Raw genomic sequence first — 115343 nt, forward strand, 5'->3', positions numbered from 1 at the left:
GAAAGTTGAATATTGCATTTTCCTGAAGCCTTTAAAATAGTCTCAAACTGAGAACGTAACTGTTTTAACGATGGATCTTTACTCTTGGAATCAAGGGCATCCGCAAAACAAAAACGACAACTAAGATTACAACGCGTTGTCACTTCAATAAGTGCCGTACACGTATGTTGTCTGTGTGAACTACACAATCCACAATCATAAGGACACCCTTGATCTACCTGTGTGATCGGACTTTTGATGTAAGCCCTCTCCTTAGTGCGAATCCACTCGCGCAAGTGCATATTGCCTCGCCATACAACGGTTTTAAACGCTCCATGTTCTGAGCATACTTTATGTATGTAAGTGGTAGTACCCTCATCGTACATGTAAGCATCAAGCTTACGCAAACAGATTGGGCATAAACTTTCAATGTGCATTGAAGAGGTCATTGTCATCTTATCTACCTTCTATTCCCATATTCATAACCGTGTTCTAACAAAATTTCATAGACTTTGACATATGCCTTTTTGATCATCTCGGCACAGGTCAGCTTATAACTCTGATCAATTCCATGAAAATCAGTAACACCTATCAGATTAACACATTTTGTAGCACCAAATTCCACATTAAACCACTCATGAAATTCAGTAACCATCTGTGTAAAATCTTCTTTAGCACTCTCTTCTTCTTTGGCTTTGGCAGCATAAAGACCTAAAACACCAATTCCGCCACTCAAAACGCCACATGTTTGTTGCGTATCGGCGATGCCTCGGCATAATCCTTGAGCAGCTCGAATTAGATCATCGTTCTGTGTCCCTTCATCTTCAAGAGCGAGTTTATACATAATCTGTGCACAGCAAAATCCCGCTGATGAGAATTTAAACAAACGTAGTGATAATTCATCCATTGTTTTTTCCTTTTTTTGCGATTAAGATAAAATAACCTGGCTTACATTGTTTAATATTTTGTTCAAAATGGCAACACGTTTGAGCAACTTCGCCTTCAATGGTTTTACTCCAAAAAGAGCCCATAGATCCGTGAGAGAAGATGATCTTGACCATAAGCTCTTTAAGCAGTTGTGAACAATCTTCTAAAAGCATAATCTCAAATCCTATTGTTTCCAACGCCTCTTTTAATGAAGGCAGATCGTGCATTCCACGCATACACGAAGTAATAGAAAAATTGTCCATTTCCCTTAGCGTTTCAGAATTTTTGGCATAAACATCGTTGATGACAAACCAACCCTCATTGCTTAAAATTCTATACACCTCGCGTAAGGTTACATGTAAATCATGCATCAGGGACAAAGTACATTCTGCCAAAACACACTCAAAACTCTCCTGCTCAAAAGGGAGAGCATCACCCGATCCTAATACAAAGGTCGCAAAAGGATTTTTTGCTTTTGCGATGGTAAGTAACTTTTCAGAAGGATCAATGCCAATGACTTTAATCCCATGATTTTGGTAAAGATACGAAGCCGTTGCTCCCATACCACAGCCTAAATCAAGCACTCTCATCTGCTTATTCAAAGTGCAAAAGCTGACGGCTTTATCGGTCAGTTTAAACCCTCCAGGACGTAAGGTTTCTCCTGTAGCTTCTTGCATAGAGCTGCTTTCATAGACATTTATCACGTTACTTGTCCTCTAAGCTTTTTTCAACTTCAAGTATCTTACCTAATGCCAAATCTTCGCTAATAAAAACCATATTGCAGGTAGGACACTTTAAAAGTTCCACTTCAAAATTTCCCTCAAGATAGCGCACTTTGACCTTTTGTGAAATCAATGCTTTCTGGCATTTATCGCACATCCATGGTATTTGTGTATCGATTTTATTTTCCATCTTAGGACTCCACCACTTCCATTCTATGACTGTAAACATCTTTAATCGTGATGTCACTGCCATTTTCTTCGTACTTCACCCAATACGTCACATTTTGAACACGGAAACGTGCGAGAAAATCTGATGTTTCAGGGTTAAAGAACCGCTCTTTGTGTGTAAGAGAATTATCGATCACTTTTTCAATATCACTCAGCAAGATAAATCGCTTCTCCATCATTGCGGTGATTTCATCTGAAATATGAAGCGTAAAATCATACGTTGTGTTCATGGCACTCTCCTCTTCATTCCATATCTCTTTAAGCAGTTGATGTTTGAGTCGTTTTCGATTGTTTTGTCGCGCTGAGAGTGTTGGCATTTTTTGAGGAGTATCTTCGTCTTTTTCAATGCCATAAATAAGATCTAAAATGTGATATGCCCTTTTATTTCCCTTGACAATGGCGTCTTTACACATCGCGCAATACACCAAAATATCTTGTTCACTCTCGCTCACACGATCCGTCACAAAATCATCGGCTTGCTCAGGATTCGCATTTGATACCAATCCACCATAACCACAACATTTGGCTTTCTCTTTAGAATATTCAAGCTCTTCAATGGTATAGCCTAACGTTTTCACGATGCTTCGTATACTATCATGGACTGCTGTATTATGTCTGCTAGCACACGCATCATGAATGCTCAAAACACGCCTACCTTTTTTAATATCCGTCGTAGGCAAACCATATTTATCTAACACTTCCCATAAAGAGATCGTCTTAATCATCGGTAAGTATTTTTCAAAGGTAGAAGCACAACTCGAACAGGCTAAGATAAACGTAGGTTCACCCATTTCTGTCCAAACCTTGTGTATTTTTTCCACACTTTCGGGCATAAGATCAAGCCTTCCTGCCCAATCAGCGGGTGCGCCACAACATCCCAAATAGAGACCAACATCGTTATCCGCATCTTTGGCTTTGATAATACCGACGACATGTTTATAAATCTCACCGATATAGTCTGTATGCGTTGCGCTCAGTTGACATCCTGGATAAAAGAGATAACCCGTTTTTCCAGAGCCTTTGTACAAGCCTCTCGCATAGCCGGAAAAGGCAATGACAGGATAGTAAAAGAGATCTTTGGATTGTTCTTTACTGGGCTGTTTTCGAACCATTGAGAATGAATCACTTTGACTAAATTGCATATCTTTAAGAGCAAAATCATGCGCTGAAAGTGGCATTTTCCCCCGTTCGACCATGCTCAGTCTCGTGGCATGGATGATATCTGCCATACCAATCCCTATAGGACAAACCTCTTTGCATAAACCACACTCTGTACAGGAATTAATCATCGTATTGGCCGTTCTGTTTCCTAAAACAATCCGTTCATTATGGTTGATACTTCGAATGTATCTATCGGGGGTGATGTTAAAACGTTGCATATGAGCACACGCCTTAATACAGGCATCACATTGGCATTTTAGACATCTGCTTGCTTCTTTTTTAGCTTCATCTTCAGAATAAAGAGAGGATATTTTAACCACCGTAGCGCTAGGTTTTACGGTATCAATCTTATACTTTAATTTTGTTTCAAAAATTCCTTCACGCTCACGAGAGGCGGTCATAGAGGTTTTTGAAATATATCGATCTATTGAGATAGCTGCACGTTTACCAGAACTTACAAAACCAATAACAGAACGGATATGAGTTTGAATTTCCCCGCCTATAAACAAGGACTGTTCGCCTACTTGAAACGTATCAGGATGGATCGCGTATGCTTTGTTCCAACACCCTGTTCCCAAGTAAACTGCATCGTACTTTTCAATATAACTTTGGAGATTTTCTTCTAATACTTCTGTATCATAGTAAACAGTGATACCTTTTTGTTTTATCACTAAAAGTTCTTCTTCTATGATGGCGGTTTCTAAACCTTTACCTTCATAATCCCAAAGGCATCCACCTAATCGGTTGGATTTTTCATAAATGCTGACTTTGTACCCTTTTTTATCCAGCTCAATCGCGGCAATACACCCACTCAACCCTCCACCAATGATGGCAACATTTCCTTTTGTCTTGGGTAAGAGAAACGTTTTTTTAGGCTTTATATACCCTAAATCAATGACAGTTTTTTCAAGTTCACTGATGCGTATGCTTCCTCCAACGTCTTTTCTGACACACGTTGTTTCACAAGGATGGTCACATATTTTTCCAATCAATCGACTAAAAGGGATTTTAGCATCCATGATTGTGTAAGCTCCAGCAAAATTACCTTTTTCAATTTCAGACACAAATGCAATCACATCCATATGAACCGGACACGATGCAACGCATACGGGGGGTTCTGAATGAATACATTGATTGCTAATTTCCAATAATTTATCTAAATCCATTCTTATATCCTCATAGTATCGCGTTAAAGGCAAATGAATGTGTGAGATACAAAGAGTATCTCACACATCTTCTAATAAGCTTTTTCTAAAAAAACTAATTAGCTAAAGCTTCCAACACTTTTTCTGGACGAGCTGGTAAGTGCGTAATTCTTGCACCACACGCATTGTAAATAGCATTAATAATTGCCGCATGTGGAGCTGCAAGAGGCATTTCACCTGCACCTGCAGAACCTAGTAAGCCGTTTGGTCTTTGATATTCGGTATAGATGAGATCAAGATTATCTGGGACATCTTTGATTTTTGGAATACCACATCCTGTTAAGGTTGTATGTTTTTTAAGATCATCGAAGTCTTCGGTAAGAGCTAAACCAATACCTTGAACCAAACCACCATACATTTGTCCATCGACAACCAATTTATTGATGATCGTACCAACATCAGATGCCAATGTCATTTTCTCAACATTGGTTTTACCCGTTTTGGTATCGACCTCAACTTCTGCGATACAAACACCATACATATATGCGGCAAATGGATTTCCTTGACCATCTGTTGGAGGTGTATCTGTACATGGTGCTGTCCATTTACCCATATATTTAACCTCACGACCTTCCGCGATCATCTCTTCATAGGTTCTGTATGTACCATCTGCTTTTTTCAAGGCTTCAAGTAAGTTTCTACATGCAACAACCGTAGCATTACCCGTCATAACATTCGAACGACTTCCGCCAGCTGGTCCACTGTTTGGTGTTTTAGTCATATCGTTCAAGACTAAATCAATTTGGGTTGGTTTAAGATTCAAAGGTTTTAATGTTTCATGCGCAAAAGTTAAGGTAGCAACATCGGCACCTTGACCATGATCTTCCCATGAATTACCTACAGTAACACCTTTTGCAGTAATCTCAGCCCATGCTTCAGAAGAGTCTGGACCATCTAAGCCACAACCATAGATGTTAGTAGAAACACCTACGCCGTATTTTTTACCAGGTGCTGCATTTGCATTCTTGGCAGCCGCTGTCTTTTTCGCTAATTCGTAAATAGGACGACTTTTATCAAACAGTTCTTCTAAACAATAGACATCAGGCTCACAACTGGTTGGCGTAGTATCCCCTGGTCTATAAATATTTTTATAGCGGAGTTCAAACGGATCCATACCAATTTTTTCAGCCAATTCATCAATGAGCACTTCGGATGGGAACATAATCTCAGGAGAGCCATACCCACGGAATGCTGAACCCCAACCATGGTTGGTACAAACAGTGCGTCCATTACCACGAATATTAGGGATCATATATCCTGCACAACCAAATTGGAAACCACGTTGTGTTAACAAGTCACCAAATTCTGAGTAAGGACCATGATCAACGCTCCAATCAGATTCCAACGCTAAGAGTTTGCCTTCTTTGTTGGCAGCCAATTTCATGGTTGTCCAGAATGGAGAACGCTTACCAGTGTAGGTAATTTGTTGTTTCATATTGAACTCAAGGTAAACAGGTCTTCCTGTTGCCATTGTTGCGACGCCTAATAATCCTTCCATCGTTGGACTAAATTTATAACCAAAAGTAGCCCCTGTATTGTTTTGGACGATATAGACATCTTCTGCTTTCATACCCACACCCTCAGCAATCATGAGTGCATGGAAGTGAAGTGCGATACTTTTTGAATGAATAATAAGTTTACCATCATCATCCACATATGCAAAACCAACATCTGGCTCAAGCGGTAAGTGAGGTTGGCGTTGTGTATAGAAACTGTCTTCAACAACATAAGCAGCTTCTTTCATAATAGGCGCAGTTTCAGCCCCTTTACTAATATGGTTCGTAAAGTAAACATTTGGAGTGCCTGGATGAATCTCAATAGCATCACTTGCCATAGCATCAGGAGCATTCATATACGCTGGCAATACTTCAAGTTCTACTTTAACTTTATCAACGCCTTCGTGAGCCGCTTTTTCATTTTCAGCGAGGACAATAGCGATTGCATCACCGTATTGGAATATTTTTGTATCATTTAAAATTGGTCTATCTAAGCCATCACCTTTATTCGTAGGGAAAGCCAAACCATTAATTCTGTTCGTTCCTTTAACATCTTTATACGTTAAAACAGCAACAACACCAGGGACTTTTTTAGCTTCTTCGGTATCAATTGAGATAATATTCGCATGAGAAACTTCAGCTTGCACAATTTTTGCATGAAGTGTATTCACTGGAAGTTTTAAGCCTAGATCTGCTCCAAAGTCCCATGTTCCAGTAACTTTTGCCATAGCTGAAGGACGAATATACGTTGAGCCAACCAATGACGCACCTTCTGGTATTTTTTTCCAGAAATCTTTGATTGCCAATTCGCCTCTTATGATTTTTGCTGCATCCATAACCGCATCAACGAGAGGTTTGTATCCTGTACAACGGCAGAGGTTTTTGTTTTTTTGGAACCAGTCTCTGACTTCTTCACGTGTTGGGTTGTTATTTTGCTCTAGGAGAACTTTAGCAGAGACGATGAAACCTGGTGTACAATAACCACATTGTGCCGCACCATAGACCATCCAAGCAATTTGAAGAGGGTGAAGCTTGTCTTTCGTACCGACACCTTCAATGGTAATAATTTCATCATTATCTTCAATCTTTTTCATCTTCGTAATACATGATCTAACAAGCTTTCCATTAAGAATAACGGTACATGTACCACATTCACCACTGTTACAGCCTACTTTTGTACCCGTAAGACCTAGTTGTTTTCTAAGCACATCGGATAATTTATCTTCTACATCCGCGACCAAGGTCGTTTTAACGCCGTTGATAATTAACATTTTCTTTAACATGTTTTACCCCTTATAAATTAGTGTTACTTTATTTCTAAATGCAACAATATGCGAAAAAAGCATATTGATATCTATAAGCTTTTTGAAAATCTCATTTTAAAGGCCTATAATATGTATATTTTGCATATTATCCACGATGAACCATCAAAAAACTCACCAATTTAAATTCACTATGAAGCACGTACATACACTGTATTAGTCATGTTTTATAGAATATTTTTTTGGCCTCCCATAACCTACGTATTTTTTGTTGTCTTTACTTACACTGAAGATTATATACTAGTAATCTAGCATGAATATAGCAACAGGTTTGATTGCAAATATGCCTAATTACAAAGAGAAATTTATGAGTAAATAAGTAATATTCTTACATGTAAAGCCTTGTTTTTGCAACTTCATATCTTAAAGCAACTTTTTAAAAGCTACTATTGGGTATCTTTATTTAAGGTCAAAATGGGGAAGGAAGACGTTTTATGAAAACCTATAATTTTTGTTATGAAATAGGCTCTCTGCCAAGTATTATAGATTTTTCACTCTTTGTCAATGAAAAGAATGTTTTAGTGCAACTATTTTGTGGTCACGGTAAAGAAGTATTAAAGTATACCAGTGATGTTATCCTCAGCCATCTTCCAAACGCCATTTGTATAGGAACGACCACGGATGGAGAAATATACGGCGAGTCTATCACAACATTCCGAACCATTATCTCTATTAGTATTTTTGAGCATACCTTTATCAAGACAGCCTATGCACAAGATGATGATTCATTTCAATGCGGTATGAAATTAGCATCGGATTTGATAACACCCAATACAAAATTACTGATTCTTTTTTCTGATGGTACCCATATGAATGCCGAAGAGTTTTTAAAAGGTGTAGAGACCTTCGATTCAACGGTTCCTGTTTGTGGAGGTATGGCAGGAGATAATGGGAAATTTGAACAAACCTATATTTCATCTCAACATACGCTCATCAGTGAAGGCGTAGTGGGAGTCTCTCTAAATTCCGATATTCTTCAAGTCGCAACAAACTATAAATTTGATTGGAAACCCATAGGACTAACACATACGCTTACCAAGGTTCAAAATAACAGAGTTTACATGATCGATGATATGAAAGCGACTGATTTTTATGACAAATACCTCGGTGGTAATTTTTCACAAACAGAATTTCCCCTTATTCTTGAAAAAAATAGCGTTACGATGGTAAGAGCTGTCATAGCGAAGCATGAAGATGGAAGCCTGAGTTACAGTGGAAATCTCAATGAAGGAGATCAAGTCAGGATTGGTTTTGGCGATGCTGAATCTTTAATGAAAGACCCTATAGAATCCTTAGAAAATTTACAATCGATCAACACAGAAACCTTTTTTATCTTCTCCTGTATGGCACGACGAAGATTTATGCCATTTCTCATCAAATTAGGGATTGGGTCGTTTGCACGAACGGCAACAACTTCAGGATTTTACACCTACTCAGAATTTTATCATCATGATGGTCACAATAAACTTCTTAACCAAACACTGACCGTTGTTGCTTTAAGTGAATCAGAAAAAAGCCCTCTTTCTGCCCCACATACAAACACAGATATGAATAAGAAAGATACTTCTTATTTTAGAACGTTTAAAACGATTGAATCATTGACCCATTTAATTGAACAAAGTGCGCGTGATTACGAAGAGCAGTCCAAACGCTTAGAGGAGCAGATGAATTATTCTGAAAATCTTTTGGCGTCTCATAGACAATTTCTGCGTTATACCGTCCACGAGATGAACTCTCCACTTAGTGTGATCATGGGCAATATTGAACTGCATGAGATGGAATTTGGGAAAAGTGTTTATTTGGAAAATATCGAAGTTGCCGCTAAAAGTATTTTTTCAATGTATGATGATTTGAGTTATTTGGTTAAAAAAGACCATATTCACTATATGAAACAAAGGATTGATTTAGTCGATTATGTCCGCAGTCGCATTGATTTTTTTGCGCAAGTTGCCGACAAAGCAAAATCAATGTTTCTCTTTGAATCCAATTTAAGTGAGATATATATCTTTTTTAATGAGACAAAATTACAGCGTATCATCGATAACAACCTCACCAATGCTATTAAGTATACCTTTGAAAATGAACAGATTATTGTTTCATTGCATCAAGAGCATGATAATTGTCATTTTTTCATTGCATCGCACTCGCGCAAAATTCAAGAACCCGAGAAAATTTTTGAAGAATACTACCGGGAAGAACAATCCCAAGAAGGCTTTGGATTGGGGCTCAATCTCGTTAGAAGAATCTGTAAGGAAGAAAATGTGAAAATAACACTGCATTCAAGCGAAAATATAACATCCTTTTCATACCAATTTAAAGTGCTAAAACCATGAAAATTTTACTCTTAGAAGATGATATTCTCTTAAATGAATCTATCACAAAGTACCTCACAACCATTGGTCATGTCATCACTTCCGTCAGAGATGGCAATATCTGTCTTCAAATTTTAGAAAATGAAAAATTTGACTTGCTTGTTTTTGATATCAATGTACCCAATGTTGATGGATTAACAATCTTAGAGACACTGCACGCGCATAAAAAAATAATGCCCGTCATTTTTATCTCTACCCTCATTGACATTGAAGATATATCACGAGCGTTTGAACTGGGATGCTATGATTATTTGAAAAAACCTTTTCATTTAAAAGAGCTCAACCTCAGAATAGACAGAATTTCCAAAACCGCTAAAAAAGATATGCATCACAAAAGGCTCTCTCCTTCTTACAGTTTTGATTGTGACACGATGACACTTTATTTTCACGAAGAACCACAGGTTTTATCCAAACGACAACTTCAAATCATCGAATTTCTCACCCGCAATCGAGGATTTGTCTGTGGCTTTGATATGTTTAGAGAAAACGTATGGAATGATTTTGATATGGATGTCGATGATGCCACTATACGAACAGAAATCAACCGTTTAAAAAATAATTTGAAAGAAGATTTTATCGTCAATATTAGAGGCATCGGCTACATGATCAAAGTTCCTTCGGCGTAAAGCATACACCAAAGGGTTTTACATGTAAAGATTTTATCGATTATAAAAGTTACTTCTTCTTACACCCCAATATCTTCATTCCAAAGTTTTGGGTTATTGTAGATAAAAGCTTCCATCAATTCACGACATTGTGGGTGATTGACGACTTTTACTTCAACACCTCTGGATTTCACGTACTCCTCTGGTCCACAAAAGGTTTGGTTTTCACCAATAACGACTTTTGGAATTCCATACAGTAAAATGGCACCACTGCACATATCGCAAGGTGATAACGTCGAATAAAGCGTGGCTCTTTGATAATCACGAGCACTCAAACGTCCTGCATTTTCCAAACAGTCCATCTCCGCATGCAAGATGGCACTTCCTTTTTGAACCCTTCGGTTGTGACCACGCCCTACGATTTTACCGTCTATCACAAGCACGGCACCAATCGGAATGCCACCCTCGTCTAAACTTTTTTGGGCTTCTTCTATGGCTGCTTCTAAAAACGTATCCATCCTTTCCCCCTTTTGTGAGCTGAGATTGCTTTGCATTATAGCTCACTCTATTTTATGATACAAAAGCGAAACGTTGAAACGTTGATGTTGGGATATTTTAAACACAAACGGCTTTCTCTCCACTTTCTCCTTTTTGCTTGATAAAATCTTTTAAATGATACCAACAATAAAAAAGGATACACGTGATTGATTTAAGTACCATCAAAAGAAAACTAGCCTTTTTATCCATTTTATGTTTTATAACCTATGCCTCGATAGGATATATCTCATATGCGAACAATCGCCAAGCACAAGCCATCACCATGCGATTGCTCAAAGTGGGTGAAATTCAAACGCTTGCCAGCGAAACATCTGCCGATTTGCGCGGATTTAGGCTTTTTTTAGAGCAAAAGTTTTTGAATGATTTTAAAAAAGATTCCGATGCCATCGTTACAAAACTGGAAGAACTGTCCAAGGTTTTTGATGAAGAGAGCCTCTCACAAAAGCTCGTAAGCTTATCACAAGCCTATAAAGAGTGGAACGCCATTCGTTACGCTATCTCTGAAATCGTCATCCAAAACAAAGACCAGATGAAAACCAAAGCGTTTCAAGAAAGCGAAGACAATCGCAAACTGACCGCTTTAACGAAGCGATCTAATGCGCTAAAAGATAGCATTCAAAAAGAACAAGACACGCTTTTGCAACACATCCAAACTAGAAATCTAGCCATCATGCAGCAAAGTTCGGTGACGATTTCCATCATTGTCGCGTTGAGCATTCTTTTGACGATGAGCGTGTTCTACATCATTGCAACCAAAATTGTCTCTTCTATTCAAAATCTAGGACGCAGTATTGAGCACATCACCCGCCATAAAGATTTTACGCAAAATCTTACCATCCAAGGAAAAGATGAATTGGCACGTATGAGCGTTCAACTCAATGAACTCATAGCTATGCTGCGCCAGTCTTTCCACACCATCAATGTTTTACTGCACAATAACCTCAGTGTTTCGGAAACCTTTTCGACCACCACCTCAGCGATTCAACACTCCGTCGATCAAGAATCAAACGTTATTGCAGACATTACGACGCATTCGCATCGCATGAAAGAGGGAATGGAAAATTCATCGCATGAAGCGCAAAACGTGTTGGAAAAAGCAATCATCACGAAAGAAAATATGTGCGAAGTCAAAAAATCGCTCTCCTACACCATCGAACAACTCAATGTAACATCGCACATCGAATCAGACATCAACACCCATCTTCAAACCCTCTCACAAGAAGCAAGCCAAGTTAAAGCAATTATTACGATTATTGCCGAAATTGCCGACCAGACGAATTTGCTAGCGCTGAACGCCGCCATCGAAGCCGCACGCGCAGGTGAACACGGACGCGGATTTGCCGTTGTTGCCGATGAAGTGCGAAAGTTGGCGGAGCGAACACAACAAAGCTTGGTCGATACCAACGCGACCATCAATATCATTGTTCAATCCGTCAACGATATTTCGGAAAAAATGAACCATAACATCGAGCGCATCCAAAACCTTGTGAGCTCATCGCTGACGGTCAATGACCACACCGATACCACCACCCAAACCCTTGCAGATACAATCAATCTTATCCAAAAACTCTACGACGACACACAAGATAATGTACACACAACGGAGAAAATCATGAACCAAATCAACGTTGTCGGCGGTTTGTCCACCGAAAATACCCAAAGTGCCGAAGCCATATCCACTTCCGCTCATACCTTGTACGGCATGAGCGTCAAACTCAAAGAAGAGATTGCGATTTATAAAATATAAGCGCCTAAAAATACAAAAAGAGGAGACTTTTTTATTACATGTAAAAAGTTTCCTCGACCCTGCAAGTGAAATTTTACACTTTTTGAATGTTTTACATGTAAAAGTTTTAGTGATCGAAGAAGTGAAAGGTTTCTTTAGCGTAAATCTTTCATTATTTGTTTGACAACGCTTGATAACTCACACAGTTTGGTAGAGCATACATCAAACAATATTTCAGCGTTAATATCGAAATAATGATGCGATAAAACATCCCTAAGTCCTTTGATATTTTTCCACTCAATGCTTGGATAACGTAGTAGCAGTTGTCCATCTGTTAACTTGTCGATGTTTTTTAAACCTTCACCAATCGCCAATAAACGCATCGCGATACTGTCTAATTTTTCGATATTCTCGCTACTGGAAAGGAAATCATCTACCGTTTTAATGGCTTTAAATCGCTCAATAACCATATCAATAGACATATCGATGTCTTCAAGCGTTGATAATACCATCAAGGTTCGATCAGACATAAATAACATCTTTCGTAATCATCTGAAGCAAAAAAGGTTTCATGTATTTATGCTTGGTCATAAGGTCAACTTTTTTCTGTAAAGACGTTTCAAGGTCATATTTTAAACCCATGACGTTGTCAAATTTTGCTTGCATGTTCACAAAAATATCGATATCGCTATCGTCCTTGGCTTCATCACGAGCATAAGAACCAAACAAACCAATTTCCTCAACTCCATACTTCATTTGAAATTCGGATTTGTGTATGGAAAGATAATCAAGTATGTGTTGTTTTGTCATACATCCTCCTTTGGTTTGATGTGATTATAACATAGAGTTACATTCTTTAAATAATAAAACCTGCATAATGATGACCTATCTTTTCTGATAAAATTTGACAATATTCAAAATATTTTATTGTTTCTGGTTTTGACATCTTTTCTGTTCCTGGATAACAAAGAGATATATAGAAAGTTTTTTCATTAGCAAATAATGCACTTCTTGAAATAAACTTTTTGGCTACTTGGTCAGCTCTATGTTTATCTAATTCAATAATAATTATGAAGCCTTCAGCTTTTCCATAAATATCTATTGCATCTCTTCTAGCAGACTTTGGTTGATATTCAAGCTCCCACCTAACATCTACGATCCTTTCTGTCAAAATTAAAAATAAATCTTTTTGAAATTTTTTAACCATTTCTTTTTGTTCAGGTTGTGATTTTCCAATCAATTCATCAAAATAGTCTTGACTTTCTAATGATTTAATCACTGTTAAGATATCTTCATATATATCATTTTGAAAATAACTTTTTTTAAGTAATTGTGGATACATGATATTTTCCTATCTTCAAATAATCATATTTAACTTTTCTGCAAAAACCGCTCCACATCCGCCACAATCTCATCCACCGCCTCAGTCGCTTTTTTATAAAGCACTTTCGTATAAACTCGCTCGTTAATCGCATCACTTTTTTCTAAATTATTGAGAATGGAAACCTTTACATGTAAAGCGAAATGGTCCATCGCAACGACGTTTCCACTTGAGCCGATGATGACCAAAAACTGGCACTCTTCCATCGCTTCATAGAGGTGTTCGTACATTGGGGTGGCTTCGCCGAAGAAGACGATGTCGGGGCGTAGAAAGCCGCCACAGCTTTTACATGTAACGTCTCGCTCTTGTTTGGCGTAGCCGATGAGATGGGTTGTGCCACACTTTTCACAACGGAGTCTGGGCAAAAAACCGTGCAAGTGCAAAACGTCCTTACACCCTGCTCGCTCGAAAAGGTCGTCGACGTTTTGGGTGATAATGGCGATGTCATTGGGGTATTTTTCTTGAAGTTTGGCGATGGCATAGTGTGCGGCATTGGGAGTGACAGAGGCGAGTTGTTCGCGCCTTGCGTCATAAAATGTGAGGGTGTTTTCGCGATTCCAACTCAGACAGCCTGCTTGACAAATCTCTTCGACGCGGTACTTTTCCCACAGTCCGCCTGTGTCACGAAAGGTGGAAAGTCCACTTTCCGCACTGATGCCTGCTCCTGAAAAAATAACAACCCGTGCCATGGTTTACCTCTTTACAGTTTTGCTAAAAATGCCTTGATTGCTTCATTACTCTCTTCTGGGTTTTCCACAATGCTCATGTGCGCCGCGTTTTTGATGAGTACAAACTCTGAACCTTCTATCTGCTTTGCCATCGTTTGCATCCCTGAAGAAGGCGTCAACGTGTCATGCTCGCCGCACAAAAGCAGTGTTGGAATTTTTATGGAAGGAAGAAACTCAGTCATGTCATTGCGTGTCAGCATCGCAAAGATGCACCCTTTCACACCAATGGAGTTAAATTTCATAGACTTGGTGATGCGCTTATCGACGAGCTCTTTATGCTCTTTTTTGTAGGCATCGCTGTAACACTGAGCAATAAAATGTTTCGAAAATGATGTTAACCCTTTTGCGTTAATGCGTTTAATGGCATCGGAACGTCTTAGTTTGGTGTCATTGTTGTCAGCATGTGCCGCTGTGTCACATAAAATAAGTGCTGAAAATTTATTTTTCATGCGCTCTAAAGCACGTAAGGCGATGTAGCCACCCATCGAAAACGCGCATAAAATAGGCGGTTTTTCATCTTTTAGGTCGCCAATCATCAACTCAAGGTCATCCACAAATGACTCCATCGTAAACTGCCCATCGCCAACAGATGAATCGCCAAGCCCACGTATGTCGTACGCCACACAGTAGTAGGTTTCACTAAGAGCCGCTATTTGGGCGTGCCACATCGTGTGGTCATACGGAAAACCGTGTAAAAAAATGATTGCTCTATTTTTTTGATTGCCTTCCAATAAAACCGATAACCCGCCAACTGTTTTTTTCATTATCTATCCTTTGTATAAAACCATTATACATCAGACATTAAAATATAAGGCCTCCCTGTGGTGCATCACGATAGCCGTGGTACTTTGCTCAGGGTGAATCTGAAATGTTTCGCTGAGTTCTATGCCAAATTCCTCAGGTTTGAGCAGGTCAAAAATGACGCGTGTATCTTCCAAGGCAGGGCATGCGGGGTAGCCAAACGAATAGCGACATCCAAGGTAACGCTTCATCTGCACATCGCGCAAACTATGCCCCTCGTTTTCAGCAATGCCAAGATCAAGACGTATCTGTTTATGGGCGATTTCTGCTAATGCTTCGGCAAGTTCAACACCCAGTCCATGCACGAAAAAATACTCGGTAAAATTACCCGCATCGTAAAGCTCTTTTTCATACGCCGAAAACTTTGCACCCGCACTCACGCATGTCAATGCCAAAACATCATGACGATCAGGGCTTATAAAATCGCTTAAAGAACGGTACGGATTTCTGTTTTGACGCGGGAAATCAAACGTCTTAATGGCACGCGCTTTGATGGCTTCGATGCCTTCACGATTGACTTGCGCCTCACTAAAATACCCTTCACTCTCATCAAAAAGGTAGAGATTATTTTCACTTGATCGCGCTGGATAGTAACCGTAAATGATGGTTGGCTCAAAAAGTCCTAGTCGTTCGATGTCGGCTTTAATGCGCTCGAACGCTGGCCACAAAACCTCATCAAGCTGTTTTTGCTTCGCTTCTTTGCTCTGCCCTTTGCCACTGTAACCCCAACGCTGTGCAAAGAGAATTTTGTGGTTGATCCACGAAAATGCGAGCTCTTTCACATCGGTTTTCAGTACGCGTCTGCCCCAAAATGGCGGTGTCGGAATGGTAATGTCACGACTAGGCATTTTAAGCTCATGAAACGGAGGAATCTCTTTGAGCTCTTTCGTGGCACGATTGACACTGTTTTCAAGTACGACGCGACTAAACGAGGTGTCATAGTTTTTTACCTCGATGCGCGACATAGCTGTTATGCCCTCAAATGCGTCTTTGCAGTAATAAATCGGCCCGTCGTAAATCGGACGGCAAAACTCTTCCACAAAGGTATCGGTCAGTGCCGCACCGCCTAAAATGACAGGGATTTTAATGCCCATCTTCTGCATCGCTTCAAGGTTCTCTTTCATCACATTGGTCGACTTCACCAAAAGTCCGCTCATACCAATCGCATCAGCGTTGTGCTCTTTAAGTGCTTCTAAAAATTTGTCTAAGTCCGCTTTGATACCAATGTTGATGACTTTAAAACCGTTGTTGCTTAAGATGATATCTACAAGATTTTTACCCACATCGTGTACATCGCCTTTCACGGTTCCGATGATGAGCGTTGTGGTGGTATTCTTCTCGGTTTTTGGCAAATAAGGTTGTAGATAATCCACCGCGGCTTTCATTACTTCAGCCGATTGTAGGACAAATGGCAACTGCATCTTTCCGCTACCAAAAAGCTCGCCGACCACTTTCATCGCATCGATTAATATCTCATTGACAATGACTTCCGCGGCAATTTCCTCTTTGGCAGTGGGTAGAAGCGTCAGCATACGCTCTTTATCACCATCAATGAGCAAGGTTGAAATTTTCTCTTTAGTGTTCATCGCAAGAAATGCCGCGTCGCTTTCGTCTTTGTTTTCCACAACGCCTGCAAAATGGTCGATAAATTTAAAGAGCGGATCGCCCTCCTCTCGGTGGTTGAAGAGTAAATCTTCACAGATTTTTTTATCCACGTCACTGATCTTGTGCATCGGAAGGGTATTTTTAACATTGACAATCGCCATGCTGAGACCCGCTTCAACACAGTGGTGCAAAAAGACGGAGTTTAGGTACTCACGGGCGTGTTTAGCCAAACCAAACGAGATGTTGGAAACACCAAGGACAAAACCCACTTCGGGGTGAAGGGCATGAAATTCACGAATCGCTTCGATGGTCTCAATCGCTGCTGTATGGTACTCAGGATCGCCACTTCCCACGGTAAAGGTTAATAAGTCAAATACCAAATCTTCAGGATGAATGCCATGCTTTTGCGTCGCTAAAGTATAAATGCGCTCGGCAATCGCCACTTTTTGAGCTTTGCTCTTTGCCATACCGACTTCATCGATGGTCAGACACACCAATGCTGCACCAAAACGTTTGGCTAAAGAGCAGACTTTATCAAACTTTTCAATGCCGTCTTCTAGGTTGACGGAGTTAATGATGGGCTTGCCACCAATAAGTTTAAGGGCAACTTCAAGGGCTGGTACTTGGGTGGTATCAGGCATAAGGGGCAAGAGAATTTTTTGCACGTAGCGCCCCATCACCTCTTGGGTGTCTTTGTGCTCATCGCGTCCTGCAAAACCGACACTCACGTCAATGCCATGCGCGCCACTGCGTACTTGTTGTTGCGCAACGCTCAGTGTACCATCGTAGTCTTCGGCAAGGAGTAACTCACGAAACGCTTTAGAGCCTGTGGCATTACTTCTCTCACCAATGAGAAACGGCGCGGGGTCTTGCTTGAGTGCCCTTGTTTCAAATAACGAGGCAATGCTACGAGGCATTTCCCCTTTGGGAGCAAGCGGTTTTTTACCCTCCACACGCTTGGAAAGCTCTAAGATATGCTGAGGCGTGGTACCGCAACATCCTCCAAGTATGGCAACGCCTGCAATTTCAGTGAATTTTTCTTGAAGCTCGGCAAACTCTCGCGGTCCCATCGGATAAAACGTGTAGCCACCACGGTTTTGCGGAAGTCCTGCATTGGCGTGGACACTAATGGGTTTACCCCAAACGGAACTGAGCGTTTTAACATGCTTTTCAACCTGCTCAGGGCCTGTGCCACAGTTGAAGCCAAGACTCATAATATCAAACGGCTCTAAGATCGTAGCAATGGTGGTCGCATCGGTTCCAATGAGCATCGTTCCACTGAGTTCAATCGTCACGGAAACCATGATCGGAAGCTTTACATGTAAAGTATTTTGAGCGTCTGTGATGGCATGAAGTGCGGCTTTGATTTGAAGAGGGTCTTGCGCCGTTTCAATGAGGAAAAGATCACATCCACCATCAATCGCCCCACGCGCTGCCTCTTTGTAGCCTTCATACATTGCATCGTAGCCAATATGCCCCAAAGAAGGGAGTTTCGTTCCAGGGCCAAAGGCAGCGGCGGTAAAACGTGGCTTTTGCGCTGTGGCAAACTCCGCACATGCCTCTTTGACGATCTCCACACCCGCACGAGCAAGTTCATACGCTCTCGCCCCGATGCCGTAATCTTCCAACACCCACGGCAGTGCACCAAAGGTATTGGTCTTGATGATGTCAGCACCCGCGAGCAAATAGCCGCGGTGGATTTTTGAAATGGCATCTTGATATGTGACATTCAAAAGCTCGTTGCAGCCCTCTTTACCTTCCCACTGCTCAGGTGCAATCTCTAACGCTTGAATTTGCGTGCCCATCGCACCATCGATGATTAAAATTTTTTCTTTGATAAGTTCTTGAAGTGTTGCCAAGTCGAATTCCTAGTGTGTTATAACTGGAATGATAGTACCAAAACTTTGGTAAGGAGAGGCTAAAAGGGTAGGAGTAGTCCAAAGAGGCAAAAAATACCCCTTTGGTTTTTACATGTAAAGATTATGGATTGACGGTAGATTTGTAAACAGCTTTGCCATCTTTGATCTCTTTGATAATGGCTGAGCGGGTTGCGTTGCCTTTATCATCAATAGAAATAAAGCCAGAAACACCCTCGTATTTGGAGGTTTTACGAATTTCGGTGTTGATACATACACTGTCTTCAGGATTAGCACAACGGTTCATTGCATCAACCATTACATTGTAAGCATCTGCGCCCAGTGCGGTAAAGGAGTTCAACTCTTTTTTGCCTGTTTTTTTCTCATATGCAGCGATAAAGTCTTTTGATTTTGCAGTTGGAGGCGCACTGTGATCGAACGCATCGGTAAACATATACCCCTCAACCGCATCACCCCCTAAATCAATAAAGGTTTGATTGGCGACACCATCACCTGAGATAAACGGTTTATTCAGATCAATCTGTTTGGCCTGACGTTTAATCATCGACGCTTCGGTGTGATACAGTGGCAAGAACACAAAGTCCGCATTCAGAGCCTTGACCTGTGAAACCACCGCTTTAAAATCTTTATCGCCTGAGCTGATACGAATCTCTTTAAGCACTTTGCCACCGTTTTTAACAAACGCTTGGGTAAAGGCTTTCGAAAGTCCGAGTGAATACACTTGCGCTTGATCGGTGACGATCACAGCTGTTTTTAAACCCAAATCTTTTGCCGCATAATTAGCAACGACCGTTCCTTGAAATGAGTCACTAAAGCAGACACGGTTTGCGAACACTCGATTTTCAGTGAGTTTATCATTGGTCGCAGCAGGGGCGATGACGGGAATCTGTTTTTTGTCGGCAATGGCGATAATTTGAGCGGTATTCGTGCTAATCATCTCACCAATTATCCCCACGACTTTATCTGAAGTAATGAGTCGGGTTGCCGCATTGGCGGATTCGACTTTATCACCTTTAGTATCGACTAAAACAAGCTTAATGCTATCGCCATTTTTCAGTTTTGGTTGAAGCGAGTTTGCAAGTTCAACACCCTCATACGCCACTTGACCATACCCAGCGAGAGGACCACTCATAGGCATAATGACACCTACATTGATCTCTTTGGCAAGTGACAATGTTGCGACTAAACTGGTAATGGTTGCCAGTGCTATGAATTGACGCATCTTTATTTCTCCTATCCGTCTAATTTTTGGAAAGTTTAACAAAATTATCATTACGATAGACTCAAAGTCATACAAATTGATACAAAATCATAGACTATCAAAGTGACAAAAGAGGGATGAAATGAGGTTGTGTATGAAAGAAAAGAGAAGAAGTAGAGGTTTGCTGCTTCTCTTTACATGTAAAGCTTAGGGATTGACCGTAGATTTATAAACAGCTTTGCCGCCTTTGATCTCTTTGATCACAGCAGAGCGCGTTGCATTGCCATTTTTGTCGATGGAGATAAACCCTGAAACACCTTCAAAGTTAACAGTTTTTTTAATTTGATCATTAATACATACGCTATCGTTAGGGTTAGAACAACGGTTCATTGCATCAACTAAAAGATTGTACGTATCTGCACCCAACGTTACAAATGAATTCACCTCTTTTTTGCCCGTTTTTGTCTCATACGCAGCGATAAAATCTTTTGAGCGTTGTGTCGGAGGCGCATTATAATCGAAAAAGTCCGTAAACATATGTCCTTCGGCACTATCGCCTGCTAATTCTATAAATGTTGGATTGGCGACACTGTCTCCTGACAAAAAGGGTTTTGTGAGTCCAATCTGCTTCGCTTGACGGGTAATCATAGAAGCTTCTGCATGGTAAATAGGTAAAAAAATCATATCGGGATTCAGTGATTTCACTTGCGCAACAACTGCCTTAAAATCTTTGTCGCCCGAACTCACACGAATTTCTTTCAGCACTTTACCGCCATTTTTAACAAACGCTTCGCTAAAGGCTTTCGAAAGTCCCAATGAATAGACTTGCGCTTGATCTGTAAGAACGACAGCGGTTTTCAAACCCAAATCTTTAACAGCATAGTTTGCAACAACGGTTCCTTGAAAAGAGTCTGTAAAACAGACCCGACTCGCATAAGCTTTGTTTTCCGTCAGTTTGTCATTAGTGGCGACAGGTGCAATGACAGGGATTTGCTTTTTATCCGCTATAGAAATGATCTGAGCTGTATTGGTGCTCGTAATTGCACCTAAAATACCTACAACTTTATCGGAAGTGATAAGCCTTGTTGCAGCATTGGCGGACTCTACTTTATCGCCTTTATTATCAACCAAAACCAAGTTTAAATGGTCCCCATTTTTGAGTGTTGGTTGCAGGGAATGAGCCAATTCGACACCTTCATAGGTTGTCTGCCCGTATGACGCTAAAGAGCCACTCATAGGCATCACAACACCCACATTGATCTCTTTGGCAATGGCAAATGTTGCGATCAGAGAGGTAATGGTGAAAACAGTGAATAATGGACGCATAGGTAACTCCTTAGTTTAAATGTGAACGAAAGCATAACAGAATCATTGTTGAATGTCAAGTAATTTGACTTTTTTACTAGTGTATAAGTCACCTCTCTTTAAAGAATCTGAAAAAGCATTACATGTAAAGATGAATTAGGGGAAAATACACAAAGATGAAAAAGAGACCAAAGCCTCTTTTTCACAATGAAGTCGAAAATTTACGCGTGATTGTTTTCTGCTGTATCAAGCGCTTGAGAAACATCAACAATGATTTGAAGTTTTTTGATGATTTCGCCCATTGCACGGCTCTCTTCTTGTGCAGCAAGGCTAATGCGCTCAACTTCAGCCTGTGTTTTGATAATTTCATCGACCGTACGTTGTAACGCAGGAACGATTTGATCAACGACTTTTTGAACATCCATAATGGAGATACGAATATTATCGGTCGATTTGTTGCTTTGATCGGACAGTTTTCGTACTTCACTGGCAACAACGGCAAATCCACGTCCATGGTCACCCGCACGTGCCGCTTCAATCGTTGCATTGAGCGCTAAAAGGTTGGTTTCACTTGCTATATATTTGATAGCCGTCGTAATATTACCAATTTGCTCGACTGCTTCGGTTAACTCTTGTGCCATATTGTTTGTGACTTGAATATTTTGCACTTCAGAAGCTAATTTGCCATTAACGACGACAATGGTGTTGGCAGTATTTTCAATAGACTGAGATGCCGTTTGCGTTATCACGGAGATCTCTTTGGTTAATGTTGCAAGCTTTTTAGAAATATCACGCGCTTCTTGCAAAGCCTTATCGCTATTAATCGCCGTGACGACTTGTGCCAAACCACTCACACTCTCAGCAGTTGCCGTTCGAGGAGGACTTGGAATGACCGTAACATCTGGACGTAAATAGTGGCTAAATTTCGAATAAAGTGCTTTACCTGAAGAGACATAACCATCGGTTCCGATAATATATTTGGCTTCCAAAAGAGCATCTTTCGTTTCAGCTTCACTGCACTCATCAAAAGGAACAATTTTATACCCTACATGATTGAGATTGTAAAATTTTAAAAATTTGAGTAAAACATTCGCACCAGAAGTGCTGTTATTGAAGATGACTACATTTTCGCCGCTAGGAATGCGACCAACGGTGACAAAAAAATCCGTTGGAGGAACAAATTCAACAGAGATCACTTTCTCTTTGCCATATTTCTTGACCATTTCATCATAACGATTCGCAAAACAGACAACCAAATCAAAATTTGCGACATCATAATTTTGATAGTTACTTAAAGTAGCTTTTTGATACGTGGCAGCGGTGGAAAGAGTAGCATCGACTAATGAAACAAGCTCTTGGGTTGTTGCTTCATTGGCTCCGATTAAAAGTAGATTAACGCTCATGTACTTCCTTTAAATCAGTATATTAATGACAAAATAATGAAAAGTATCGCCCCTATTTGTTGCGCTCTTTTCAATCAAGCAATTCTCTACCTTTATATTATAGACAAAAGGTTGGACAAAAAAGGGACGAAAAATAAGCAATGCTTTTGTTCGAATCATAGTACAATAATCCAAAATTTAATAAGGGGTTTGTATGTTTGACATTCAAAACTATTACAGCTTTATCGCTGCCATTTTAGTTTTTCAACTGATACCTGGTGCTGGAACCATTGCAATTTTAAATGCTACGGCTCGTAATGGTATTAAAGCAGGACTTGGTGCTGTTTTGGGAACACTCTTAGGTGATTTTGCTTTTATGATAGCCGCTCTAGCAGGACTTGCCGCTATTATGCAACAAAATCCTTTTTTGTTTGAAATGCTTCAATATTTTGGTGCAGGCTATTTATGTTGGTTAGGCGTTGGATTGCTTCGTACTAAAATTGAATCCGATACGGGGAAAGTGGAACCTAGGAAATCAGCCTTAGTCTATTTTAAACAGGCTTTTTTTGTCAGCATCACCAACCCAAAAGTCATGCTTTTTTTCGTGGCATTTTTCCCACTCTTTTTACGTCCAGACGCTTCCAATGTAACCCTTGGTGCGATGATTTTACATGTAAGCCTTATCAGCCTTGCGTACCAAGCGCTTTTAGTTCTTTTGGGCAATACGTTAGCACATAAACTCAAAACCTTTCCTCTTGCACGTCAAATCGCGACACGTCTTGCAGGTATTGCACTCATTGCGTTTGGCATTAAGCTTGTCAGTCACAACCGTTAGAAAGTTGGATCAATGCCTCTTAGACATATTTTACTAGCCCTGAGTGTCGTTGTCATTTGGGGAGTTAATTTTGTAGTGATTCAAGTCGCTCTGCAAGAATTACCTCCTCTCTTGCTCACATTTTTCCGTTTCTTTTTTGCAACCTTCCCTGCCATCTTCTTTTTCAAGCGCCCTCAAAACACCTCTTGGAAAATGCTCTTTTTTTATTCATTGAGCATGTTTATTCTAGACTTCGCCTTTTTATTTTCAGGCATGTACGCAGGGGTAAGTTCGGGCATTGCCTCTCTTGCCCTTCAAACGCAAGTCTTTTTTACCGCCATTTTAGCCGTGATTTTCATCAAAGAGAAGATGACACTTGCCAAGATCATTGGAGCAATCGTTGCTTTTTCGGGGATTGTATTTGTGGGATTTCATGCAGGAGGCGACGTCAATCTCTTAGGACTTGCTTTAGTCGAATGTGCAGCCCTTTCATGGGCAATTGGCAATCTTGTTTCCAAGCAGATCGGCAAAGTCGATATGCTCAGCCTCGTGGTTTGGGGAAGCCTCATCTCGCTTCCTTTTTTACTGGCACTCTCTTATATTTTTGAATCGCATTTGTGGAGTTTTGCGATGTTCATGCATCTCACGTTCAAAAGCATTGGTGCGATTGCCTATCTTGCGTATCCTGTCACTTTTTTTGGATTTGGCATTTGGAGTTGGTTGCTCAGTCGTTATCCAGCCACTACTGTCGCTCCTTTTACGCTTTTAGTGCCTGTGGTTGGATTTACCTCTTCGGCTATTTTAGTGGGAGAAGCTTTGCCCAGTTGGAAGCTCATTGCAGCGTGTTTGATCGTTACAGGCCTTGTCATCAACCTTTATGGAGATCGGCTCATTAAGAGAACTTAAACTTTATAACATCATCTATTTTTTAAGCTACTACCTTTTTTGGTAACCGTTTTGTTTTTTTTATAGACTAAAATGACCAGAACAATTCCAAAAAAGGTCTTCTGTGCTATTTAAAACGAAAATTATTCTGACGGTATCTGTTTTAATGTTTTTAAGTCTCATCTCCTTTAGCCTCTTTAGCTATCAGGACACCAAAGAGAACAGCATTCATCAAATTGAATCCAGCCTAACGATGGCCTCTCGTTCATTTAAAGACTATATAGATCTTCTGCTGAGTACCAAAAAAAGTAACATTGAAAGTGCATCGCGTTATTACAAAGACATTGACATCAGAACTCTTCACGATATGGTTGAAAAACTGGGAGAGACGACTAAAATCATTGGGGCAGTTGATTCGTATGTGGGGTTTGAAGATGGTGGAATGATCTGGGGGAGTGAGAAAAATCGACCGCAGGGGTATGATCCTCGCACCCAAGCGTGGTACAAGCAGGCAAAAGAAAGTAAAAAAATTGGCATTACCGATGCGTATGAAGACACTACGACTAAAACACTAATGATCACCATGATGACCCCTATCTTTGATGAAAACAACGTCATTATAGGTGTTCTTGGTGTCGATATTGCACTAAATTCTTTGACTAAGACCCTTTCTGAAATCACCTTCGAGGGAGGTTATGGTATCTTACTCGATACAAAGGGAACGATTGTTGTTCACCCTAATAAAGCACTTATTGGTAAAAATTTAGCCAGTGTTGTTCCAAACCTCACACGCCAATTTAATGATAAACAAGAAGGCATTCTCAACTACACCTATGACGGTGTCGACAAATTGTTTGCCTCCACCATTTCAACTCAAAGTGGTTGGCGCATTGCTATTGCATTCGATAAATCAACATCTTACTCTTTCTTAAATTTGCAAATACAAAAGCTTTTTCTCATCGGTACACTGATGCTTTTGGGTTCGATTGTCATCATTGTCTTGTTAATTAAAGCCCTTTTAAAACCACTCGACAGGCTAGGGAACATTGCTTATGAGCTTTCAAGCGCGCATGGAGATCTTAGCCAAAGACTTGAGGTCATAGGAAATGATGAATTTGGAAAGGTATCATCGTACATTAACACTTTCATTGCAAAACTGCACGAAATTGTCACCAATTCTAAAATCATTAGCCATGAGAATTTTTCGATATCGCAACAACTTTCAAAAAATACTTCAGAGATGGTACGCAATGTGGAAGCAGAATCAAAAATTATTCTCTCAACAAAAGAGGAAGGAAATGCCCTCACCCATGCCATTGAAAATTCCGTCGATAAGGTAAAATCATCCCATATCGTTTTAGAAAAAACACAAAAAGAGATGCACAGCGTTAAAACAAAGTTTGAAACATTAGAACACACCATGCAAATAACCGCTCAAAAAGAACAAGATTTGGCTGAAAAACTCAATCATGTGAGCCATAATACCAACGAAATTAGAGATATTTTAGGCATTATTCACACGATTGCGGAACAAACTAATCTTTTAGCGCTCAATGCTGCTATTGAAGCAGCACGCGCAGGAGAACATGGTCGTGGCTTTGCTGTAGTTGCTGATGAAGTGCGAAAACTAGCCGAAAGTACACAAAAGAGTCTGATTGCGATTGATGCAACCGTCAATGTGGTCGTCCAATCTATTATGGACGCCAACACCGATATTGCTCAAAATGCCCATGAAGTACATAATCTTGTAACCCTTTCGTTGGAGTTAGAAGAAAGCATTAGCGATATTGATCTTATTATCCAAGAGACGATTGCCAATACAGCGCAAACCGTTGATAGCTTCATCTTTACATCGAGCAAAATCAACCATATGGTCGAAGAAGTTGAAAAAGTCAACATTCTTTCACACGAAAATGTCTGCAGCATTGAAAATATATCGAAAGCATCCGAAGATCTTCATCGTATGAATGAAAATCTCAATAATGAACTCCAAAAATTCAAATCTTAAAAGGGATGAAAAGCTTTTACATGTAAAGAGAAATCATCGCTTATTTCTCTTTAATTTGCATTAAATTTTCACGCCTTTGGATCGCTTTTTCTTCCTCAGAAGGAAGGGTTAATGTTTGATTTAAGAGCTCTAAACTGAGCTTCTTTTCGGAATTAAGGGCTTCTGTTGTTATCTCGCCGCCTAATTTTCCTAAGGCAAAACAATATTTACCTTTGAGCGAAACATTATTTTCACTGCTTAACGTATTAATGCGTGAACATTTATCTACCCATAAAAACGCATCTTCAGCATGGTAATCGTGCAAATATCCAAAGAGTTTGACTGTCTCAAAAAACTTGAGTTTGACTTCAAAGAAAGGACTGACCTCCAAATTCTCACTCAAGTGCAATAAAATTGGAAATTTGTACAGTGTTGAGCCTATTTTAAGACTGTTTTTTGTCGTATCTAAGACTAACTCTTTCTCTATTTTTGGAAATTCCCAAAAACGACTAATCTCATTGGACCACGCGTTTAAAAGTTTATCTACATCTTTAAATTCTTCCATCAATGAAGGCTCATCGCCCAAAAGATCTCTGCTGAGTCCAACGGTTCCTTTATAGCCGAGAAAGGACAAAAGCGTTGCGCCAATATCCAAGGTACTTCCTACTTTTTCAATTTTATCACCATGGCTTAGACGAGGATCAATGATCATAAATTGATCGCGACGCTCACCCTTCATAAGATCATCAATCGCCATATTGTGCATTGCAAGGTGGTCTGAGCCTACAACAATAATCGTATTTTTACCATAAGGCGAATCTTGAATCTGCTTGATAAACTTTGCAATTAACTCATCCGAACAAATCACCGCATTGAGCATGGAATTGCTGCCATCTTTATACTCCTGAGCCTTGCAGCTTTTTGAGACATGTCCATAAGGATGATGCGTATCCATGGTAGAGAGAAACATCGCAAATTTTTGTTTGCTTTTGGAATACTTTTTAAAATCATTCATCGCAATATCAAAAAGGGTATCATCATACAATCCCCATGGTGTTTGATAACTTGGATTTGAAAGCAAAGGTTTAAGCTCTTTAATGCCTTTTATATCATCAAACTGATGGGTTTTATAAAGTTTATCAACGCCTGCAAATTCTAAAGGTGAACCACTGCGGTAGATGAGTTTATACCCTTCTTTATGGAGCATATCACTCATACACACGGCACCTGAATAAAATGTACTCATCTTAGACATAGAATTGCCTTGAGGAGAGTCTGAATTTCGAGAAGGAGTCACCAGAGGAAGTCCACACATCACCGATGTCATTCCTGCAATCGTCCAGCTGGTTCCCCATGCTTGTTTTATCTGTGTAAAAGAGATACTTTGCTCTCTTATTGGACGTAAAGCGGTGACTAAAGAGGGAAATATTTTTTCATCAAAATAGGTGTCTTCAAAACTCTCTGCAAAAATATAAACCAGATTAGGATGATTTTCGCTAATTGCCGATAATGAAGCTGTTTTATAATAATCTGAAAAATTATATTTGAGGCTCAAAGGATTTTCAACTCCAAGGACGCTAAGCGCACTCTCACCTAAAAAGCGTACTGTTGGGTGGATGATTAAAGCTAATATCAACGACACCGTTGATATAAGTCGTTTCAGCTTTTGATGCTCAGAAAGAACACTGTTTTTAAGCATTCGATAGTAAAAAACTGAGATCATTAAACTGCTGATCAATAGTCCAATTCCTACTGCTATGATTAAATAATAATCAGCAAATCCAGAGCCATCCAGCCCATAACGAAGATGGAAAATAACGGCATCGTTAATACCCTCTCCCGTAAAATAGTTGGAAACAATATAACACGCACTGAGTACCATATAAAGAAAAATAACGACCGCGCCAATAGATGCAGTCCTAGAAGTATAGGTACGATGTTTAGAGGTAAATAAGGCGATAAGAAAAAGTCCTGCGGATAACCATAACATGTTATTCATTGTTGTTTAGATTCCTCTTTTATTTTAGATCAATATTATAGCTTGTTGTTAAAAAATTGCATTAAAAATTCTTCTTTTTAAAAACTGATTAAATTTTAATCATTTAGCTGAGTATATTAAAATCGTCTAAGTGATACAATTTCATCAGTTCAACATTTTAGGAGGAATTCATGAGAAAACTACTTTCTCTCGCAACATTGTTGCCTTTATCAACATTGTGGGCTGCAGAAGAAGCGGCTACTGAAGCAGCAGCAGATGTTGCTGAAAAGGTTTTAACCCTTGACGTGGGAAACACTGCTTGGGTTTTAACGGCAACCGCACTCGTCATGTTTATGACACCAGCGGGTTTGGCACTCTTTTACGGCGGTATGTCTCGCTCTAAAAACTTGCTTAACACGATTGCAATGAGTGTTATGGGATATATCGTTGCAGCCGTTGTTTGGGTTGTAGCAGGTTATACCTTGGCGTTTGGTACAGATATTGGTGGTGTTATCGGTTTTGATAGCCTCTTTTTAAGTGGTATCAAAGTAACGGATCTTTGGGCAACTGGTAGCATTCCTGTCCTTCTTTTTGTAGCGTTCCAAATGACCTTTGCAGGTATTACGGTGGCTCTTGCAAGCGGTGCTATTATTGAGAGATTAAAGTTTTCAACTTGGATCGTTTTTGCGGCTATTTGGATTCTAGCAGTGTATGCTCCTATTGCTCACTGGGTATGGGGCGGCGGCTTCTTATCAAAACTAGGTGTTCTTGACTTTGCAGGTGGTACGGTTGTTCATATCAATGCAGGTGTTGCTGGCTTAGTCGTAGCACTAATGCTTGGCAAACGTGCAGATTATGGTAAAGCTATGTTCCCTTCATCTGTTACCTTGACGGTACTGGGTGCAAGTATGTTATGGTTTGGTTGGTTCGGATTCAATGCAGGTAGCGAACTTGGAGCAGATGGAATTGCTGCGAGTGCATTCCTTGTCACCAACACAGCAGCAGCTGTTGCAGCACTTGCGTGGATGATCATCGAATACATTACTTATAAAAAATTCACATTACTCGGTATCGCTTCTGGTATCGTAGCAGGTCTTGTTGCGATCACTCCAGCAGCAGGTTTTGTTGATACAAGTGCTTCACTGATCATTGGTGCAGTTGCTGGTATTGTCGCGTTCTACGGTGTTAATGGCTTGAAAAAAGCACTTAAATACGATGACTCATTGGATGCATTTGGTATCCATGGTGTTGCTGGTATCTGGGGTGCGCTTGCTACGGGTATTTTTGCAAACCCTGAAGTGAATGAACTGGGTAAAGGTTTACTCTATGGTAACGCGGATCAAGTGATGATTCAAATCGAAGGTATCGTTGTAACGATCATCTATACAGCAATCGCGACAGCCATTGTCTTTAAAATTGCTTCTATCTTAACCGGTGGTGCAAGAGTAAGCAGTGATGCTGAGTCACAAGGGTTGGATGAAGTAGAACACGGCGAAAAAGCCTTCAACTTAAGATAATAAGGATATAACATGAAAAAAATCGAATCAATTATCAAACCATTCAAACTTGAAGACGTCAAAGATGCGCTTGCAGAGCTTGACATCACGGGTATGACCGTCAGCGAAGTCAAAGGTTACGGAAGACAACAAGGACACTCAGAGCTTTACAGAGGTGCGGAGTATGTCGTTGATTTCTTACCAAAAATTAAAATCGAAGTGGTTGTTCACGACGATCTTGTTGACAAAGTCATTGACGTGATCGTCAAAAGTGCGCGTACAGGTAAAATCGGTGATGGAAAGATCTTTGTTTCTTCTATCGATAAAAGTGTTCGTATTCGAACCGGTGAGCTTGATAACGAAGCGGTTTAGTTTAACCTCGGGCAGAAGACTTACTCTTCTGCCCACATCTCCTCTTCTTCTTGCAATGCTTTTTCCTCTTTCATCCGATACGTCATCACCAGATTAAAACAGAGCTCGCTTAGCATCAAAAGATCCCACATGGTGAGTATCTCTAAAAAGGGCATTCCCTCTTCCAGCTTTTCAAAATTGATTTTACATGTAAAGATGTAGGAATCATTCGGAGCGCCTAGTTCTGGGAGGTTGAGTGAGTATTGAAACGCAAAGGTCATATCGGCGTTGCGCCCCATACGACGAATGCGTTTGAGTGTGCCATCGTAATCTTTTTCACTTAAACGAATCTCGGAATGAATGTTGTGCGAGAGGACATTGCGAACAAATGAGACAATGTCAAAAAAGTTTTCATACTGCTCACCAAAGAGTTTTTGCATAAAAATTTTAAAAGGACTCTCAAAGCGAAGGCACTCAACGGTCGCCATACAGATACCCCGAAACGCGTTGAACTCCACAAAATACTCAAAGAGCGAAATCTCTTCTTTGTTGGTTTCTCGTGCATTGGCTAAAAGCTCTTGAATGATCTCCGCATTGAAATAATAGGCTTTCTCATTCTCATACTTTTTCACGACAAACAAACTGCGATCACTTAAGTCTTCCGTTTTGGAAAGACGCCCCAAAAACTCACCCATATGCAAAAAGTAAAAATTCTGCTCTACCAGTAAAAGGGCATCGTCCAGTAAAATTCCCGTATCGCTCATTTCACTCGTTCCAGTCGTACTTTCATCTCTTGATACGTTGCGCAATTTCCCTCTTGGCTCATCGCACGAGGTGTCAGTCTGTTGGCATTTTTAGCCCCACTGTAAAGGAGTAAGCAGTCATCGCGTAGGGTATCGGTAGGCATGACAGAGTATTCGCACGTGCCATAACGATTGGTAAGTCGCACGCGTTCTTCTTGTTCCAAGCCTAAGCAAAGGGGCACATACAGATAATCGTCGGTGACAAACTGCGAATTGAGCGACTTGTTTTGCTTCGCGGCAATCACGTAAAAACCCTCCTCGTCCTCAAAGTCATCATCAAACTCTTCCAAAAATTCAAATTTTCCACTTTTCGTATAAAACGTCTTTTCATACGGCAGATCTTCATAAGTTTTAGAGATCAAAAAACCATCTTTCTCGACGCTATTGGAAGCAATCACGTTTTCAAGAATCTGCGCTTCACGCTCCAACGCATCATGCCCAAAAGCAGCCAGTAACGTTTGCGTTAGGTCGTACTCGCTGATGCCGATGGGACTCTCTACAATTTTTGGCATACGCCCCACAAAGGGATGCCCATAGCTTAATTTAACATCATCCTTTGCCAAAAACGTTTTAGCAGGAATGACCAAATGCGCACGCGCGGAGGTCTCATTTTCATGCAATCCAAAGTAAACAATACATTTGGCTTTATCCAGCCCCTCTTTAACCTTAGACGTACACGGCATTTGATTGAGCGGATTGCCACCTTGAATAAACACAAGATCATACTTCCCAAAATCAACGATCGGCAGAGGCTCTTTTTTAGCATCGACTTTAAACGGCAACGTATAACCAAAACCGCTGTTGGAAAGATACCCCACGCCACAACCGACTTTACCAAACAGCCCCAGCATAGCGCCAAGTGCGTCAATGGCACGCAAAACACTATGCCCAAAGCTATACTTTTGCACGCCAATACCCACTAAAATGGAGACTTTTTTACCTTGGATCAGATGCAGTAACGCACCGATTTCATCCAAGTTCACGTGCGCCTTATCCAGCAGTTTTCGCATCGGAATACCACTAATAAAATCTAAAAAATCTTTGTAATTGAGCGTTCGTTCGTTTAAAAATGTCTCGTCTTCCATCGCTTCCATTGCAACCAAACGGCAGAGTAAAAGAGCTAAATAAAGATCGCCCCGCGGTTTAATCTGAATATGAAGCGCCGCGTGATGGGAGAGGTCAATTTTCACAGGGTCAATGACAATGAGGGTCTTGCCTTTAAGCGCAGGAAGCATATGCGAGTTCGTCACTGTAGGGTTTCGACCCCACAAAATAACCACCTCGGCATCTTTTACATGTAAGGGTGAAAGCGAAAGATTGGCACCCCTACTCTCACAAATTCCAGCATCCCCTGCTTCATCACACAACGAACCAGAGGCAATCACCGCCTTGTGCGAAGCAAAAAACGTTTTAGTCACCCCTTGCATAACACCCAAATTACCACTGCCTTTAAAAAAAAGCGTTTTTGAGGGTTCATACGCGCGTAGGTGTTCTTGAAGCAAGGAGAGCGCTTCTTCCATCTTCACACTTTGCCCCAAATAGCGAGGCTCTTCAATCCGTTCAAAGGTATGAAAATGATTGAGGTGATGACAGAGGTACCCTTGTGTAATCGGATGGGCTTTGTTGCCTTTGAGCTTAAGCTCTTTGGTCACAGCAATGCTGCATCCATCAAAACAGTCCAGTGGGCAAGTTGTAAAATACATTGAAGCCTCTTTGGTAGTAGAGTTTATAGGGACAATTATACAGTGTTCTATAAACGAAGTAGTTTATCTTCTAATATTTCCAAGGTTAAATGCTCATCTTCGCTCAAATCGATATGCTGATAGATCATCAAAAGTTCATGTTCGCTCAGTAAAAGATCGATTTTGGCGTAGTCCATTTTCGGCTCATTTTCGTTTACATGTAAAACCAAAAAGTTATCACTGTATGCCCGCACAATGATGGCATCTGGATAGATAAAATTAATCGTTTGAGCAATTAAACATAAAAATTCATCGCCTTTTTTCCAGCCATGTTTTTTATTGTAGAGCGCAAAATTGGTACAGTTTAGGTGATCCACACTGCGAATTTTTAATTGACACGCCCCCGCATGTGCAAAAATAAATTTGAGGTAATTGACATTGTAAAAACTGGTGAGTTGATCGCGAAAATAGTAAGAAAAACGCATCTCTTCCAGCAAGCCTTTGGGCATTTGCGTCGTATTTTCAGGTAGTTTGACTTCGGCAAAAATGTCCAATGCCACATCCACAATTAAAGGGTTAAATTGCTTTGTCTTCTCTGCTTTTAAAATCGCAAATGCCTCTTTGCGACTGAGACTTTTACGATAAGCACGATTGGTCGTCATCGCATCAAAGGCATCCGCTACGGTGATGATTTGCGAGAAAAAGGGGATTTGATCGGCACGCAAGCCATGCGGATACCCCTTGCCATCATAGCGTTCATGGTGGTGTAACACAACATGCGCAAGTCTTGAAAAAGGTTCACGCGAGAGAAGCTCATAACTCGCTGTAGAATGACGCTGGATCAGCGAATACTCCATCGAGGTTAGCTTATCGGGTTTGAGCAAAATAGCATCGGGGATTTCAATCTTGCCGATGTCATGTAGCATGCCCGCTTTGTAAATAAAATCAACCTCATCACTGCTGTAGCCCATGGCAAGCACAAGCATTTTAGAATACTCAGCGACTCGTTGGCTATGCCCTGCCGTGTAACTGTCACGTTTTTCCATCATGTCGATGAGCGCATACATACTCTCTTCATACATTCGTGTTTTTTCATTGAGGTAATTACGACCGCGAGAATGAATCCACCAAATGGCAAAAAGCCCCAAAAGCCATGTGCCCACATAGGTCACAATCAAAAAATAAAAACTTTGAGGATTCGCACTTTTAAACGTGGGAACTTTCATTTGAATCGACGTGTACCCCAATAAATCTCCAATAGCAACATCATCATGAACGTGACAGGAGATGCAGACATGATTGGCAATCATAGGCTTGACATAAAAAAGGTATTTTGTATTTTCTTCCTTATAAAGTGCAAAACTATCGCGATGCTCTTCTTTAACCGTGTAAAACGCTTTTTTGATCGAAGGTTTTAAAGCCGTGTGGTTCATATCTTTAGCAGCAGGCGTAATGTCAAATGCCATATCGCTCTGTTTTGCAAGAAGGGCTAAAAGGTCTTTGAAGGAAAAATTGGTTTGAAACGTACGGCGTTGCTCATCGCTCATCGCCTTTGCTTTTTGTTCGTAAGCCCAATACACAAAAGCCAAAGATTCTTCCGCAACACCTTTGATACGTTCTAACGAGCTTTCTTCAACGTGTTTTTCTTCATTGTAAAACTGATACACCACGAAAATCGTTGTTAAAAGCGTCCAGAAGATGGTTAAGACAATAGCAAGTTGTTTAAAATACTTAATACGTTTACTGACTGACATTTTGATAAGTGATCTTTTCTTTAATATAGTTAAAATAATTTAACCTATTATGCCAAATTTAACCTTAATGATCTATGGGGAGGAGAGAGCGTGAAAGTGTTTTCACGCTCAAAGAAGTTAAATACTAATCTCTTTAATATCTGCAATAGATTTAAACGCGTTGTAAACTGAAGCAATTAGATTCTGACGATTGGCTCTTACACTTAAATCTTCCGTGTTAACCATGACGTTATTAAAGAACGCATCAATTTGTGGTTTAAGCGCAAACAGTGCATCAAGGTTCTCTTCAAAAGAAGCATAATTTTTTGAGACAACGGATCTAAAAGAAGCATAAAGCTCTTTTTCATAGGTGTTATCAAACAACGCCTCATTCACAGAAGTTTCAACGGAAACATCCATATTTTTAATAATGTTTGCAACCCGTTTAAACGTTGAGAACATCTCTTTAAAACCATCGTCTTGAACAATGCTAGCAAGCGCTTTGATCTTTTGAGAAAGCTTCACAATGTCGCGTTCGCCACTGCTAATCACGGCTGAAATAATCGAAGAATTGACATCGAAAAATTGATACATACGCTCTAGGAAAAACGTCTCTAACACTTCAAAATCAAATGCTTTATACGATGCACTTAAAGCTTTAAGATCGTGTTTGATGTCAAAAGCAATGCCTTGATCGAGCACAATTTTAATGATACCATTCACCGCACGGCGAAGTGCATACGGGTCTTTGTTACCCGTTGGAATCTTGTCAATGCTAAAGAGTGCAATCAACGAATCAAGCTTATACGCAAGCGCAACAATCGCGCTAAAAAGTGTACTTGGAAGGTCGCTCTCTTCTGAATTAGGAAGGTACTGCTCCTTAAGTGAGAGTGCCAAAAGTTCATCTTCGTGTGCCGCATTCGCATAGTAATAGCCCATTAAACCCTGAAGTTCCGTAAATTCGTACACCATTTCGCTTAAGAGATCACTTTTGCTGTACATGACCGATTTATCCATCAGTGCCGTTAAACTTGAAGCATTAAGACGAGCATTTTGAGCCAGCAATGTGGTTTGGTATTTCGTAACAAGATACGTTGTGATTGCTTTTTCACGAAGCTCTTTATCCAAAAGTGAGCCCAAGCCATCCAGATACGTAATGTCTTTGAGTCCTTCGTAACTTAGACCATGTTTAAGGTCATTGTCCAAGAAGAAAAGAGCATCGGAAAGCCTAGCGCGAAGCACTTTCTCATTACCGCGTACAATTAAGTCATAATCATCGCTGATCGCATTGGAAACCACGATGAAACGATTGGTAAGATGGCCGTCTTTAAAGACAGGGAAATAACGTTGGTTCTCTTTCATCGAAGTGGTAATAACTTCGGGTGGAAGGCGTAAAAATCGCTCTTCAAAACTTCCAATCAGCGCTTTTGGATGCTCCGTAATCGCCACAACTTCCGCTAAAAGGTCTTCATCAATTTCGATGTGAATACCCTCTTTTTGCTCAATCGCTTTAAAATCATTTAAAATAATCTCTTGACGTTTGGTCGGGTAAAGCACAACACCACGTTCAGCGAGTCTATCAAAATAATCCCCTGCAAACATGTACGCAAATGGCTCATACGAAATGGTTCTGTGAGGGTATGAAAAAGGAGTGGATTCGATGCCAAAAAGGGAGAAAGGCACATGCTCATCGCCTAGCATACAGCCAAACCAACGAATCGGGCGAATGAAATGCTCTTCTAAAAAGCCCCAACGCATCGACTTTCCAAAATTAAGCCCTTTGATAAAACTTTCAATCATCTCACGAAGCAATAATTTTGAACTCTGTCCTGCAATCGTTTTTTTATAGTAAAGTACCTCTTTACCATCTTTTATCGTGCGAGAGACTTCACTAAAATCAACACCACATTTTTTAGCAAAACCAAGCGCTGCAGGCGTTGGCACACCCTCTTTAATCGCAACACTTAAAGGCGCGCCAAAAAATTCTTCTTCACGCTCATCTTGTTGGGTAGGAAATGCCTCATGCCAGAGCACTAAACGTCGTGGAGTGTAGTAAAAATTAAACTCGCATGCCAATGCATTTTTTTCTAAAATATCAAGCCATAATTTTTCAATATTGGGGAGTTCTTTCAAAAAAGGAATCGCAGGAAGTTCTTCGACGCCTATTTCTATCAAAAGGGGTTTGATCATTGAGTGACCTTTACATGTAAATAATTTGGCTTGATTGTAACCAAAAGTTGGTTAAATCGTCCTTTTACATGTAAAGGAAAATTGGGGAGTTAACGGCTACTTTTACAGTGTCCTACGAGCTTTGTAAACAACCAAATGGAAGGGCAAAAATCAGTAATGGCCCACACGAGAATCATCGCGATCACAAATCCAAGCAAGATCGTACCATAAATGGAGCCTGCACTCATAAGACAACACGCGACCAAAAGCACTGCTGCCATCATGAAACGTTGAAGTTTTTCAGCACATATCATATCGAATCCTTTTATGTTAGTTATAAGATGTAACTATAAAAGCACTCGACTTAAAAAGGTGTTATTTTTTTTACCTAATATGAAGATGTATGGAAAATTGCAGTCAAGGGAAAGTGATCCGAAAAGCCTTCACCTTGGTGTACCCCTCTTCCTCTATCGCTTATTTGCCACCGTTTTGGATTATTGTTTTCATCGAGCATATAAGGGCGCACAAAAACGGCAAGTGACGCTTCATTATAATCAATCCCTTTTCCATCACTCAACGTTTTGGGGATAATAATATGGTCCAATGTTGCTTTTTGTTTGCCGTAACTATGCGAATAGCGTTTTTCTACAGGCAGATCATACCAAAGGTTGTACAATGTACTTTTTTTGTCTCCAGCATTAAGAATAGTCACTAAGCCCATACCCCAATCTTTTTGTACTTGATACGGTGAGTTAAAATCTCCTAGAAGAAGATATTCACTGCCCTCTTCTTTTAGCAGGAGATTATGCAGTGTGGTTGCATATATGAGTCTCTCTTCTTCTTTCTCTTTTTGCGCAGGCCAATGGTTGATATAAACATCTAAGCGCTTATTATCGATTTTAAGGGTAATGCGATGAATACCTCGCGCTTGATCTTTAATAAAAATGGATGATGTTTTTTCAATAGGGAAACGTGATAAAAGTGCCGTTTCGATGTTCACGCGTTCTTTTTTGTTGGGATAAAACAGATACGGATACATTTTACTTCCAAGAGCGGCATTTAACTTTTGAAGAACAGCTTTGTTTTCAACCTCTTCAAGGGCAATAATGTCCGCATCCATGTCGGTAATGACACGAGCAATATTGGCAATCTTGATCTGCAACATTGCCTCATTCCAACCATGTTTAGTGTTGGGTTTGTACTCTTCATACTCATTGCCGTCATTTTGAGCATCGAACAAATTTTCAACATTGTACGTTGCCACTTTAAACTCAAGAGCTGAAAGTAAGAGCGGGATAAAAAGCAGAACCCAACGGATCAATGTTTGTGACCTTGCATTAATTTTCACTTCCAATCATGGGTTCAAACTCACCTGATTCCGTATTAAAATACTCCAAGTCTCCTGTTTCTAGATGGTAGTACCAAGAGCGAATAAAAAGCTCGCCCGCATGAACACGACGTTCCACATCTGGGTAGGTTAAAAGATTTTTCGATTGGAAAAGCAGTGAAATTTTTTCGGTTAATTCAAGCCTTTTAGCATGGCTGACATCTTTACTCAATTTTTGTGTCACATAATTTTTAGCATCCAATCCCAGCTCTAACCACTTTTTAACATGCACCAAATTAATGTCCGTAATGTTGGTATACATCGTCTCAATGGCACCGCAATGGGAGTGTCCACAAATCACGATGTCTGTAACACCCAAAACAGAAACAGCATACTCAATCCCTGCGGCGGTTGCGTGAAAGTCATTATCGGGAGCAAAAGGAGGAACGAAGTTGCCAATGTTTCGAAGCACAAAAAGATCGCCAGGAGATGAGAGTGTAATTAACGAGGGATCCACTCTAGAATCACTACACGCAATAAATAAAACCTTAGGGTTTTGACCATTTTTCACAAGATCCAAAAATTTATTTTCATACTTTTTAAATTTGGTATCTTTAAACTTTTCGTATCCACTAATTAACTCGGCTATTTTCATCATCAAACACACTCCAAAGTTTTTAGATGCAACATTATATAGAAACAGAATGAAAAAGAAATTACAAGCCAAAAGTTATTATAATTATGAGATCTTACTTAACCCAATAAAGGAAAACAATGGAATTTAAAAATGTGACTGTCGTCAAAAAAGCAAATATCTATTTTGATGGTAAAGTCGTTAGTTATACCGTGAAATTTGAAGATGGCACGACCAAAACCCTTGGCTGTATGCAAGTAGGTGACTATACTTTTAACACTGGCTCTGCCGAAGTTATGGAATTTTTAAGTGGTGAATTGAGCGTTGAACTTCCTAACCAAAAAGAGCCTTTGATCATTCACTCTCAAGCAACATTTGAAGTGCCTGCAAACTCAAGTTTTACGTTACATGTAAAATCTATTGCGGATTATTGCTGTTCTTACGCAAAATAATTTCGGGGTGTTTCAATAACGCCTCAAGATCGGTGACATTCAAGGGTTTGCTAAAGTAATACCCTTGAGCTTCATCACATCCATTTTCTTTTAAAAAGTCCAATTGCTCTTTAGTCTCAACACCTTCTGCAATGGTTTTCAAACCTAAACTCTTACCCAAGGCAATAATCGTTTTAACGATTTCACGATCTTCTGGGTCAATACTAATATCGCGAATAAAGGACTGATCAATTTTGAGCTTATAGACTTTAAAGCGCTTCAAATAACTGAGCGATGAATACCCCGTGCCAAAATCATCGATAGAAAGACGAATTCCTTTTGCATTAAGCTCATTCATCGTCGCAATCGCATGAACAGGGTTTTGTGCTGTCACACTCTCTGTCAATTCAATCTCAAAATAGCACGCAGGAAGATTGACCTCATCAATGATTGAACTCACAAGTTTGGAAAGATGCGCATGGTGAAATTGAACAGCGGAGAGATTAACGGCCACACTCATCGCTGGAAATCCAATATCAAGCCACTCTTTCATAGCCTTAGCTGCAGTACGCATCACCCATTCACCAATCAAAAGTATCTGTCCACTCTCTTCGGCAATAGGGATAAATTCGCAAGGTGAAATCATACCAAACTCAGGATGATGCCAACGAAGCAGTGCTTCCACTTCTACAATTTTGCCATCACAAAGTGAAACTTGCGGCTGATAATGCAGACTAAGTTCTCCTCTCACTTGCGCATAACGTAGTGCATTTTCTAAGCTTAAAATGCGAGCGGAACGGCTTTGAATTTCAGAAGTAAAGAAACGATAACTGTTTCTGCCATTTTGTTTTGCTAAATACATTGCTGCGTCAGCACATTTAAAAAGGGTATCAATATCTGTCCCATCATCAGGATAAAGCGCAATACCAATCGAAGCAGTTATAATCAACTCATTATCAGCAATCTTAATCGGCTGTTCAATCGCTTGAAGAAGTCGTTTTGCCATATGCACCGTATCGTCAACGCTCACACCAGGTAATACAACCACAAACTCATCACCACCTTGACGTGAGAGGGTATCCACTTGGCGTAAAAGAGTCTTCAAGCGATTCGAAACTTTGACCAACAATTGATCACCCACAGCATGCCCTAGCGTGTCATTAATATTTTTAAAATGGTCAAAGTCAATAAATAAAACTGCTAGCTTTTCATTTTGTTTTTGTGCAATGTTAAGATCATGCTCAAGACGCAAGTGTAATTGAAGTTTATTGGGCAATGAGGTAAGAGGATCAAAATACTCAAGTTTTTGGATTTTTTCTTCATTTTCTTTGCGTATAGAAATATCGCGTGAAATACCAAGTATGCCTATAAGATCACTATTTTGATCATAGATAGGTGTTTTAATTGTCTCAAAAAAGCCATTGTACCCATCGCCTTTAAAACTGAGCTCTTCTTCATTACGAACAGATTGATGCGCATCCATTGCAATAATATCATGTGTTCTAAAAAAATCGGCTTGCTGATAGTCCACAAAATCATAATCACTTTTGCCAATAATATCTTCTTCTTTTGCCCCATATAAACGCTCAAATGCTTTATTACACATAAGATAGATGCCATTAGGATCTTTAAGCCATATAAGGTCAGGAATAGCATTTAAAACAATTTCTAATTGGCGCGCAAGTACATTTTTTTCATCTGTTGTTTGAAGCACTTTGGATTCTAGAGCAACTTTAGCCATCTTTAGATCAATAAATAGTTTTACCATAGAGACTAACATCAATGCGAAAACAAATGCCATGAGTTCTCGTACTATCAAAACAGGTGAATTATTCCATCCTTTTGTTGGAGCCATGCTAATTGTCCATGTATTGTTGGGGACTTCAAAGGTATAAATCACAGGATCAATCAATGAAGAATGGCTTGTGCAAGCAATGATCTGTTTCGTTTTGTTATCGGGGTGCACACGCCATACTTCATAAGAGAGTCCTTCGTGTTCTAAATGTGCACCTTTCACTGTATCAAAAATTTCTGAAATACGTATAACGGCTAGAACAAACCCTAAAAAACCCTCTTTTTTCGTTTCATCTTCAAAAAGCGGTAAACGGCCGACTAAACCAATACCGCCTTGCACAAGCTCCAAAGGACCCGCTAAGGTCAGTTTACCACTGTCTCGTGTTAGAAATGACTTTTTTTTTTGAGTTTCTATTTCAAATAAATTCAGTCCAAGTGCTTTTTCATTACCGTGAAGAGGCGCAACTTGAGCAATGACACCAGCAGGTGCAATAGCAAGCTCAATGACACCAGGGTATTCAGATAAAAGATTTTTCGAAACTCTTTCAAAATTGCGTATAAAAAAATCATCATTTTGGCTTAGCAGTGCTTGAAGTGTGTGGGTTGAGGAGAGAGCATGTTCGAGATTTAATTTAATGTCATAACTGTAGTTTACCGCAGTCGTATAGACTTTAGCACGCTCTTCTTCAGTTTCCAAAGTATCAAAATAATAAATAATGAGCGATAAGAGTGAGAATGCAACTATAAAAATAATGGACAGAACCATTTTAAGGTTGCGAAATGGTATCAAAACTTCTCTATTCACACACACCCTTTTCTATGAAGTGACTTATTGTATCAAATAATTGCTTTGACAAGAAAGGAAGCAGAAGCAAATGCCCATTGAAAATTAAAACCGCCTAATTCTCCTGTCACATCAAGCACTTCACCGATAAAATAGAGATCTTTACAGCGTTGACTCTCAAAGCTATGCGCATCAATTTCATCTGTTTTTACACCGCCTTTCGTCACTTCAGCTTTGGTATAGCCAAAATTTCCAGCAGGTGCAAAGGTGTACGACTTTAAAGAGCAGAGTAATTCTCGCTCGTGAGCCGTCAATTTGGAAAGCACCTTGTCTTCCATACCCATAGCATCCAAAAATGCCTTAATCAGACGTCTAGGAAGTCCAAGTGCTGTAATAATCTGCTTTTTACTCTGTTCTTTCAATAAAGCTTCCATACTCTTGACGTGTGGCAAAAAGTCAATCGTGATATTCCCTTTTTTCCAATACAACGAACCACTCAAAACAGCAGGACCACTAATGCCTTTGTGGGCAAACAGAAGATTCTCGCTAAAGCGTTTTCCTTCTACATGTAAGGTGACAGGCAAAGCAATACCACTGAGTTCTTTCATCCAAAATTGCTCTTTTTGAAGCGTTAACCCGACAAGTGCAGGAGAAGGAGTCACAAGGCTATGGCCAAAAGACTCTGCAATTTTGTAGCCAATATCACTAGCACCAATGCTTGCATAACTCAGTCCTCCGCTGGCAACGACCACTTTTTTGGCGTGAATTTCACCTTTATCGGTCGTGACACAAAAATGCTCATTTTTCGTTACATGTAAAACCTTAGTGGAAAGATAAAACGTACAATATGAAGTCAAACGTCCAAAAATGGAAACCAACTCTTTAGCACTGTTGGCACAAAAGATTTGGCCATGATCACGTTCTTCTATGCTCAGGTGGTGTTCTTTGACAAACGAAAGTGTAGATGTAGCATCAAAGGAAGAGAGAACGGGCGCAATAAACGCTTGATCTCCCAAATAATTATCAGTTGTTGCAAAACGATTGGTAAGATTGCATTTTCCACCACCAGAGATCAATAATTTTGCCCCTATTTTAGGATTAACATCCACCAAGGCAACATCATGTCCTTGTAAATGTGAGGCTGCCATCAAAGCGCTTGCTCCCGCTCCGATGAAAAGAATATCGTGAATTTTCAAACTCAAAACTTTACCAAAATCGATTACTTAACTGCACACGTATAATTGACGGTTGCCGATAAAAAGAGGGTTTCCTCATGCAAAATAGGCTCTTCGGTAGGAACAGACTCTTCTTTTAAAGAGGCATTCGCTCGAGAGAGCATACTCTTCATCATGACAGGTTGAGGCTCAGTTCCTTCAAAAGTAACCGCACTTATCTCGCAGTGCATCTTCATCTCTTTTGAAAAAAAGGCTGCTTGTTCGCTCGCTGTTTGTAACAAAGAGGCACGCATCGCAAGACGTGTGCTATTGCGAGTTTTCAGGCTCACTTCCCATGTTAGGGCACTTTGATTGATGAGAACACTTGGCACTTTAACTTTCTGAATTGCCACTAAAAGAGCATTGTAATGATCAATAGACTTAAAATCACACCCAAAAGAGAGCGTTCCACCGTAGCCATTAAAAATCTGCTTTTGATCTTTATAGGTGTAACGAGGAGCAAGATAATAACCACCGCCACGACAAAATTCACCTTTAGGGTCAAACTGCTTAACCGAAGCAACAATGACATTAAGATGTTCTTTAATCGCATCAGCACTTTTGTTTTGCTCTTCAAAACCAATCTGGGCACGTAAAACATCAGGCGTTAATGCTTGTGAAACTTGCTCGTTGGTTGTGATATTCATGGCGGCACTGGCAAAAAGGGGTAGAAAGCTGAGTAGAAGCATTACACTTATTTTCATGGTGTCGCCTTTAATAGTTTATGACCAAGAGGTTGATTTAAACGTTTCAAAATTTTGACGAATGGCATCGTAGAGAATAATGCCAGCCGAAGTCGCTTGGTTCAAACTTCTGCCGTTTTTGCCCATCGGAATGGTGATGGCATTTTCCCATTTCATTTTCATCAACTCCATCGGAAGTCCTGTGGACTCACCTCCAAAAAAGAGAAAATCTCCTGGTTTAAAAGAGGCTTCAAAATAAGTTTTCTTTGTTTTGGTTGTAGCAAAAAAGAAACGTTCCAATTTGTCTTTGTGTGCTTCTAAAAAATCATCTAAATTTTCCCAAACCGTCACATCCAACAGATGCCAATAATCTAGCCCTGCTCTTTGTACACTCTTATCACTGATCTCAAACATGGTCGGCTTAATGATGTGCAATTTACAATCGGCATTAACGCACATTCGACCAATACTTCCCGTATTTTGTGGGATTTGAGGGTGTACTAAAACGATGTTAAACATAAAATAATCTCCTAAATAACAAAAAACTTTCTTCGATCTACTAAAGCGCACAAACCGAATAATTCTGCCTCATCAGAGGCTAGCTTTAGTGCCCCAGTGCCCAACATACGTGTCAAAATTAAAATATAATTGTTTTGTTATCGTGAACGAAAATACGTTCCTCAAAAACCAAATCAAGGGCATTAGAGAGCACCACTTTTTCCACATTACGACCCGCGCGTTGCATATCACGCCATGTCATTTCATGATTCACACGTACAACATCTTGCGCGATAATCGGACCTTCATCAAGGTTGTTATTCACAAAGTGCGCGGTGGCTCCAATAATCTTAACACCCCTTGCAAATGCCTGTTTATAAGGATTTGCCCCCACAAAAGCTGGTAAAAATGAGTGGTGAATGTTGATCATTCGCTCGTCATAATGTCCCACAAATTCACTGGATAAAATGCGCATATATTTGGCTAGAACAATATAATCTACCGTGTATTGTGCCAACACTTCCAAGACTTTTGCCTCATGTTCGGCTCGGTTCAATCCTTCATGGCTGACACAGTGAAAGGGAATGTTAAATTTATTGCTCAAATCTCTTAAATCTTCGTAGTTCGAAACAATCGCTAAAATGTTTGCATTGAGATCATCACTATCATGCTTTAGTAAAATATCACCCAAACAATGTGTCTCTTTTGTACCCATTAAGATGATGTCTTTTTTGCGTGCTTCTGCTACATAAATCTCCGCATGCGCTGGCAACATCGCTTGAAGCGTTCCTTGAAATTCGTTCATGTTGACTTCGCCACTCAGCTCCGCACGCATAAAAAATTTACCGTTTTCTCTGTCAACATACTCATCATTTTTGATAATGTTCAGCTGATATTTAAATACCACATCCGCAATGCGGTAAATCAACCCCTTCTCATCCGAACAATCAATTTTTAAAATATAATTTTTAGCTGTTTCCATCTATTTACACACCTGTTTTATTTTTTCAATTCGTCTTCGTTTTAATTCATGCCTAATGGCTTCTTTTTCAAATCCATCACGGATCACCTCTTGGACACTCACGTCTCCTGTAAAAATTTCATTCCAAATTCCAAGTTTACATGCTTTTTCTTTAACACCATTTCGGTAATTTCCAAGCCAGAGTTTCAGAGGCAATTCAAGGCTTACATGTAAAAGCATTTCATCGCTTATCTCCCCTTCAAAAAAAGGCTGATACTTGAAGGTTTGCAGATAATGATTGGGCGCATCAAGCATCCTAAACCATTGCAAGGGATTTTGCTTCAAACGATTGGCGACGATATAAACAAAATAGTAAGGACGAAGGGCGTCTTCAAAATTTTGCTTGTATCGTAGCAATTCGCGTGCGATCTCAAAAAAGCGGTTTTCAACATTACATGTAAAGCATTTTTCAAAGAGATGAAGCTCATACATGTAAAAAAGTCCATAGTGCAAAAAAGAAGCACGAAAGAGCTTTTCAAACTCCCATAAAATACGCGGACGACTCAGATCGCTCAGATCAATACTTTGCATCACGTCCACACTTTGAGGCGCTATCTTGAAGCCAAGACGTGCACTAAATTGCATCGCGCGAAGCACCCTCAAACTATCTTCTCTAAAACTTCTTTCATCCATGATAGCGAGTGTTTTATGCACAATCGCCTCTTTGCCACCCCAAAAATCAAGTAACTGTCCGCTAAAAATATTCAACATCATCGCATTGACGCTAAAATCACGACGCCTCGATGCCTCTTTTTCATCTTGACAGATAGCAACTTCAAAAGCAGTATGTCCCACACCATGTTTGTGCTCAACCCGAGGCAATGAAAAATCGATATTGCCAAGCTTATAGACAAAAAAACTTTTCCCAACACCCACAGCGCCGACACGCTGCATCAAGCTATCAAAGGCCTCTGGGGTAATATCGTATACTTCTATATCTAAATCGTGCAAAGGTTCATCTAAACAGAGATCTCGCACACTGCCTCCGACCAAATAAGCTCGCTGGGTATAGGGCTTCAAAAATGCAATAGCATTTTGTATTTGTTGATCAAAATGCGCAGGGAAAACGCAATTTAATTTCATTTTTTCGTGGCTTCCATCTGCTCCAGTTGTTCGTCAATCGTTGCTAAAAGGTACTCTAAAAAATTGAGTGTCAAATCTATTTTGGCTTCTATATTTCGATTATTTGGGGACTGAAACCCTTCAAAAAGCACCAAAATACGCTCTCTAAGATTCATATAAAACTGTTTTTGGCTCTCATGACAAGACTCTTCTTCACTCTCCTGAGGCATACCATACGCCTTGATCATATTGATCTCTTCATTCAGTTCTAACAGTGGCTCTGGTTCAAATGAAACAGTTTCAGGTTCAGGTTCACGTATACGCGGTGGTTGAAGTGTTTGTTGTTGCTCTTCTTTGGGTACTACCTCTTCAAGCTCTTTGAGCGTTGAGAGAATCATATCTTTTAATTCCATAGCTTTACCAACCACCTTTCAAATTCTAAAAATTCCACTTCTGAGTTCATTGTTAAAAAAAATTTCTTCATCTCTTCATCTACACCCAAATACTTTTTGCGAATCCCGGAAAGACGTTTGATAGCAATTTTTGCCTCTTTATTGTCAGGATTTTCACGAAGTAACTCTTTGTAAATATCCAAAGCCTCATTTTTAAGACCTTGGAGTTCGTAGATCGAAGCGAGCGTGAGTGTTTTCATATTTTAGCTACATAATCCGCGATAATAGAGCCAATTTGTGTGGTTGAGCACACTTCCTTAGCACCATAATTGGCTAAGTCTTTGGTACGATAGCCATCATGCAACGCTTTTTTAATGGCAAGTTCGATGCGATCTGCCGCTTTTGTTTCGCCAAGTGCAAAACGAAGCATCATAGAGGCACTTAAAATGGTCGCGAGTGGATTGGCAATGCCTTGTCCTGCAATGTCTGGAGCAGATCCGTGAATCGGTTCAAAAAGGCCCACTTTCCCACCCATAGAAGCGGATGGCAACAAACCAATAGAACCACTGATCATACTGGCCTCATCACTCAGAATATCTCCAAAGATATTGCCCGTTAAAATGACATCAAATTGACGAGGATTACGTACCAGTTGCATCGCAGCATTATCGACATACATGTGTGTTAAGGTTACTTCAGGGTACTCTTTAGCCACTTCAATCACGGTATCTCGCCACAGTTGACTTACTTCCAAAACATTCGCTTTATCAACCGAACAGACCTCTTTACGACGTTTCATGGCAGACTCAAAAGCAACATGTGCGATACGCTCGATTTCAGGTTTGGTGTAGACCATCGTGTTGTAGCCTTTAAAGCCATCATTACCACGAGGTTCACCAAAGTAAATACCACCGATAAGTTCACGAACGACTAAAAGGTCAACCCCTTTTAACACTTCAGGTTTAAGCGTACTGGCATCTAACAATTCATCAAAAATAGCCGTTGGACGAAGATTAGCAAAAAGTCCTAGTGATTTACGAAGTTTTAAAAGTCCCGTTTCTGGGCGAAACTCACGTGGCAGAGTGTCCCATTTTTGACCACCGATGGCGCCAAACAAAACGGCATCGGCTTTGAGACAACCTTCAATCGTCTCATCAGGAAGTGGTGTTCCTTTAAAATCATATGCCACGCCACCCATAAGGTACTCTTCATAACGCAGTTCAAAATTTTCATGGGAACAGACACTATCAAGCACTTTAATCGCTTCATCCACAATTTCAGGACCGATACCATCGCCTCTAATCACTGCTATTTTATAAGTTTTTTTCATTTCATTATCTCTTTTTTTGCATAATTCATCAATCCACCGCATCCGATAAGCTCTTGCATAAAAGGAGGAATTGGCGTAAATTTATAGATTTTTGTACCGTTTTTCACTTCACCACTCTCCATAGAGATAGCAATAGTATCACCCTCTTTGATGGCATCGGTTTCAGCCAGTTCAAAAATAGGAAGCCCTGTATTAAACGCATTTCGGTAAAAAATACGTGCAAAACTTTTTGCAACAACCGCACTCACACCCGCAGCTTTCAATGCGATGGGAGCGTGTTCACGACTACTACCACACCCAAAGTTTTCACCCGCAACAATGATGTCGCCCGCTTTGACTTTGTTCACAAAATCAGGATCAGCGTCTTCCATCACGTGTTTTGCCAACTCTTTTGGGTCAGACGTATTTAAATAACGTGCCGCAATGATTAAGTCAGTGTCGATGTTATCGCCAAAATACCATACTTTTCCGCTAATCGTACTCATTGATTATCCTTAGTACTCTACTTGATTTCTTAAAATTTTACCGAAAGAGGGTTGTAAAAAAGTTTAATCACCCCACACTTTGAACAAAATAGCGTCCTTTCTCACATTTTACATGTAAAGGTAGATCAAAAACTGCGGAAAGTTGAACATCGTTTAAAAGTGCTTCTTTTTCTCCTTGCGCAACAATACAACCTTGTTTGATCAACACCACTTGTGAAATCTCCTCAAAAATCTCCTCTAAGTGATGGGTCACTAATATGATCGTACGCTGTGTTGCAATTTTACGGATCAACTCAATAAAATTGAGCTGCGCCTTGATGTCAAGCCCCACGGTGGGTTCATCTAAGATCATCGCCTTTGGCTCATGGACTAAAGAGCGCGCGATAATGCACTTCCTTAGCTCTCCTGTGGACATCTCTGAGATATGTTTGTCTCTTAAATGCCGTATCTCCAAAAAGTCCAAAACCTCTTCCACTTTTTTTACATGTAAAGGTGAAAATTCTTGATGCTCATAAATATGGAAACTGCTGTAAAAGCCTGAGAGCGTAACCTCAAAACCACTTAAATTAGGTGCTCTATCGCTAAATTGATAGTGCAAATCATTGGTGATGATGCCCAGATGCTTTTTAAGTTCCCAAATATCCCAAACCTTTTTGCCAAATACTTCTTTAATGCTCGCTTCACTAAAACGTGGATAAATATCGTTGGAGAAAAGTTTCAAAAGGGTTGATTTCCCTGAACCATTCGCACCTAAAATAACCGTATGCTGCCCTTCTTTAATGCTAAGATTGATGTCATGCAACACATCCTGCTCGTCGTAAGCGACATTCACATGCTCAAAATGAATAATTTCCATAATATAACTCCTAATAATCGCATGATTATATCACACCATTATTCACAAAAATTCGTTAAAATGTGACAATTGTAATTATGGTAAAGGTAACGTATCCAGATGTTTTCCAAATTTTTTATCAATCGACCCAATTTTGCTATCGTTGTTTCGCTGATTATTATCATCGCAGGTATTATGGCGATTCGAACACTTCCTGTTCAAGAGTACCCTGATGTTGTACCGCCTCAAATCATTGTTTCCACGACTTACGCGGGAGCTGATGCCGCTACTTTGGAAAATACCGTAGCCTCTGTCCTTGAAGAACAAATCAACGGTGTGGACAACATGCTCTATATGATGTCTACCACCTCGCCCAGTGGACTTCTTACCATGAACCTCTATTTTGAGGTAGGAACCGATATGTCCCAAGCCAAACTGGATGTTAACAACCGTATACGTTTGGCGGAGAGTAAGCTTCCCGATGCTGTTAAGCGTCAAGGCGTGGAAGTCGCTGAGCGTTCCAACGATACCTTGCGTATGCTCGCACTCACTTCAGAAAACAACCGCTACGATACAATTTTCATGTCCAACTACGCCATCAACAATCTTTTAGAGGAGTTTAAGCGCATTCCTGGTGTTTCGGAAGCCATTATTGTTGGAAATCAAGAGTATTCTATTCGTGTCTGGCTTGATCCTCAAAAACTCTCTTTTTACAACATTACGACCACGGAAGTGATTAATGCCATTAAAGCCCAAAATGAGCAGTACCCCATGGGACAAATTGGGCAAGAACCGATTGACAAAAATATTGCATTTACCTACACGGTCACGTCTACTGGCAGACTCAACACGCCAGAAGAGTTTGCGCAAATTTTGATCAAATCAAACACCGATGGTTCCTCTTTGAAGCTAGGCGATGTTGCAACGCTTGAGCTAGGATCAGAGCGTTACTTTTTCAAAGGACTCTTTAACAAACAGCCCACGTCTATGATTCGTATTACCCTGACATCCAAAGCCAATGCACTGGAAGTGTCAGACCTTTTGGATAAAAAAATTGAAGAACTTAAAAAGGAATTCCCTGAAGGGCTCAAAATAGATGCTACGTACGATCCAACGCTGTTTGTTCGTGCGTCCATTCATGAAGTTGTTGTCACTCTTTTAGAAGCGATTGCATTGGTTATTTTTGTGGTTTATCTCTTTTTAGGCAACATTCGTGCAACGATCATTCCTGTCCTTGCCATTCCTGTTTCCATCATCGGAACCTTTGCTGGTTTTTATGCCACAGGCTTTTCCATCAATCTTCTCACCCTTTTTGGATTGACGCTTGCCATTGGTCTGGTGGTGGATGATGCGATTATTGTCATTGAAAATGTCGAGCGAATTTTGCGTAAAGAAAATCTCAGCGTTAAAGAAGCAACGATTAAAGCGATGCAAGAGATTACCGCGCCTGTTATTGCTATCGTCCTTGTCTTGAGTGCTGTTTTTATTCCTGCTGCTTTTATGGGAGGTTTAAGCGGTACGATGTCACGGCAATTTGCCATTACCATTGTTATCTCTGTTGTCATTTCAGGGCTTGTCGCGTTAACCCTCACTCCGGCGCTCTGCTCTTTGCTTTTGAAAAAAGAGGAAGAAGAACCTTTGTGGATCATTCAAAGATTTAATGACCTTTTTGATTATATCACCCACCATTTTGGAAAAATTGTTCAAAATGCTATCCGCTTTAGCCTCTTTAATCTTCTCTTTTTTGGCATTATGATCTTTGTCATCGTTAAACTTCTGGGTATTATTCCCTCAGGTCTAGTACCTAAAGAAGATAAAGGAGTCTTTTTTGCCGTCACAACACTTCCTGCTGCTGCATCTCTTTCGCGTACCCATGAAGTCAATATCGCTGTAGGTGATGTCGCACTTCAAAATCCATCCGTCGATAAAGTCGGTGGTTTTTCAGGCTCTGACTTTAGTTCAAAAGCATATACAACCGAAGCGGGTTACAGCTATGTGCGTCTTACCGATTGGGGACAACGTAAAGAGGCAAATCAAAGTGTCGATGCGCTCTCCAAAGAGATTATGCAAAAGCTCTCTTCCAATAAAGAAGCACGTATTGTAGCTGTTTCACCTTCTGCCATTAGTGGACTAGGCGTATCGGGTGGTTTTGAGATGTATGTTCAAAATAGGACAGGTGGAAACTACCACCAATTGGAAAGTTATGCCAAAGAGATTGTCGCACGTGCCAGTGAGCGTCAAGAGCTTCGATCGGTTCGAAGTACTCTAAGTTCCAGTACCCCACAATTTCGCATTGAAGTTAACCATCAAAAAGCCAAAGCATATGGCATTGACATTGCCGATATTTATACCACCATTCAAGCGACTTTTGGCAATATCTATGTGAATGATATCAATATTTTTGGACGGAACTACCGTGTCAACGTCCAAGCAAAGGGCGATTTTAGAGAAGATACGAAAAATTACGGCGATATTTTTATCAAATCTAGCGATGGAAGTAACATTGCACTGAGTGATCTTGTGACCTTTAAACGTGTTCTCAATCCTAATATTACCAAACGTTTCAATATGTTCCCTTCCGCTCAAATATTGGGAGAGACCAATGCAGGTTACTCTTCAGGCGAAGGACTTAAAATCATGGAAGAAATCGCAGCAGAAGTGTTGCCTGAAGGCTATTCTATCGCATGGGGTGGCGCATCGCTGCAAGAGAAAAAACTTTTAGAAACCGGCAATCTCTCGTTTGTATTTGCCATTGTTTTCATCTTTTTGATCTTGGTAGCACTGTATGAGAGTTGGATGATTCCTTGGGCGATTGTACTCGCCGTACCTTTTGCACTTCTAGGAGCAGAGCTGTCTATCTGGCTTCGTGGACTTCAAAATGACATCTACTTCCAAATAGGACTCATCACTCTTGTGGGACTTTCTGCTAAAAATGCGATTTTAATGGTGGAATTTGCATTGCAAAAAATGGAAGAAGGGTATAGTTTAATTGACGCGACTATTGAAGGGGCAAAAATTCGTTTTCGTCCTATTATCATGACCTCATTTGCGTTCATAGCTGGAACTCTTCCACTGGCATTAAGCTCAGGAGCAGGTGCCAACAGCCGCCATATCATCGGTACAACGGTCGTTGGAGGCATGGTGACACTTACCCTTATTGGCGTCTTCTTTACACCACTTTTTTTCTATTTGATTATGAAAGGTAAAGAAAAATTTTTACTTACGTTCAAGTCCCAAAAGCCCAAGACCTAAGCCCACAAAAATCGCGCCGCTAATGCGGTTAAACCATGTGGCGCGATTACGTGTATTAAACCAATGCTTCAAACTTCGCGCGAAAAAAGCGTAACCCATCAATGTCATAAAAGATAGCGACATAAATGTCAAGGTTAAAATGAAAAATTGAGGTATGATCGGTGTTGTTGGCTCTAAAAAAAGAGGGAACAGCGCTGTAAAAAAGATGATCGGCTTCGGATTGGTGATGCAAATCAAAAATCCTTTACGAAAGATTGTAAAATAGCGTACTGCGCTTTGCGTCTGATGAAGATGGACACGCTCAAAAATATTGTGAAGAGTACGAAACTGTTTGATACCAAGATAGATCAGATACAGTGCTCCTACAATTTTAAACACGGTAAAGAGAATCATCGATGTTTTTAACACAACGCCAAGACCTAACATCGCCGCACTGGAAAGCACAAAAAGCCCTGAAGCATTTCCTAAAGATGAAAAAATGGTTGCTTTAAGATCATACATTAAAGAGTTATTGATCGCTAAAAGTACCGCAGGACCTGGGCTTACGATAGCGATAAACGCGACGGTGGTATACAAAAGCCATGTGTGAAATTCCATGCTATGCTCCTCTTTGAAGTGCCGTATTATACTCTAACTTTTCATATCAATATATCTTGATATGAAAGCAATATTCTGCTATGCTACCCAAAAATCAAATGAGAGATACATTATGGAAACTTTTTTACAAACCGTCGGTGCACTCAATGACGAAACGCGTCTTCAAATCCTTCGTTTCATACATCAACATGGAGAAGTGTGTGTCTGCGAAATTGAAGAGACATTTTCACTAATTCAGTCGCGTGTTTCACGCCATCTCAAAATTCTCAAAGATGCAGGATTTTTACGTGTAGATCGTCGTGGAAAATGGGCGTATTATCAGGTTCGCTCTCCGCTGGATCGTTTTAGACTTGAATGTCTTGAAGAGATTAGCTACTTAGAGATGCAAATGCCTACACCCGTCTGTGCCTGCAAGGATGCCAAATGATTCTCGCTTTTTCACTGTTTCTCATTACCCTACTTTTTGTCATTATTCAGCCGCGTGGTCTTCAAATCGGCACGTCTGCGATCATCGGCGCTGCTTTTGCCCTGCTTTTGGGCGTGGTCAGTTTTGCCGACGTTTTAGTTGTGACAAACATTGTTTGGGATGCGACATTGGCATTTATCGGCATTATTATTCTCTCACTCGTTCTTGATGAGATCGGTTTTTTTGAGTGGTGTGCGATTTGGATGGCAAAGTTTTCAAAAGGCAATGGACACATTATGTTTGTCTATTCACTGTTATTAGGCGCTATCATCTCCGCTTTTTTCGCCAACGATGGGGCTGTGCTCATTCTCACTCCTATTTTACTGGCTAAAATGCGCATTTTAAAACTAGAACCTAAAACGATTGTAGCGTTTTTGCTCGCAGGCGGGTTTATCTCCGATTCGGCTTCGCTTCCCTTTGTTTTTTCCAACCTCACCAACATCGTCACCGCCAACTACTTTCACATTGGCTTTTCCACCTATTTATCAACCATGATTACGCCATATTTAGTCAGCACCTTTGTTTCCATAGCGGTTTTATGGCTCTTTTTACGCAACGATATTCCTTTACATGTAAACGTTGATCTCTTAAAACATCCTGATGATGTGCTCAAATCAAAGCCACTGTTTTACCTCGCGTGGTTTTTTATTGCCGCGCTGATGGGAAGCTATTTTGTAGGAGAGCAGTACCACATCCCCATTAGCTTTATCGCCCTTGGAGGTGCCCTACTTTTTCTTGCCATTGCACGCTACTTTCAAGCAGCACGTCCGTGGCAGATCATCAAAACCGCTCCGTGGCAAGTGGTGTGGTTTAGCATCGGACTGTACATCGTCGTTTACGGGCTCAAAAATGCGGGACTTACAACGTATCTGACGCATATTTTAAATGAACTCAATGCACAGGGCAATACGATTGCTATTGTCGGAACGGGCTTTATCGCCGCCATTTTAAGCGCTTTGATGAACAATATGCCAAGTGTCATGATCATGGATATAGCGCTTCACGACATCCCCAATTCTACGCTTGCCTACGCCAACATCATTGGCTGTAACCTTGGACCCAAAATGACGCCTTTTGGCTCACTGGCGACCCTTTTGTGGCTACATGTCATGGCAAAAAAAGGGGTCAAAATCAGCTTTTGGGACTACTCAAAATTTGGGCTTCTGGTTACGCCACCGATCCTACTTGTCGTACTTCTAAGTCTTGTTTAGTCTTTACATGTAAAAAGGAAGAAGAATGGAAATGCACATACGAAAAGCGATAGAGAATGAGTACCGAGCCATCACACATTTGCTGGCATCTAACCAACTCCCGACAGCAGATATTTATGAAAAAAACATCACGCTTTTTGTGGGCTTAATCGATGAAAAAATTGTCGCAACCATCGGCATCGAAACCTATGGTAACGAAGCGCTTTTGCGTTCCTTGTGTGTGAAAGAGGGATTTAAAAACCAAAAGCTTGGAGAGAAGATACTCACATATCTGATTAGCTTTTGTGCAACTGCAAACATTCAAACCGTGTATCTGCTGACGACAACGGCGGAGCACTATTTTGAGCGTTATGGATTTGAAAAAATAGGACGAGAGAAAACGCCTCAAAGCATCCAAAACACCCGCGAATTTCAAGACATTTGCCCCTCTTCTGCTATCATTATGGCATTGAAACTTTAAAAAACTACGCTTTACATGTAAAAAGGAAAATCAATGAAATTAGTTTCGTGGAACGTCAATGGCATTCGCGCTGTGGCTTCTAAAAATGCGTTTGCATGGGTGGATGTGTTCAAACCTGACATCTTGTGTTTACAAGAGATCAAAGCCGAAGCGCATCAAATTCCTGAACCACTTTTTGCGCATGCTTTTACATGTAAATATGTCAACGCTGCTACGAAAAAGGGCTATTCGGGGACGATGAGTTTTTCGACCATTGACTTTAAAAAGACCGACACCGCACACGCTATCGACCATACGCACGAAGGGCGCATTTTGGAGCACCATTTTGGCGATGTGGTTTTGTTTAACGTTTACTTTCCCAACGGTCAACAAAGCGAAGAGCGACTGGCGCATAAGATGAAATTTTACAGTGATTTTTTAGCACACACCGAAACGCTTAGAGCGGAGGGAAATAGCATTATCATCTGTGGCGATGTCAACACGGCGCACCGTTCTATTGATCTTAAAAACCCTAAAGCCAATGAAGAGACTTCAGGGTTTTTGCCCATTGAGCGCGCGTGGATCGACTCGCTTTTAGCACACGGCTACATCGACACCTTTAGGCACATTCATGGTGACATCAAAGATGCGTACTCGTGGTGGTCGTACCGTTTTGGAGCGAGAGAACGTAATGTCGGATGGAGAATCGACTATGTTTTCATCTCCAAAGAGCTCGAACCGCGTTTGAAAGATGCGTTCATTCTAGCCTCTGTTGAAGGCTCAGACCATTGTCCCGTAGGCATTGAGCTAGAGTTATAAGGCTTTACATGTAAAGTCTATTTTCGTTGTTGTTTGTACATCTCTACGGTCGTTCTCAACTCATGAATGTCAGTGTGTGTGCCCACCACTTTGATGGGGTAACCATGAGGATTGTAGGCAACGACTTTCGCTTGATCAAGCACCCATTTATAACTTCCATCCTGACAGAGCATACGGTGCTGATGCCTGTAATGTTTGATGCGACCGCTCAAAAGCGAGGTCAATTCATTGAGGCAATAGTTCAAATCTTCAGGATGAATAAGTGATATCCACATATCTTTTGTTTGTTGAAACGTTTCATATTCATACCCTAACATGGAAACCCATTGTGGAGATAAAGTGATTCGATTGCTAATAGGATCCCACTCCCAAATTCCATGACCCACGCATTCCAAAATAGTGATATATTCTTTTTTCATTTTAATAACCCTCGGCATCTCTCATTTATGATTGGGATTGTACCCTGTCAATGTGACATTTGCGTTACATGCCAACGATCATATTTTTGCAACTCCTCATTTTTCCCTTATGTTTACATATAATTTACGTTAACTTATTACGATACAGCGCAAAAAAGGAGAATAATGTTATTGGCAACAATTAAAAATAAACTAGCATTTTTACTGGTCATTATCTTTTTAGGATTTAGTGCATTAGGCATTGAGAGCCTCAAAGAAGGAAACGATGCGAAAATGGCAGCGACTCGTTTGTCTACCATTCCTGAAATAGAAAAACTCGCGATGGAATTACGCATTGAACAGCGTGATTTTCAGCTCTACTTTAAACAATCAAACTTGGATCGTTATGAGCAGATATTTCAAAAACTCTTGAGCGATTTGGACGCACTTAAACTTATGCTGATGAGCCCTCAAAATCACCAACGTATCGAAACACTCAAAAAACTCTTAACCGCATGGCACGATATTAACATCCCACGAATGCAACTGTATCAAAAATATGGTGCTACACTGCATGAACCAACTTTTGCACAAAACAATCCAGAAGATGCTAAAAAACTTGAAGAGTACCACAAACAAAGCACCCAAGGTTTTGCAGCCATTACGGAAAGACTAGATGATTTAACAAGCTCCGTCAAAACAAACAACTTCAATCGCCTTGATACCAATATGATGGCCTCTCAAATGACATTAGCCATTGTGATGATTATTGTTTTGGCTCTATTTTTCATTGTTACACGTTCCATTAAACATTCTGTTGCACGGGCGAAAGCTGGCTGTGAGCAGATGCGCCAGAACAAAGATTTAAGCATGCAAATCAACATTCACTCCCATGATGAGATCAATGACATTATTCAAGCGGTTAATGCACTGATTGCCGATGTTGCCAAAGCCCTTAATCTTGCTAAAAGTAACGCCATCGAAAATGCCTCTGTTGCGGAAGAGCTTTCCAGTACAAGTCTGCAAATCGGAAAACGGGCTGAAGAGGAGTCTCAAGTCGTTTATCAAACGACACGCGATGCTAAAGTGGTTGCGGTAGAAATTGATGAAGCAAGTATTCAAACCCAAAATGTCAAAGACGTTACAACACAAGCACAAAAAAGCCTTAATAGCGCCCAAACGCTTCTTGGCACAACGATTGCACAACTCAATCAAACCGCCCAAGCGGAAACAACACTCAACGATCATCTCAACCACCTTGCCCAAGAAGCAGAACAGGTCAAAACCGTTTTAGATGTCATCGGAGATATTGCAGACCAAACCAATCTTCTCGCTCTTAATGCTGCCATCGAAGCGGCGCGTGCAGGTGAGCATGGGCGCGGTTTTGCTGTGGTAGCGGATGAAGTACGAAAACTGGCTGAACGTACTCAAAAAAGCCTTATTGAGACCAATGCCACCGTCAATGTCATTGTTCAGTCCATCAACGACATCAGCGGCGAGATGAACCACAATGTTCAGCGTATCCATGAACTCTCCGAATTTTCAAACCAAGTCACCGAACAAACCAACGACGCTGTAAATATGCTGGAACAAAGTGTTACGGCAACCGATCATGTCGTCGGTAAAGCAAACAGCAATGTGAAGCTGATTAAAACGGCTGTCATTGAAAAAATTGGTGAGATCAATGAACTTTCAAGCTCCAATGCCAGAAGCGTCGAAGAGATCGCCGCAGCAGCCGAACATCTCTCAAAACTTTCAGGAACACTCAGTCACACATTGGCACAATTTAAAACTGCCTAAACTCCTATGCCCAAAGAGATACCAACCTTTTTGGGCACTCTTTAGCAAGATTTTGCTATCATTTTGCACTTTACATGTAAAGAGGTTTGATGTGTTTGAACATACTATTTCGGTAAAACTAACACCCCTTTTTGTGCCAACAGATGGCAAACAAAGTGTCATTATCGGTTTTTGTGGTGACGCTCTTTTAATGGCAGTTGACGGCTCTTTGCCCAAACGTGAACACTTTGAACTATTGGGAAAACCCCATCACAGTTTTCACATCGGTGAAGTTCATGATGACCTCTACTCTTTGCTTGTCTGGAAGGAAGATATTACGCTTCCAGAGCATCTCGTCAAAACTAACCTCAGGGAATTTCTTGATGTTCATCCACCACATCTTTATGCGATGCTTGCTCGTGCCAAACAGCTTGCACACTGGCTTTATGACAACCAATATTGCGGTCGTTGTGGCGACCCTATAGGCTACTCACCGAAGTTTTCAGCGCTTACATGTAAAACCTGTGGCTTTACGATTTTCCCGCGTCTTTCCCCTGCTTGTATCGTACTCATTACACGAGGTGATGAGATACTCTTAGCACGTTCACCCTACTTTACATCAGGCATGTACAGCCTACTTGCAGGCTTTGTGGAAGCAGGTGAGAGTGTTGAAGATGCAGTCCATCGTGAGATTTACGAAGAAGTGGGTATTCGCGTCAAAAACCTTCGCTACTTTGGATCGCAACCATGGCCTTTTCCTCACTCGTTAATGATAGGTTTTTTTGCAGAATATGAAAGCGGTGAACTACGCTTACAACCTGAAGAGATTGAAGATGCAAAATGGTTTACAAAAGACCATCTGCCACAGCTTCCAAAACTCGCAACAATTTCAGGTATTATGATCAACGCATGGCTCAAAGATCATTAATTTTTTATTGATTCTTTTCTGTTAGAATGAGGAGAACTTTCACATAGGAGTTTGCCATGCTCATCACCCCTGAAGCCCTCTTTGAGGCACGCAGATACTTTTTAAAACTTGGTGCGGGCGCATTGGTAAGCAGTGCCGCCATTTCACAGCTGTTAGCCGATCTTCCGCCCGATATGAGCCTTCATTACACACCCGATGCCAATCCCCTCAAACTCTCGCCCAACACATTGGAGCAGATCACTAACTATGTCAATTTTTACGAATTTTCAACCGACAAAACAGCCCCTGTCAAGCTCTCACAAAAGATGAAAACAACCCCATGGGATGTTCATTTTTCAGGCGAACTCAAAAATGTTCAAACGATGGAAGTAGATGATCTTATCGCCAAATTTGGACTGGAAGAGCGCATTTACCGTTTTCGCTGCGTCGAAGGCTGGTCGATGGTCGTTCCGTGGATCGGCTTTCCGCTTTCAAAACTTCTGGATTCCTTAGAACCCAATGCCAAAGCTAAATACGTCAAATTCACCACGCGCCATGACCCTTCTTTGTTTCCCGACCAAGCCAAAGGCATTTTTTCCTCCATTCCTTACCCGTACGTTGAGGGATTGCGCATGGATGAAGCACGCCATCCGCTCACCTTTGTGGCTGTCGGAATGTATGGCAAACGTCTGCTTCCGCAAAATGGCGCTCCGATTCGCCTCGTAGTACCTTGGAAATACGGCTTTAAGTCCATCAAATCGCTTGATAAAATTGAATGTGTGGAAAAAGAACCGCTCAATACTTGGCAAGCCATCGATGCCAAAGAGTACGGCTTTTACGCCAATGTCAACCCTGAAGTTGATCACCCGCGCTGGACACAATCCAAAGAGCGTTTGCTTGGAAAACTCACCAAACAAGCCACTCTACCCTTCAACGGTTATGATAAGGAGGTTGCCTCACTGTATGCTGGCATGGACTTAAGGAAGTTCTTTTGAAAGCCTTCCTTGTCCTTTTAGCCCTCCTTCCTTTAGGCGTAGCGTACTATAAACTTGAAAGTGCCATCGACCCCATAAAAATGCTTTATTCATACACAGGCATCGGGGCGATTTGCCTTCTTTTACTTTCGCTTTTCCCCTCTTCGTGTAAACGCATTTGCGGAGTCAATTTACTTCGCTACCGTAAAACCATCGGGCTTTTGAGCTTTCTTTACGTTCTTTTACATGTAAGCGTTTTTGTCATCTTAGACAGTGAATTTGACTTCGTCACGATCTTCGAAAAAAGTCTCAAAAAACCATTTATCTATGTCGGTGCTATCGCTTTTATCATCCTTCTTTTCATGGCGCTCACCTCGTTTAAAAAGCTTTTCGCAAAGTTTTCCAAATACCATAAAGCCGTCTATGTAGCCCTTGCTTTGGCACTGCTGCATAGCTTCTGGGCACAAAAGGTTGCTGGGGTGTTTGAGTACAGTGTGGTTGCCATTGGTGTGGCACTTTTAGGAGAGCGAATTTGGGCGTGGAGAGCTTTACATGTAAAACTTTTTTAATCAAATTGAACTATTTTATTAATTAATTTCCCAACATTGGAACCTAACTTATCAAGAATTTTCTCAAATTCATTTTCAAATAGTTTTTCTTGCTCTAATGCTCGTTGAATATTCTCTTTTGTAATAATCTTCGTTGGAAAACAACCTTTCCTTTTATTATATCCCAACAAGCGATTTGATAGCTCTTTGTCTATAAATTTTCTTTTAGTATTTACGTTGTCATTTTTGAATAGCACTTCTTTATCATATTGTTCAATATTTTCTAAATGAAGCAATAACCAAAATTCAAATGTTGGATTAGTTATTGCAATATTATAATTTTTACTTTTACAGGTTGAAACGATTGCTAAAATATTAGTTTTCCTCTCAGGTACTTTTTCTCTATCTAGCACTAACCAACACTCATCATGACCATTCTTATAATCATACGTATTGGTAATATACTCTTCTAAATTTTTAACAATATCTTTTGGCTCACTTGCATTGCTATACTTTGGTATAACATGAATTTCCAATACAACATCAATAAAGGAAGAAAGATTATTTTTAATTCCATTAAAATATTCAAACTCTGTTACACGACCTTCACACGATATGATAATCGCTTTTTTAGCTTCAATAGATTCTTCAATATAAATGGGTTGAGTAAAACTTCTTTCTTTAAACCCCATCTTATTTATCCGTATCTATTTCATCAAATGATTTAAAAATAGGAATTGCCCCATATCTACCCAACAAATAGGCTTTTTCAACCTTTTTATCATATCTATCTTTGAATAGATTAAGTGAAAAAACCTTTGAACTACCACTTTTATCTTTTTCAACAAACCAAATTTCATCTTTTCTTGCTAATTCTAAATCTAAAAGAGTCGATTCATGCGTAGAAACAATTAATTGCGTCTTTGAATTATTTAGCGCATAAAATAACTCAAAAAACTTCTTAGTCAATTTTGGATGTAAACTTCTATCAAATTCATCGATGATAATTGTATAATCTTTTGCAAATCTCTGAATTAATGGAATTAAATCAAAAAGCCTTCGTGTTCCATCAGATTCATCGGTTAATTCAAAAACATCTTTTACTTCATGACTATGGACCAATCCCAATTTTTCTGTCTTTAATTCACCATTAGCATCTTTATAAACTCTTAAAAATGTACCATTTGGCAATTGTAATAAACCTTCACCTTTGGTATTTTCTTTTAATAAATCTTTTTTAATTTGGTCTTTTATCTCTTCTGGCACATCTTTTAAGCTTTTTTCAAAATCCTCTTCAATCGATGATATATCTACAATCCCCGTATCAAATTCATTAAGGTATTTTTTGAATATTTGCGATAGATTTTTATCGCTGCCAATAGAAGACACACGATTAAATTTTGAGCTTGGATACATAATTTGAAGTTTTTTGTCAAACCATTTGTAAATATTATTAAATATTTTTACTGCATCATTTTCTAAATTTTTTGTAGCGATTTCAGATAAAAACAGTTGGCTTCCTTGATTTTTCATATCATCTGCATATATGCTAAATCTTTTTTCTAAATCTTTTTCACCTTTTAAAAACTTACCAAAAGAAATTGTCTTAGATTTTCTTGTAAATATTTTATCCGATGTATTTTTGCCAATTTCATAAAGCCACTCTTCAACAATTTCTTTTTTCTCAAGAATTACACTAAAACCATAGGCATAAAATTTATTATCTAATTCTAATTCAAATTCAAAAGATGTAGGTTTTTTGGAACTTTCTATATCAAGTCTAAAATATTTTTTATAGGTATCTACACTATTTAATCCATCTAATACTATATCTTTTGCATAGCTGATTGATTTGATTAAATTTGATTTTCCTGAAGCATTCGCACCATAAACAATAGCACTTTTTAATATTTTAACATTATCAAAATTTACAACATGCTTAGGAAGTATCTCTGTTCTACCTGCTGTTAAATCTAAACTACTTTCATCTCTAAATGACGAAAAATTCTCTAAAGTGAATCTTTTTAGCATAATTTTTACCTATATATTTGTTATTTTATGAGATTTTATCGTAATTTTTATATATGTGCCTTTAAATTGATTTTAAATTTTATTTTTAAACTATTTATTGAGTGGATAAATAACCTTCATACGCTAATGAAAAACAAGGTCGTTCCTATACACAGGAATGACCTTGAATAATTTAAAACGAATAATGTAGGTTGATATATGCGTAACGACCCGGTTCGTTAATCAACATTACGTCGCCATCAACGGCAGAGATTAAACTTAAATCTTTATACGTGTTAGATACGGCATACGTTTTATCAAAAATATTATCCATACCAACGGTGACATCAAAATGTTTCGTCACTTTGTAATTATACTTAGCATTGAAAACAGCATAGCCTGCAAGTTCTTGTTCTCCGTTATCGCTGTCGTAATTGCTCCAACGTTTGGAGGCCACCATCTCGGTTTTGACAGCATGATTACCTTCATGATACGTTACGGATGTAATCGCGCGAAGAGGTACAATATCGGCTAAATCTTTGTCCGTCTGCCCTACGAGCGGTTCATCTTTTTGCCCTCTTAAATAGCTCATGCCATAATTCAAAGTCCATGCACTAGTGATGTCGAAATACGCATCCAATGTCGCACCGTAAATCATTGCATCGATATTGACGTATTTGAGAACATTCGCATTATAATAAATATAGTCTGTCAAGTCTGAATAAAACAGTTTACCTTTAACGCCAAAACCATCATAATGGGTTTTAAACCCTACATCTGTCTCATAATTTGTCACTTGATCTAACATACCTGTCGAGTTTGCTGGATGATACAGCTCTTTCGCATCTGGAACACGTGATGCTTTACCAAAACCGATGAAATAATCCACATTGTCAGTTGCTTTATACGTAATAATCGTATTGGCAGAAAGAGCGTTATAATCGTTCTCATCATTTTTACCAGCGACAGAGCGATTGGCCTTAACAACCGTATCGTCGTAACGAATACCGGCTTGAACATTGAAACGATCGATCTTTTTTTCATAATGAGCAAACAAGGCTTTGTTGGTTGTATCGACATCGGGAATCGTCGTCAAATCAGTAACACCGGTTACTGCTCCCGTCGAAACCGTTGTGGTATAACTTTTTCCATCCCAATTACGCCTGCTCATATCAATACCGTACGTCAATTCGCCGCCATTGACATCGACGACATTTTTCAATTTAGCGCCTTCCATCTTCGTCTTCATATCCGCCGTCATGTATTTACCTGTCATCATCATACTTTGTACACGATATTTTGTGGACATTGGATGTTCAACCTTTGAATAATACATCTCCAAAGCAAGCTCTTTTGAGTATGTTCCCAAATCGTAAAGGCTATATCCTAACGTATAAATATCGCTGTCATCATAATCCGCATCCATACTACGAGACGGATAAAGGACGTTATCGCTACGATTGAGCGTATAGCCTAAGCGAATCTCTTGATTTTCTGTTGGATTGATAAATACTTTACCCATAAACGTTTTCTTTTCATACGCTTTTAAATCGTTGGAACTATACATGCCTTGCTTTGTTTTTGATCCCAAATCCTTTAATAACTGATCATAAAACGTATCGCCGTTCCCGTCTTTATACTGGTCACTTTCTTCGGTTGAAGCGCTTAAAAGGAAACGGACATACTCATTTCCAGCACCCGCACTTGCCTCCGCTTTTTTATAACCGTAACTTCCCATACCTAAATTCACATCCGCATTTGCCTCTTGCATCGGCTTTTTGGTCTCAGCTATGACAAGACCACTCAACGTACCAAAGTTTTCAACATCGTAAGGTCCTTCAATGATTTTAACGTTTTCGATATTGTCAGAGTTGATATGCGTAATAGCAGGATCCATTCGATTGGGGCAACCGCCATAAATTTTCGCGTCATCCATTAAAACATTGATATTGTCCCTTTTTTGCCCACGTAAGATAATATCATTGGCAACGCCACTTCCTCGAATCATCGTAATTGACGCGCTATTGCGAGAAAGAGCATCTGCAAGGTCAGCGGATTTTAGCTCTTTACCTTGTATATCATTCACCTCTTTTGTGAGTGTTTCTCCCACAACAGTAATCGCACCCAAATCTATTGTTTCCGCCATTAAAAACGTCGAAACAATCAGAGATATACCCACTATCTTATTCATACAACCTCCCTTAAATCTAAGGGGACACTATAAATTCACTTTGTTAAACTACCGTTAAATAGAAGCTCTTAAGCACAGAAATCTAAAATTAGATCGTCACTCTTAAAAATTAAGCGATCACTCAAAATCTTTACATGTAAAAGTGGATTTAACGGTTATTTTGCTATCATCATGCCCTATTTTCACCATAAAGAACATACAATGAATGCTTATATTTCAGGTTTTAGTCTTGGTTTCTCACTGATCCTAGCCATTGGAGCGCAAAATGCGTTTGTCCTCAAACAAGGCATCAAAAAAGAACATGTCTTTATCATCTGCTTGGTCTGCGCACTCTCCGATGCGATTTTGATTTTCTGTGGGGTTTCAGGCTTTGGTTATTTGGTGGAACAGTTTCCCTCTTTACAGAGCGTTGCAAAATACGGTGGTTTTGCCTTTTTATTTGTCTATGGATTGAAGAGTTTTTACTCGGCGTGGAGCATGTCTCATGAGCTCAGCCCTCTCGATCAACCCACCTCATCACTTTCCAAAACCATCCTTCTGGTTCTTGCATTTACGTGGCTAAATCCTCATGTGTATCTCGATACGGTCATTTTACTGGGTTCTGTTTCGACCAAATTTGGAAGCTTGGCGCCACTTTTTGGCTTGGGTGCTATGAGTGCTTCGTTTCTCTTTTTCTTTTCACTCGGCTATGGCGCGAGAATTTTAACACCCATTTTTACTAAAGCCATTTCATGGAAAATTTTGGAAGTGCTCATTGGCATTGTGATGCTCTCTTTGGCATTCATGTTATTGGGTTTGTAAACCTAGTTTTCTAAGAAGTAAAAGCACCAAAGGTACGTGGGCTCTCTGCCGAAGAGAACCCAGTGTTAACGTAGCCTTTAGCGCTTTGATTGAAAGACGTGTTCAGAGTTCTCTAAGAACTCTGATGAGAGGTTAAGACTTAAATTGATTCAATTTTTCATTGAGATTCTCTGCCAATTTTGAGAGATGATCTGCCGCTGCAGCGATCTCTTCAACACTTCTGGCATTCTCACTGGTCAAGACATTAATATTGGAAACCATTGTAACGATTCTATCCGTATCACTCGCAATTCGAATGGAATTTGCCGCACTGGTTGTGACAGAGGTAACACTCTCTTCCATCACACCGGTCGTTCCCACTATCGTCTCTTCAACACCCGTCGAAACATCAGCAAGACGTCTGATATTTTTCGCATTGCGACCCATTTGCTCTGAAGAGTCCACGATAGACTGAACAATGACATTGATGGTCGCATTAATCTCCGTCAATGAATTTTGGGTTCGCTCCGCAAGTTTACGGACTTCATCCGCAACAACCGCAAAACCTCGTCCATGTTCCCCTGCACGGGCTGCTTCAATGGCAGCGTTCAGCGCCAAAAGATTGGTTTGATCGGCAATATCTGAAATGACGGTGAGGATTTGTTTGACTTGCTCGGCATCACTGCTCATCTGCTCTAGTTTTTGAGCTAAAGCTGTTTCAGCTTCACTCGCAAGTCCTACTTCATTGCGAAGGCTTACCACTTCATCTTTAGCATTATCGAGTCTTTGACCGGCATCGGTAATACTTTTTTTCATCGCTTCTGAAAGGGTGGCAGTCTCTTGCACGAAAGTTTTAATCGTTGCAATCTCCTGAATAGTATTTTCAACAATCGTCGTACTCTTTGTAGCATTGCGCCCTATTTGCATACTGGTGGAACTGAGTTCATGCGATACAGAAGCATTTTCAGTCGATGATTGTTTAGCATCAACAATGGTTTGCTCCAGTGTGGTGACTAAGGCATTAAAACTATCAACAATTTCCTTAAATTCATTCTTTTTCTCATAGGTGATTCTAAATGTTAACATTTTATTCTTCACAAACGAAACCATGCTATCACGGATAATATGCACGCCTTGAAGAATATTGCGACGAATCATAATGCTGGTAATAATCACCAGACCAGCCACCAATAATGAAAGCCCTATCATCAGTGCACTGGCATTATCTTTTGTATTGGAAGCTTCAAGTGCTTTTGTTTCAGCCAACTCTTTATTGTAATTCATATGAATGCGCAGCGTATCTCCAACGGTCGCTAAAAATGGCCTCTTCGCAAATGCGAGCGTTCGTGCTTCTTCTTTTTTATTGGCTTTTGAGAGTGCTAAAAACTGATCTAACAAGGCGTTGTATTGGTTTAAGATTTCTTTGTCTTTTTCATAAAGCTCTTTATCTTTCGCATCCGATAAATACTCAGAATACGATGCAACTTTTTTGTCTAATAAGTCTCTGACTTCTTTAATCATCGCAGCGGACTCATCCATTGATTTTTGATCCGTTGCGGAGAGAAACTCAAACGCATAAACGCGAAGGTAGTAATAATCCTCCATCATGCCATTGACAATTAAAATACTCGGTATGACATTCACATTGCCATAATTTGTATTGGTATAAACTTCACCCATTTTATAAAAGCTGATAGCAAAAACGGAACCAATGCCTATAATCGCAATTGTAAGCATGACAATAAGCTGCTTTGCAATATTCATGATAACCCCTTTTTAGTTTCTTATGGAGCATCATAACTATCAAGTGTTGTAAAGGCGTTATATTGGGTATAGAGAATGTCACATCACTTTAAAATCATAAAATGACTCTCTGCTCAAACCTTTACATGTAAAGATTTACAAAGCTTTACCTTGTCGTTTTGCATCACTTTTAGGTGGCATGCCATACATGCGTGTGTACTCCCTGCTAAATTGTGATGGGCTGGCGTAACCCACTTGAAACGAAGCGGTAGCGGCATCGACATGTTGGCTCAAAAGTAGTTTTCGCGCCATTTGAAGGCGTACTTTTTTTTGGTATTGAATCGGTGTTAATGTCGTCACATTTTTAAAATGTCGGTGGAACAATGAGTTACTCATGCCAAGACTATGTGCCATTTCGCTAATACGCAATGGCTCTTCAAAATGGGTATTGATCTGATGAATCGCTTGCATAATACGGTATGCGTGGCTTCCCATCGTCGCAAACTGTTTAATAAACATCTGAGGATGATGGTCCAATAAACGGTACAAAACCTCTTTAACAATCAGCGGAGACAAGGTTGCAATCATTTTTGGATGTTTCAAAAGAGAAACCAACCGAATGAGTGCGTCTAAAAGCGCTTCATCCATCTCTCCCATCACCAAAGCGCAGTCACATTTTTTTGTGCAGGGCTGCATAAAAGCATCACCACTTTCTTGCACCACTTCCATCATTTCATCTAAGCTAAAGGTCAGTTTTAGTGCTAAATAGGGCGCTTCTTTACTTGCCTCAATGATCTTACCACTGAGCGGTAAATGTACCGAAGAGATCATATAGGTGGACGCATCATACGTATAAATTTGTTCCGCCAAATGCACCTCCTTAACACCTCTTGCAATAAAATAGATCGAAGGTTCGCTCATCGAACAGGCAAACTCAGAGGTTTTGGAAACTTTTGAAAGACTAAGAGAGGTAATGTCTGTTTGCACCGTACCCTCTTCGGGTAAAAGAGACTCTAAGAGTTGAATCAATTCATTTTTCTTAGCAGAGCTGTCCATCTGTTTCCTTTACATGTAAAAGTGAATTGTACAGTAATAGGCAATAAATGTGTCTAAATTATCTATCTACTTTATCAACACTTACGTTACAATTCGATCAACAAGTACCAAAAATAGAGGAGATAAAAGTATATGAACGTAGTAGCAATCAATGGAAGCCCTAATAAAAATGGCAACACGGCACAGTTAATTGATACGATTGCACAAGAATTGGCCAAAGAAAATATTTCAACAGAAGTCTTGCACATCGGCAATAAAACTATTCGAGGCTGTTTTGGCTGTGGTGGCTGTGCGAAAAATCAAGATGAGCGTTGTATCGCCAAAGATGATGCGCATGTCAATGAGTACATCCAAAAGATGAAAGAAGCCGATGGTATCATCCTTGGAACACCCGTTCACTGGGCAGGTATTGCAGGAACGATGAAGTCCTTTTTGGATCGCGCATTTTACGTCTCTTCTGCCAATGGCAATCTCTTTCGCCATAAAGTAGGAGCCAGCATCGTAGCCGTACGTCGATCAGGCGGTGTCAGCACTTTTGATGCGATGAATCACTATCTTACCTATGCTGAGATGATTATGCCAACAACGAACTACTGGAATGTTGCGCACGGAAGAGTTCCAGGAGAAGTTCATGAGGATTTAGAAGGGATGCAAATTGCACGCGTTTTAGGAAAAAATATGGCATTCACCCTTAAAATGGTTCAAAATGCCAAAGAAAACAACGTACCTTTCCCAGAACAAGAAGCTAAAATTATGACTAATTTCGTGCGCTAAATTTTTATATGTAAAATCTCTAAGGCTTTTTTGCCTTAGGGATTGGTGTCGTTTACTTCCGCATACTTCGCATAAACTGTGAAAAACGTGAACGCCTTGTAAGAACCGTTGGGAAGTTTGGATCACTCGCATGTCTCACATCTTCAATGGAATAAACCGCTTGTGGGTTATAGTGCAAAATAAGCGGTGTAATGACTTTAATACTCGAGCGTTTAATCAGCGTAAAAATGATGTTCACAGCACCCATATTTCCCTCAGCATCCACCACTGTGACACTGTACCCAAGATCACGTAAAATGGTAACTAAGGCATGCGAATCACGCTTGGTGATAATGCGTACCACCACCATGCCAAGCGCTAAACGATTTTCAATAAACATCCCAATGTAATTTCCCAGTGAAAACCCAAGTGCATAGGCAATATAATTGATAGGATTTGTCAGATTTTCCATAACTTTGGAGATGGCTAAAAGCCAGATTGTGACTTCAAAAAATCCCAAAATTGGCGCCCATAATCGAAGCCCTTTGGAGACAAAAATGATACGAAGCGTACCAATGCTGACATCGCAAATCCGTGCCAATGCAATTAAAACTGGTATGCCATACAAGGCAAACCACTCTTGATGGAATATCTCGCTCATTTGATGACCTTATCGTTGAACTCTTTTTTTTCATTATAACACCTCCTGATTAAACCTGCCCTATTTTCAAAATTTTCAAAAAATGCTGTAACCAAAATATGATACAATCATCTCGGTAATGAACTATAAATGAAAGACTAAATGAGAAATAAATGTTTTTAAAACAGAGTTTGATATATTTTTTTTGTCAAAGTATGATCTACACGACTCTCTTTTTGAGTTCTGTCCATGAAACTCTATAATAAAATTCTCATCCTCACCATTACTCAGTTATTGGCTATTTTTATTTTTGGTATCTACCAAATCCAAACATTGTATCTCACACAACAAAAAGCCTTTGACCACAAAACACTGATTCAAACAGAAATGGTGCAAACACGTTTTGAAGAGATGCTCCAAAATTTACAAAAATCAGCCAAAATTTTAATGAATTCGCAAGAAGTAACAACGGGTATTATCAGTAATGACACCGATCTACTTTTTAATTGGGGCAAACTTTTTTTATCATCCCCGAGTGATAAAATACATTTTATGAATCTAAAAGGCACGGTCATCAGTAGAGGCGAAGCAGAATACAGCTTTGGCGATGATGTTTCCAAAACATTTTATTTTCAACAAGTCTTACACAACGATACTTTTTTGGGCATTGATATCATTGATAACCAAGAGTGCCTTGTTTTTGCGTCTCGTATTAAACAATACGGTAAAAAACCTATTGGCATCATTTGTGTTGCCATTGCTATTGATCAAGCCCTCTTAAATAAAATGGTTGAGGGAACTAATATGAGCATTACCTACCATTCAGCTTATCAAGATATTTCAACTACGCATAGTCAAAAACTGTTTAATATTTCCACACTTCATGTCAGCCTTCAAACATTAGGTGTTCAAGAGGCAACCTTTCATATAGGGTTAACTTCAGAAGAAGAGCTGAGTGCCCTTAAAGAAACCCGTACCAATTTTTTACTCAGTATTGCGCTCGCTTTTGTGCTTCTCTTTATTGCGCTTCACATCGTTTTATTAAAACATCTCAAGGATTATGAAAATTTAACCCACTTGCTCATTGACTTTTATGAAGATCACATTTCCATCAAAGAGGTCATTACCCGAACACAAAAAGTGATTTTTGATCACACAGCACCAGAAGTTAAAAAGATTGCGGAAGCACTTTTTAAAATGAGCCAAAAAATAGCGGATACCCAAGATGAACTTGAAGCACTCAGCACGACCGATCAACTCACCTCTCTTGCCAACAGACGCAAACTAGAAGAGTGCCTAAATCAAAAACTAAAAGAGGCGAACAGAGGTGTTCATTTTTCTATTATTATGCTTGATATCGACCGTTTCAAAACAATCAACGACACGTATGGACATGAAATTGGCGATCATGTTTTACTGCATTTATCCCATACAATGTACCATGCAATGCGTGTAAGTGACATCGTTGGCAGATGGGGTGGCGAAGAATTTTTACTCATCTTGCCTGAAACGTCTCTGCAAGGAGCGATCGTTTTAGCCGAAGGGTTGTGTGCAAAAATTGCAGAGCTGCATTTTGAACACTATCCTCAGTCCGTAACCATTAGTTTAGGTGTTGCAACCTATCATGAAGATGACACATCCAATACCATTTTAAATCGAGCTGATACTGCACTTTACAAAGCAAAAAACAGTGGAAGGAACAGGGTGGAATATGAAGATTAAAATAATCGTACTCCTTCTAATCTGGCTATGTAGCACGATCATAGCCCAAGACAAGCTTGTATTTGGCGTCAATCCGTATCGCAATCCTGAAGAGCTTCGAGAACTGTACAGTGAACTGATCACGTACTTGGAAAAATCTTTAAACAAAGAGATTGTCTTTGTTATTTCTAAAGATTACGATCACCTTGTAAGTTTGATTGAGAATGGATCGGTCGATATCGCTTCTGTTTCTCCGAAACTTTTTGCTACATTACGCCAAAATGTACCCAATACTCACTATTTGGCAACGCTTGAAATGATCAGTGAAAATGGACAAAAAGAGAGTTCTTACCAAGGATTGATTGTTACAAGAGCTGATAGTTCTATTGTAACACTCCATGATTTAAGAGGGAAAAGATTTGGCTTTACGGACGTAAGTTCAACTTCAGGGTATGTATACCCACGTTTTCTTATGAAGCAACAAGGTGTCGATCCATTGCATGATTTAAGCCAAACCTACATGCTTAAAAAACATACGAAAGTGCTGCAAGCCCTTTTAGAAAAATCGATTGATGCGGGGGCGGTTGCAAGTGGCGCGTATTATAATTTATCAACCGAAGAACAAAATAAAATTCGTATCTTAGCCACAACGGAAGAGATACCCCTCGATGTTATGGTTGCCTCTTCAAAACTAAACCCGGCTTTCATAAACCAAATCCAACAGAGCCTCATGCTATTTTCATCACACCAGACCAAAAATGATGCTATCGTTGGATTTACTCAAAAACCGTTAACGTTATACGATCGGCTCAATACCCTAGAGTAAATTTAGAGAATAATTTCTTTCACACGCCCTACTTCGCCACTCTCCAAGCGCACTTTAATGCCATGAGGATGGTTGGCAGAATTGGTCAGAATGTCTTTGACCACACCCAATGTCAGCTTGCCACTACGTTGATCTTCTTTTAAAACGATCTGCACTTTCACACCTTTTTGAATGTTACTGCGAATCTGTCCTGCACTCATAAGTCTCCTTTACATGTAAAAGAGTATTGTACCCTATTGCGTATTTTTTCTTTACATGTAAAGCCTATGAGAGCTTTTCGCACAACTCCAAAAAGGCTTCACCATAGCGCTCAAACTTCACTTCACCGACCCCACTGACCTCCAGCATCGCTTCTTTATCCAGTGGGAGTTTTTCCGCCATCTCTTTGAGGGTTTTATCGCTAAAAACGACATACGGTGGAATGCTATTTTCTTTTGCAATTTTTGATCGCAACGCGCGTAACTTCTCAAAAATGGAGAGCTCAAATGTACCCAACACAACCTTTTTGGCTTTTTTGACCTTTTGACGCTCTTCCAAACGCTTCGCATGAATGCTTACGCTTAAACGCTCTTTGATGATTTGCGCGCCATATTCACTGAGGCTCACCACGCGATATTCACCCACATTGAGCGCACCTAGCTCCATCAACCTATCGCCGATGCTGAGCCATTGCGCTTTGGTTTTATCGTTTCCGATGCCAAAAACAGAAAGGCTTTGATGTCCGTTTTGCACGATCTTTTCGCTGTTTGCACCCATTAAGACATCGACCACGTATTGCAGTCCAAAACGTTGCCCCGTTCGGTAGATGCTTGAGAGAAGTTTTAATGCTTCATGCGAAATGTCCACACTCTGCTTTTCGCCATCGATGCAGTTGTCGCAACGCGTTTGACATGTAAGAATGGTATCGTCAAAATAGGCTGCGATTTGCTGATGCCTGCATACCTGCGACGAGGCAAATTTTGCCATCGCTTCGAGCTTTTCATACGCCACTGTTTGATACTCAGAAGCGGGCTGTTCTCCAATACGACGCTTGTGTTCCACGATGTCCGAGTTGGAAAAGAGCAGTAAGGTAGAAGACGGCAATCCATCACGCCCTGCACGCCCGATTTCTTGGTAATAGTTCTCGATGGTTTTTGGCAGTGACATATGCACCACAAAACGAATATTGCTCTTATCGATGCCCATACCAAAGGCAATGGTTGCCACAACGACCTGAATCTCATCGTTTAAAAAAGCGCGAAAGGTCTCATTTTTCTCTTCGGTCGGAAGTCCCGCATGATATGCACGTGCAAGGATATTGCGTGTGCTTAAAAACTGCGCCAAGCTTTCCGTCTCTTTGCGACTTAAGGTATAAATGATGCCGCTTTCGTTTTCAAACGCACTCAAAAAAGAGAGGAGTTGCTCGCGCCCATTGGAGTTGCGATAGTCCGCGTTGATCGTGAGATTATCACGCTCTACTTTGGCACGAATGATTAACGGGTTTGAGAGACTGAGCTGATGCAGAATATCGTGCTCAACGATCTTTGTCGCCGTTGCCGTAAACGCGGCAATGGGTGTTTGCGGAAAATAGAGTTTGAGGCGAAAGAGTTGTCGGTAATCTTCTCTAAATTCATGCCCCCATTCGCTCACACAATGTGCTTCATCAATGACAAAAAAATTGATCGGAAGGGTTTGCAAAAAGTGTAAAAATGACTCACCTTTTAAGCGCTCAGGTGCAATGTACAACAGTTTGATCTCACCTTTTTGGCACGCTTGCATCGTCTCTTGTATCTCTTGAGGTGATTGCATCGAAGAGATCATCGAAGCTTTGATACCAAAGGTGGAAAGTGCGGTAATTTGGTCGTGCATCAAGGCTAAAAGCGGTGAAATGACTACGCTAAGTCCTTCCATCACCAAAGAGGGAAGCTGATAACACAAAGACTTCCCTGCTCCTGTGGGCAAGATCATCATAATGTCTCGACGTTCTAAGATAGCATTAACAGCCTCTTCTTGATACGCTCTAAAACGGTGGTGTCCAAAGACACTTTGAAGAATACGGTATGGCTCAGTCACTTAAAGGTCTATCTCGTCTCTATCTTTTCCATCGCTTGCAAACCACTCATCTTCGATAAAATCGTTTTCAACGATCTGCGTCACATCGCGTTTCATATAGCGTCCTGAGGCGGTGACAGCGACTTCACCACTTGGAAGTATCAGCTCTCCTGTACCTTCAAAAATGCGCCCTTTATCGCTAGTCATTCGCCCAACAACTTTGAGCTCAACATCAAGCGGTACAGGCTTTTTATATTTTAAGTTCAGCTCTATCGTCACGCCAAAGCTCTTTTGTCCGTAATGCGCCATAATCGCTCGACCAATCGTCTCATCCAAAATCGTCGCGGAGATGCCACCGTGCAGTATGCCTGGGTAACTTTGAAGGTAGGTGTGCGGCGTAAAGTACGCCACAATCTCTTTGTTTTCCAGTTCGTAAAACTTCGTTTTCAGACCAAAAGGGTTTTCAATGCCACACACTAAACAGTTTTTGGAGATGTGCTGTTTCCCCGTTACTTTAAATTTCACGCCTCTACTCCATGCACCTTTTCAAGCTCTTTACGCATTCTAGAGTAGAGTTTAAGATCGACGATTTTATAGCTTTTCAAAAGGGCATCCAAAAGAGACGCTTCAAGCTCGTTATGATCTTCTTTATTTGCAGGAACAATCTTATCTTTCACCGTACAGTTGTTGCAAAAATCATAGACATATTTCAAATCAACTTGATAATCCAAACGGTGTGTCAGCTCATTTTTAAGTTTGCGTGTCTCGTTCATAATGACAAACTCTTGCTCATTAATCACTTTTAACGCCCTCAACTCTTCGAGCAGTTTAAACTGTGTCATACTACGAGACGTTCCAGGGATGAGCACTTCTGCCATAAATTCATAGTACGCTTCGACTGCTAAGACCATCACATAAAGGTTCTTCCCAATGGGATTTTCCTCTTTCTCAATAAAATCTTTAAAATAGTGCAATTTTTGCATCTCAACCATCATGTATTCGCCTTTTACTTATTTTACTTTACAATTTTTAGCGCCAATACCGCATGCTTTAGCCGATTTTTTGGCTTTAACGGCTTTGATTTCCTCGCGTTTTTTACGAAGACCCATCGGCTTTTTATTGGCTTTTTCACGATCAATCTTCGCTTGAATCGTATGCTTTTTCGCCTCTTTTTCAACCCATACTTGTGTCTCAAAACCGGGGTAGAACTCTGTTTTAAGCGTGTATTTTAAGATTTTCTCAATCTCTTTTAACTTTAACTTTTCTTCTTGAGAAACAAACGAAATCGCTCGTCCCTCTTTACCCGCACGCCCCGTCCTGCCCGCTCGGTGCAGATAATCTTCGGCGTCTCCAGGGAGTTCGTAGTTAATCACATGCGGTAAATCTTCGATGTCAAGACCACGTGAGGCAATGTCGGTCGCCACAAGCACGCGAATGGAGTTTTCTTTAAAAGCGGCAACGGCTTTGGTGCGTTGTGAGTGTGCTTTGTCACCATGCAAGACCAATGTTTTCAAGCCACTTTTACTAAGGTAATCCCCAACCTCATCAGCACTCTGTTTCGTTTTGGTAAAGACCAACACTTGATGCCAGTTTTCCGTACCGATCATGAAAGAAAGCATCTCGCATTTGCGTTCTTTGTCCACCATGTAGATGGTCTGCTGTACGTTTTTGGCAAATTCGCCTTGATTGTTAATCGCAACCGTGACGGGCTTTTTCAAGCTCACTTCAGAGAGGCGTTTGACCGACTTGGAAACACCGACGGAAAAGAGTAAAGTTTGACGTTTTTTAGGAAGCAACGAGAGCAATAACTCGACCTCATCCCAAAAACCCATATCAAGGATTCTATCGGCTTCATCAAACACTAAAATTTCAACACGGGAGAGATCAACACTAGAGATTTTAATGTGCTCCAAAAGCCTTCCCGGAGTAGCGATAAGCACATCAATGCCCTTTTCCAATTTTTTCACTTGCGGCGTAAACTTCACTCCACCGTAAATCGCCCCGATGTTTAACTCAAGGTTTTTGCCATACTCTTGCACGTTCATATTCACTTGGGAAGCAAGCTCACGCGTTGGCACTAAAATGAGTGCGCGTACGACTTTTTTCGTGGTCGATTTTTGGGTTTTTTTGCTCAAAATCTGTAAGAGTGGCAATGCATACGCCGCGGTTTTTCCCGTCCCCGTTTGCGCCGTTGCCATGACATCTTTGCCCTCTAATACCAAGGGAATGACCTTATTTTGCACAGGCGTTGGTTTCGTGTACCCAAGTTCAGTGACTGCTTCTTGTAATGGTGCGCTCAAGCCTAGCTTTTCAAATAACATCTCTATCCTTTATGTATCTTAATGATACGATTGTATCTAAGTTTTATTTAAAGAATCGAATGGGATATGTGGAGGTGTGCGCTAGTGAACCTTTTTACATGTAAAGATTTTGTTTGCAAAAATTATAGAAAACGAAGAAATGAGTTATGAAAATTAAGTTTCATAACTCACTTAACAGTAGATTAAAAGAGTCGAGTTCTTTTTCCAAGCATATCTTCAATGTCGCTATTCATTGGTAAAATGTAGTCCGTTGCAGATAGCGCAACATTGGTTCTAGGGTCAATTATTTTAAGATTGACATATACAGCTGAATTCCCAATAGCATATGTTCCTACAATAACAGCATTTGCACTATAGCTTCGGGCAAGTTTACCAATTTCACGTGTCAGCATCATTTCGCCTTCATTTTGTTTCATATAGACATTTTCGCGAAATTTCATTTCGATTACATTCATACCTTTATGGACAAAATGCGTTGAAATTTGCTCAGAAATAAGACGTCCTAATGTTGAAGATTTTTCAATTTCATCAATATTGACAACAGTCGCCATAATAATAACAGACTCTTGTTGTAACCCTGATGCAATCACCAATTTCTCCGCAGCTTTATAGTTTAGCTCAGTTATATCAAATTTTGGTTTATCAGGATTAGGTTGGGAAGACGCTACACAACCTGATAAAAGAAATGTCATGAGTAGAATGGAGAGGGTATATAAAACTTTCATTATTTCTCTCCTTCAATTTCAATTTTATAACCTTTTGAAACACTATTGTAAAGAGCTTTGTCAGTATCTGCAATATAATAAACGTTGCTTAAGCTACTAATATATTTTTTTGCATCTGAAACATTGACCGTTACGATGATTTCATGTTGAGGAATTTCATCATATTTTGAGCCAAACCAGTTGTAAGCATCTAGTCCTAAAGCACCAGCTGTTGCACCCACTCCAACCGTGTTAGCTGTTGTATTCGCTGCACCAACACCTATCATCGTCCACACACCAGCTGCTAAAAGAGTAGGTGCACCAAATGAATTTCTAAACGTAGCTCTATCAGGTGTAAATTTGAGAACCTGTGTTTTTATGTCTATCGTTGCATTTGCTGTTGCAGGTGTCTTAGCAACAGAGATATTGTTTTTTACGAGAGCACTAAGGAGAAGTGTATGCAAGGCAGTATTGAATTTTGATTTCTCTTGAGGTTCGTTAATGTAGACAATGCGTTCTTTATTGATAGTGTTAGCAATACTTGTAGCAAGATGATTGGCAATAATATCCCAATGTGCGCCGGCCTGAAGTTTTTGTTGTTCAGTATTTTCAAAATTAGTAGCAAGCGGTGCTTCCGAATAAGGGGTAGCACAACCAATAAAAAATAGCCCCAAAAGTAGTGATAATAAAAAGCTCTGTTTCACAATGAATCTCCTTTTGTAATTTCCACAATTCTACTAAAACAATTCTTAATAAATATCAATTAAATAAGAATTTAAAATAAAGAAGTCACAAAGACATTATTTGAAAGTTTGGTTGTCATTGATGAAGTAAGGTGTCAGGACTAAACTTTCAACTTTCATTCATCAACGCCATCAATAAGCACAGTGAAACTCATGTAAAACGCAGTGAAAAGCTATTCCACCCCTCTTTACATGTAAGCTCAAATCCAAACCCGTGCTTTTGAACGATTTTTTTGACAATACTAAGCCCCAGTCCAAATCCCTCCACACCTCTAGCATCATCACCTTGGGCAAACGGTTCGCAGTAATAATCCAACGCGTGTTCGAGCACTTCGCCTCTGCTTTTAACGCTGATCGTGTGCTCTTTGACTTCGATGATGATGGGCTTTTGCGTGGTGTATTTCAGAGCATTATCGATGAGATTTTTCAGCGCAATGGAGAGGTAAGTCAGATCGCCCTTGATCTCAAAACTCTCTTCGATGCACAGTTCCACCACGCTTTCATCTTCGATCAGGGCGCGGGAAAGGGACTCTGAGATGAGCGTTTCAGCATCAAAAGTGCTTAGGTTTAGTTGTTCCATATTGGCATTGAGCCGTTCGATCTCTAAAAGCTCTTTGGTCAGTTCATCGATCTGCGAAATCGCCTTTTTAAGACTTTGTTGATATTTCCCTTCGCCTAACATCTCTAAAGCAAGTTTGGATTTAGCAAGCGGTGTGCGAAGTTCATGCCCGATGTCACGAAGCAGACGTTGGCGTGAGAGAATCAGCGCTTCGATGTTTGATGCCATCGCATTAAAGGTGTCGCAGAGCTTTCCAAGCTCATTGGAGCCAAGGCGTTTCATTCTTACATGTAAAGCACCTTCGCCAAATTTTTGAAGCGTTGAGGCGATCTCTTTAAGCGGGAAAATCAGTTTAATGACCATCAAAAACGTCAAAACAAGCACGAAAATATCGGCGAAAATGAGGTAGCTCACGGTTTCAAAATGGTAAAAACCCTCTTGTTGGGCACGATCGCGTACCAACAAGCTCTCATCCAAATAACTTAGGAGCAAAAGGTATCTGCCTTTGGCCTCTCTCAAGATTTTCACTTCACCAAAAGAGCTGCTTTTCTCATAAATCGTTTGAGAGCCCTCCAACACACTTTGTGACTCGGCAATCACTTCAAAGTTAAAAGATTGAAGCCTTTTGGTAAGCGCTGTTTGGTCGTTATTGGCAAGGTCACGAAAGAGCTCGGTGGAAGCTTGAAGGTACTTCTCTTTTAAAAGCATCTCTATTTTAGCTTGGGTGAGCTGGTTCGTCTCACGCGAAACAAAGAGCATCAGCGAAAGGCTGACTAAAAAGAGTAAAAAGAGTTTGGTAAAAATGGACATCTTAGCCAACCATTTTGTAGCCGATGCCCCAAACGGACTTGATGTATTTGGGATTTTTAGAATCATCGCCGATTTTAGCGCGAAGGTTGCTAATGTGCATATCCACCGTGCGATCTTTGGAGTTATACCCAATGCCGTTAATCGCGTTAAAAATCACTTCACGCGAAAAGACTTTGCCTTGATTGGAAAGCAACAGCAACAAGATGTCAAACTCGATTTTGGTAAGGTCTAAAAGATAACCGTCCAACGTGATCTCCATCTTCGCTTCATCGATTTCAAACTCCCCTACTCTTTTTTTAGAGAATGTATTTCTGCGCAAATGGGAGTTGATCTTAAGCACCAATTCGCGTGGCTCATACGGCTTTGCGAGGTAATCATCCGCACCCACGCCATAGCCTAAGATTTTATCACTAAGTTCATTGCGGGCTGAGGAGATAATAATATGCGCATCACTCATCGAGCGAATGGCTTTACACACATCAAACCCATCCATTTGTGGAAGCATCAGATCAAGCACGATCACTTTGTACTGCGGGTTTGCTTTGAGATGTTCCAGTGCCTCTTTAGGTTTGTCAAAAGCCTGCACGTCAAAGTCATAATTTTGTAAATAATCCGCAATCAGTGATTGCATCTCCAAATCATCTTCGATAAGTAAAATTTTCTCGCTCATTCCACTTCCCACTCTTCAAGATTCTGCGCAAATTTTTGGCGCTGTTCGGGTGTCAAAATAGCGTGCATTTGCACTAAAAAATGCGTTTCAATCATGGTGGCTTTTTGGTTAATCGCTTGGTTCAGCTTCTGTAAATCGTCTTCATTCACGCTCTCTTGCAAAAGTGCATTCTCTTTTTGATCTTTCATCTTCTCTTTAAACTCACGAAACCCCTTCAAATCCACACGGTACTGTTTCAAAATGCCTTTAATACGCTCTTTTTGATCGTGTGATAATTCCAAATAGGAGAGGTCTTTGCTGAGTTGATGCTCTTTTTTGCCATCATGGTCAGCATAGAGTGAAAGGGTGAGAAGGAAGATCAAAAGTAATTTCATCCCTTTTCCTATATAGGTTTAATGTCACGATTGTTCAGGAGTCCATTTTCAATATTATCATGGCACGCCTTACAATTCGATGGTTTTCCAATATCGGCTCTTTTAAACACCGCTTTGTCAATCTCTTTGTGGCGGTTTTTCCAAAAAGGCGTTTCAGTAATGGCAAGGTACGTTTTCTCTTTGTCCAAACTGGCAAGAATCCTCATAGAAGACTCTTTGGTCGATGTCTCAGCACTGTTTTTCACTAAAAATGCTTTAATAGATTCTGTGGTAGCAGCGTCCAGTGAAGCATCATCGCCAAAATGGTTTTGCAAGGTATCCATCATACTCACCCACGATTTTGAAGGCAGTAAAAAGGGCGGATAGAGTGTATGACAACTGATACACTCTTTGTAAAACGCAGGATTTTCTTTGGCATAATCCATTTTTTGATTGCCATCGGCGATTAGAAGGCTATTAGGGGCAACGAGCATGTAAACAAATGCGAAAAGGGAAAGAGTAATGGCAACAACGCCAAAGGCTTTTTGCACCCATGTGAGTTTAACTCCCTCTTCATTGCCTATCTTATAGCCATCGACCATCGACTCTAAGGCACGTGATTTGTGAAGAAATTTATCGAGTAAAACACCTGCAATATGCGCAAAAATGACTGCCATAAGGACGTTGGAGAAAAGCTCATGCACCTCTTTAAAGAGTTTCATGTCTCGAAACAGCGTGTGGTTCATAAAGGAAAAGATGCCCATTCCCTCTTTCACGCCATACGTTAAAGCCCCTGTTGCAACGGTCAAAAACGTCAAAACAATCATCGCTACAATGGCGTAACTTGACGCTGGATTGTGCCCAATATGCTCTTTTTTGTTGCCAAAAATGGAGAACATATACGCTTTTAAATCGCTCAGACTAAAGTTAAAATCTTTAAATTTAGAATACTTGACATCCATAAATCCCCACAAGATTCTAAAGAGAAAGAGCAGTGCGAGCGTATATCCAAGCGCTACATGTAAACTCAGCAATCGTTTCACTTCGGGGGTTAAAAACACCGCCAGCATCATGACCATCAAAAGGACATGTGATACTCTCGTATAAAGCCCCCACACGAATATTTTTTTCATTCCCATCTCCCGTAATTTGGTATTTTAATCGCACGTTCCGAATAATTACCTTGATCGGCCAAGGTATGGCAAGCACTGCAATTGGAGAGTGAACCAACCTCTTTTTGTGTTATCAACCGAGCAGGTACTTCGCGGTGCTCTTTGATAAACTTAGGCGACTCGGTAATGCGCATGGAATTGTTATTCGCCGCTATTTTACCACTTCCTGCATTACTTACCAGATACGCTAAAATCTGATCATGCTCAGCCTTGCCCAAAGAGGCATCGGTTCCGAAGTGATCGCTCAGATTTCCCATCACTTTTTCCCATGATGTTTTGCTTAAAAGGGCTGGTTGATAGCCAAAGTGGCAACTCGCACACTCTTTTTGATACAAGGCATTATTCACCGGTGCAACGCTACCTGCAAACGCAACAGTGAGTCCAAGTGCTGTCATTAAAAATATCTTTTTCATTTTTTTCCTTTATTTAGTTCTGCCGATTCTATCGGCAAGCTTTAGTACCTCAGCGGTTAGCGTAGCTAAAAGAGCTTTGCTTTTTTGGCGTGTATAGACTTTGGCAAAAGTCTATTGGTTGATGATGTAGGTGAGCACATCGCCTTTTTCAAGCGCCGTGCCTTCACGCGCAAACACATCGTTAAAATTGCGTCTGAGCCACTTTTGCACTTCCGCAACATCGGTAAGTCTCGCAGGATTTGCGGATGGAGCAAGAGCCGTGATGGGCTTGTTGGTGTTGACATTTTGCCCGCTATTTTTGAGGTTGTTGGTATGGCATGAGGTACAACTCATCTCGCTTCCTTTTTTACCCGTCTGTTTGGAGACAAAAAGTTTCTCACCACGCGTGGCATCAAAGCCTGTAAAGTTTGGATTTTGAGCCTTTGCTTCCGCGCTTAATTCGTTCATGTAGGTTTGCATGGGGGCATTAAACGCTTTAGCATTCAACAACGAGAGGGATAACACTATCAAATAGACTATTTTTTTCATGATTAACTCCTAAATTGATACTGAAAGTTTAGAATAACAGTGTCAATTTAGGATTGACTTTTCCTTTACACTTTCTTTACATGTAAAGATTTATTGCATATCCTCTCGTGGTTCAAACGGGGAGATATTGTTTAAAAACAGAGCACCATAGGGGGTTTGCTTTTCGATGTCATAGTAGCACTCTATGAGTGTTTTATCCGAAACAATGGCGCCTTTAATAATACGCAAAATTTTAGCGGCATCTGTTCTCGAAATGTGCGCTGGCGCTTGGGAAGCAGAGGTAAAATAACGGTGCATGCGGTAAATCAACTTTTTGTTTTGAATTTCTACAATTAAGGAGTCAATCGGCATTTTAAAAAACATAAAATTTTGTTTGACATTAATCGAAAAGTAGGCCGTATCCATGCCATAAATCTTCGTCGAGTGCGAGTCAAAAAAGTAGAGGCTTTTGTTGTAGTTGTCATAAAAGGTGTCGTGCATCAACTCTAAAATCTGTATTTTTTCACTCTTTGTGTAGAAATTACCGATACGCGAAAAGGCAAAACGCAACAAGGATTCGATGGAGTACCACTCGGTGGATTCAAAGGCATAGTTTGAAATCTGATCATAGCGTAGTTTTTTTAGCGCCACCGCTTCGGCTGAGATGACTCGTTTATAAGGTGTGGGAACCACTTTATCCCTATATGCAGGTCCAGGAAACTGCGGATGAATCACAAAACGATCTTGCGCTTCTTTATCTAAGATATACCGAAGTCCACCCTCATAACCTTGATCGATAATGCGTATTTCATCTTTGGGAACATGTTCCAACATATCTTCAAAATCAACACCATTACACTCTTTTTCCCAAATGGTGGGGGGATAGCGAAAGAATTTAGAGATGGAAACTTTCACCTCAGGGGAAGGTTCTTTAGTCACTAACTTATCAATCCATGCCGTAAGGGTACGGCGGTCTTTATTGATGATGGCTGCAAACTTAGAGATACTAAGACCCGAACGGTTGTAAATCGCCACTATTTTTTCAATAGCATTATCGTACATAGAGCCCACCTTGGTACTTTTTTGATACATTTTGTATAAAAACTGTACGAGTCTAGCATCTATGTCTGAAAATTGTATTAAAAAATCAAAACTAGTACACTGAATTAAACCTTAAGTCGTTATATAATTGTTCAAAATTTGTACTACAGGAGATCACGTGTCATCGAAGTATGAGTCAACTTACAAAGAATCCATTGAAAATCCCGAAAAGTTTTGGGCACAAGCGGCGACAAAAGTGCATTGGTATCACTAATGGGACAAAGTCTTAGATGTCGTCGATAACCACTATAGATGGTTTGTTGGCGGATGTATGAACAGCTGTTACAATGCGCTGGATTTACATATAGACAACGGTAGAGGTGACCAACTTGCTATCGTTTATGACTCACCTGTCACCGATACCAAACGCACCTATACCTATAGAGAACTTCGCCAAAGAGTCTCTAAAACGGCGTCCATTCTTGTGAACAAAGGTGTGGTTAAAGGTGATCGTGTCGTTATCTATATGCCGATGATCCCCGAAGCGGTCATTGCGATGTTAGCCTGTGCGCGCATTGGAGCGATTCACTCGGTTGTGTTTGGTGGATTTGCAGCACATGAGTTGGCTACGCGAATAGACGATGCGAAACCTCGTGTCATCATCAGCGCGTCGTGCGGTATTGAGATCAGTAAGCTCATCAAATACAAACCGCTTTTAGATGAAGCCATCAAACAATCCACCCATAAACCTACGACGTGCCTTATTTGGCAACGTCCACAAGAAAGAGCTAATATGCTTCCATGGCGTGACATAGACTGGGAGATGGAAGAGGAAAAAGCAGGCTTAGTCGAGTGCGTTCCTGTGGATGCTACCGATCCACTTTACATTCTCTACACCTCAGGAACCACAGGCAAACCTAAAGGCGTTATACGAAGCAATGGCGGTCACTCGGTTGCGATGAAATGGTCAATGGACAATGTTTACAACGCCAAACCGGGTGATGTTTTCTGGGCAGCCAGTGATGTCGGTTGGGTTGTAGGACACTCGTACATTGTCTATGGTCCTTTGATGAACGGATGTACGACTATTGTTTATGAAGGAAAACCTGTACGAACGCCAAATCCAGGGGCGTTTTGGAGAGTCTGCGATGAGTACAAAGTCAATATACTTTTTGCTGCTCCTACTGCATTTCGTGCCATTAAAAAAGAGGACAGCAAAGGTGAATGGGTCAAAAAGTATGACTTAAGCGCACTCAAAAGCATCTTTCTAGCCGGCGAGCGCTGTGACAGCGATACGCTAGAGTGGATCACTAAAATCACCAATAAACCAGCGATTGATCACTGGTGGCAAACCGAAACGGGTTGGGCAATCGCCGCTAATCCTATGGGACTTGACCCAATGCCTATTAAAGCAGGATCACCCACTAAACCCATGCCGGGATTTAACCTCAAAGTCCTTGATGAACAAGGCAATGAGTGCAAACCCAATCAACTGGGAAATTTGGTACTCAAACTCCCGCTTCCGCCTTCGTGTTTAATGAGCATTTGGTCAGATGATCAACGCTATAAAAAATCCTACCTCAACTTCTACCCCGGTTACTATCTCACGGGTGATAGCGGCTACATCGATGAAGATGGCTATGTGTGGGTTATGGGACGAATGGATGGTGTCATCAATGTTGCAGGACACCGCCTTTCCACAGGAGAGATGGAAGAAGTCATTTCTAAACATCCCGATGTGGCAGAGTGTGCGGTGATTGGCGTAGATGATGAACTTAAAGGCGAAGTACCGATGGCATTTGTGGTGCTCAAAGACGGCATCGAGCGTGACAATCGTTCCATCGCAGATGGCGTTATACAACTGGTGCGTGAAGAAATCGGTGCGGTGGCAGGACTGAAGCTGGCTACTGTCATTGAAAAGCTTCCTAAAACCCGTAGCGGTAAGATTTTACGAGCCACTATGCGCTCAATGGTAGATGGTAAAGAGTGGAGTATGCCCTCCACCATTGAAGACGAAAGTGTTTTAGCAGGTATTCAACAATCAATCGAAAAACTGGGATACCCCATCCCTAAAAAAGGAAAAAAATGAGTATGATCAGTGCAGGTTCACTCTTTAGAAAAGCGGTCAGCGAGAACCATCCACTTCAAATTGTTGGTGTTATTAACGCCTACAGCGCGATGCAAGCAGAGCGTGTTGGGCATAAAGCGCTCTACCTTAGCGGTGCAGGCGTTGCCAATGCGAGTATTGGGCTTCCCGATCTGGGCATGACCAACTTAGAAGATGTGTGCATTGATGTCAGACGTATCACCTCTGCTTCTTCTTTGCCTCTCTTAGTCGATGCGGACACCGGTTGGGGTGGCGCTTTTAACATCGCTCGTACCATCAAAGAACTGACCCGTGCAGGTGCGGCGGCATGTCACATTGAAGACCAAGTCGCACAAAAACGTTGTGGTCATCGTCCGAACAAAGAACTCGTCAGTAAAGAAGAGATGTGTGACCGCATCAAAGCTGCGATGGACGGTAAAATAGACGATGAATTTGTCGTCATGGCGCGCACCGACGCACACGCGATGGAAGGTCAAGCCGCAGCACTTGAAAGGGCTCAAGCATACGTTGAAGCAGGAGCGGATATGATCTTTGCAGAAGCCATTCATACGCTTGCAGAGTATAAACAATTTACCAAAATTATTAAAGTGCCTGTGCTTGCCAACATCACCGAATTTGGTCAAACACCGTACTTTACATGTAAAGAGTTAGAGTCTGTCGGCATTGCTATGGTGCTCTACCCACTCTCAGGGTTTCGCGCGATGAATCAAGCTGCATTGACGGTCTTTAAAGATATTTTGAAAAATGGCAGTCAGAAAAATTCGATTCCTCTTATGCAAACGCGTACTGAGCTTTACGATATGTTGAACTACCATTCTTTTGAAGAGAAAATTGACGCACTCTTTACATGTAAAGATAAAAAATAATCGCTTACATGTAAAACTTTCTGCCAATACCGTTGGCAAGCTTTAGCGCCCTAGTGGCTAACGTAGGTAAAAATGAAAAAGGATAAAGAATGCAAGCAAAAGAGACAAAAAAAACGGGTGGTCTTGCGGGAATTGTGGCAGGACGTTCAGCCATTTGCACCGTTGGAACGGGTCATGGGCTCAATTATCGAGGCTATGATATTTACGATCTGGCTCAAAATGCAACCTTTGAAGAGGTATCGTACCTTCTAACTAAGGGTATTTTGCCCACACAAAGCCAGCTTGATGCTTATAAAAAAGAGCTTATCAAAGCACGTGCCTTACCTGAGGCACTTAAGGTCGTACTTAAAAATTTACCTAAAAATGCTCATCCGATGGATATTATGCGTACAGGCTGTTCAGCACTCGGGTGCTTAGAACCTGAAGCCGATAATTTTAGCGATCAAGATGCGAAGATTACCCGTTTGATGGGCATTTTCCCTTCCATTTTACTTTACTGGCATCATTACCATATCAATGGCAAAGAAATCGACACGAATAGCACGCAAGATACGATTGGTGGTTATTTTTTAGAAAAATTGCACAACAAACAACCTAGCGAACTCTGGATTAAAGCGATGCATGTCTCGTTAATTCTCTATGCGGAGCACGAGTTTAACGCTTCCACGTTTGCAGCGCGCATTGGAGCCTCTACGCTCTCCGACATCTACTCTGCAATTACCGCGGCGATTGGTGTGCTTCGAGGCCCTTTACACGGTGGAGCAAACGAAGCAGCGATGGAACTTATCTCAGAGTACACTTCAGCATCGCAAGCGACTACGGGTATTCACGCAAAACTGGAAGCAAAAGCTAAAATCATGGGCTTTGGACACCGTGTGTATGTCAGCAACGACCCACGTAATATTGTCATCAAAGAGTGGTCACGCAAACTAGCGGATGATGTGGGAAATGCTACCATCTTCCCAATTTCCGAGGCGATTGAAAAAGTGATGTGGGATGAGAAAAAACTCTTTCCCAATCTTGATTTTTACAGCGCATCAACCTACCATTTTATGGGCATCCCCACAGCGTATTTCACGCCTATTTTTGTGATGAGTCGAACCGCAGGTTGGGCAGCACATGTGGTCGAACAACGTGGAGACAACAAACTGATTCGTCCAAGCTCCGAGTACATAGGACCAGAGAATCGAGCCTACGTTGACATTAAAAACCGATAAGTAAAGGAACATTATGAGTATAGATATGGGTATTTTAGATACCAAGCGACCCGAATTTGACCCACTTTTAACCGACATTGCACGTTACGCTTTTGAATTTAAGATCCAAAGTGAAGATGCGTATGAGACAGCACGTTACTGTTTAATGGATACCCTAGGATGCGGGCTTTTAGCACTTAAATTTCCGCAATGTACCAAACTTTTAGGGCCTGTCGTTCCAGGCGCTTCCATGCCCTATTTGGGGGCAAAAGTGCCGGGTACTTCCTACCAGCTCGACCCAGAGCGCGCCGCGTTCAATGTCGGTGCAATGGTGCGATGGCTTGATTTTAACGACACTTGGTTAGCCGCAGAATGGGGACATCCAAGCGATAACTTAGGCGCTATTTGGGCGGTGGGTGATTACATCAGCCGTCGCAATATCAGCGAGGGCAAAGCACCTCTAAAAGTCAAAGACATTTTGACCGCAATGATCAAAGCGCATGAAATTCAAGGTATTTTAGCGCTTGAAAACTGCTTCAATAAAGAAGGCATGGATCACGTACTTTTAGTCCGTGTGGCTTCCACAGCGGTTGCGGCGGCAATGCTCGGAGGCACATTGGAAGAGATCAGAAATGCGGTTTCGCATGCATGGATTGACGGTGGAGCACTTCGTTGTTACCGTCATGCGCCCAATACGGGTTCACGCAAATCATGGGCGGCAGGCGATGCTAGTAGTCGCGGTGTGAATCTAGCGCTTAAAGCACTGGCAGGGGAAATGGGTTATCCATCCGCTCTCAGTGCTAAATTTTGGGGTTATGAAGATGTCAAAATGGGAGGTAAGAAACTGACCATTCCACAACCGTTTGGCAGTTATGTAATGGAGCAAGTGTTGTTTAAAATCAGCTTCCCTGCCGAATTTCACGCACAAACAGCGGTTGAGTGTGCGGTAAAATTGCACAATGAAGTGAAAGACAAGCTGGATAAAATTGAAAGCATTGTCATTACGACTCAAGAGTCAGGGCATCGCATTATCAACAAAGTAGGACCTCTTGCTAACCCTGCCGATCGTGACCACTGCATTCAATACATGGTTGCCATTCCCTTGATCCACGGAACGTTAGTAGCAGAACATTATGAAGATACGTTTGCGAATGATCCTCGTGTTGATCAGCTTCGCAATAAAATGGAAGTGGTCGTCGATCCTCGCTACACCAAAGAGTACCTTGAGGCCGATAAACGCTCCATCGCCAATGCAGTGCAAATTTTCTACAAAGATGGCACACAAAGTGAAAAAGTCGAAGTTGAGTACCCTATTGGGCATAAACGAAGACGCGTCGAGGGCATTCCGCTTCTCATTTCAAAATTCAAGCACAATCTATCAGGAAGACTTAGTCCAAAACAGTGCGCGACGATAGAGCGTGCGTGTGCGGATCAAGCCAACCTAGAAGCCATGAATTTCAATGAATTGAGTGACCTCTTTGCGCTTTAAGCGCTAAAAGCCCTTTATTAAGGGCTTTATTCTTTATCTTTTTCGTTAACATTTCTAATGTACAATAGCATATCTCGTTTTTACATGTAAGGACTTTTTATGCGTACACTTATAACGACCATCCTTCTGTTTGCTACATTTTTGCTCAGTGGCTGTGCCCCCAAAGAGGTCAATTTAGCCACCATTAATCCTGTCTTTAAACCCATGCCAGATCAAATTATTGCCGTGTATAATCCAGACCAAGATACGATTATATTCCACGAATTTTCACTTAAAAATGCTATTTTAGTTGAACAAACATGGGGAAAAGTCTTGCCCTTTCGCGTTGAATTTATGGATTTGTGGGTAACAGGACTCGGACATGATCTTCGCCGCCTTACCAATGGTAATGCCGAAACGATCAAAGATGCCCTCATGTACAATGCAGGTTTGCAAGGAATGCAAACGTTACATGTAAACGAAAAAGATTATATTATCAATTATGAATTCGCACGCGATATGGTCACCGCCATTGATCGCTATGAAGAAAAGGTCAAACGCTATGAAAGAGACCGTGAGTTTCCCTTTCTTTTAAGGCGCTAGAGACTGTTTAGCTTTTTTTGAGGCGAGCTTTGGCATACTTATTTTAAAAGAGCTCTGCAAGAACTCTTTATATCACGGCTTTTAGGCAAAGCCTAAAAGCCTACGCTAAGCCGCTGTGGCGCTAAAGCTAGCCTCTTGCGAGGCAGAAAAATTCTAATAATGAAGCGAGAATATTATGCAACTACCTGCCTGCCCTAAATGTAACTGTGAATATACCTACGAAGATGGCGAGATGATCATCTGCCCTGAGTGTGCCCATGAGTGGTCTAAAAATGGCGCTTCAAGTGAAGAGAGTGTCAATGTCATTAAAGATGCACATGGTACTATTTTAGCGGATGGTGACACCGTTGTGGTCATTAAAGACTTGAAACTCAAAGGCTCATCTGCCGTCATCAAAGGTGGCACCAAAGTGAAAAATATCCGTTTAAATTTCGAGAGCGACCACAATCTTGACTGTAAAGTCGATGGTATTGGCGCAATGGGACTTAAATCGGAATTTGTCAAAAAAGCTTAACAAATATCTATTCAGGATGGATTTTAAAGGATTTCAAGGAGGATTCGCGAAGGTTTAGCTATTCTAAATCGAGCGAGTCTAACGATGAAAGCGTTTAAAAGACATTCTGAATAAGAACCATATACGTCAGTGTTGCGATAAAAATGCTTAACAGTGCGTTTTTAAACTTTACATGTAAAGCGATCGCAACACACACACCAATGATTTCTGCCAAACCATATGGGTAACTTTCCCACTTCACATCTTTAAGCGCGTAAAACACTAAAATCACCATAATCATGAGCGGCATATTGAGTTCGATATACTTAATGAGTGGCGAAGGCTCACGTGTACGGAAAAGTAAGAAAGGAATGATGCGGGTTGCATACGTCGCAAGGGCTGCTATGATGATGCTTCCGATGATGTAACTACTTTCCATTTTCCATACTCCTCTTAAAAACAATCAATACAAACGCAGCGGCACAAAGCGATAAAATAAGCATCTTTTGCGGCGGAAATAAAATCATGCCAAACAACCCAATAATAAGGGCGACAAAGAAAGGCTTATGCAATCTATTTTTTTTGTATAGCTCAATGGAAAGTACCACAAACAGTGCTGTCAATGAAAACTCAATGCCTTTGTAATTAAACGGCACAATATTACCAAGCACAGCACCTACAACACTACCAATGATCCAATAGCATTGGTTTAAAAAAGTAATCCAAAGATACGCACGTTCGCGATTTTCTTCAGGAACTTCACTGGTTTTCAACAGTGCAAACGTCTCATCCGTGAGTCCAAAAATGAGGTAATGTTTTTTCCATGAAAACGCTTTAAAAGTTGAAATCATCGAAAGCCCATAAAAGGTATGGCGAAGGTTCAGCAAAAAGGTCGCAATACCAATTTCTAAAATGGTCGCTTGTGAAGCAAAAAGTGTGAGGGCTAAAAACTGACCCGAACCTGCAAAGATAAAAACGCTCATAAAAAAAGCATAATACCACGGAATCAAAAGTTTAGACAGTAAGAGTCCAAATGCCATTCCAAGAGGAATGTAGCCCATCATAACAGGAATGGTGAGTTTAAAAATTGCTAAAAAATTCATTCATTTTCTTTTACATGTAAAGTATTCTGCCTCAAAAGAGGCAGAGCCATCAATAGACTATTTTTTGATGTAGCGATCCAAATATTTTTGTGTTGCGTTGCTATCACTGGCTTTTTGATGCAACTCTTTTTTAGAAGCTGTATCATTGGGTTTAACATCACTAAAATAGATCTGATCGATCGCAACAACCAGTGCGACCAAGATCAGAATGGGGAGCAAGAAAAGCATAATGACCTCAAATCACGTTTTGAGAGCATTAACGGTTTGCAGCATTTGATCACTCGTCGTAATCGCTTTGGAATTCGCTTCATACGCACGTTGACCCGTAATAAGATCGGTCATCTCTTCTACTAACTGAACGTTACTCATCTCAACAAAATTTTGTCTGGTTTGACCAAGACCATTTAAGCCAGGATTGCTCACAATAGGATCGCCTGAAGCATTGGTGTTGATGTAATTGTTATCCCCTAAAGCATGAAGACCCGCGGGATTAATGAAGTTAGCAAGCTCAATTTGACCAATTTGTTGCGTTGCGGTTTGTCCTGCTTGAAGCACAGAAACCATACCGTCAACGCCAATAGTAATCTGCGTTGCATCGGCAGGAATAACCAGTTGTGGAATCATTTGATACCCATCGCTGTTGATGACATTGCCATCGGCATCGAGTTTAAACGAACCATTACGGGTATAGCCTGTTGTTCCATCGGGGAGCAAAATTTGGAAAAAGCCATTTCCCGTAATTGCCATATCTAATGAATTGCCGGTCTCTTTAAAGTTACCTTGCGTAAACATCTTTGCAATCGCCGTAGGACGCACACCCAGTCCCACTTCAATACCCGTTGGAGAAACCGTTGTGCCACTGGTTGAAGTTCCAGCATACGTCATGGTTTGGTACATCAAATCCGCAAACTCGGCACGTTGCTTTTTATAACCAATCGTATTAACGTTTGAAATATTGTTTGAAGTAGTATCGATCTGTGTTTGTTGAGCGATCATACCCGTAGCGGCTGTATAAAGTGATCTGATCATGCGTTATTCCTTACCTAATTTATGCTTTTGTTGATGCAAGTTTAGAAATTGCTTCGGTGTTGAGATCGTTCATATGTGATTTCATCACTTTTTGATACATATCGACAAGCCTATTGGTTTCAATCAAACCTACCATCTCACTGACAGGATTAATATTACTGGTTTCCAAAAAGCCTTGTGTTACTAAATTACCCTCTCCAAGTTGTGTTAATTCATCAGTGCTTTTAAATTTGTAGAGGTTATTACCCTCTTTGAGCAATGATTTAACATCATCACTTTGAACAATGTACAAACTTCCCAACTGATCTTCACGATTATAAACGCCACCACTCTGATCAACACGAAGTTCACCGTCTTCTGGAATGGTAATGTACTGTTTGTTTTGGAAATACGTCGAAGGCAAAACAGGATAACCCTCTTTGGTGGTTAAGACACCATCATTATTGATAGAAAAAGAGCCATTTTGCGTTAAGCGAATGCCATTGGGAGTTTCAACCATAAAAAAAGCATCTTCCCGTTTAAGTGCAAAATCCAAAGGATTGCCTGTATTTTTAACACCACCTTGATCGTATTTCGTATACTGCTCAACGATCTGTGGAACTCTGACAACAGAAGCATTCATAAATTTACTTGCTTCTTTCGTATTGTCCTTAAGTGGCATCTCATCTTTATATTCTTGAAAAATTCTTTTAAAATCACCTACAACCACATCATCACGTTTATACGCTGTGGTATTTAAGTTGGCAAGGTTATTAGAGATGACATCCAGCCTATTAAACTGAGTAACCATTGCTCCGGTAACGCCATAGTAGCTATTTTGCATCGTTTTTCCCACTAGTATTTAGAATCATGCACTACTTAAGCAACTCCCGTTCCATTTTGAAAAAATTACCCTTTTAATACTATTTAAAAAAAAACTCGGTATAATCCACATCTTTTATTAAGAAATTTAGAAATTCCTACCTCCACACACCTTACTCAAGGAGAGTTACACTTATGGCTTCAAAAGAACTCTATACCGCATTAGAAGAACTTTTTGCAGAAAATGAAAAAGCACATGTTACTTACGAAAATGTTATGGACCTTTTTGTAAAACCTCCAACACCTGCAAATGTCAAAAAGTTGATGAGTCTTTTAGAAAAATACAAAGTTACCTTAATTTCTTCTGCTGAAATTGCCAAAATGCGCAACAAAGAAGAAGCACGAAAAAGAGAAGAAGAGCGTCAAAAACTCCAAGATGAAGCCCTAGAAGAAGAGTTTGACCTTGCCAGCGAAAAAGAACTTTTAGAGTGGTCACGCAGTGATAGTCCTGTGAGAATGTACCTTCGCGAAATGGGACAAATCTCACTTTTAACCAAAGATGAAGAGATCGACATCAGCAAAAAAATTGAATTTGGTGAAGATATCATCATCGATGCATTCTGCTCCGTTCCTTACCTTATCGACTTTATTTTAGACTATAAAGAAGCGCTGATTAACCGCGAACGCCGGGTCAAAGAGCTTTTCAAAACTTTTGAAGACGACACGGATGATGATAGCGAAGAAGATGAATTTGACGATGAAGAAGGTGAAGAAGGCGAAGAGAAAAAGACCTTCTCTAAAAAAGACAACACACGAACTGAAAAAGTTATTGAGAGCTTCAAATCGTTAGAAAAAGCGAAAAAAGATTGGCTCAAAAGTCTTACCAGACCACCGGAAGAAAACCTTGAAGATCCTGAAGAGATGATGAACTACGATCTAGGACTTGCGTATAAAAAGAAACTTCTTAAAGATGCACTTATGGATCTAGGACCTACAAGTAAGTTGATTAATGAGCTTGTCAAATCTATGGAAACAGCGCTTAAAAGTGACTTTGAATTCGATAAAGAGCTTAAACGTTTAGAGTATCGTTTACCTCTTTTTAACGAGACATTGAGAGAAAATCACGTCAAACTACTTGTGAATATTGTTGATCTTAACAAAGAAGACATTACGACGATGGTTCCTGAAGCCACGATGGTTTCGACCTACATGGAGATCAAAAAACTGTTCCAAACCAAGGAAGCGAGTAAACAAGGCTTTGATCTTGATCCTGAAAAACTTAAAGAGGTTTTAGAACAGATCAAACGGGGTAAAAAAATTGCTGACGAGTCTAAAACACGTATGGCAAAAAGTAACCTTCGTCTGGTTGTTTCTATCGCAAAACGTTATACAAACCGTGGTTTACCATTCTTGGATCTCATTCAAGAGGGCAACATTGGTTTGATGAAAGCCGTTGATAAATTTGAGTACAAAAAAGGATACAAATTTTCAACCTATGCGACATGGTGGATTCGTCAAGCGATTTCACGTGCCATTGCCGATCAAGCCCGTACCATTCGTATTCCAATCCACATGATCGAGACGATCAACCGTATCAACAAAATCATTCGTAAACACCTTCAAGAAGAAGGTAAAGAGCCTGACATCGAAACGATTGCATTGGAAGTGGGCTTGAGTGCCGATAAAGTCAAAAACGTCATCAAAATCACTAAAGAGCCTATTTCGTTGGAAGCGCCTATTGGTAATGAAGATGATGGTAAATTTGGCGATTTTGTTGAAGATAAAACTTCTATTGCACCGATTGATTACATTCTAAAATCCGATCTTAAAGATCAAATTGATGAAGTACTTGATCAACTCAATGATCGTGAAAAAGCCGTCATTCGTATGCGTTTTGGTTTGATGCACGATGAAAGCGATCGAACGCTTGAAGAGATCGGTAAAGAGCTTAACGTTACACGAGAGCGTGTTCGTCAAATCGAAAGCTCTGCGATTAAAAAACTAAAACATCCAAAAGTTGGACGAAAACTTAAAAACTATATTGAGAGCTAAGCAATGAGTAGTTTTGCAGAAGCGTGGATTGAACATGATTACAATCCTTTTATTGTTTTTGACAACACGGGTAAGATTGTTTCCCTCAACCAAGAAGCACAATACCTTCTTGGTGAGGTGAACCATAAAAAAATCTTTGACATTGCCCAAACCTATGCGAGTATGACCTATGGGTTTAAAACAACCATTGTAGACATCTCGTTTAGTTCGTACAAATTCTATGCCATTACGGTGGGGTATGATGATGAAACATCTATTGGTATTAAGCTTTACAAGAGCGCTACAAAGAAATTTGCTAACGTTGAAGAATATGGCGAAAGTGTCAACATCTACGCACTTTTAGATCTTTGCATTAGTGCTTCTTCTACCAACGCTAATATCAAGTTCAAAAAAGAGTTTGACCCGACGTTTCCAGATGTTCGCCTCAAAGTCGAAGACTTTATGAAACTACTGACTAAAGTTTACCAATCACACCTCAATGCACCTATTATCACCACGCGCTTAGCGCTGATTACAGGTGAATATATTCGCTTTAATACTAAAAAGTACCCTATTTTTTCAATCTCCATCAAAGGCGAAAGCAGAGATAGAAACTACGAAAAGAGTATTGAAGAAATTGGTATTAAAAGTAACTGTACGATTCATTTTGAACAAGACGAAACACTGATCCACGCGGCATTAGTCTCCTAAAAAATCTTTACATGTAAAGTTTAAAATCTTTACATGTAAGATTTACTTCTTTACGCATTCATACACGATCCATCATCAAATACTTCGCTCTCTACCCTATGCTCCTTCCCCCATTCGTACATCAAACTCAGGATAGGAATGACCGATTCTCCCTCTTTGGTGAGCGAATATTCTACCTTTGGTGGAACTTCATTGTACTGTTCTCTGTGAATAATATTGTTGCTCTCCAGCTCTTTAAGTTGTTGACTTAATGTCTTATGCGCAATCGGTTTAAGTAACTCTCTGAGCCTATTGTATCTTATGACACCTGCTCTACTAATTTCCCACAAGATAATCCACTTCCATTTTCCCTCAAGAATCGACATCGTATAATACATTGGACATTTTTCGTATTTATCCGTGAAATTTTGCACTGTTTTCTCCATTACTTCCCTTTTAGTTAGTATATAACTAAAAAGTTCATTCTATACTTAAGTTATATATTACTCTATACTTCCATTTGTCAAATGATTGAGAAGGAAAAGATATGAAAATTGTAGCCATCAATGGAAGTCCTCGTAAAAATGCCAACACAGCAACCTTGCTGAAGCATGCCCTCAAAGGTGCAGAAAAACAGGGTGCTCAAACAGAGCTCGTACATCTTTACGATTTGAATTACAAAGGATGCGTGAGCTGTTTTGCATGTAAGCTCATAGGTGGAAAATCGTATGGAAAATGTGCCCATAAAGATGAACTCAAACCGCTTTTAGAAAAGCTACGAGACGTAGATGCCATTCTTTTAGGTTCACCCATTTATTTTGGAAACATCACTGGAATGATGCGCTCTTTCATCGAACGCTTAGCATTTCAATATACCCTTTACGATGCCAATTACTCCTCATTATTTCCCAGAAAAATACCCATAGGATTGATGTATACAATGAATTTAGATGAAAAACGCATGCGAGAATGGGGTTATGTTGAAGCACTTCAAGGTCTTGAAAAAAGACTTGGCAGTATATTTGGCTCTTCTGAAGCACTTTATGTCACCGATACCTACCAGTTTAAAGACTATTCTAAATACGAAGTAACCGCTTTTAGTGAGGAACTTAAAGCAAAAAGACGGAAAGAAGTGTTCCCACAAGATTGCGAAAAAGCGTTTGATATGGGAGAGAGATTTGTCACCAATGGTGTTTCATCTACTTTTTGCAGTGAGCATGCTCCGCATTAACAGGAAATTTACGTTTACATGTAAAGTTATTTGGCTTTACATGTAAACAAAAACAAATTAAAAAAATTTACGTACGACTTAGTTGCATAATGATAAACTACCCATCATAAAAATTATAGGTAGACACTTTATGCTCAAAACTCTATTTATCTTACTTCTTTCGTTCAATTTTGCCTATTCTTGCGCTCTGTGCGGTAATGGTAAAGCCTCTTTTGTCACGGTAGCCATGAACGCGTATTTTGCAGAGGATAAAATCGAAAAAATACATACGCAGTGGAAATTTGATTCAGGTACATCCAAAGACTTTAAACAATTGTACTCAGAAAAAATCCTCGCATCTGATAAAAAGAGAATGTATGATGGACTCGAAAATTTCCAAGTACCCTACTTCATGACTTCTATTATCATTAATGGAAAAAATATCTCTTTTAAAGCTGAAAATTTTGACTTATCCTTTGATCACAATATCGTCACTATAGAATTTGATATACCCCTCAATTACAACCTAAATGATAAAAACAGTGTCGAAATTATCTTTGTAGATTCAACCAAAGCGATCGTGTTTCTAGAAAATCTTGACAATCTTGACATTAACAATTCAACGAATTACACCATTAAAAAGCTCAATGGCTTCAAAGTGATCAAAGAGCTCGTCGCAACCGTCAATTATATTAAACTAGAGATTTCTAAATGAATACCAACTATACAGCTGAAATGGCGCTACTGTTAAAAAATTTAGCGATTCAGCTAGGAACGTTGTTGGAAAACATTAAAAACGAGCACAGTGTATTGTCCATTATTTCTCTTTTAACGCTTTCTTTTATGTATGGCTTAGTGCATGCAGCAGGACCAGGGCATGGCAAAACACTGGTGGCATCTTACTTTACCTCTAATGACAAAAATTATAAAAAAGCTTTGAGCTTGTCATTTATGATTGCAACCGTGCATACCTTTTCAGCGCTGATTCTAACGTACGTTTTGTATTATCTGTTTCAAAATATTTTTTCAGTCGCTATCCTTAACATTGCCGACATTGCAACGAAGATTTCAGGTGCTCTCATCATCAGTATTGGTGTGTATTTGTTGTATGGGAAATACAGACATTACAAAAGCACAAAAACGCTGCAATGGAGCACTCAAAAAATAGCTTCATGCAATTGTGCAAGTTGCAAAACGCAAAACTCAACCGATGTGGCTTTGGTCTTAGCCGCTGGACTCATACCCTGCCCAGGTACAATCACGGTATTTTTATTTTCCATCTCACTGGGGCTGTACTGGATAGGCTTTTTAAGCGCTGTCGTGATGAGCCTTGGCATGAGCTCAATTATTGCAATAACTGCTTTAGCGAGTGTTAAAATTCGTAATAGCTCAAAAAATAGGTATTCTAAACTCTTGAAATATCTCGATTTTGGGGCGACGTTCATTATTATTATCTTAGGACTTATCCTCATTTTAAATTAGAAGTCAGGAACATATGCAATTATTAAAATTAAAAAAGGTACAACGTGGTATTAAAAAACTTTAAAGACAATGTCATTGAAGCAAAAAATTTAAACTTTAAAACCATTATTCAAAATGTGACATTTGACATTAGACGAGGCGATTATGCGGCGATTATTGGGCCCAATGGCGGGGGGAAAAGTACGCTGGTTAAACTTCTGCTTGGGCTTATTCCCTACGACACTGGGACGATTAAACTCTTTGGAAAAACACCCACGTTGAGTGCTTTGAGAAAGATAGGCTATGTTTCGCAAGGCATCTCAAAGTTGGATGAAAATTTTCCCATCAGCGTTCACGAAGTCGTCAAACTCGGACTCATCGCCAATAAATCTCTGTTTGCAAGCATCAATCGAAGCGATTTGGAGATCATTGATCGTGCTTTAAGGAAGATGAATATCGAAGATTTGAAAGACGCCAAAATCAGCGAACTCTCAGGCGGACAGCGCCAACGCGTGATGATCGCCAAAGCGCTAGTGAATAACCCACAAATCCTCATTCTCGATGAGCCCAATACAGGCGTTGACAAGCAATCCCAAATCAATTTTTACGCCCTTTTAAAAGATTTAAATGTCAAAGAGAACATTACAATTCTTTTTATTACCCATGATTTAGGTGTTATTGTCGATGATATCAACAAAGTTTTGTGCATTAACCAAACACTTTTAGCCTGCCACGATCCGCGCCAAATCTATCATTCAGAACAGTTAAATCAGCTCTATGGCGTTGATGCGCACATGGTTTGCCACCATCATTAAGGATTGATATGGAAATTTTTCAATACACATTTATGCTCAAAGCCTTTTTAGCAGGCACATTAATCGCCGCCATCGCCTCTTCTCTTGGCATGTTTGTGGTCGTCAAACGCTTTTCAATGCTCTCAGACGCGCTTGCACATATTTCACTCCTTGGCGTGGCAATTGGCTTTCTCACCTCCATTGCACCCAATTACAGCTCTATTGCATTTACCCTTTTAGCGTCATGGGTGATTGAGTATTTAAGACAAAACAATAAACTCTACTCCGATTCGATCCTCTCTATCTTTTTATCGGGATCTTTGGCGCTTGCCATCATCATCGTATCGGCTTCTGCATCGTTTAACACCTCTTTGTTTGACTACCTTTTTGGCTCAATCGTTGCGATTGATGACACGGATATTATGATTATTGTGCTTTTAGGATTGATCTGTACCGTGACGTTGTATGCCAATTTCCAACGCTTTTTATACATCGCATTTGATGAAGAGAGTGCGAAAGCTTCGGGCATTAACACCAAACTCTTAAACTACCTGCTCATTTCCTTGGTTTCGGTGGTCATTAGTGTTTCGATTAAAATCGTGGGGGCACTTTTGATTGGCGCGATGATGATTATACCTGCCATCATTGCCATGCAGTTTAGTCAAAATTTTAAAAGCTCTGTGGTTTATGCGATCATCATATCAATAGTTTCCGTCATTTTGGGTCTGTTTATCTCCTACTATGCGTCCTTGCCTAGTGGCGCGACCATTGTTGTTTTGCTCTTGTTCTTTTTTATGATTTCGCTTGTATTCAAGAGGAAACAGTATTAATTTTTTTAGAGTGACTCTTTTATATGCAACTCAGTTGCATAATGTTATGCTTTCGGTATTAAAAAGAAGGAGTCACCTATGTTCAAAAATTTTGCATTAGCAGCAGCCCTCAGTTCGATCATGTTTGCAGATGTATCGGTCACCACAACCATATTTCCACTCTACGACGTTGTCAAAACGATTGGAGGCGATAAGGTCAAACTTACTAATCTTGTTCCTTTTGGCGTTGAAGCGCATGAATTTGAGCCTAAAGCCAAAGACATTGCTGCTCTTTCAAAGAGCGATTTTTTCATCATCAGTAGTCCCGTGTTTGAGACATGGAGCACCAAGATTATCAGCTCTTTAAAAATTCAAGATAAAACGATTGATATGAGCCAAAAAGTCAAACTTATTGAGATGAAGCATTCTGAAAATGAGCATGAACACAAAGGCAGTTACGATCCACACTACTGGTTGAGCATCAATAATTACATGAATGTTGCCAAAGAAGTAGCAACCCTGCTGAGCACCAAAGACCCTGAAAATGCCAAATTGTATGAAGCCAATTTAGCGACGTATCTTGCAAAGCTGGAAGCATTAAAAACGGATTATGAAGTGCTTAAAAGTTGCAAAAACAAAAAAGTCATTGTCAACCATGACGCTTTTGAGTATTTAGCACATGAGTATGGCATCTCCCAATACTCCATCACAGGCATGACGCCCGAGACCAAACCGTCTCCCAAACAGATTGCACAGTTAATTGATTTGACCAAAAAAGAGAAGATTACCACCGTCTTTTTTGAAGAATTTGCCAGCGATAAAGTTGCAAAATCTATCGCTAAAGAGGCCAATGTTAAAACAGATGCACTCAGGCCCGTTGAAAATATCACCGTGGCTGAGAGCAAAAAAGGGATTGGCTATATTGACATCATGAAAGACAACCTCATCAAATTACACGATGCCATGGATTGCCAATAATCGCCCATTCAATAGATCTAAAAGTTCAAGGTATATGTTAGAAAATCTTTACATGTAAAGTTATTTGGCTTTACATGTAAAGTTCTCTACTACAATCCCAAGCGTCTAATATTGCTGAGTGAAATAAGATGGGCTGTGATGAAAGGGGTCGCTCCTTTTTTGCACATGTCAAGATGTTTCTTCTCACTGAGATGGCTAAGTTTTTCTTCATTAACCGTAAAGAAACCATTGATCGTATGGGTTTTGCCCTCTTCATCGAGAAGATTGGCACTTTGTTCGACTAATAGTCCCCATGATTCTAACTCTTTAATCAAAGCGCTACATGCTTGTAATTCGCCTTGAAAGCGAACGAGAAAGTCCAATGTATTCTTCGTCAAGTCCGTTGGTGTTTTATCTTCTTTAAAGAGCGCACGTTCTTTGTTGGATTCATTTAACGCTTCCAACGCTTCCTCTTCAATGCCTAAAGAAAAGCCTTTTTTATCTTCATTTTGAACCAAAATAAAGGGATAGCGTCTCAAGAAAGCGGGAAGGTATTTGCCTCTTTTAAAGCGACGATTTTCATCCAAGTAGACATTTTTATCGTTAAAGCCAAGAAGTGCAATCGCAAGCCAGTCTCCTTCTTGATTTTTAGTAAACAAAATCGGATAATCTTTACATGCTTCGTAAACTTCTCCAATGCCCAAAGGTACGCTTATCATCGTTTCTAAGTTGGGGTAACTGACTGCGTCATTGACGGCTTTAGTTTGATCTTGTGGTTAGTTGATAATATGCATTGCCATAGTGTTATGTTCCTCTAATGGATAGTAATATGGCGCGTATCATAACATTTTAAGGACAAATTTTCACTTTGATGTGTTGTGAGGAAAAAGCGGTTACACGTTTACATGTAACCGCTTTGGAGTACTAAAATTCGATGAGATTTTGTATTTTTTCAACGATGCTTGGATCTTCAAGCGTTGAAATATCTTGGGTAATCGGCTCTTTTTTCGCAATGGAGCGTAAAATTCTTCTCATAATCTTACCGCTTCTTGTTTTTGGAAGCCCCGGAACGAAGCGAATCGCATCAAGCTTAGCGATATTACCGATCTCTTTCACGATGAGTTTGTTTAACTCTTGGATCATGTAAACCTCTTCACTCATGCTATCGGCACCTTTGATGACGATGTATGCAAAAATACCCTCACCTTTGATAGGATCAGGTCTTCCTACAACAGCAACCTCTGCTACGTTTTCATGGTTACCAAGAACTGCTTCAATCTCTGCTGTTCCAATTCTATGACCTGAAACGTTAATAACATCATCGGTACGCCCTGTAATGATGATATAGCCATCATCATCGTACATCGCTCCATCGCCAGAGAAATAAACAGGCTTACCATCTTTTTTACAATCCCCAAAATAGGACTTAACATAACGCTCAGGATCACCCCAAATGTTACGAATCATCGATGGCCAAGGTTTTGTGATACACAAGAATCCTTTTTCACCTTTTGGTGTTGGATTGCCATGCTCATCCATAATTTCTGCTTTAATCCCAGGAAGTGGGAATGTCGCAGAACCTGGTTTTATCGGCGTAGCACCAGGAAGTGGTGTAATCATATGCCCACCCGTTTCTGTTTGCCACCATGTATCGACAATCGGACAGTTTCCGCCACCGATTTGCTCATAGTACCACATCCACGCATCAGGATTGATCGGCTCACCCACCGTTCCAAGCACTTTAAGAGAGCTTAAATCATAACGAGATGGCGCGTCAGCACCCTCTTTGTGTAATAAACGAATCGCTGTGGGAGCAGTATAGAACTGATTGACACGATGTTCTTCGATCATGCCCCACCATCTACCCACATCTGGGAATGTAGGAACACCCTCATACATAATGGTCGTTGCACCCATCGCCAAAGGTCCATAAACAATGTACGTATGTCCTGTAATCCAGCCAACATCCGCTGTACACCAAAACGTATCGTTTTCTTTGACATCAAAGACATGTTCCATCGTGTACTGCGCCCAAAGAATATACCCTGCACTACTGTGTTGAACGCCCTTTGGTTTGCCTGTACTGCCTGAAGTGTACAGCAAGAAAAGTGGGTCTTCAGAGTCCATCCACTCAGGTTCACAGTACTGAGACTCGTTCATGATGATCTCATTGTAAACATAGTCACGCCCTGGAACGTACTCAATGTCTTCAAAGTTTCGCTGAACGATCAACACTTTTTCACAACACTCACAGCCAACACTGAGCGCTTCATCCACAACGGGCTTCAACATGTAAGGCTTACCACGACGAAATGCACCATCAGCAGTAATCACCAATTTTGCTTCCGCATCTTGAACACGATCACGTAGTGCTTCAGCCGAAAAACCGCCAAAAACAACCGAATGAATCGCACCAATTTTCGCACACGCTAACATCGCAAATGCCGCTTCAGGGATCATTGGCATATAAAGCACAACACGATCACCCTTTTTAATGCCAAATTGATTGCGCATCAAATTGGCGAGACGATTGACACGGTAAAAAAGTTGAAGATAGGTAATAATGCGGCGTTTGCCGTCCTCACCTTCCCAAATGATCGCTGCTTTGTTTTTACGACTCTTGAGATGACGTCCTAGGCATTGATGCGTAACGTTTAATTTGCCACCTTCGAACCATTTGTAGAACGGAGCATTATCTTCATTTAATACTCTGTCATAAGGCTTAAACCACTCAATTTTTTCACGTGCTAGCTTATCCCAGTATCCTTCAAAATCCTCATCCGCTTGGATACAAAGCTCTTTGTACTCACACATGTTCTTAATTCTGGCTTCTTTGCTTAAAGCTCTACTTGGTTCGAAAAGTTGTGACATGGTTACGATCCTTTTTCATATAATTATTTTATAACGTCTCTTGGGCGAAGCCCAAAAGCCTACGTTGCACTATGCACTAAAGCTTGCCTCTAATGAGGCAGAGATTTAGTTACATTACGGCTTCTTTTAAAAAAAGCCGTAATGTTTTTTAATGGTTTGAAGCGCCTTCTGCTCCAATACCCGTTTGACTTCGAATAAACTGATGATCATAGGCAGCTCTCTCGTTTACTGCATCTTCGCTATTATCCATTAAAGAGATAATCCAGATACCGATAAAGGCAATAGCAACTGAGAAAAGTGCTGGGTTACCGTAAGCGTAAATAGCTGTTTTATTTCCTAAAACATCAACCCAAACCGCTTTACTCAAGATAACCAACACAATCGCTGTGAAAAGTCCTAAGCCTCCACCATAAACGGCACCTTTAGTTGTCAGCTTTTTCCAAAACATTGATAAGATAAGAATTGGGAAGTTTGCACTAGCGGCAATCGCAAATGCAAGACCTACCATGAACGCAATGTTCTGTTTCTCAAACGCAATGCCTAAGAAAATCGCTACGATACCAAGAGCAATTGTTGAATACTTAGAAACTCTCATCTCTGTCATCTCATCCACACGACCTCTTGCAAAAACATTGGCATACAGATCATGACTGACCGCACTTGCCCCTGCCAGTGTCAACCCAGAAACAACTGCCAGGATTGTTGCAAACGCAACCGCTGAGATAAATCCTAAGAAAAGGTCTCCACCAATGGCATGCGCAGAGTGAATCGCTGCCATATTACCGCCACCAATCAGTGTGTTTTTAACAGCATCAAAATATTGCGGATGACCTGTTAATAAAACGATAGCACCAAATCCTATAATGAAGATTAAAACATAAAAGTAACCTATAAATCCAGTTGCATAAAAGACGGATTTTCGAGCCTCTTTCGCATCACTAACGGTAAAAAATCGCATCAAGATATGAGGTAGTCCTGCGGTTCCCAACATCAAGGCAATCCCTAAGCTAATCGCTGAAATAGGGTCGCTGACAAGACCTCCTGGGCTCATAATCGCCGCTGATTTTTTCACAGCAACCGCTTGGGAAAAGAGTGTCTCAATACTAAAATCCATTTTGTACATAATCATCACAGCCATAAAGGTTGCACCAGAGAGCAAAAGACCTGCTTTAATAATTTGTACCCACGTGGTTGCCAACATGCCACCAAAGGTAACATATAAGATCATCAAGATGCCCACCATAACGACCGCATACGCATAATCAAGTCCAAATAAAATTTGAATCAACTGACCAGCACCTACCATTTGAGCGATCAAATAAAGTGCCACCGTAGCAAGTGATCCAAATGCCGCAAGGGTACGAATCGGCGTCTGTTTTAAACGGTACGATGCAACATCCGAAAACGTATATTTACCTAAATTTCGTAGTTGCTCAGCGATTAAGAAAAGAATAATCGGCCAGCCAACCAAAAAGCCTATGGAATAGATCAGTCCATCAAAGCCTTTGGAATATACCAAGCCAGAAATTCCAAGAAAAGATGCTGCAGACATGTAATCACCTGCAATCGCTAAACCGTTTTGGAACCCTGTAATGCCTCCACCTGCCGTGTAAAAATCTTTGGCCGTTTTTGTACGTTTTGCTGCCCAGTAAGTAATACCAAGCGTTCCTGCTACAAAGACCAAGAACATGACAATCGCAGACATATTGACTTCACTTTTTCCTGAAACTTCTGCAGCCCCTGAGGCAAAGAGTCCATTGGTTAATGCTAAAAGCAACCATCCCCATTTCATTCCGCACTCCTTGCTTCTTCTTTGATTTGATTGTTTAACTCATCAAATTCGCCATTGGCTCTTTGGATATAAACACCCGTTAAAATAAAAGACAAAATAATAATGCCAAATCCTACGGGAATACCAACGGTAGTAACGCCACTTCCTATGGTCTGACCAAAGGTAGCAGGTGAAAAAGCAATTACAAGGATAAACGCATAATAAACAACCAACATAATGATGGTGAGTTTCCATGCGAAACTACTTCGTTTTTGTACGAGTTCTGTAAACTTCGGATTGGCTCGTACTCTGTCATAAATATTCTGACTCATAAATGCTCCTTCTTTTGTTATGTGGTAGCTATGAGAGTATTGTAAAGAAGTAACATAGCATTATCGTAGCATTTTATATTTTGAAGATTTACGCAGAATATTTTAGAAAAATATGTGTATATTTGTAACTTTTAGTGGTTTTTCTCAGGGAAATACTTATCAATCTTATAGCCAACACCTTTGAGATTGATAATAAAATCTTCTTTTAACAGCTTGCGAAGACGGCTTATTTCTGCCCTAATAGAGGGATTATCAATAGGTTCATCGTTCCAGACATAGGTGCGGAATTTATCGAAGTCAACTACCACGCCCATGTTCTCACACAGTAGTGTCACAATTTGTAACTGTTTTTTGGTGAGAACTTGAACATTGTTATTGTAAAAGAGCATCTGCTCTTCTTTTGAAAAGACATATTTTGAGCTTAAAATGATGTGTTTAAGATGTTTAATCTCATACTCTTTTTTAATCTTGTCAATACGAAGCCCCAACTCTTTCAAATGGAATGGTTTTTTAAGATAATCCGAAGCGCCTAACTCAAATGCTGTGCTAATGTCATCAATGTCTACATTGGCACTAATGAAGATCGTAGGAAACGCATGTTCGATCTCATTAAGTGCTTTAAGAAGGCTCAGCCCATTCATTTTTGGGATATTGATGTCTAAGAGCAACAGATCAAACAGATCTTTTTTGATCGCTTCATACGCCTCTTCGCCGTTACCAAACGAGATGACTTTATGCCCAAGAGCTTCCAAATACTCTTCAATAGAACTTCGTAGCATCAACTCATCTTCAAGCAGCAAAATTTTCATAAGTTATCCTTTTACAAATCGGTAGCGAAAAAGTGTTTTTAATTCGTCAGAGAGAACTTCAATAGAGACCCCATTCGTCTCACAAATCTCTTTGACAATATTAAGCCCCAAGCCAAACCCACCGCGCGCCTCATCTTCACGGTAGTAGCGATTAAACAGTTGATCGGGAGCTTTGATCATTTCTCCACAGTTTTCTACTTCAAAAACAACTTCATTTTTATCCTCAAAAAGCTTTACATGTAAAGGGTGTTTTTCGTAACTGTACTTGATGGCATTAGAAAGATTATTGTCGCAAATACGCTGTAATTCAGTCTCATTAAAGAAAATAAACAGATCGGACACAATGTCGGTACTGATGTGCAGTTTATTGCCCTCCGCCACATCTTCAAAGTAGTCCACCCGCTCGGTTAAAAACTTAGAAAAGTCAATCATTGCTTTTTCATATACCACGCGGTCTTTTTTAACCACATACGCCAAATCTTCATAGATATTATCGAGCACTTTGACGGCTGCTTCGATTTTAAGTAAATACGGATTTTTTTCGAATTTGAGATTGTAAAGATCAATATTCATTAAAATGATCGAAAGCGGTGTGTTGATCTCATGAATCGCGTTTTTGACAAACTGATCTTGCTTTTCAAGCAGCTCTTGCGTAAACTCGATAGAGCGTTTCAACTCTACTGTCTTTTGCTCAACGATTCCTTCAAGATTACTGTTAAGATCAACCAGTGCACTGTTTTTATTTTTGATCTCTTCGATCATCACATTGGCATGCGTGACAATCTCTTGAAACTCGGTAAACTTGATCTTTTCCATATCAATGAACTCGTAGCTGGAAGAGGCTTTCTTAAACGAATAGACAATAAAGCGAATCTCGCGCTTCATGATGTCACTGACATAGCGATACTCAATGGTACTAATCATGTATAAAAAAAGTGTGAGCATATAGATTTTAAGAACAAAACTGATGATCTTATCTTGATATGCCTTCTTCTTCTGCGCCAACACATCTTCAATGCTACGAGTGCTTACACCACTGCCTAAAATAAGCCCTAAGGGTTCATACGTTTGTGTAACAACAATATCTTTGCTGGTATTTTCAAGACTAAGGGCAGAAGAGCGATACAGGATTTCACCTGAAACGAGCTCTAAAAAGAGATAGTTTTGTGCTTCGTCACCATGCTTGATCAGTGCAGAAATATCTTCTTTGAGCTTTTGATAAATCGCTTCTTTAGGAAGTGATTGACTTTGCTGAAAACGGTACTCGGTGATATTAAGAAGAAGATTTAATTGATCCGATGCACTCTTCTTTTGCGCCTGAATATAGCTCTCTTCAATGACTTTAATCTCTTTTTGAAATTCTAAATATTCATTGACAATGACTAAACACGCAGAGATAAAAGCAAAAAGACCTGCAAAAAGAATCGCCATAAAATTGATCTGGTTGATGCTCTTGTTATCTTTTTTCTTAAGTAGCACACTCATCCTTTACATGTAAAAGCTAATAGAAGCTATTTTACCAATTTTCCGCCCAAAAGAGGAGATCAAAACCATTTTTGGTATAATTTAGTTTAAATACGAACTACATGGAGCTAACATGAAAATTAGAATACCAGCCGAATGGGAAGAACAAGAGGCACTCATCGTCGTATTTCCTCCAAAACAGAGTGATTGGGCACACTCCATTGATGAAATCCATCGAACCTATTTAACCTTCATCAGCAAAATTGCACATTTTCAAAAATGCCTTGTGATCTGCGAAGATAAAAAAGCGCTGGCAACCATGTTACCAACACTCCAAAATATCGAACTGATCGAAATGGCAACAAATGATACATGGATACGCGACTTCGGCGGTATTAATATTTATAAAAACCATAAACGTCGCACGTATGACTTTATCTTTAACGCATGGGGTAATAAATTTGAAGCCAATTTGGACAACAGCATTACCAGCCAGCTCTTTGAACAAGGCTATTTAGAAGGCAAACTTAAAAGTTTAGACTTTGTCCTTGAAGGTGGAAGTATCGACAGTAACGGTCATGGCGTAATGCTTTCGACTGCTTATTGTCTTTTTGAAGAGAACCGCAATGCGCATCTTTCCAAAAAACAGATCAAAAAAACACTCATGGAACTTTTTGGACTCAAAAAGCTGATCATCTTAGAACATGGCGCGCTCATGGGTGACGATACCGACTCGCACATTGACACCTTAGCACGTTTCATCAACAAAAAAACCATCGCCTATGTGAAATGTTATGACAAAAAAGATGAACACTATCAAGAGTTGAAAAAGATGGAAAAGGAACTTCAAAAAACAGAGTTCAATCTGCTTCCTTTACCTCTACCATCAGCTAAATACTTCAACAATCACCGTATTCCAGCGACCTATATGAATTTTGTTCTCATCAACAATGCTGTTTTAGTTCCAACCTACAGTGATCCCTACGATGCAGAAGTTTTAGCTATTTTTGCCAGATGTTTCCCCGAACGTGAAATTGTTGGTATCGAATCTTCAATTTTAATTCGCGAACACGGAAGTTTGCACTGCGCTTCCATGAATATTTATAAAGAAAGAGACAACGACGAATGACTTTACAAAAAAAAGCAACGATTATTTCCAGTGGAACGGCAACGATCCTTATTATTATCAAACTTTTTGTCGGAATTATGAGTGGCTCTGTTGCCGTTTTAGCTTCTGCGATTGACTCTGTGCTTGACCTTATCGTATCAGCATTTAATTACTTTGCTATTTCCAAAGCCGAACAACCCGCCAATAAAAAATTTAACTACGGAAAAGGCAAAATTGAGGCTTTAGCGGGCGTCATTGAAGGTACGGTGATTACCGTTTCAGGTCTTTTTATCTTCTATACCGCCATTAAAAAAGCGATCAACCAAGAACCTGTCGAATATCTCGGCTACTCCGTTATTGTTATGGTCATCTCTTTGGCAATTACCATTGCCTTAGTTCTTTTTTTAAATTATGCTGCGAAAAAGACACGAAGTATGGTGGTCAAATCAGATGCGCTTCACTATAAAACAGACGTTTTAAGCAATGGCGCTATCCTTATTTCGTTAGTACTCATTCAGATAACAGGATTTGAGATGATCGACTCGATCATGGGTGTGATCATTTCCCTTTACATTATTCATTCAGCCTATCAAATTATTCGTGATGGTATTTACATCCTGCTTGACGCATCGCTTGATGAAGAGATGGTTGAAAAAATGCGTGACATTATTTTAGAAGAGAAAGAGATTAGCGATTTTCACTACCTTAAAACTCGTAAATCAGGCAATACAAACTTTGTCGATGTACATCTCGTCTTTAGTCCTGGCATTTCACTCATGCGTGCGCACCATGCGGGAGATCGCATCGAAGAGAAGATTAAAGACCTTATCCCAGATGAAGTATGGGTTATCAACGCTCACCTCGACCCTTATGATGACTCAGAGATCAACGATCAGCAATACGTGGCAAATGAGGGTTAAATCTACCCTCACCACAAAAGCGCTATTCTATACCCTATAAAGGCAAGTCCCCACGCCACAACCGTCGTAAAGATAAACAGATAAAACAGATACTTATAACTGCCTGTCTCTTTCGTAAAGACGATACTTGCTGCCATACACGGTAAGTAAAACATCACAAAGATAATAAAAGAAACTGCCGAAGCAAAAGGGATCTGTTTTTGAAGCTCACCAATCAAACTCTCATTTCCCTCATCCACGCCAGCTCCAAGTGCATATAAAACACCGAGCGTTGAGACCACAACCTCTTTTGCCGCTAGTCCAGACTCTAGTGCTACCGTCATCTTCCAATCAAAGCCAATCGGTTGAAAAAGAGTATCGGTTGACTTGCCAAGCATGCCTAAAAAACTCTTTTCTAAAAGCTGTTGTGCTTTTTCATTCTCCAAGGTTATTTTGGCTTCCGCACTTTGAGCAAGTTCAATTTTTTGTGCAAATGTTTTTTCAATATCGGGATATTTAGGGTAGTTGCTTGCAAACCAAATCAGCAAAGAAGCACCCAAAATAAATGTTCCCGCTTTTTTGAGATACATAATCGCCTTACTCACAACCGTGTGCCAAATGAGTCTCATTGAAGGCAAACGATACTTTGGCATCTCCATTACAAATGGCTCATCAACACCTTTGAACACAAAGATTTTTAAAAATTTTGCCGCAAGAAGCCCAATGAGCGCCCCTGCTATATAGATAAGGAAAAGAACATTTCCCGCATTTTGCTTCGCGAAAAAAGCCCCAGAGAAAAGAACATACACGGGAAGCTTTGCACCGCAACTCATAAAACCGATGATAAAAAGTGTGATCAGTCTGTCTTTATTGTTTTTCAGTGTACGGGCGCTCATATACGCAGGCACGGAACACCCAAAGCCCGTCACAAGAGGAATAAAACTTTTACCGTGCAGACCAAAACGGTGGAAAAAACCATCGAGTAAAAACGCAACACGCGCCATGTAGCCCGTTGTTTCCAAAAGTGAAATCCCAAAAAAGAGAATGACAATGTTGGGTAAAAACATTACCACCGCACCTACACCCGAAATAGCGCCATCAGCGATCATAGAGCCAAGCTCACCATCGCCGAAGATCGTTTTCGCATACGTGCCAAGCGAGACAAAGAAAAGATTGATCCAATCCATAGGAATGGAACCTAGCTCAAATGTAAGCTGAAAAAGTGCCCACATCAAGGCAATAAAAATCGGAATACCAAAAATCTTATGGATCAATAGCGCATCGATTTTTTCGGTAATCGTTTTAGAAATACTCTTTTTACATGTAAGCACTTCCGTGACAACACCTCTGGCAAAAGAGGCTCGCTCCTCCGCAAAAATTTCGCTGACATCTTTTGTCTCATGGTGCAGATAGAGATGTTCCAATGCCTCTTTGAGCAGTGGCGACAGCTCAAGCCAAATCGGTTCATCGTGCATTTTTTGATATATTTTAGGATCATTTTGTAGCAGTTTAAGCACCAAATCACGATATGTTAGTTCTGTTTTATAGCGCTTTTGTTTCAAAAAGAATGAAAGTTTTTCGATCTCTTCTTCCACAACATCACTGTAAATCAGTTTTGATTTTTCATAGGGAAAATTGAAAATGTCAATGGTGCGATTGAGAAGTTTACCGATGCCTTTTTTCGTTGCGGCAGAGACTTTCACGCAGGGAACACCCAAAATGGAACTGAGTTGCTCATGATCAACACAGATACCCTCTTTTTGCGCTTCATCCATCATATTTAATGCGACGATCATCTTTTTACCCAGTTCTAAAAGCTGTGTCGTCAGGTAAAGATTGCGCTCTAGATTCGTAGCATCAACCACGTTGATGATAAGATCGTACGGCTCATTTTCCAGAAAATCTTTGGTGACTTTTTCATCTTGAGTGTAGTCGTTAAGCGAGTACGTTCCGGGTAAATCAACGATTTTAATCAAATGCTCTTGCGCGCTAAAACGTACTTCCGCTTTTTCAACGGTGACACCCGAAAAGTTACCCACTTTTAAGCGTGCATCGGCAATGGAGTTGATGAGCATACTTTTGCCCACATTGGGCTGTCCCACCAACGCAATGACAAGCTCTTTCATATTTTTTGAACCTCTATGCTTTTTGCTTCTTCATAACGAAGGGCAAGCAGTGTTGTACCTACTTCAATTTCCATAGTGCTTTTCGCGATACTTGTTGCTTTAATTTGGAGTTGGCTTCCTTTATGAAGTCCCAAGGAAAAAAATCTTTGTTTGAGCTCTTCGTTGGCATCTATGCGTACCACGACAGCTTTGTCTCCAGCATTCATTTGTGAAAGTTTAATCATAATTGTCCTTAATTGATAATGCTGATCAAGATTGTAAGTTAAAACGTATTAAAACCATATTAATGTAGAATAAGTTATTCAAAATAACTCTTACTAGGTGGATTTTATGAAAGTCGGACTCATCCAACACGCCGTTGAAAATACCAAAGAAAAAACGATACAAAAAACCGTTTCACTTATCCAAACAGCAGCCATTGAAGGAGCACAGCTCATTGTCCTTCAAGAGCTTCACCAAGATCGTTACTTTTGCATTAACGAAGATGTTGCTTGTTTTGATTTAGCCTCTGCATGGGAAGCCGACATCGCTTTTTGGGCAAATGTCGCTAAAGAGAACAACGTCGTTTTAGTCACTTCTCTGTTTGAAAAACGCTCCGCTGGTCTTTACCACAACACCGCTGTTGTCTTTGAACAAGACGGCACGGTTGCAGGAAAATACCGCAAAATGCACATCCCCGATGATCCAGGTTTTTATGAGAAATTTTACTTCACCCCAGGCGATACAGGCTACAATCCCATCCAAACCAGTGTCGGAAAACTAGGACTTTTAGTGTGTTGGGATCAATGGTACCCCGAAGCCGCGCGTTTGATGGCACTTAAAGGGGCTGACATGCTCATCTACCCCACCGCCATCGGTTGGTTCGATGAAGACATGGAAGATGAACAACGAAGGCAATGTGACGCATGGGAGACGATACAACGCGGCCACGCCATCGCCAATGGCTTACCCGTCATTAGCGTCAATCGTGTTGGCAAAGAAGAAGACAATCACGGCGTACTGGATGGCATCCGCTTTTGGGGTAACTCCTTCGTTGCAGGTCCACAAGGCGAGATCATCGCACGCGCAAGCCACGATGAAGAAGAGATTCTCATCGTTGATGTGGACTTAGTACGAAGTGAACATGTCAGACGCATCTGGCCATTTTTACGCGACCGAAGAATTGAGACTTACGGGGATTTGACGAAACGATTTATCGACTAAAATCTTTTTACATGTAAAGACTCAAAGCTTTACATGTAAACCTTTTGAGTGAGCATGAAACTGGCTAAAATAGCCTATTTCAACTCCTCTAAGCTGATTTATACAAGAAAAAATAAAGACGAACAAACGTCCATTCTTACTAATACTTTAGCGTTTGAGCTTAGAAGAAAACATGTTAAATTCTTCTTCCTCTTTTTTAGAGGGAACACTGTTGTCGAAGTTCTCAAAGTCAATGGTTGAAAGTGTGCGCCCTAAGTCTATCGTGGCTTTAAAAATGGAGTCAATAACCTCTGGTTTTTGCATCATTTGTACCATATCGATATCTAAAAAGCGCTCCATTTCCTTGATAAACTGTGAACGAATGGCACCATCATCAAGAAGTTTTACTTTGTCGTCAAATTTTTTCTGAAAATCTTGAATCTGGTAATCTTTTATTTTACGATACACAAGAGACGGATTGAGCGTATTTTTATCATCAATCAGATATTTAATATCCCAAAAATCGCGTGCTTTAAAATAACTTCTTCCCGCAACAGCGATCAGTTTATCGGCAAGAATCTCCGTTTTACTCTCCACATTTAAAGCAGCCACCATAGAACCACCAACTTTTTGCGTGTAATTGTCTTTTACCATAATGATAGAATGGTCATAACTAGGAACATTGGCAATCTCAATATTGATTTTGGGTTGCCTCATTTGCGTGGATGGAAGCATAATTTTAGCTGTCCATTTTTTGACATCAACATTTTTAGTTTCATCTGATGCTTTGAGTTTTGGGGTATCGACTTGCGCTTTTAGACCATACTTTTTTTTAATGGACTGAATGAACACGTGATTGAACGCTTTCATGAGTTCAGGAGTAAACGTATTCGTATTTTTCAGCACAAAATCCAAATCTTCCGAGTAACGAAAAGCGCCATAACACAAGCGCAATGCCGTTCCTCCTTGAAATACAATCTCTTTGGCAATCTCGGATTTATAAAGAGCTTCAATGATGTCATAATGCAAAAGCTCTTTAATAATGGTCTGTTCAAGTGCGGGACTGTTTTGAGAAAATGCTGCTGCTTTTTGATGCAATAAATCGGTTTCTAACCTATCCATTTTTGTCCTCCTCTAAATCAATGAGATCACGGCTGCGATTGGTTCTTTTGGCATCTCGAATGGCTTTTTTTGGTTCAGCAACGTAAAAACCAAAACGTTTATCAAAAGTACAATCGGTATAAAACTGAGAAACATTTCTCGCTGAATGCACAAACTCAATAATGCCATACGGAGTGGTAAACACTTGACTTCTACCCGTGGTCATAAAGACCAATCGGTTTGGCATTTGAGAGATGAGTCCATAATCGCTTAGTGCAGTTTCCAAACTCAAATAAAATTGCTCGTTTGACCGCAATAAGAAAGGCAGCGCATAAAGCGGCATTGTTGGAAAAGAACGTGCCCTTGGATTTGCATAGTAACCACGACAAATAGCGACAATCAATCCACTGTCACAATGGCGTTTTAAAGCCATAATCAATGTTCCATTGGGAGTATCGGGAAAATATATTTTAACCAATTCAATTCCAAAAGACCAAACGCCATTTTTGTCAATTGTATCTAAGAATTGAGAAAATTTTCGTCTCGTCATGGTTTGCTCCTCTTTTAATGGATTATATCATATCTGATCATAAAGTATATATTTTTATATATTAACTGTTTATATAATTAAAAAATATCGAAAGCAATTAGAGATTATCTAGCTCAAAACCCTTTACAT

At 40.3% G+C, this 115343-nt stretch carries 111 protein-coding genes and 1 pseudogene (1 of these 112 cut by a window edge); 39 read left to right on the forward strand and 73 right to left on the reverse strand.

All coding sequences use genetic code 11. From position 1 onward, the window contains the following. The 6 genes from trsS to SJPD1_RS09215 all read right to left on the reverse strand — a co-directional run. On the reverse strand, positions 1–434 hold the start of the coding sequence (trsS, locus tag SJPD1_RS09190) for a radical SAM (seleno)protein TrsS (RefSeq protein ID WP_210394351.1). 910 nt of this gene lie to the left of the window's left edge; the window shows 434 of its 1344 coding nt (coding positions 1–434); the start codon lies at positions 432–434; its stop codon lies beyond the left edge, outside the window. Positions 435–439: 5 nt separating this feature from the next. After that, positions 440–886, reverse strand: coding sequence for a DVU_1555 family C-GCAxxG-C-C protein (locus SJPD1_RS09195; protein ID WP_096046894.1), 447 nt, complete (start codon positions 884–886; stop codon positions 440–442). Further along, positions 879–1583: a DVU_1556 family methyltransferase gene (trsM, locus tag SJPD1_RS09200; RefSeq protein WP_096047828.1), complete on the reverse strand. Its 705-nt coding sequence runs from the start codon at positions 1581–1583 to the stop codon at positions 879–881. The genes SJPD1_RS09195 and trsM overlap by 8 nt, the downstream gene beginning before the upstream one ends. 28 nt (positions 1584–1611) lie before the next feature. Continuing rightward, the gene (locus SJPD1_RS09205; protein WP_096046895.1) at positions 1612–1818 is read right to left on the reverse strand and encodes a DVU_1557 family redox protein; all 207 of its coding nucleotides are present in this window, start codon (positions 1816–1818) and stop codon (positions 1612–1614) included. A gap of 1 nt (position 1819) precedes the next feature. Next, positions 1820–4183 (reverse strand): pyridine nucleotide-disulfide oxidoreductase/dicluster-binding protein, encoded by a 2364-nt coding sequence (locus SJPD1_RS09210; protein ID WP_096046896.1) that lies wholly within the window; start codon positions 4181–4183, stop codon positions 1820–1822. A gap of 94 nt (positions 4184–4277) precedes the next feature. Next, positions 4278–7001: a molybdopterin-dependent aldehyde oxidoreductase gene (locus SJPD1_RS09215; RefSeq protein WP_096046897.1), complete on the reverse strand. Its 2724-nt coding sequence runs from the start codon at positions 6999–7001 to the stop codon at positions 4278–4280. Positions 7002–7474: 473 nt separating this feature from the next. Here SJPD1_RS09215 and SJPD1_RS09220 point away from each other — a divergent pair, with 473 nt between their 5' ends. Continuing rightward, on the forward strand, positions 7475–9373 hold the full coding sequence (locus tag SJPD1_RS09220) for an FIST N-terminal domain-containing protein (RefSeq protein WP_096046898.1): 1899 nt from the start codon (positions 7475–7477) through the stop codon (positions 9371–9373). Continuing rightward, complete coding sequence (locus SJPD1_RS09225) at positions 9370–10038, forward strand: response regulator transcription factor (protein ID WP_096046899.1); 669 nt, start codon at positions 9370–9372, stop codon at positions 10036–10038. The genes SJPD1_RS09220 and SJPD1_RS09225 overlap by 4 nt, the downstream gene beginning before the upstream one ends. A gap of 59 nt (positions 10039–10097) precedes the next feature. On the opposite strand, the gene SJPD1_RS09230 is transcribed toward SJPD1_RS09225, so the two are convergent. Then, on the reverse strand, positions 10098–10535 hold the full coding sequence (locus SJPD1_RS09230) for a nucleoside deaminase (protein WP_096046900.1): 438 nt from the start codon (positions 10533–10535) through the stop codon (positions 10098–10100). A gap of 182 nt (positions 10536–10717) precedes the next feature. Here SJPD1_RS09230 and SJPD1_RS09235 point away from each other — a divergent pair, with 182 nt between their 5' ends. After that, a complete protein-coding gene (locus SJPD1_RS09235; RefSeq protein ID WP_096046901.1) occupies positions 10718–12322 on the forward strand; it encodes a methyl-accepting chemotaxis protein in 1605 nt (534 codons plus the stop codon). Positions 12323–12456: 134 nt separating this feature from the next. On the opposite strand, the gene SJPD1_RS09245 is transcribed toward SJPD1_RS09235, so the two are convergent. The 9 genes from SJPD1_RS09245 to SJPD1_RS09285 all read right to left on the reverse strand — a co-directional run bounded on the left by SJPD1_RS09245 (position 12457) and on the right by SJPD1_RS09285 (position 22602). After that, positions 12457–12831 carry a HepT-like ribonuclease domain-containing protein gene (locus tag SJPD1_RS09245; protein ID WP_096046903.1) on the reverse strand — a complete coding sequence of 125 codons (375 nt, stop codon included), beginning with the start codon at positions 12829–12831 and terminating at the stop codon, positions 12457–12459. Next, positions 12824–13111, reverse strand: coding sequence for a nucleotidyltransferase family protein (locus tag SJPD1_RS09250; RefSeq protein WP_096046904.1), 288 nt, complete (start codon positions 13109–13111; stop codon positions 12824–12826). The genes SJPD1_RS09245 and SJPD1_RS09250 overlap by 8 nt, the downstream gene beginning before the upstream one ends. A gap of 46 nt (positions 13112–13157) precedes the next feature. Next, positions 13158–13643, reverse strand: coding sequence for a hypothetical protein (locus tag SJPD1_RS09255; protein WP_096046905.1), 486 nt, complete (start codon positions 13641–13643; stop codon positions 13158–13160). A 29-nt stretch (positions 13644–13672) separates the two neighbouring features. Further along, positions 13673–14371 carry an SIR2 family NAD-dependent protein deacylase gene (locus tag SJPD1_RS09260; RefSeq protein WP_096046906.1) on the reverse strand — a complete coding sequence of 233 codons (699 nt, stop codon included), beginning with the start codon at positions 14369–14371 and terminating at the stop codon, positions 13673–13675. A gap of 11 nt (positions 14372–14382) precedes the next feature. Then, the gene (locus tag SJPD1_RS09265) at positions 14383–15174 is read right to left on the reverse strand and encodes an alpha/beta fold hydrolase (protein WP_096046907.1); all 792 of its coding nucleotides are present in this window, start codon (positions 15172–15174) and stop codon (positions 14383–14385) included. Between the two features lie 30 nt (positions 15175–15204). Then, on the reverse strand, positions 15205–18675 hold the full coding sequence (gene metH, locus SJPD1_RS09270; protein ID WP_096046908.1) for a methionine synthase: 3471 nt from the start codon (positions 18673–18675) through the stop codon (positions 15205–15207). Between the two features lie 121 nt (positions 18676–18796). Further along, positions 18797–19915 (reverse strand): ABC transporter substrate-binding protein, encoded by a 1119-nt coding sequence (locus SJPD1_RS09275; RefSeq protein WP_096046909.1) that lies wholly within the window; start codon positions 19913–19915, stop codon positions 18797–18799. A 186-nt stretch (positions 19916–20101) separates the two neighbouring features. Then, positions 20102–21220 (reverse strand): ABC transporter substrate-binding protein, encoded by a 1119-nt coding sequence (locus SJPD1_RS09280; RefSeq protein WP_096046910.1) that lies wholly within the window; start codon positions 21218–21220, stop codon positions 20102–20104. A 200-nt stretch (positions 21221–21420) separates the two neighbouring features. Further along, positions 21421–22602, reverse strand: coding sequence for a methyl-accepting chemotaxis protein (locus SJPD1_RS09285; RefSeq protein WP_096046911.1), 1182 nt, complete (start codon positions 22600–22602; stop codon positions 21421–21423). 193 nt (positions 22603–22795) lie between these two features. Here SJPD1_RS09285 and SJPD1_RS09290 point away from each other — a divergent pair, with 193 nt between their 5' ends. From SJPD1_RS09290 to SJPD1_RS09300, 3 genes are all read left to right on the forward strand, one after another. After that, positions 22796–23416: a LysE family translocator gene (locus SJPD1_RS09290; RefSeq protein ID WP_096046912.1), complete on the forward strand. Its 621-nt coding sequence runs from the start codon at positions 22796–22798 to the stop codon at positions 23414–23416. A gap of 12 nt (positions 23417–23428) precedes the next feature. Further along, positions 23429–24301: an EamA family transporter gene (locus SJPD1_RS09295; protein WP_096046913.1), complete on the forward strand. Its 873-nt coding sequence runs from the start codon at positions 23429–23431 to the stop codon at positions 24299–24301. 103 nt (positions 24302–24404) lie between these two features. Further along, entirely contained in the window at positions 24405–26288 is a 1884-nt protein-coding gene (locus tag SJPD1_RS09300; RefSeq protein ID WP_096046914.1) for a methyl-accepting chemotaxis protein, read from the forward strand. Positions 26289–26328: 40 nt separating this feature from the next. Here SJPD1_RS09300 and SJPD1_RS09305 read toward each other — a convergent pair whose 3' ends face one another. Further along, positions 26329–28266: a sulfatase-like hydrolase/transferase gene (locus SJPD1_RS09305; RefSeq protein WP_096046915.1), complete on the reverse strand. Its 1938-nt coding sequence runs from the start codon at positions 28264–28266 to the stop codon at positions 26329–26331. Positions 28267–28436: 170 nt separating this feature from the next. Here SJPD1_RS09305 and SJPD1_RS09310 point away from each other — a divergent pair, with 170 nt between their 5' ends. After that, complete coding sequence (locus tag SJPD1_RS09310; protein WP_096046916.1) at positions 28437–29762, forward strand: ammonium transporter; 1326 nt, start codon at positions 28437–28439, stop codon at positions 29760–29762. A 12-nt stretch (positions 29763–29774) separates the two neighbouring features. Beyond that, the gene (locus SJPD1_RS09315; RefSeq protein WP_096046917.1) at positions 29775–30113 is read left to right on the forward strand and encodes a P-II family nitrogen regulator; all 339 of its coding nucleotides are present in this window, start codon (positions 29775–29777) and stop codon (positions 30111–30113) included. Between the two features lie 20 nt (positions 30114–30133). On the opposite strand, the gene SJPD1_RS09320 is transcribed toward SJPD1_RS09315, so the two are convergent. From SJPD1_RS09320 to SJPD1_RS09350, 7 genes are all read right to left on the reverse strand, one after another. Beyond that, entirely contained in the window at positions 30134–30901 is a 768-nt protein-coding gene (locus SJPD1_RS09320) for a hypothetical protein (protein ID WP_226372182.1), read from the reverse strand. Then, a complete protein-coding gene (locus SJPD1_RS09325; protein WP_096046919.1) occupies positions 30853–32598 on the reverse strand; it encodes a molybdopterin-dependent oxidoreductase in 1746 nt (581 codons plus the stop codon). The genes SJPD1_RS09320 and SJPD1_RS09325 overlap by 49 nt, the downstream gene beginning before the upstream one ends. A gap of 47 nt (positions 32599–32645) precedes the next feature. Next, complete coding sequence (locus SJPD1_RS09330) at positions 32646–34331, reverse strand: HD domain-containing phosphohydrolase (protein ID WP_096046920.1); 1686 nt, start codon at positions 34329–34331, stop codon at positions 32646–32648. A 117-nt stretch (positions 34332–34448) separates the two neighbouring features. Next, positions 34449–36500, reverse strand: coding sequence for a glycine--tRNA ligase subunit beta (gene glyS / locus SJPD1_RS09335; RefSeq protein WP_096046921.1), 2052 nt, complete (start codon positions 36498–36500; stop codon positions 34449–34451). An 89-nt stretch (positions 36501–36589) separates the two neighbouring features. Continuing rightward, on the reverse strand, positions 36590–36793 hold the full coding sequence (locus SJPD1_RS09340; RefSeq protein WP_096046922.1) for a phosphoribosylaminoimidazole synthetase: 204 nt from the start codon (positions 36791–36793) through the stop codon (positions 36590–36592). A 74-nt stretch (positions 36794–36867) separates the two neighbouring features. After that, positions 36868–37827, reverse strand: coding sequence for an endonuclease/exonuclease/phosphatase family protein (locus SJPD1_RS09345; RefSeq protein ID WP_210394352.1), 960 nt, complete (start codon positions 37825–37827; stop codon positions 36868–36870). After that, positions 37817–38461, reverse strand: coding sequence for a carbonic anhydrase (locus SJPD1_RS09350; protein ID WP_087439877.1), 645 nt, complete (start codon positions 38459–38461; stop codon positions 37817–37819). Before SJPD1_RS09350 ends, SJPD1_RS09345 begins: the two co-directional genes overlap by 11 nt. 119 nt (positions 38462–38580) lie before the next feature. On the opposite strand from SJPD1_RS09350, the gene ppnP reads away from it, so the two are divergent. Next, positions 38581–38892 (forward strand): pyrimidine/purine nucleoside phosphorylase, encoded by a 312-nt coding sequence (gene ppnP, locus SJPD1_RS09355; RefSeq protein ID WP_096046923.1) that lies wholly within the window; start codon positions 38581–38583, stop codon positions 38890–38892. Here ppnP and SJPD1_RS09360 read toward each other — a convergent pair. From SJPD1_RS09360 to SJPD1_RS09410, 11 genes are all read right to left on the reverse strand, one after another. Then, the gene (locus SJPD1_RS09360) at positions 38858–41470 is read right to left on the reverse strand and encodes a bifunctional diguanylate cyclase/phosphodiesterase (protein WP_096046924.1); all 2613 of its coding nucleotides are present in this window, start codon (positions 41468–41470) and stop codon (positions 38858–38860) included. The two genes, ppnP and SJPD1_RS09360, sit on opposite strands and share 35 nt — an antisense overlap. Positions 41471–41502: 32 nt before the next feature. Continuing rightward, entirely contained in the window at positions 41503–42651 is a 1149-nt protein-coding gene (locus SJPD1_RS09365) for a BaiN/RdsA family NAD(P)/FAD-dependent oxidoreductase (protein ID WP_338055367.1), read from the reverse strand. Positions 42652–42668: 17 nt separating this feature from the next. Then, positions 42669–43367 (reverse strand): SIMPL domain-containing protein, encoded by a 699-nt coding sequence (locus SJPD1_RS09370; protein ID WP_096046926.1) that lies wholly within the window; start codon positions 43365–43367, stop codon positions 42669–42671. A gap of 18 nt (positions 43368–43385) precedes the next feature. Continuing rightward, positions 43386–43865 (reverse strand): tRNA (cytidine(34)-2'-O)-methyltransferase, encoded by a 480-nt coding sequence (locus SJPD1_RS09375; protein WP_096046927.1) that lies wholly within the window; start codon positions 43863–43865, stop codon positions 43386–43388. Positions 43866–43983: 118 nt separating this feature from the next. After that, positions 43984–44826: a formyltetrahydrofolate deformylase gene (gene purU, locus SJPD1_RS09380; protein WP_096046928.1), complete on the reverse strand. Its 843-nt coding sequence runs from the start codon at positions 44824–44826 to the stop codon at positions 43984–43986. After that, a complete protein-coding gene (locus SJPD1_RS09385) occupies positions 44827–45948 on the reverse strand; it encodes a tRNA nucleotidyltransferase/poly(A) polymerase family protein (protein ID WP_096046929.1) in 1122 nt (373 codons plus the stop codon). It lies immediately after the preceding gene. Then, positions 45945–46340: a CiaD-like domain-containing protein gene (locus SJPD1_RS09390; RefSeq protein ID WP_096046930.1), complete on the reverse strand. Its 396-nt coding sequence runs from the start codon at positions 46338–46340 to the stop codon at positions 45945–45947. Before SJPD1_RS09390 ends, SJPD1_RS09385 begins: the two co-directional genes overlap by 4 nt. Then, a complete protein-coding gene (locus SJPD1_RS09395) occupies positions 46331–46579 on the reverse strand; it encodes a tetratricopeptide repeat protein (RefSeq protein WP_087438926.1) in 249 nt (82 codons plus the stop codon). Before SJPD1_RS09395 ends, SJPD1_RS09390 begins: the two co-directional genes overlap by 10 nt. Continuing rightward, a complete protein-coding gene (leuB, locus tag SJPD1_RS09400; RefSeq protein ID WP_096046931.1) occupies positions 46576–47649 on the reverse strand; it encodes a 3-isopropylmalate dehydrogenase in 1074 nt (357 codons plus the stop codon). Before leuB ends, SJPD1_RS09395 begins: the two co-directional genes overlap by 4 nt. Further along, positions 47646–48134, reverse strand: a complete 489-nt coding sequence (locus SJPD1_RS09405; RefSeq protein WP_096046932.1) for a 3-isopropylmalate dehydratase small subunit — start codon at positions 48132–48134, stop codon at positions 47646–47648. The genes leuB and SJPD1_RS09405 overlap by 4 nt, the downstream gene beginning before the upstream one ends. Positions 48135–48201: 67 nt before the next feature. Next, a complete protein-coding gene (locus tag SJPD1_RS09410) occupies positions 48202–48990 on the reverse strand; it encodes an ABC transporter ATP-binding protein (RefSeq protein ID WP_096046933.1) in 789 nt (262 codons plus the stop codon). Between the two features lie 99 nt (positions 48991–49089). Here SJPD1_RS09410 and SJPD1_RS09415 point away from each other — a divergent pair, with 99 nt between their 5' ends. Next, complete coding sequence (locus SJPD1_RS09415) at positions 49090–52221, forward strand: efflux RND transporter permease subunit (RefSeq protein WP_096046934.1); 3132 nt, start codon at positions 49090–49092, stop codon at positions 52219–52221. Here SJPD1_RS09415 and SJPD1_RS09420 read toward each other — a convergent pair. Further along, the gene (locus tag SJPD1_RS09420) at positions 52186–52818 is read right to left on the reverse strand and encodes a LysE family translocator (protein WP_096046935.1); all 633 of its coding nucleotides are present in this window, start codon (positions 52816–52818) and stop codon (positions 52186–52188) included. The two genes, SJPD1_RS09415 and SJPD1_RS09420, sit on opposite strands and share 36 nt — an antisense overlap. A 112-nt stretch (positions 52819–52930) precedes the next feature. On the opposite strand from SJPD1_RS09420, the gene SJPD1_RS09425 reads away from it, so the two are divergent. From SJPD1_RS09425 to SJPD1_RS09440, 4 genes are read left to right on the forward strand one after another with little or no spacing between them, the layout of a single operon-like run. Continuing rightward, positions 52931–53245 carry an ArsR/SmtB family transcription factor gene (locus tag SJPD1_RS09425; protein WP_096046936.1) on the forward strand — a complete coding sequence of 105 codons (315 nt, stop codon included), beginning with the start codon at positions 52931–52933 and terminating at the stop codon, positions 53243–53245. Then, positions 53242–54495 (forward strand): arsenic transporter, encoded by a 1254-nt coding sequence (locus SJPD1_RS09430; protein ID WP_096046937.1) that lies wholly within the window; start codon positions 53242–53244, stop codon positions 54493–54495. Before SJPD1_RS09425 ends, SJPD1_RS09430 begins: the two co-directional genes overlap by 4 nt. 25 nt (positions 54496–54520) lie before the next feature. Then, positions 54521–54955, forward strand: coding sequence for an arsenic resistance N-acetyltransferase ArsN2 (gene arsN2, locus SJPD1_RS09435; RefSeq protein ID WP_096046938.1), 435 nt, complete (start codon positions 54521–54523; stop codon positions 54953–54955). 33 nt (positions 54956–54988) lie between these two features. Then, positions 54989–55753: an exodeoxyribonuclease III gene (locus SJPD1_RS09440; protein WP_096046939.1), complete on the forward strand. Its 765-nt coding sequence runs from the start codon at positions 54989–54991 to the stop codon at positions 55751–55753. Between the two features lie 17 nt (positions 55754–55770). Here the strand turns inward: SJPD1_RS09440 and SJPD1_RS09445 are convergent, their stop codons facing one another. Continuing rightward, positions 55771–56172, reverse strand: a complete 402-nt coding sequence (locus tag SJPD1_RS09445) for a PAS domain-containing protein (protein WP_168171349.1) — start codon at positions 56170–56172, stop codon at positions 55771–55773. 165 nt (positions 56173–56337) lie between these two features. Between SJPD1_RS09445 and SJPD1_RS14890 the strand changes: the two genes are divergently transcribed. The 4 genes from SJPD1_RS14890 to SJPD1_RS09465 all read left to right on the forward strand — a co-directional run bounded on the left by SJPD1_RS14890 (position 56338) and on the right by SJPD1_RS09465 (position 60380). After that, positions 56338–57951 (forward strand): methyl-accepting chemotaxis protein, encoded by a 1614-nt coding sequence (locus tag SJPD1_RS14890; RefSeq protein WP_096046941.1) that lies wholly within the window; start codon positions 56338–56340, stop codon positions 57949–57951. A gap of 91 nt (positions 57952–58042) precedes the next feature. Beyond that, complete coding sequence (gene nudC, locus SJPD1_RS09455; protein WP_167749190.1) at positions 58043–58858, forward strand: NAD(+) diphosphatase; 816 nt, start codon at positions 58043–58045, stop codon at positions 58856–58858. A 56-nt stretch (positions 58859–58914) separates the two neighbouring features. Continuing rightward, entirely contained in the window at positions 58915–59832 is a 918-nt protein-coding gene (msrP, locus tag SJPD1_RS09460; protein WP_096046943.1) for a protein-methionine-sulfoxide reductase catalytic subunit MsrP, read from the forward strand. Continuing rightward, positions 59829–60380, forward strand: a complete 552-nt coding sequence (locus SJPD1_RS09465) for a ferric reductase-like transmembrane domain-containing protein (protein ID WP_096046944.1) — start codon at positions 59829–59831, stop codon at positions 60378–60380. The genes msrP and SJPD1_RS09465 overlap by 4 nt, the downstream gene beginning before the upstream one ends. Here the strand turns inward: SJPD1_RS09465 and SJPD1_RS09470 are convergent. From SJPD1_RS09470 to SJPD1_RS09480, 3 genes are all read right to left on the reverse strand, one after another. Further along, positions 60377–61051 (reverse strand): RloB family protein, encoded by a 675-nt coding sequence (locus SJPD1_RS09470; RefSeq protein WP_096046945.1) that lies wholly within the window; start codon positions 61049–61051, stop codon positions 60377–60379. The genes SJPD1_RS09465 and SJPD1_RS09470 overlap by 4 nt on opposite strands. 1 nt (position 61052) lies before the next feature. Continuing rightward, positions 61053–62390, reverse strand: coding sequence for an AAA family ATPase (locus SJPD1_RS09475; protein ID WP_096046946.1), 1338 nt, complete (start codon positions 62388–62390; stop codon positions 61053–61055). 172 nt (positions 62391–62562) lie between these two features. Continuing rightward, positions 62563–64560, reverse strand: a complete 1998-nt coding sequence (locus SJPD1_RS09480) for a TonB-dependent receptor (protein WP_096046947.1) — start codon at positions 64558–64560, stop codon at positions 62563–62565. Between the two features lie 201 nt (positions 64561–64761). Here SJPD1_RS09480 and SJPD1_RS09485 point away from each other — a divergent pair, with 201 nt between their 5' ends. Beyond that, on the forward strand, positions 64762–65361 hold the full coding sequence (locus SJPD1_RS09485) for a LysE/ArgO family amino acid transporter (RefSeq protein ID WP_096046948.1): 600 nt from the start codon (positions 64762–64764) through the stop codon (positions 65359–65361). Positions 65362–65493: 132 nt separating this feature from the next. Here the strand turns inward: SJPD1_RS09485 and SJPD1_RS09490 are convergent, their stop codons facing one another. Further along, complete coding sequence (locus SJPD1_RS09490) at positions 65494–67104, reverse strand: methyl-accepting chemotaxis protein (RefSeq protein WP_096046949.1); 1611 nt, start codon at positions 67102–67104, stop codon at positions 65494–65496. A gap of 135 nt (positions 67105–67239) precedes the next feature. Further along, positions 67240–68139: an AraC family transcriptional regulator gene (locus SJPD1_RS09495; protein ID WP_096046950.1), complete on the reverse strand. Its 900-nt coding sequence runs from the start codon at positions 68137–68139 to the stop codon at positions 67240–67242. 132 nt (positions 68140–68271) lie between these two features. Between SJPD1_RS09495 and SJPD1_RS09500 the strand changes: the two genes are divergently transcribed. Further along, a complete protein-coding gene (locus tag SJPD1_RS09500) occupies positions 68272–68913 on the forward strand; it encodes a flavodoxin family protein (RefSeq protein WP_096046951.1) in 642 nt (213 codons plus the stop codon). Between the two features lie 52 nt (positions 68914–68965). Here SJPD1_RS09500 and SJPD1_RS09505 read toward each other — a convergent pair whose 3' ends face one another. After that, entirely contained in the window at positions 68966–69553 is a 588-nt protein-coding gene (locus SJPD1_RS09505; protein ID WP_096046952.1) for a DUF2179 domain-containing protein, read from the reverse strand. 228 nt (positions 69554–69781) lie between these two features. Between SJPD1_RS09505 and SJPD1_RS09510 the strand changes: the two genes are divergently transcribed. Together SJPD1_RS09510 and SJPD1_RS09515 are read left to right on the forward strand one after the other, a co-directional pair. Beyond that, complete coding sequence (locus SJPD1_RS09510; RefSeq protein WP_096046953.1) at positions 69782–71254, forward strand: sensor domain-containing diguanylate cyclase; 1473 nt, start codon at positions 69782–69784, stop codon at positions 71252–71254. After that, entirely contained in the window at positions 71244–72059 is an 816-nt protein-coding gene (locus SJPD1_RS09515; RefSeq protein WP_096046954.1) for a phosphate/phosphite/phosphonate ABC transporter substrate-binding protein, read from the forward strand. Before SJPD1_RS09510 ends, SJPD1_RS09515 begins: the two co-directional genes overlap by 11 nt. A 2-nt stretch (positions 72060–72061) precedes the next feature. On the opposite strand, the gene SJPD1_RS09520 is transcribed toward SJPD1_RS09515, so the two are convergent. The 14 genes from SJPD1_RS09520 to SJPD1_RS09585 form a co-directional block, all read right to left on the reverse strand. Then, on the reverse strand, positions 72062–72259 hold the full coding sequence (locus SJPD1_RS09520; RefSeq protein WP_096046955.1) for a YwbE family protein: 198 nt from the start codon (positions 72257–72259) through the stop codon (positions 72062–72064). Positions 72260–72323: 64 nt separating this feature from the next. Then, a complete protein-coding gene (gene recQ, locus SJPD1_RS09525) occupies positions 72324–74111 on the reverse strand; it encodes a DNA helicase RecQ (RefSeq protein WP_096046956.1) in 1788 nt (595 codons plus the stop codon). Next, on the reverse strand, positions 74112–74615 hold the full coding sequence (locus tag SJPD1_RS09530) for a PaaI family thioesterase (RefSeq protein WP_096046957.1): 504 nt from the start codon (positions 74613–74615) through the stop codon (positions 74112–74114). Next, a complete protein-coding gene (locus tag SJPD1_RS09535; protein WP_096046958.1) occupies positions 74612–75085 on the reverse strand; it encodes a hypothetical protein in 474 nt (157 codons plus the stop codon). Before SJPD1_RS09535 ends, SJPD1_RS09530 begins: the two co-directional genes overlap by 4 nt. Positions 75086–75100: 15 nt before the next feature. Further along, the gene (locus SJPD1_RS09540) at positions 75101–76411 is read right to left on the reverse strand and encodes a DEAD/DEAH box helicase (RefSeq protein ID WP_096046959.1); all 1311 of its coding nucleotides are present in this window, start codon (positions 76409–76411) and stop codon (positions 75101–75103) included. Between the two features lie 182 nt (positions 76412–76593). Then, complete coding sequence (locus SJPD1_RS09545) at positions 76594–77136, reverse strand: FlgO family outer membrane protein (protein WP_096046960.1); 543 nt, start codon at positions 77134–77136, stop codon at positions 76594–76596. Beyond that, the gene (locus SJPD1_RS09550) at positions 77136–77819 is read right to left on the reverse strand and encodes a hypothetical protein (RefSeq protein WP_096046961.1); all 684 of its coding nucleotides are present in this window, start codon (positions 77817–77819) and stop codon (positions 77136–77138) included. The genes SJPD1_RS09545 and SJPD1_RS09550 overlap by 1 nt, the downstream gene beginning before the upstream one ends. Before the next feature lie 190 nt (positions 77820–78009). Continuing rightward, positions 78010–79227 (reverse strand): ArsS family sensor histidine kinase, encoded by a 1218-nt coding sequence (locus tag SJPD1_RS09555; protein ID WP_168171350.1) that lies wholly within the window; start codon positions 79225–79227, stop codon positions 78010–78012. Between the two features lies 1 nt (position 79228). Next, the gene (locus SJPD1_RS09560) at positions 79229–79897 is read right to left on the reverse strand and encodes a response regulator transcription factor (protein ID WP_096046963.1); all 669 of its coding nucleotides are present in this window, start codon (positions 79895–79897) and stop codon (positions 79229–79231) included. Next, a complete protein-coding gene (locus tag SJPD1_RS09565; protein WP_096046964.1) occupies positions 79894–80271 on the reverse strand; it encodes a Spy/CpxP family protein refolding chaperone in 378 nt (125 codons plus the stop codon). The genes SJPD1_RS09560 and SJPD1_RS09565 overlap by 4 nt, the downstream gene beginning before the upstream one ends. A gap of 8 nt (positions 80272–80279) precedes the next feature. Then, entirely contained in the window at positions 80280–81383 is a 1104-nt protein-coding gene (locus SJPD1_RS09570; RefSeq protein ID WP_168171351.1) for a cytochrome b/b6 domain-containing protein, read from the reverse strand. Further along, entirely contained in the window at positions 81380–81835 is a 456-nt protein-coding gene (locus SJPD1_RS09575) for a diheme cytochrome c (protein WP_096046966.1), read from the reverse strand. The genes SJPD1_RS09570 and SJPD1_RS09575 overlap by 4 nt, the downstream gene beginning before the upstream one ends. 111 nt (positions 81836–81946) lie before the next feature. Next, entirely contained in the window at positions 81947–82363 is a 417-nt protein-coding gene (locus SJPD1_RS09580) for a DUF1924 domain-containing protein (protein ID WP_096046967.1), read from the reverse strand. Positions 82364–82453: 90 nt separating this feature from the next. Next, on the reverse strand, positions 82454–83404 hold the full coding sequence (locus tag SJPD1_RS09585) for a hypothetical protein (RefSeq protein ID WP_096046968.1): 951 nt from the start codon (positions 83402–83404) through the stop codon (positions 82454–82456). Positions 83405–83561: 157 nt separating this feature from the next. On the opposite strand from SJPD1_RS09585, the pseudogene SJPD1_RS09590 reads away from it, so the two are divergent. The 6 genes and pseudogenes from SJPD1_RS09590 to SJPD1_RS09615 all read left to right on the forward strand — a co-directional run bounded on the left by SJPD1_RS09590 (position 83562) and on the right by SJPD1_RS09615 (position 90137). After that, a pseudogene (locus SJPD1_RS09590) lies at positions 83562–85472 on the forward strand (propionyl-CoA synthetase). Between the two features lie 5 nt (positions 85473–85477). Continuing rightward, positions 85478–86356, forward strand: coding sequence for a methylisocitrate lyase (gene prpB / locus SJPD1_RS09595; RefSeq protein WP_275539364.1), 879 nt, complete (start codon positions 85478–85480; stop codon positions 86354–86356). 89 nt (positions 86357–86445) lie between these two features. After that, entirely contained in the window at positions 86446–87573 is a 1128-nt protein-coding gene (gene prpC, locus SJPD1_RS09600; protein WP_096046969.1) for a bifunctional 2-methylcitrate synthase/citrate synthase, read from the forward strand. 13 nt (positions 87574–87586) lie between these two features. Next, complete coding sequence (prpD, locus tag SJPD1_RS09605) at positions 87587–89041, forward strand: 2-methylcitrate dehydratase (protein WP_096046970.1); 1455 nt, start codon at positions 87587–87589, stop codon at positions 89039–89041. A gap of 99 nt (positions 89042–89140) precedes the next feature. Next, positions 89141–89623, forward strand: coding sequence for a YajG family lipoprotein (locus SJPD1_RS09610; RefSeq protein WP_096046971.1), 483 nt, complete (start codon positions 89141–89143; stop codon positions 89621–89623). 172 nt (positions 89624–89795) lie between these two features. After that, positions 89796–90137: a zinc ribbon domain-containing protein YjdM gene (locus SJPD1_RS09615; RefSeq protein ID WP_096046972.1), complete on the forward strand. Its 342-nt coding sequence runs from the start codon at positions 89796–89798 to the stop codon at positions 90135–90137. A 94-nt stretch (positions 90138–90231) separates the two neighbouring features. Here SJPD1_RS09615 and SJPD1_RS09620 read toward each other — a convergent pair whose 3' ends face one another. From SJPD1_RS09620 to SJPD1_RS09635, 5 genes are read right to left on the reverse strand one after another with little or no spacing between them, the layout of a single operon-like run. Next, positions 90232–90555 (reverse strand): branched-chain amino acid transporter permease, encoded by a 324-nt coding sequence (locus tag SJPD1_RS09620; RefSeq protein ID WP_096046973.1) that lies wholly within the window; start codon positions 90553–90555, stop codon positions 90232–90234. Further along, positions 90545–91219 (reverse strand): AzlC family ABC transporter permease, encoded by a 675-nt coding sequence (locus SJPD1_RS09625; RefSeq protein WP_096046974.1) that lies wholly within the window; start codon positions 91217–91219, stop codon positions 90545–90547. The genes SJPD1_RS09620 and SJPD1_RS09625 overlap by 11 nt, the downstream gene beginning before the upstream one ends. A 57-nt stretch (positions 91220–91276) precedes the next feature. Then, positions 91277–91447, reverse strand: a complete 171-nt coding sequence (locus SJPD1_RS14545; protein ID WP_167749214.1) for a hypothetical protein — start codon at positions 91445–91447, stop codon at positions 91277–91279. Positions 91448–91459: 12 nt separating this feature from the next. Beyond that, positions 91460–92248 (reverse strand): flagellar basal-body rod protein FlgG, encoded by a 789-nt coding sequence (gene flgG, locus SJPD1_RS09630; RefSeq protein ID WP_096046975.1) that lies wholly within the window; start codon positions 92246–92248, stop codon positions 91460–91462. Between the two features lie 19 nt (positions 92249–92267). Next, on the reverse strand, positions 92268–93071 hold the full coding sequence (locus tag SJPD1_RS09635; RefSeq protein ID WP_096046976.1) for a flagellar hook-basal body protein: 804 nt from the start codon (positions 93069–93071) through the stop codon (positions 92268–92270). Between the two features lie 173 nt (positions 93072–93244). Here SJPD1_RS09635 and rpoD point away from each other — a divergent pair, with 173 nt between their 5' ends. Further along, complete coding sequence (rpoD, locus tag SJPD1_RS09640; protein WP_096046977.1) at positions 93245–95101, forward strand: RNA polymerase sigma factor RpoD; 1857 nt, start codon at positions 93245–93247, stop codon at positions 95099–95101. 3 nt (positions 95102–95104) lie between these two features. Continuing rightward, complete coding sequence (locus SJPD1_RS09645; RefSeq protein WP_096046978.1) at positions 95105–95791, forward strand: hypothetical protein; 687 nt, start codon at positions 95105–95107, stop codon at positions 95789–95791. Between the two features lie 50 nt (positions 95792–95841). Here the strand turns inward: SJPD1_RS09645 and SJPD1_RS09650 are convergent, their stop codons facing one another. After that, positions 95842–96216, reverse strand: coding sequence for a winged helix-turn-helix transcriptional regulator (locus tag SJPD1_RS09650; RefSeq protein ID WP_226372185.1), 375 nt, complete (start codon positions 96214–96216; stop codon positions 95842–95844). A gap of 101 nt (positions 96217–96317) precedes the next feature. On the opposite strand from SJPD1_RS09650, the gene SJPD1_RS09655 reads away from it, so the two are divergent. The 6 genes from SJPD1_RS09655 to SJPD1_RS09680 all read left to right on the forward strand — a co-directional run bounded on the left by SJPD1_RS09655 (position 96318) and on the right by SJPD1_RS09680 (position 101022). Continuing rightward, entirely contained in the window at positions 96318–97001 is a 684-nt protein-coding gene (locus tag SJPD1_RS09655; RefSeq protein ID WP_096046979.1) for a flavodoxin family protein, read from the forward strand. Between the two features lie 130 nt (positions 97002–97131). Then, positions 97132–97695 carry a DUF1007 family protein gene (locus SJPD1_RS09660; protein ID WP_096046980.1) on the forward strand — a complete coding sequence of 188 codons (564 nt, stop codon included), beginning with the start codon at positions 97132–97134 and terminating at the stop codon, positions 97693–97695. Next, positions 97692–98462: a nickel/cobalt transporter gene (locus SJPD1_RS09665; RefSeq protein ID WP_096046981.1), complete on the forward strand. Its 771-nt coding sequence runs from the start codon at positions 97692–97694 to the stop codon at positions 98460–98462. The genes SJPD1_RS09660 and SJPD1_RS09665 overlap by 4 nt, the downstream gene beginning before the upstream one ends. A gap of 44 nt (positions 98463–98506) precedes the next feature. Next, positions 98507–99256: a metal ABC transporter ATP-binding protein gene (locus SJPD1_RS09670; RefSeq protein ID WP_096046982.1), complete on the forward strand. Its 750-nt coding sequence runs from the start codon at positions 98507–98509 to the stop codon at positions 99254–99256. 8 nt (positions 99257–99264) lie between these two features. Then, the gene (locus tag SJPD1_RS09675) at positions 99265–100065 is read left to right on the forward strand and encodes a metal ABC transporter permease (RefSeq protein ID WP_096046983.1); all 801 of its coding nucleotides are present in this window, start codon (positions 99265–99267) and stop codon (positions 100063–100065) included. A gap of 78 nt (positions 100066–100143) precedes the next feature. Next, a complete protein-coding gene (locus SJPD1_RS09680; RefSeq protein ID WP_096046984.1) occupies positions 100144–101022 on the forward strand; it encodes a metal ABC transporter substrate-binding protein in 879 nt (292 codons plus the stop codon). 89 nt (positions 101023–101111) lie between these two features. On the opposite strand, the gene SJPD1_RS09685 is transcribed toward SJPD1_RS09680, so the two are convergent. From SJPD1_RS09685 to SJPD1_RS09710, 6 genes are all read right to left on the reverse strand, one after another. Then, positions 101112–101705: a SapC family protein gene (locus SJPD1_RS09685; protein WP_245391469.1), complete on the reverse strand. Its 594-nt coding sequence runs from the start codon at positions 101703–101705 to the stop codon at positions 101112–101114. Between the two features lie 220 nt (positions 101706–101925). After that, positions 101926–103872 carry an acetate--CoA ligase gene (gene acs, locus SJPD1_RS09690; protein WP_096046986.1) on the reverse strand — a complete coding sequence of 649 codons (1947 nt, stop codon included), beginning with the start codon at positions 103870–103872 and terminating at the stop codon, positions 101926–101928. Positions 103873–104020: 148 nt separating this feature from the next. After that, the gene (locus tag SJPD1_RS09695; protein ID WP_096046987.1) at positions 104021–105664 is read right to left on the reverse strand and encodes a cation acetate symporter; all 1644 of its coding nucleotides are present in this window, start codon (positions 105662–105664) and stop codon (positions 104021–104023) included. Next, positions 105661–105975, reverse strand: coding sequence for a DUF485 domain-containing protein (locus SJPD1_RS09700; protein ID WP_096046988.1), 315 nt, complete (start codon positions 105973–105975; stop codon positions 105661–105663). Before SJPD1_RS09700 ends, SJPD1_RS09695 begins: the two co-directional genes overlap by 4 nt. A gap of 131 nt (positions 105976–106106) precedes the next feature. After that, on the reverse strand, positions 106107–106784 hold the full coding sequence (locus SJPD1_RS09705; RefSeq protein ID WP_096046989.1) for a response regulator transcription factor: 678 nt from the start codon (positions 106782–106784) through the stop codon (positions 106107–106109). Between the two features lie 3 nt (positions 106785–106787). Continuing rightward, positions 106788–108263: a sensor histidine kinase gene (locus SJPD1_RS09710; protein WP_096046990.1), complete on the reverse strand. Its 1476-nt coding sequence runs from the start codon at positions 108261–108263 to the stop codon at positions 106788–106790. Between the two features lie 118 nt (positions 108264–108381). Between SJPD1_RS09710 and SJPD1_RS09715 the strand changes: the two genes are divergently transcribed. Both SJPD1_RS09715 and SJPD1_RS09720 read left to right on the forward strand, forming a co-directional pair. After that, the gene (locus tag SJPD1_RS09715) at positions 108382–109377 is read left to right on the forward strand and encodes an agmatine deiminase family protein (protein WP_096046991.1); all 996 of its coding nucleotides are present in this window, start codon (positions 108382–108384) and stop codon (positions 109375–109377) included. Further along, positions 109374–110276, forward strand: coding sequence for a cation diffusion facilitator family transporter (locus SJPD1_RS09720; protein ID WP_096046992.1), 903 nt, complete (start codon positions 109374–109376; stop codon positions 110274–110276). Before SJPD1_RS09715 ends, SJPD1_RS09720 begins: the two co-directional genes overlap by 4 nt. An 8-nt stretch (positions 110277–110284) precedes the next feature. On the opposite strand, the gene feoB is transcribed toward SJPD1_RS09720, so the two are convergent. Next, entirely contained in the window at positions 110285–112381 is a 2097-nt protein-coding gene (gene feoB, locus SJPD1_RS09725) for a ferrous iron transport protein B (RefSeq protein ID WP_096046993.1), read from the reverse strand. After that, positions 112378–112605: a FeoA family protein gene (locus SJPD1_RS09730; RefSeq protein WP_096046994.1), complete on the reverse strand. Its 228-nt coding sequence runs from the start codon at positions 112603–112605 to the stop codon at positions 112378–112380. The genes feoB and SJPD1_RS09730 overlap by 4 nt, the downstream gene beginning before the upstream one ends. Before the next feature lie 106 nt (positions 112606–112711). On the opposite strand from SJPD1_RS09730, the gene SJPD1_RS09735 reads away from it, so the two are divergent. Further along, a complete protein-coding gene (locus tag SJPD1_RS09735) occupies positions 112712–113584 on the forward strand; it encodes a carbon-nitrogen hydrolase (RefSeq protein ID WP_096046995.1) in 873 nt (290 codons plus the stop codon). 147 nt (positions 113585–113731) lie between these two features. Here the strand turns inward: SJPD1_RS09735 and SJPD1_RS09740 are convergent, their stop codons facing one another. Then, positions 113732–114685, reverse strand: a complete 954-nt coding sequence (locus SJPD1_RS09740) for a nucleotidyl transferase AbiEii/AbiGii toxin family protein (RefSeq protein ID WP_096046996.1) — start codon at positions 114683–114685, stop codon at positions 113732–113734. Continuing rightward, the gene (abiEi, locus tag SJPD1_RS09745) at positions 114678–115214 is read right to left on the reverse strand and encodes a type IV toxin-antitoxin system AbiEi family antitoxin (RefSeq protein WP_096046997.1); all 537 of its coding nucleotides are present in this window, start codon (positions 115212–115214) and stop codon (positions 114678–114680) included. Before abiEi ends, SJPD1_RS09740 begins: the two co-directional genes overlap by 8 nt. Positions 115215–115343 lie beyond the last annotated feature (129 nt).

Origin of the sequence: Sulfurospirillum diekertiae, assembly GCF_002309535.1 — a bacterium.
In the GTDB taxonomy this organism is placed as follows: Bacteria; Campylobacterota; Campylobacteria; order Campylobacterales; family Sulfurospirillaceae; genus Sulfurospirillum; species Sulfurospirillum diekertiae.

Coding starts and splice junctions, on each gene's coding strand:
- SJPD1_RS09195 (WP_096046894.1), bottom strand. CDS start 886: ATGGATGAATTATCACTACGTTTGTTTAAATTCTCATCAGCGGGATTT.
- trsM (WP_096047828.1), bottom strand. CDS start 1,583: ATGCAAGAAGCTACAGGAGAAACCTTACGTCCTGGAGGGTTTAAACTG.
- SJPD1_RS09205 (WP_096046895.1), bottom strand. CDS start 1,818: ATGGAAAATAAAATCGATACACAAATACCATGGATGTGCGATAAATGC.
- SJPD1_RS09210 (WP_096046896.1), bottom strand. CDS start 4,183: ATGGATTTAGATAAATTATTGGAAATTAGCAATCAATGTATTCATTCA.
- SJPD1_RS09215 (WP_096046897.1), bottom strand. CDS start 7,001: ATGTTAAAGAAAATGTTAATTATCAACGGCGTTAAAACGACCTTGGTC.
- SJPD1_RS09220 (WP_096046898.1), top strand. CDS start 7,475: ATGAAAACCTATAATTTTTGTTATGAAATAGGCTCTCTGCCAAGTATT.
- SJPD1_RS09225 (WP_096046899.1), top strand. CDS start 9,370: ATGAAAATTTTACTCTTAGAAGATGATATTCTCTTAAATGAATCTATC.
- SJPD1_RS09230 (WP_096046900.1), bottom strand. CDS start 10,535: ATGGATACGTTTTTAGAAGCAGCCATAGAAGAAGCCCAAAAAAGTTTA.
- SJPD1_RS09245 (WP_096046903.1), bottom strand. CDS start 12,831: ATGTCTGATCGAACCTTGATGGTATTATCAACGCTTGAAGACATCGAT.
- SJPD1_RS09250 (WP_096046904.1), bottom strand. CDS start 13,111: ATGACAAAACAACACATACTTGATTATCTTTCCATACACAAATCCGAA.
- SJPD1_RS09255 (WP_096046905.1), bottom strand. CDS start 13,643: ATGTATCCACAATTACTTAAAAAAAGTTATTTTCAAAATGATATATAT.
- SJPD1_RS09260 (WP_096046906.1), bottom strand. CDS start 14,371: ATGGCACGGGTTGTTATTTTTTCAGGAGCAGGCATCAGTGCGGAAAGT.
- SJPD1_RS09265 (WP_096046907.1), bottom strand. CDS start 15,174: ATGAAAAAAACAGTTGGCGGGTTATCGGTTTTATTGGAAGGCAATCAA.
- SJPD1_RS09275 (WP_096046909.1), bottom strand. CDS start 19,915: ATGCGTCAATTCATAGCACTGGCAACCATTACCAGTTTAGTCGCAACA.
- SJPD1_RS09280 (WP_096046910.1), bottom strand. CDS start 21,220: ATGCGTCCATTATTCACTGTTTTCACCATTACCTCTCTGATCGCAACA.
- SJPD1_RS09285 (WP_096046911.1), bottom strand. CDS start 22,602: ATGAGCGTTAATCTACTTTTAATCGGAGCCAATGAAGCAACAACCCAA.
- SJPD1_RS09290 (WP_096046912.1), top strand. CDS start 22,796: ATGTTTGACATTCAAAACTATTACAGCTTTATCGCTGCCATTTTAGTT.
- SJPD1_RS09295 (WP_096046913.1), top strand. CDS start 23,429: ATGCCTCTTAGACATATTTTACTAGCCCTGAGTGTCGTTGTCATTTGG.
- SJPD1_RS09305 (WP_096046915.1), bottom strand. CDS start 28,266: ATGAATAACATGTTATGGTTATCCGCAGGACTTTTTCTTATCGCCTTA.
- SJPD1_RS09310 (WP_096046916.1), top strand. CDS start 28,437: ATGAGAAAACTACTTTCTCTCGCAACATTGTTGCCTTTATCAACATTG.
- SJPD1_RS09315 (WP_096046917.1), top strand. CDS start 29,775: ATGAAAAAAATCGAATCAATTATCAAACCATTCAAACTTGAAGACGTC.
- SJPD1_RS09325 (WP_096046919.1), bottom strand. CDS start 32,598: ATGTATTTTACAACTTGCCCACTGGACTGTTTTGATGGATGCAGCATT.
- SJPD1_RS09330 (WP_096046920.1), bottom strand. CDS start 34,331: ATGTCAGTCAGTAAACGTATTAAGTATTTTAAACAACTTGCTATTGTC.
- glyS (WP_096046921.1), bottom strand. CDS start 36,500: ATGATCAAACCCCTTTTGATAGAAATAGGCGTCGAAGAACTTCCTGCG.
- SJPD1_RS09340 (WP_096046922.1), bottom strand. CDS start 36,793: ATGATATGTGCTGAAAAACTTCAACGTTTCATGATGGCAGCAGTGCTT.
- SJPD1_RS09350 (WP_087439877.1), bottom strand. CDS start 38,461: ATGAAAATAGCCGAGTTAATTAGTGGATACGAAAAGTTTAAAGATACC.
- ppnP (WP_096046923.1), top strand. CDS start 38,581: ATGGAATTTAAAAATGTGACTGTCGTCAAAAAAGCAAATATCTATTTT.
- SJPD1_RS09370 (WP_096046926.1), bottom strand. CDS start 43,367: ATGAAAATAAGTGTAATGCTTCTACTCAGCTTTCTACCCCTTTTTGCC.
- SJPD1_RS09375 (WP_096046927.1), bottom strand. CDS start 43,865: ATGTTTAACATCGTTTTAGTACACCCTCAAATCCCACAAAATACGGGA.
- purU (WP_096046928.1), bottom strand. CDS start 44,826: ATGGAAACAGCTAAAAATTATATTTTAAAAATTGATTGTTCGGATGAG.
- SJPD1_RS09385 (WP_096046929.1), bottom strand. CDS start 45,948: ATGAAATTAAATTGCGTTTTCCCTGCGCATTTTGATCAACAAATACAA.
- SJPD1_RS09390 (WP_096046930.1), bottom strand. CDS start 46,340: ATGGAATTAAAAGATATGATTCTCTCAACGCTCAAAGAGCTTGAAGAG.
- SJPD1_RS09395 (WP_087438926.1), bottom strand. CDS start 46,579: ATGAAAACACTCACGCTCGCTTCGATCTACGAACTCCAAGGTCTTAAA.
- leuB (WP_096046931.1), bottom strand. CDS start 47,649: ATGAAAAAAACTTATAAAATAGCAGTGATTAGAGGCGATGGTATCGGT.
- SJPD1_RS09405 (WP_096046932.1), bottom strand. CDS start 48,134: ATGAGTACGATTAGCGGAAAAGTATGGTATTTTGGCGATAACATCGAC.
- SJPD1_RS09410 (WP_096046933.1), bottom strand. CDS start 48,990: ATGGAAATTATTCATTTTGAGCATGTGAATGTCGCTTACGACGAGCAG.
- SJPD1_RS09415 (WP_096046934.1), top strand. CDS start 49,090: ATGTTTTCCAAATTTTTTATCAATCGACCCAATTTTGCTATCGTTGTT.
- SJPD1_RS09420 (WP_096046935.1), bottom strand. CDS start 52,818: ATGGAATTTCACACATGGCTTTTGTATACCACCGTCGCGTTTATCGCT.
- SJPD1_RS09425 (WP_096046936.1), top strand. CDS start 52,931: ATGGAAACTTTTTTACAAACCGTCGGTGCACTCAATGACGAAACGCGT.
- SJPD1_RS09430 (WP_096046937.1), top strand. CDS start 53,242: ATGATTCTCGCTTTTTCACTGTTTCTCATTACCCTACTTTTTGTCATT.
- arsN2 (WP_096046938.1), top strand. CDS start 54,521: ATGGAAATGCACATACGAAAAGCGATAGAGAATGAGTACCGAGCCATC.
- SJPD1_RS09440 (WP_096046939.1), top strand. CDS start 54,989: ATGAAATTAGTTTCGTGGAACGTCAATGGCATTCGCGCTGTGGCTTCT.
- SJPD1_RS09445 (WP_168171349.1), bottom strand. CDS start 56,172: ATGAAAAAAGAATATATCACTATTTTGGAATGCGTGGGTCATGGAATT.
- SJPD1_RS14890 (WP_096046941.1), top strand. CDS start 56,338: ATGTTATTGGCAACAATTAAAAATAAACTAGCATTTTTACTGGTCATT.
- msrP (WP_096046943.1), top strand. CDS start 58,915: ATGCTCATCACCCCTGAAGCCCTCTTTGAGGCACGCAGATACTTTTTA.
- SJPD1_RS09470 (WP_096046945.1), bottom strand. CDS start 61,051: ATGGGGTTTAAAGAAAGAAGTTTTACTCAACCCATTTATATTGAAGAA.
- SJPD1_RS09475 (WP_096046946.1), bottom strand. CDS start 62,390: ATGCTAAAAAGATTCACTTTAGAGAATTTTTCGTCATTTAGAGATGAA.
- SJPD1_RS09480 (WP_096046947.1), bottom strand. CDS start 64,560: ATGAATAAGATAGTGGGTATATCTCTGATTGTTTCGACGTTTTTAATG.
- SJPD1_RS09485 (WP_096046948.1), top strand. CDS start 64,762: ATGAATGCTTATATTTCAGGTTTTAGTCTTGGTTTCTCACTGATCCTA.
- SJPD1_RS09490 (WP_096046949.1), bottom strand. CDS start 67,104: ATGAATATTGCAAAGCAGCTTATTGTCATGCTTACAATTGCGATTATA.
- SJPD1_RS09495 (WP_096046950.1), bottom strand. CDS start 68,139: ATGGACAGCTCTGCTAAGAAAAATGAATTGATTCAACTCTTAGAGTCT.
- SJPD1_RS09500 (WP_096046951.1), top strand. CDS start 68,272: ATGAACGTAGTAGCAATCAATGGAAGCCCTAATAAAAATGGCAACACG.
- SJPD1_RS09505 (WP_096046952.1), bottom strand. CDS start 69,553: ATGAGCGAGATATTCCATCAAGAGTGGTTTGCCTTGTATGGCATACCA.
- SJPD1_RS09510 (WP_096046953.1), top strand. CDS start 69,782: ATGAAACTCTATAATAAAATTCTCATCCTCACCATTACTCAGTTATTG.
- SJPD1_RS09515 (WP_096046954.1), top strand. CDS start 71,244: ATGAAGATTAAAATAATCGTACTCCTTCTAATCTGGCTATGTAGCACG.
- SJPD1_RS09520 (WP_096046955.1), bottom strand. CDS start 72,259: ATGAGTGCAGGACAGATTCGCAGTAACATTCAAAAAGGTGTGAAAGTG.
- SJPD1_RS09535 (WP_096046958.1), bottom strand. CDS start 75,085: ATGATGGTTGAGATGCAAAAATTGCACTATTTTAAAGATTTTATTGAG.
- SJPD1_RS09540 (WP_096046959.1), bottom strand. CDS start 76,411: ATGTTATTTGAAAAGCTAGGCTTGAGCGCACCATTACAAGAAGCAGTC.
- SJPD1_RS09545 (WP_096046960.1), bottom strand. CDS start 77,136: ATGAAAGTTTTATATACCCTCTCCATTCTACTCATGACATTTCTTTTA.
- SJPD1_RS09555 (WP_168171350.1), bottom strand. CDS start 79,227: ATGTCCATTTTTACCAAACTCTTTTTACTCTTTTTAGTCAGCCTTTCG.
- SJPD1_RS09560 (WP_096046963.1), bottom strand. CDS start 79,897: ATGAGCGAGAAAATTTTACTTATCGAAGATGATTTGGAGATGCAATCA.
- SJPD1_RS09565 (WP_096046964.1), bottom strand. CDS start 80,271: ATGAAATTACTTTTGATCTTCCTTCTCACCCTTTCACTCTATGCTGAC.
- SJPD1_RS09570 (WP_168171351.1), bottom strand. CDS start 81,383: ATGAAAAAAATATTCGTGTGGGGGCTTTATACGAGAGTATCACATGTC.
- SJPD1_RS09575 (WP_096046966.1), bottom strand. CDS start 81,835: ATGAAAAAGATATTTTTAATGACAGCACTTGGACTCACTGTTGCGTTT.
- SJPD1_RS09580 (WP_096046967.1), bottom strand. CDS start 82,363: ATGAAAAAAATAGTCTATTTGATAGTGTTATCCCTCTCGTTGTTGAAT.
- SJPD1_RS09585 (WP_096046968.1), bottom strand. CDS start 83,404: ATGTACGATAATGCTATTGAAAAAATAGTGGCGATTTACAACCGTTCG.
- prpC (WP_096046969.1), top strand. CDS start 86,446: ATGCAAGCAAAAGAGACAAAAAAAACGGGTGGTCTTGCGGGAATTGTG.
- prpD (WP_096046970.1), top strand. CDS start 87,587: ATGAGTATAGATATGGGTATTTTAGATACCAAGCGACCCGAATTTGAC.
- SJPD1_RS09610 (WP_096046971.1), top strand. CDS start 89,141: ATGCGTACACTTATAACGACCATCCTTCTGTTTGCTACATTTTTGCTC.
- SJPD1_RS09620 (WP_096046973.1), bottom strand. CDS start 90,555: ATGGAAAGTAGTTACATCATCGGAAGCATCATCATAGCAGCCCTTGCG.
- SJPD1_RS09625 (WP_096046974.1), bottom strand. CDS start 91,219: ATGAATTTTTTAGCAATTTTTAAACTCACCATTCCTGTTATGATGGGC.
- SJPD1_RS14545 (WP_167749214.1), bottom strand. CDS start 91,447: ATGCTTTTCTTGCTCCCCATTCTGATCTTGGTCGCACTGGTTGTTGCG.
- flgG (WP_096046975.1), bottom strand. CDS start 92,248: ATGATCAGATCACTTTATACAGCCGCTACGGGTATGATCGCTCAACAA.
- SJPD1_RS09635 (WP_096046976.1), bottom strand. CDS start 93,071: ATGCAAAATAGCTACTATGGCGTTACCGGAGCAATGGTTACTCAGTTT.
- rpoD (WP_096046977.1), top strand. CDS start 93,245: ATGGCTTCAAAAGAACTCTATACCGCATTAGAAGAACTTTTTGCAGAA.
- SJPD1_RS09645 (WP_096046978.1), top strand. CDS start 95,105: ATGAGTAGTTTTGCAGAAGCGTGGATTGAACATGATTACAATCCTTTT.
- SJPD1_RS09650 (WP_226372185.1), bottom strand. CDS start 96,216: ATGGAGAAAACAGTGCAAAATTTCACGGATAAATACGAAAAATGTCCA.
- SJPD1_RS09655 (WP_096046979.1), top strand. CDS start 96,318: ATGAAAATTGTAGCCATCAATGGAAGTCCTCGTAAAAATGCCAACACA.
- SJPD1_RS09660 (WP_096046980.1), top strand. CDS start 97,132: ATGCTCAAAACTCTATTTATCTTACTTCTTTCGTTCAATTTTGCCTAT.
- SJPD1_RS09665 (WP_096046981.1), top strand. CDS start 97,692: ATGAATACCAACTATACAGCTGAAATGGCGCTACTGTTAAAAAATTTA.
- SJPD1_RS09675 (WP_096046983.1), top strand. CDS start 99,265: ATGGAAATTTTTCAATACACATTTATGCTCAAAGCCTTTTTAGCAGGC.
- SJPD1_RS09680 (WP_096046984.1), top strand. CDS start 100,144: ATGTTCAAAAATTTTGCATTAGCAGCAGCCCTCAGTTCGATCATGTTT.
- acs (WP_096046986.1), bottom strand. CDS start 103,872: ATGTCACAACTTTTCGAACCAAGTAGAGCTTTAAGCAAAGAAGCCAGA.
- SJPD1_RS09695 (WP_096046987.1), bottom strand. CDS start 105,664: ATGAAATGGGGATGGTTGCTTTTAGCATTAACCAATGGACTCTTTGCC.
- SJPD1_RS09700 (WP_096046988.1), bottom strand. CDS start 105,975: ATGAGTCAGAATATTTATGACAGAGTACGAGCCAATCCGAAGTTTACA.
- SJPD1_RS09705 (WP_096046989.1), bottom strand. CDS start 106,784: ATGAAAATTTTGCTGCTTGAAGATGAGTTGATGCTACGAAGTTCTATT.
- SJPD1_RS09715 (WP_096046991.1), top strand. CDS start 108,382: ATGAAAATTAGAATACCAGCCGAATGGGAAGAACAAGAGGCACTCATC.
- SJPD1_RS09720 (WP_096046992.1), top strand. CDS start 109,374: ATGACTTTACAAAAAAAAGCAACGATTATTTCCAGTGGAACGGCAACG.
- feoB (WP_096046993.1), bottom strand. CDS start 112,381: ATGAAAGAGCTTGTCATTGCGTTGGTGGGACAGCCCAATGTGGGCAAA.
- SJPD1_RS09730 (WP_096046994.1), bottom strand. CDS start 112,605: ATGATTAAACTTTCACAAATGAATGCTGGAGACAAAGCTGTCGTGGTA.
- SJPD1_RS09735 (WP_096046995.1), top strand. CDS start 112,712: ATGAAAGTCGGACTCATCCAACACGCCGTTGAAAATACCAAAGAAAAA.
- SJPD1_RS09740 (WP_096046996.1), bottom strand. CDS start 114,685: ATGGATAGGTTAGAAACCGATTTATTGCATCAAAAAGCAGCAGCATTT.
- abiEi (WP_096046997.1), bottom strand. CDS start 115,214: ATGACGAGACGAAAATTTTCTCAATTCTTAGATACAATTGACAAAAAT.